73 protein-coding genes and 7 pseudogenes are annotated in these 83,766 nt (G+C 60.1%); 52 read left to right on the top strand and 28 right to left on the bottom strand.

The genetic code is table 11. The features are described 5' to 3' along the window. Nucleotides 1–254: 254 nt before the first annotated feature. The 8 genes and pseudogenes from ACRARE_RS21085 to ACRARE_RS21050 all read left to right on the top strand — a co-directional run bounded on the left by ACRARE_RS21085 (nucleotide 255) and on the right by ACRARE_RS21050 (nucleotide 8,747). On the top strand, nucleotides 255–1,535 hold the full coding sequence (locus ACRARE_RS21085) for a Rieske 2Fe-2S domain-containing protein (RefSeq protein ID WP_008335543.1): 1,281 nt from the start codon (nucleotides 255–257) through the stop codon (nucleotides 1,533–1,535). A 118-nt stretch (nucleotides 1,536–1,653) separates the two neighbouring features. Further along, nucleotides 1,654–2,838, top strand: a pseudogene (locus ACRARE_RS21080) (alpha-hydroxy acid oxidase). A gap of 101 nt (nucleotides 2,839–2,939) precedes the next feature. After that, complete coding sequence (locus ACRARE_RS21075) at nucleotides 2,940–3,878, top strand: PDR/VanB family oxidoreductase (RefSeq protein ID WP_027246169.1); 939 nt, start codon at nucleotides 2,940–2,942, stop codon at nucleotides 3,876–3,878. After that, the gene (locus ACRARE_RS21070) at nucleotides 3,868–5,040 is read left to right on the top strand and encodes a Gfo/Idh/MocA family protein (protein ID WP_027246168.1); all 1,173 of its coding nucleotides are present in this window, start codon (nucleotides 3,868–3,870) and stop codon (nucleotides 5,038–5,040) included. The genes ACRARE_RS21075 and ACRARE_RS21070 overlap by 11 nt, the downstream gene beginning before the upstream one ends. Nucleotides 5,041–5,051: 11 nt before the next feature. Continuing rightward, nucleotides 5,052–6,044, top strand: a complete 993-nt coding sequence (locus ACRARE_RS21065) for an ABC transporter substrate-binding protein (protein WP_027246167.1) — start codon at nucleotides 5,052–5,054, stop codon at nucleotides 6,042–6,044. Between the two features lie 14 nt (nucleotides 6,045–6,058). After that, nucleotides 6,059–6,499 carry a hypothetical protein gene (locus tag ACRARE_RS21060; RefSeq protein WP_008335528.1) on the top strand — a complete coding sequence of 147 codons (441 nt, stop codon included), beginning with the start codon at nucleotides 6,059–6,061 and terminating at the stop codon, nucleotides 6,497–6,499. Between the two features lie 27 nt (nucleotides 6,500–6,526). Then, on the top strand, nucleotides 6,527–7,462 hold the full coding sequence (locus ACRARE_RS21055) for an EamA family transporter (protein WP_027246166.1): 936 nt from the start codon (nucleotides 6,527–6,529) through the stop codon (nucleotides 7,460–7,462). Nucleotides 7,463–7,646: 184 nt separating this feature from the next. Continuing rightward, nucleotides 7,647–8,747 (top strand): annotated as a pseudogene (locus ACRARE_RS21050) (IS3 family transposase). Nucleotides 8,748–8,781: 34 nt separating this feature from the next. Here ACRARE_RS21050 and ACRARE_RS21045 read toward each other — a convergent pair. Next, a pseudogene (locus tag ACRARE_RS21045) lies at nucleotides 8,782–8,886 on the bottom strand (transposase); the annotation flags it as partial. Nucleotides 8,887–9,178: 292 nt separating this feature from the next. On the opposite strand from ACRARE_RS21045, the gene ACRARE_RS21040 reads away from it, so the two are divergent. Then, nucleotides 9,179–10,003 carry a universal stress protein gene (locus ACRARE_RS21040; protein WP_008335508.1) on the top strand — a complete coding sequence of 275 codons (825 nt, stop codon included), beginning with the start codon at nucleotides 9,179–9,181 and terminating at the stop codon, nucleotides 10,001–10,003. Nucleotides 10,004–10,122: 119 nt separating this feature from the next. Here ACRARE_RS21040 and ACRARE_RS21035 read toward each other — a convergent pair whose 3' ends face one another. Further along, nucleotides 10,123–11,484 carry an ISKra4 family transposase gene (locus tag ACRARE_RS21035; protein WP_432658384.1) on the bottom strand — a complete coding sequence of 454 codons (1,362 nt, stop codon included), beginning with the start codon at nucleotides 11,482–11,484 and terminating at the stop codon, nucleotides 10,123–10,125. Between the two features lie 165 nt (nucleotides 11,485–11,649). Here ACRARE_RS21035 and ACRARE_RS21030 point away from each other — a divergent pair. From ACRARE_RS21030 to ACRARE_RS21020, 3 genes and pseudogenes are all read left to right on the top strand, one after another. After that, nucleotides 11,650–11,814 (top strand): annotated as a pseudogene (locus ACRARE_RS21030) (IS110 family transposase); the annotation flags it as partial. Between the two features lie 390 nt (nucleotides 11,815–12,204). Beyond that, nucleotides 12,205–13,058 (top strand): annotated as a pseudogene (locus ACRARE_RS21025) (IS5 family transposase). 149 nt (nucleotides 13,059–13,207) lie between these two features. Continuing rightward, entirely contained in the window at nucleotides 13,208–14,647 is a 1,440-nt protein-coding gene (locus ACRARE_RS21020; protein ID WP_239368551.1) for a hypothetical protein, read from the top strand. A 346-nt stretch (nucleotides 14,648–14,993) separates the two neighbouring features. Here the strand turns inward: ACRARE_RS21020 and ACRARE_RS21015 are convergent. The 4 genes and pseudogenes from ACRARE_RS21015 to ACRARE_RS21000 form a co-directional block, all read right to left on the bottom strand. Beyond that, nucleotides 14,994–15,518 (bottom strand): annotated as a pseudogene (locus ACRARE_RS21015) (IS110 family RNA-guided transposase); the annotation flags it as partial. Nucleotides 15,519–15,577: 59 nt separating this feature from the next. Then, complete coding sequence (locus tag ACRARE_RS21010; protein WP_081731462.1) at nucleotides 15,578–16,429, bottom strand: TniQ family protein; 852 nt, start codon at nucleotides 16,427–16,429, stop codon at nucleotides 15,578–15,580. Beyond that, on the bottom strand, nucleotides 16,366–17,244 hold the full coding sequence (locus tag ACRARE_RS21005; protein WP_007803215.1) for a TniB family NTP-binding protein: 879 nt from the start codon (nucleotides 17,242–17,244) through the stop codon (nucleotides 16,366–16,368). Before ACRARE_RS21005 ends, ACRARE_RS21010 begins: the two co-directional genes overlap by 64 nt. Nucleotides 17,245–17,334: 90 nt before the next feature. After that, nucleotides 17,335–18,267, bottom strand: a complete 933-nt coding sequence (locus ACRARE_RS21000; RefSeq protein ID WP_007803217.1) for an IS5-like element ISRhba5 family transposase — start codon at nucleotides 18,265–18,267, stop codon at nucleotides 17,335–17,337. A gap of 251 nt (nucleotides 18,268–18,518) precedes the next feature. Between ACRARE_RS21000 and ACRARE_RS20995 the strand changes: the two genes are divergently transcribed. Continuing rightward, a complete protein-coding gene (locus tag ACRARE_RS20995; protein WP_007803218.1) occupies nucleotides 18,519–19,361 on the top strand; it encodes a hypothetical protein in 843 nt (280 codons plus the stop codon). A 58-nt stretch (nucleotides 19,362–19,419) separates the two neighbouring features. Here ACRARE_RS20995 and ACRARE_RS20990 read toward each other — a convergent pair whose 3' ends face one another. The 3 genes from ACRARE_RS20990 to ACRARE_RS20980 form a co-directional block, all read right to left on the bottom strand. Beyond that, complete coding sequence (locus tag ACRARE_RS20990; protein WP_432658383.1) at nucleotides 19,420–19,989, bottom strand: VapC50 family PIN domain-containing toxin; 570 nt, start codon at nucleotides 19,987–19,989, stop codon at nucleotides 19,420–19,422. Then, the gene (locus tag ACRARE_RS20985) at nucleotides 19,986–20,450 is read right to left on the bottom strand and encodes an excisionase family DNA-binding protein (RefSeq protein WP_007803221.1); all 465 of its coding nucleotides are present in this window, start codon (nucleotides 20,448–20,450) and stop codon (nucleotides 19,986–19,988) included. The genes ACRARE_RS20990 and ACRARE_RS20985 overlap by 4 nt, the downstream gene beginning before the upstream one ends. Before the next feature lie 149 nt (nucleotides 20,451–20,599). Continuing rightward, nucleotides 20,600–21,667: a helix-turn-helix domain-containing protein gene (locus ACRARE_RS20980; RefSeq protein ID WP_007803223.1), complete on the bottom strand. Its 1,068-nt coding sequence runs from the start codon at nucleotides 21,665–21,667 to the stop codon at nucleotides 20,600–20,602. Nucleotides 21,668–21,966: 299 nt separating this feature from the next. On the opposite strand from ACRARE_RS20980, the gene ACRARE_RS20975 reads away from it, so the two are divergent. From ACRARE_RS20975 to ACRARE_RS20925, 11 genes are all read left to right on the top strand, one after another. Further along, entirely contained in the window at nucleotides 21,967–24,138 is a 2,172-nt protein-coding gene (locus ACRARE_RS20975; protein WP_008335691.1) for a ParB/RepB/Spo0J family partition protein, read from the top strand. Between the two features lie 126 nt (nucleotides 24,139–24,264). After that, nucleotides 24,265–24,645 carry a DUF3768 domain-containing protein gene (locus tag ACRARE_RS20970; protein ID WP_008335689.1) on the top strand — a complete coding sequence of 127 codons (381 nt, stop codon included), beginning with the start codon at nucleotides 24,265–24,267 and terminating at the stop codon, nucleotides 24,643–24,645. A gap of 116 nt (nucleotides 24,646–24,761) precedes the next feature. Continuing rightward, nucleotides 24,762–25,058 (top strand): hypothetical protein, encoded by a 297-nt coding sequence (locus ACRARE_RS20965; RefSeq protein WP_008335680.1) that lies wholly within the window; start codon nucleotides 24,762–24,764, stop codon nucleotides 25,056–25,058. Between the two features lie 77 nt (nucleotides 25,059–25,135). Next, a complete protein-coding gene (locus tag ACRARE_RS20960) occupies nucleotides 25,136–25,519 on the top strand; it encodes a DUF6878 family protein (RefSeq protein WP_008335679.1) in 384 nt (127 codons plus the stop codon). Between the two features lies 1 nt (nucleotide 25,520). Then, complete coding sequence (locus ACRARE_RS20955) at nucleotides 25,521–25,997, top strand: DUF6915 family protein (RefSeq protein ID WP_008335678.1); 477 nt, start codon at nucleotides 25,521–25,523, stop codon at nucleotides 25,995–25,997. 106 nt (nucleotides 25,998–26,103) lie between these two features. Continuing rightward, a complete protein-coding gene (locus ACRARE_RS20950; RefSeq protein ID WP_008335676.1) occupies nucleotides 26,104–26,748 on the top strand; it encodes a hypothetical protein in 645 nt (214 codons plus the stop codon). A 50-nt stretch (nucleotides 26,749–26,798) separates the two neighbouring features. Beyond that, nucleotides 26,799–27,050 (top strand): type II toxin-antitoxin system ParD family antitoxin, encoded by a 252-nt coding sequence (locus ACRARE_RS20945; protein WP_037207773.1) that lies wholly within the window; start codon nucleotides 26,799–26,801, stop codon nucleotides 27,048–27,050. Further along, entirely contained in the window at nucleotides 27,043–27,342 is a 300-nt protein-coding gene (locus tag ACRARE_RS20940; protein ID WP_008335672.1) for a type II toxin-antitoxin system RelE/ParE family toxin, read from the top strand. Before ACRARE_RS20945 ends, ACRARE_RS20940 begins: the two co-directional genes overlap by 8 nt. Nucleotides 27,343–27,468: 126 nt before the next feature. After that, nucleotides 27,469–31,866, top strand: a complete 4,398-nt coding sequence (locus ACRARE_RS20935; protein ID WP_008335670.1) for a strawberry notch-like NTP hydrolase domain-containing protein — start codon at nucleotides 27,469–27,471, stop codon at nucleotides 31,864–31,866. Beyond that, the gene (locus ACRARE_RS20930) at nucleotides 31,863–32,909 is read left to right on the top strand and encodes a DUF7146 domain-containing protein (protein WP_008335668.1); all 1,047 of its coding nucleotides are present in this window, start codon (nucleotides 31,863–31,865) and stop codon (nucleotides 32,907–32,909) included. The genes ACRARE_RS20935 and ACRARE_RS20930 overlap by 4 nt, the downstream gene beginning before the upstream one ends. 298 nt (nucleotides 32,910–33,207) lie before the next feature. Beyond that, nucleotides 33,208–34,119 carry a DUF2493 domain-containing protein gene (locus ACRARE_RS20925; RefSeq protein ID WP_008335666.1) on the top strand — a complete coding sequence of 304 codons (912 nt, stop codon included), beginning with the start codon at nucleotides 33,208–33,210 and terminating at the stop codon, nucleotides 34,117–34,119. A gap of 8 nt (nucleotides 34,120–34,127) precedes the next feature. Here the strand turns inward: ACRARE_RS20925 and ACRARE_RS20920 are convergent, their stop codons facing one another. Then, nucleotides 34,128–34,421, bottom strand: coding sequence for a helix-turn-helix domain-containing protein (locus ACRARE_RS20920; protein ID WP_008335665.1), 294 nt, complete (start codon nucleotides 34,419–34,421; stop codon nucleotides 34,128–34,130). 129 nt (nucleotides 34,422–34,550) lie between these two features. Here ACRARE_RS20920 and ACRARE_RS20915 point away from each other — a divergent pair, with 129 nt between their 5' ends. The 5 genes from ACRARE_RS20915 (at nucleotide 34,551) to repC (ending at nucleotide 40,699) form a co-directional block, all read left to right on the top strand. Then, on the top strand, nucleotides 34,551–35,714 hold the full coding sequence (locus tag ACRARE_RS20915) for an ATP-binding protein (protein WP_008335662.1): 1,164 nt from the start codon (nucleotides 34,551–34,553) through the stop codon (nucleotides 35,712–35,714). A gap of 555 nt (nucleotides 35,715–36,269) precedes the next feature. Beyond that, a complete protein-coding gene (locus ACRARE_RS20910) occupies nucleotides 36,270–36,608 on the top strand; it encodes a DUF736 domain-containing protein (RefSeq protein ID WP_008335659.1) in 339 nt (112 codons plus the stop codon). 209 nt (nucleotides 36,609–36,817) lie between these two features. Then, entirely contained in the window at nucleotides 36,818–38,173 is a 1,356-nt protein-coding gene (locus ACRARE_RS20905) for a ParA family protein (RefSeq protein WP_009804235.1), read from the top strand. Further along, nucleotides 38,170–39,192 carry a ParB N-terminal domain-containing protein gene (locus tag ACRARE_RS20900; RefSeq protein WP_037207731.1) on the top strand — a complete coding sequence of 341 codons (1,023 nt, stop codon included), beginning with the start codon at nucleotides 38,170–38,172 and terminating at the stop codon, nucleotides 39,190–39,192. Before ACRARE_RS20905 ends, ACRARE_RS20900 begins: the two co-directional genes overlap by 4 nt. Before the next feature lie 226 nt (nucleotides 39,193–39,418). Next, entirely contained in the window at nucleotides 39,419–40,699 is a 1,281-nt protein-coding gene (gene repC / locus ACRARE_RS20895) for a plasmid replication protein RepC (protein ID WP_081940158.1), read from the top strand. A 12-nt stretch (nucleotides 40,700–40,711) separates the two neighbouring features. Here repC and ACRARE_RS20890 read toward each other — a convergent pair whose 3' ends face one another. Beyond that, nucleotides 40,712–41,821, bottom strand: coding sequence for a tyrosine-type recombinase/integrase (locus ACRARE_RS20890; RefSeq protein ID WP_008335646.1), 1,110 nt, complete (start codon nucleotides 41,819–41,821; stop codon nucleotides 40,712–40,714). 113 nt (nucleotides 41,822–41,934) lie between these two features. Here ACRARE_RS20890 and ACRARE_RS20885 point away from each other — a divergent pair, with 113 nt between their 5' ends. The 7 genes from ACRARE_RS20885 (at nucleotide 41,935) to ACRARE_RS20855 (ending at nucleotide 49,386) form a co-directional block, all read left to right on the top strand. Continuing rightward, entirely contained in the window at nucleotides 41,935–42,819 is an 885-nt protein-coding gene (locus ACRARE_RS20885; RefSeq protein WP_008335645.1) for a DUF1403 family protein, read from the top strand. A gap of 2 nt (nucleotides 42,820–42,821) precedes the next feature. Further along, complete coding sequence (gene scpB / locus ACRARE_RS20880) at nucleotides 42,822–43,412, top strand: SMC-Scp complex subunit ScpB (RefSeq protein ID WP_027246250.1); 591 nt, start codon at nucleotides 42,822–42,824, stop codon at nucleotides 43,410–43,412. Nucleotides 43,413–43,721: 309 nt separating this feature from the next. Continuing rightward, the gene (locus ACRARE_RS20875) at nucleotides 43,722–45,056 is read left to right on the top strand and encodes a DUF4365 domain-containing protein (protein WP_008335641.1); all 1,335 of its coding nucleotides are present in this window, start codon (nucleotides 43,722–43,724) and stop codon (nucleotides 45,054–45,056) included. Beyond that, complete coding sequence (locus ACRARE_RS20870) at nucleotides 45,053–46,528, top strand: argonaute/piwi family protein (RefSeq protein ID WP_008335638.1); 1,476 nt, start codon at nucleotides 45,053–45,055, stop codon at nucleotides 46,526–46,528. The genes ACRARE_RS20875 and ACRARE_RS20870 overlap by 4 nt, the downstream gene beginning before the upstream one ends. Nucleotides 46,529–46,772: 244 nt before the next feature. Beyond that, the gene (locus ACRARE_RS20865; protein WP_008335637.1) at nucleotides 46,773–47,372 is read left to right on the top strand and encodes a helix-turn-helix domain-containing protein; all 600 of its coding nucleotides are present in this window, start codon (nucleotides 46,773–46,775) and stop codon (nucleotides 47,370–47,372) included. Further along, nucleotides 47,365–48,582, top strand: coding sequence for a type II toxin-antitoxin system HipA family toxin (locus tag ACRARE_RS20860; protein WP_027246249.1), 1,218 nt, complete (start codon nucleotides 47,365–47,367; stop codon nucleotides 48,580–48,582). Before ACRARE_RS20865 ends, ACRARE_RS20860 begins: the two co-directional genes overlap by 8 nt. 12 nt (nucleotides 48,583–48,594) lie before the next feature. Continuing rightward, nucleotides 48,595–49,386, top strand: coding sequence for an AbiJ-NTD4 domain-containing protein (locus ACRARE_RS20855; RefSeq protein WP_008335632.1), 792 nt, complete (start codon nucleotides 48,595–48,597; stop codon nucleotides 49,384–49,386). 209 nt (nucleotides 49,387–49,595) lie between these two features. Here ACRARE_RS20855 and ACRARE_RS20850 read toward each other — a convergent pair whose 3' ends face one another. From ACRARE_RS20850 to ACRARE_RS20840, 3 genes are all read right to left on the bottom strand, one after another. Continuing rightward, a complete protein-coding gene (locus ACRARE_RS20850; RefSeq protein WP_050772053.1) occupies nucleotides 49,596–50,774 on the bottom strand; it encodes a reverse transcriptase family protein in 1,179 nt (392 codons plus the stop codon). Between the two features lie 199 nt (nucleotides 50,775–50,973). Continuing rightward, nucleotides 50,974–52,233 (bottom strand): phosphoribosyltransferase-like protein, encoded by a 1,260-nt coding sequence (locus ACRARE_RS20845; protein ID WP_139199595.1) that lies wholly within the window; start codon nucleotides 52,231–52,233, stop codon nucleotides 50,974–50,976. 78 nt (nucleotides 52,234–52,311) lie between these two features. Next, nucleotides 52,312–52,893, bottom strand: coding sequence for a plasmid pRiA4b ORF-3 family protein (locus ACRARE_RS20840; RefSeq protein WP_200813253.1), 582 nt, complete (start codon nucleotides 52,891–52,893; stop codon nucleotides 52,312–52,314). 922 nt (nucleotides 52,894–53,815) lie between these two features. On the opposite strand from ACRARE_RS20840, the gene ACRARE_RS20835 reads away from it, so the two are divergent. The 8 genes from ACRARE_RS20835 to ACRARE_RS20800 all read left to right on the top strand — a co-directional run bounded on the left by ACRARE_RS20835 (nucleotide 53,816) and on the right by ACRARE_RS20800 (nucleotide 64,954). Next, nucleotides 53,816–54,154, top strand: coding sequence for a DUF736 domain-containing protein (locus tag ACRARE_RS20835; protein ID WP_008335621.1), 339 nt, complete (start codon nucleotides 53,816–53,818; stop codon nucleotides 54,152–54,154). Between the two features lie 635 nt (nucleotides 54,155–54,789). After that, a complete protein-coding gene (locus ACRARE_RS20830) occupies nucleotides 54,790–54,966 on the top strand; it encodes a hypothetical protein (RefSeq protein WP_165198475.1) in 177 nt (58 codons plus the stop codon). 525 nt (nucleotides 54,967–55,491) lie between these two features. Further along, nucleotides 55,492–56,112, top strand: coding sequence for a helix-turn-helix domain-containing protein (locus tag ACRARE_RS20825; RefSeq protein ID WP_432658385.1), 621 nt, complete (start codon nucleotides 55,492–55,494; stop codon nucleotides 56,110–56,112). Further along, nucleotides 56,105–58,033, top strand: coding sequence for a relaxase/mobilization nuclease domain-containing protein (locus ACRARE_RS20820; protein WP_432658382.1), 1,929 nt, complete (start codon nucleotides 56,105–56,107; stop codon nucleotides 58,031–58,033). The genes ACRARE_RS20825 and ACRARE_RS20820 overlap by 8 nt, the downstream gene beginning before the upstream one ends. A gap of 16 nt (nucleotides 58,034–58,049) precedes the next feature. After that, a complete protein-coding gene (locus ACRARE_RS20815; protein WP_027246185.1) occupies nucleotides 58,050–59,963 on the top strand; it encodes a type IV secretory system conjugative DNA transfer family protein in 1,914 nt (637 codons plus the stop codon). Nucleotides 59,964–60,364: 401 nt separating this feature from the next. Continuing rightward, the gene (locus tag ACRARE_RS20810) at nucleotides 60,365–61,060 is read left to right on the top strand and encodes a hypothetical protein (RefSeq protein ID WP_175480281.1); all 696 of its coding nucleotides are present in this window, start codon (nucleotides 60,365–60,367) and stop codon (nucleotides 61,058–61,060) included. Nucleotides 61,061–61,149: 89 nt separating this feature from the next. Further along, nucleotides 61,150–63,054, top strand: a complete 1,905-nt coding sequence (locus tag ACRARE_RS20805) for an ATP-binding protein (RefSeq protein WP_208855472.1) — start codon at nucleotides 61,150–61,152, stop codon at nucleotides 63,052–63,054. A 10-nt stretch (nucleotides 63,055–63,064) separates the two neighbouring features. After that, entirely contained in the window at nucleotides 63,065–64,954 is a 1,890-nt protein-coding gene (locus tag ACRARE_RS20800; RefSeq protein WP_083783485.1) for a hypothetical protein, read from the top strand. A gap of 519 nt (nucleotides 64,955–65,473) precedes the next feature. Here ACRARE_RS20800 and ACRARE_RS20795 read toward each other — a convergent pair. The 13 genes from ACRARE_RS20795 to ACRARE_RS20735 all read right to left on the bottom strand — a co-directional run bounded on the left by ACRARE_RS20795 (nucleotide 65,474) and on the right by ACRARE_RS20735 (nucleotide 76,841). Next, complete coding sequence (locus ACRARE_RS20795) at nucleotides 65,474–66,457, bottom strand: ATPase, T2SS/T4P/T4SS family (RefSeq protein ID WP_027246184.1); 984 nt, start codon at nucleotides 66,455–66,457, stop codon at nucleotides 65,474–65,476. Next, the gene (locus tag ACRARE_RS20790) at nucleotides 66,454–67,878 is read right to left on the bottom strand and encodes a TraB/TrbI/VirB10 family type IV secretion system protein (RefSeq protein WP_027246183.1); all 1,425 of its coding nucleotides are present in this window, start codon (nucleotides 67,876–67,878) and stop codon (nucleotides 66,454–66,456) included. Before ACRARE_RS20790 ends, ACRARE_RS20795 begins: the two co-directional genes overlap by 4 nt. A gap of 2 nt (nucleotides 67,879–67,880) precedes the next feature. Continuing rightward, nucleotides 67,881–68,603, bottom strand: coding sequence for a TrbG/VirB9 family P-type conjugative transfer protein (locus tag ACRARE_RS20785; protein ID WP_027246182.1), 723 nt, complete (start codon nucleotides 68,601–68,603; stop codon nucleotides 67,881–67,883). A gap of 5 nt (nucleotides 68,604–68,608) precedes the next feature. Continuing rightward, nucleotides 68,609–69,289, bottom strand: a complete 681-nt coding sequence (locus ACRARE_RS20780; protein WP_027246181.1) for a VirB8 family type IV secretion system protein — start codon at nucleotides 69,287–69,289, stop codon at nucleotides 68,609–68,611. 17 nt (nucleotides 69,290–69,306) lie between these two features. Beyond that, nucleotides 69,307–70,320 (bottom strand): TrbL/VirB6 family protein, encoded by a 1,014-nt coding sequence (locus ACRARE_RS20775; RefSeq protein ID WP_027246180.1) that lies wholly within the window; start codon nucleotides 70,318–70,320, stop codon nucleotides 69,307–69,309. Continuing rightward, on the bottom strand, nucleotides 70,321–70,746 hold the full coding sequence (locus ACRARE_RS20770) for a hypothetical protein (RefSeq protein ID WP_084204503.1): 426 nt from the start codon (nucleotides 70,744–70,746) through the stop codon (nucleotides 70,321–70,323). It abuts the gene before it with no gap. 8 nt (nucleotides 70,747–70,754) lie between these two features. Next, complete coding sequence (locus ACRARE_RS20765; protein WP_027246178.1) at nucleotides 70,755–71,522, bottom strand: type IV secretion system protein; 768 nt, start codon at nucleotides 71,520–71,522, stop codon at nucleotides 70,755–70,757. After that, complete coding sequence (locus ACRARE_RS20760) at nucleotides 71,519–72,631, bottom strand: lytic transglycosylase domain-containing protein (RefSeq protein ID WP_027246177.1); 1,113 nt, start codon at nucleotides 72,629–72,631, stop codon at nucleotides 71,519–71,521. The genes ACRARE_RS20765 and ACRARE_RS20760 overlap by 4 nt, the downstream gene beginning before the upstream one ends. 202 nt (nucleotides 72,632–72,833) lie before the next feature. Continuing rightward, a complete protein-coding gene (locus ACRARE_RS20755; protein ID WP_027246176.1) occupies nucleotides 72,834–75,227 on the bottom strand; it encodes a VirB4 family type IV secretion/conjugal transfer ATPase in 2,394 nt (797 codons plus the stop codon). After that, nucleotides 75,202–75,480, bottom strand: coding sequence for a VirB3 family type IV secretion system protein (locus ACRARE_RS20750; protein WP_008335580.1), 279 nt, complete (start codon nucleotides 75,478–75,480; stop codon nucleotides 75,202–75,204). Before ACRARE_RS20750 ends, ACRARE_RS20755 begins: the two co-directional genes overlap by 26 nt. A gap of 111 nt (nucleotides 75,481–75,591) precedes the next feature. Continuing rightward, the gene (locus ACRARE_RS20745; RefSeq protein ID WP_036761582.1) at nucleotides 75,592–75,873 is read right to left on the bottom strand and encodes a TrbC/VirB2 family protein; all 282 of its coding nucleotides are present in this window, start codon (nucleotides 75,871–75,873) and stop codon (nucleotides 75,592–75,594) included. A 16-nt stretch (nucleotides 75,874–75,889) separates the two neighbouring features. Beyond that, nucleotides 75,890–76,423 (bottom strand): lytic transglycosylase domain-containing protein, encoded by a 534-nt coding sequence (locus ACRARE_RS20740; RefSeq protein ID WP_008335578.1) that lies wholly within the window; start codon nucleotides 76,421–76,423, stop codon nucleotides 75,890–75,892. Between the two features lie 103 nt (nucleotides 76,424–76,526). Continuing rightward, nucleotides 76,527–76,841, bottom strand: a complete 315-nt coding sequence (locus tag ACRARE_RS20735) for a hypothetical protein (RefSeq protein ID WP_008335576.1) — start codon at nucleotides 76,839–76,841, stop codon at nucleotides 76,527–76,529. A gap of 132 nt (nucleotides 76,842–76,973) precedes the next feature. Here ACRARE_RS20735 and ACRARE_RS20730 point away from each other — a divergent pair, with 132 nt between their 5' ends. Beyond that, nucleotides 76,974–77,552, top strand: coding sequence for a hypothetical protein (locus ACRARE_RS20730; protein WP_432658381.1), 579 nt, complete (start codon nucleotides 76,974–76,976; stop codon nucleotides 77,550–77,552). Here ACRARE_RS20730 and ACRARE_RS20725 read toward each other — a convergent pair. Beyond that, nucleotides 77,546–77,770 (bottom strand): hypothetical protein, encoded by a 225-nt coding sequence (locus ACRARE_RS20725; protein ID WP_432658380.1) that lies wholly within the window; start codon nucleotides 77,768–77,770, stop codon nucleotides 77,546–77,548. The two genes, ACRARE_RS20730 and ACRARE_RS20725, sit on opposite strands and share 7 nt — an antisense overlap. Before the next feature lie 316 nt (nucleotides 77,771–78,086). On the opposite strand from ACRARE_RS20725, the pseudogene ACRARE_RS20720 reads away from it, so the two are divergent. The 7 genes and pseudogenes from ACRARE_RS20720 (at nucleotide 78,087) to ACRARE_RS20690 (ending at nucleotide 83,409) form a co-directional block, all read left to right on the top strand. Then, nucleotides 78,087–79,553 (top strand): annotated as a pseudogene (locus tag ACRARE_RS20720) (aldehyde dehydrogenase family protein). A gap of 126 nt (nucleotides 79,554–79,679) precedes the next feature. Next, complete coding sequence (gene nadC, locus ACRARE_RS20715) at nucleotides 79,680–80,531, top strand: carboxylating nicotinate-nucleotide diphosphorylase (RefSeq protein WP_008335572.1); 852 nt, start codon at nucleotides 79,680–79,682, stop codon at nucleotides 80,529–80,531. A 238-nt stretch (nucleotides 80,532–80,769) separates the two neighbouring features. After that, entirely contained in the window at nucleotides 80,770–81,273 is a 504-nt protein-coding gene (locus ACRARE_RS20710; protein ID WP_170848853.1) for a thiamine pyrophosphate-binding protein, read from the top strand. A gap of 89 nt (nucleotides 81,274–81,362) precedes the next feature. Beyond that, nucleotides 81,363–81,563, top strand: coding sequence for a hypothetical protein (locus ACRARE_RS20705; RefSeq protein ID WP_008335562.1), 201 nt, complete (start codon nucleotides 81,363–81,365; stop codon nucleotides 81,561–81,563). Then, the gene (locus ACRARE_RS20700) at nucleotides 81,533–82,099 is read left to right on the top strand and encodes a hypothetical protein (RefSeq protein ID WP_234994837.1); all 567 of its coding nucleotides are present in this window, start codon (nucleotides 81,533–81,535) and stop codon (nucleotides 82,097–82,099) included. The genes ACRARE_RS20705 and ACRARE_RS20700 overlap by 31 nt, the downstream gene beginning before the upstream one ends. Further along, complete coding sequence (locus ACRARE_RS20695; protein ID WP_232237205.1) at nucleotides 82,071–82,571, top strand: NAD(P)-dependent oxidoreductase; 501 nt, start codon at nucleotides 82,071–82,073, stop codon at nucleotides 82,569–82,571. The genes ACRARE_RS20700 and ACRARE_RS20695 overlap by 29 nt, the downstream gene beginning before the upstream one ends. A 310-nt stretch (nucleotides 82,572–82,881) precedes the next feature. Beyond that, nucleotides 82,882–83,409: a MarR family winged helix-turn-helix transcriptional regulator gene (locus ACRARE_RS20690; protein WP_232237206.1), complete on the top strand. Its 528-nt coding sequence runs from the start codon at nucleotides 82,882–82,884 to the stop codon at nucleotides 83,407–83,409. Nucleotides 83,410–83,766: the final 357 nt, after the last annotated feature.

The raw sequence follows: 83,766 nt of genomic DNA, 5'->3' as shown, positions 1-83,766 counted from the left end.
CTGGCCCGCATCGGCGATCACAAGATCAACCGCCTCGACGAGCTGTTGCCGTGGAACTGGGCGCCGATCGCTCAGGAGGCCAAGGCCGTCGCCTGATCTGCGGTCCTTACCGGCCGGTTACGGTTTTTCTTACTTGTGAGGTGAAGGGAATATCGCTCTGACCATTGACAGACTAAACTTAGAGAGCTAAGAATAATGGCGTTTCCCAATAAAATTTCGCAAATTCTGATGCGGCGACCTGTGGAGGAGATTCAATGCTTACACCTGAAGAAAATGAACTGCTGACGCGCGTGACCGGTGATGCACCGATGGCACGTCTTATGCGTCAGCACTGGACCCCTGTATGCCTGATTGAAGAAGTGGAAGAGCCCGACGGCAAGCCGCTTCGTGTTGAGGTGCTCGGGGAAAGCTATGTAGCGTTCCGCGACACCAAAGGGCGTCTTGGCCTGCTTGATGAACTTTGCCCGCACCGCAAGGCATCGCTGGTCTATGGCCGGAACGAAGAATGCGGGCTGCGGTGTCTGTATCACGGGTGGAAAATGGATGTTGATGGCAATGTCGTTGCCATGTCTTCCGAACCCGAAGGTAGCCCCCTTATGGATAAGGTGAAGCATCGCTCTTATCCTGTGAAAGAATGGGGTGGTTTCGTTTGGGCCTGGCTGGGTGACAAAGAAGATATGCCTGAATTCCAGCCGCCGGCGTTTGCCCCGCGCGAGGATTCGGCGATCGCTATCCTTAAAATCCGCATTCCCGCAAACTGGGCGCAGATCCACGAAGGTCAGATCGACAGTGCCCACTCGTCCTCGCTGCACTCGTCGGACATGGTTCCGGCCCGCGTGGAAGGTGCTGCTGCCGATGAAAAATCCTGGTACCGTCCCTCGACGGACAAGTCTCCGCGTATGCAGACAGAGACAACCAGCTACGGGTTCCACTATGCTGCAATCCGTACGCCGATCAAAAACGCGGCGACCCATAACTATATCCGTGTGACCGAATTTGTTGCGCCCTACTATTCGTTGATCCCACCGAACAACAACTATCGTGTGGCGGCCGTTATCGTGCCGATCAATGATGAAGAGACCGCGTTCCACTTCATCGCTTGGGATGGCCCGAATGTGCCGTCGACCGAAGAATGGCGCAAGTTTACCCATGCTGTTCCAGGAGTGGATGTTGACGACAAGTGGCGCTGCCTGCGGACTGTCGAGAACGACTTCTTGCAAGACCGTGATGCCATGAAAGAAGGTAACTTCACTGGGATCAAAGGTATTCCGAACCAAGATATCGCCATGTGGGTGTCGATGGGCGCGCGCGTTCAGCGCCATACCGATGTGCTTGGTGCTTCGGACCTGGCTATCGTCGAGTTCCGTCGCTTGATGGCGGATGCCGCCAAGAAAGTGGCAGAGGGTGGCAAAGCAATCGGCACCGATTATGAAATCCCGCAAAGCATGATCAACTCTCATGAAGGCGTTTATCCGAAAGATGTGGATTGGCGCACCTTGCTGAATACTTCGGGCAAAACAGCCGCAGCTGAATAACCGGTCCGACGTTTGCAAACAGATCCGCCCGGGGCCGCATAGACCTTGGGCGGATTTTGATTCTGGCCCTGAGCATGGTTGGTGGCCATGTTGAAATTGGCAGGAGGCAGGAGGCCGGATGCGGCAAGAAGTAAACATCGAAGATTTTCGCACCCGAGCCAGGCGGAGTTTGCCCCGTGTGGTATTTGATTTTCTGGATGGTGGTGCCGAGAGCGAAATCACGCTGCACAGGAACCGTAGCGCATTTGATGATATCCGACTCAAGCCACGTATTCTCAAGGGTGGGGATGTCGATCTCTCTGTCACGCTGTTCGGTCAGAAGTATGCGGCGCCTTTCCAAATCGGACCAACCGGCCTGAACGGGCTTTATTGGCCAGAAGGGGACTTGCACCTTGCAGCCGCAGCAAAGCAGGCCGGGGTCGCATTTACGGTTTCGACAGCGTCAAACACGACTATGGAAGAAATCGCGTAGAAAAATAATTGGCCACTTTGGTTTCAGCTGTACCCATGGGGCAAAGAAGCATTTTCCAATGCATTGATCGAACGGGCGTCGGCTGCGGGCTACAGTGTTCTTGTAATCACTGTCGACTCGTTGGTGGGTGGCAAAAGAGAGAGGGATTTGCGGCATGGTTTCGCGCATGAAATCCGCATGAGCCCCTCTGTCGTATTGGACGGATTGTTGCATCCGAGATGGTTCAAATCCGTATGGCTGAGCCAACATAGGCCGCGACTGCAAAATCTGGCGGCCTTTTAGGGGGATGATGTCAGCGACAAGGCGCTTGCCGAATTTACGCGGGCGCAACGAAACCCGAATTTTTCCTGGGACGATGTAAGGCGTCTTCGGAAGCTGTGGCAGGAGCCACTTGTGATTAAGGGGATCATGTGTGCTGAGGATGCAATGGCCGCACAACGCGAAGGCGCTGATGGGGTGGTTGTTTCCAACCACGGTGGCAGGCAGCTTGATGGAGCTCCGGCGACGATTGAAATTCTTTCAGAGATTGTGTCCGTCTTGGACCAACATATGACAGTTTTGCTTGATGGTGGTGTTCGGCGCGGCAGTGATATCGTCAAGGCGCTTGCGTTGGGGGCGGACGCTGTGCTGCTGGGCAGGGCACCTCTTTACGGCCTGGCGGCGCGGGGGCGTGCGGGGGTTTCCAGCGCGCTTTCGATTCTCGAAGACGAGATGCGCAGGACCATGATTTTTACGGGATGTCATGGCGTTTCGGACCTGTCTGAAGCAGGGGTTGTCATGTCGGCCAAGGATATTGGCGGACGAGAAGACCGTTTAGGGCCAAATATGTGATTTCTAGACACAATTAGCGCGTGGCTGGGCGGTGCGTCCAGTTGACATCTTGAACTTAGCTATCTAATTATATTTCGGAAGCGAACGGACGGGAGGACCCCATGGAGCAGATCAAAATGCGCGTCGAAAAACGGCGCGATCTGACACCTACTATTGCAGAATTCACTTTGGCTCCGGTTGGCGGCGAGTCCCTGCCAGAGTTCAACCCAGGTGCACATATCACGATCGAGACACCATCGGGTGCTATGCGCCGATACTCTCTGGTAAATGATGGGAGCGACCCAAAAGAATATGTGGTCGCCATCAAGCGAGAGCCGCAGTCGCGCGGGGGGTCTGCCTCCATGCATGAGCAAGCTGTTGTCGGGACAGAGTTGAATATCGAGCACCCGGAAAACGATTTCCCGCTGACGGATGTGCAGAAATACCTCTTGATTGCCGGCGGTATCGGTATCACGCCAATCTATTCGATGGCGCGTTATCTGGATAAGAAAGGTAAGATGCTTCGGATCATTTACGTAAGCCGGAGCGCGGAAGAATCGGCCTATCTTGATGAGCTGATGAAAGATTTCGAAGGCCGGATCATCGTGCACCACGATGACGGCGATCCGAACGCTGTCTATGATTTCTGGGACGATCTGGTGACGCCGCGCGCGACCCATGTCTTCTGCTGCGGACCCAAACCGCTGATGGAAGAAATCAAAGCTTTCTCGGGTCACTGGCCCGAAGGCCGTGTCCACTTCGAGGATTTCAAGCCTGTTGATGTGGTTCGTCAGGATGACGTTGCTTTCGAAGTCGAGCTGAAGAAAAGCGGCCAAACGGTTACTGTTCCTGAGGATCGTTCTATCCTCGAAGCACTGCGTGATGCTGGCTTCGCAACAAGCAGTTCTTGCGAAAGTGGCACGTGCGGTACTTGTAAAACCCGCCTACTGGAAGGCGAGGCAGATCATCGTGATATGGTGCTGATGGAAGAAGAAAAAGGCAGCCAGATCATGATTTGCGTTTCGCGCGCCAAATCCGGGAGGCTGGTTCTTGACCTCTGATCCCGTTCGTCTTGGCGTGGCGGGGCTTGGGCGTGCTTTCATGCTCATGGTGCCTTCGTTTGATGCCGACACCCGTGTGAAGCTGACGGCTGCCGCCGCCCCAAGGGAGGAAAGCCGCGACGCATTCGAAAAAGAGTACGGTGGCACAGGGTATGCCACCGTCGAGGAATTGTGCGCAGACCCTGACGTTGAGGCCATTTACATTGCGACGCCGCACCAGATGCATGTGGATCATGTGTTAGCTGCGGCGCGCGCGGGCAAACATATCCTTGTCGAAAAGCCGTTGGCCGTTTCGATGGAGGATGCCGAAGTAATGGTGTCCGCAGCCAAGGAGGCTGGGGTGCATTTGATAGTTGGGCCGAGTCACAGTTTCGACCCGCCGGTTGAATTGGCCACGCAACTTATTTCCAGCGGAAAGTTCGGTCAGTTGCGCATGATCCAGGCCTTTAACTATACGGACTTCCTCTATCGTCCGCGTCGCCCGGAAGAGCTGCGAACCGAAGAGGGTGGGGGCGTGCTGTTCAGTCAGGCGATCCACCAGATTGATGTGGTTCGCAGGCTTGCCGGCGGCATGGCCGAAAAAATTTATGCCATGACGGGCGCATGGGATCCCAAGCGCCCGACCGAGGGCGCATTCACTGCACTGATGAATTTTGCCGGGGGGTGTGTCGCGAACATGACGTACTCGGGCTATGCGCATTTCGACAGTGATATCTGGATGAACAATGTCGGAGAGCTTGGACAGCGTAAATCAGAAGGGGCTTACGGTGGAGCAAGGCGTGCTTTGCTGGATCTCAACCCTGATGACGAGGTCCGGCTGAAAACTACACGAACATTCGGCAGCGGCACGACGATTGAGGCTGAACATAACGAACATTTCGGTCCGGTGATCGCGCTTTGTGACCGTGCCGATCTGCGACTGACCCCGGATGGGATAGAAGTGTTCGGTGACACCGAACGCGGCTTTATCGAAGCCAAATTCGGACCGGCACCACGCAGAACCGTTCTGGATGCGCTGGTGGATGCCGTGCGTCATAACAAGGCCCCCGACCAAACAGGGGAATGGGGGCTGGCAAGCCTGGAGGTTTGCCACGCGATCTTGCAATCCGCAGAGACCGGACAAGCGGTCGATCTTCAGCGGCAATGTAAAACAAATCACTAGGAGCCGACAGGATGAGCAATCTCAAACTTTCCCTTGCAATGGGTAACTATGACCGCACACGGGCAATCGTGGATGGGCGTGTTCAGATCGACGGAGTAGACCCGGTTCCGATGCTGTTGTCGCCGGAAGAAATGTTCTTTCGCGCGTTCCGCCACGAGGCTTTCGATATCAGCGAGATCTCGCTGTCGTCCTATTCGATTTCGGTTGCCCGAGGGAATCCGCATTATGTGGCAATCCCGGTCTTCCTGAGCCGTGCGTTCCGTCACACCTCTGTCTATATCCGCACGGACAAAGGGATTAACAAACCAGAAGACCTGAAGGGCAAACGTATCGGTATCGCCGAATATCAGCTTTCAGCTAACGTTTGGGTGCGTGGTATCCTGGAAGAGGAATATGGCGTTAAGCCCTCGGATATCATCTGGGTGCGCGGCGGCATGGACACACCCGGCCGGCCTGAAAAAATCAAGGTTCAGTTGCCCGATGACATTCGTATGGAGGAAGCCCCAGAAGGTAGCACGCTGAACAGCATGCTTGAAGCGGGTGAAATTGATGGCTTTATCGGGCCGCGCTGGCCGCGTTGCTTTGCTGAACGTCATCCGCATGTTGGGCGACTGTTCGCAGACAGCATTACAGCGGCGGAATATTACTTCGAGAAAACCAAAATCTTCCCGATCATGCACGTACTGGGCGTACGCCGGAGCCTGGCAGAAGAATACCCGTTCTTGCCCGCGGCATTGCTCAAGGCATTTACGCAGTCAAAACGGTTGGCCGAAGAGGCCCTTTCGGACACATCTGCCACCAAGGTGACGATGCCCTTCGTGGAGGACAATCTCAACCGTGTCCACGCGCTGATGGGGGATGACCCTTGGAGCTATGGCGTCAGTGGAAATGCGCATGTGCTCAACAAGTTTTTGGACTACCACGTAAGCCAGGGCTTGTCGCCGCGCCGTGTGGAGATCGAAGAGCTGTTCCATCCGTCGACCCTGGAAGCCTATAGCCTGTAAGAGGAATGCCGAGAATGGAAGATTATCAACCTGGCGACATTGTTGAGATCGAAACATCTGCTGGTTTGGCTTATGTGCAGCTTACGCATACGCATCCCAGCTATCCCCCGGTCGTGAAGTTCTTGAAAGGCCCATTCCAGAAACGGCCCGAAGCTGTAACCGTTCTGGCACGCGAGGCCTCGCCCATCGCGATGGTGCCTTTGAGTGGTGTTCTGAAAAAGCTCGGGCTGAAACACGCCCGGGTGGGTACGGTTGAAATTCCCCGTGCTGAAAGGGAGTTCCCAATTTTCAGAATGCCCATTCGGGATAAGAAGGGCGAGATCATTTACTGGTGGTTCTGGGATGGCAAGGGGCTGACATACACGACAGAGCTTATGCAGCAGCAGGAAAAGCTGCCCATGCGTGAAATCATGTCGGCAGAACGCTTCCTGGATCAGCTTGTCGCGGATGAATAGCGCCGCTCTTGTTGCCCGATTAGACCAATGACTGCTGGCTTTGGTGGTCTGATGGCCGCGTTTGGTGCGTTTTGTTATGCGCTTAGCTCGGTCGCAATTGCCAAAAGCTCTCAATCCGCCCAAGGGCGCGGGAATGATGTTCTGCTGTCAGTGTTGATGACAGGTTTCGTTTCCGGTGCCCTTTGGCTGGTTTGGGGGCCAGAGCTGCCTTCTGTTAGCCAGCCCGTACTGATCGGGGTGGCCTATTTTGTGCTGGCGGGTGTTCTGGGGAATGTGGTTGGCCGCCTGACGTTGTTTCGGTCGGTGGAGCTGGCTGGCGCGATCGAGACAGGCTTCATCCGGCGTCTGATTCCTGTTTTTGCAGCGATTTTCGCATTTCTCCTGCTTGGAGAGGTGATTACGACTTCTATTGTGATTGCGTTTATTCTGGTGACAGGTGGCGTGTTGATCATGATGACTCGCAAGTCCGCCAAGGCGGTATCGACCCTGGTCTCTACGGAACCTTCGCCACAGGACAGGACCAAGGGTCGGGTTTTGGCGCTTGGCTCTGCTGCGGGTTATGGTGGCTCCTTCGTAGCGCGCAAACTCGCGATGCAGACCTTGCCTGATCCGCTGGCCGGGGTGTTCATTGGTGCGTTGACGGGATTGGTATGGTTCGTTGGGTGGGGGCTTTTTCGATTGCGTGGCCGGGTAGGGCTTTCATGGAGGTTGCATAAGCCAAGCGGGTGGCAATTGCTGGCTGGTGGTGCGATGACAATCGGACAAGTCGCACTGTTTTTCTCGTTGATGTTCACCAGTGTGACCGTCGTTGCCATCATGTCATCTATCGAGATGTTCTTTGCAGCCTGGCTTGCTGGGCATATCTTCAAAACCGAAAGACGGCCTGGCCCCAGGTTCTACATTGCGGCTGCTCTGGCTGCGACGGGGGTCATCATCCTTGCGATTGCTCCGACGCTTGAGTGAACGCCGAGGGACGGTCAGCTATGTGAAAGGTTGCTGATCAGCTTGTCCATCGCCGCAAAGAAGACGGTAAGTTCGTCTTCGTCAAATCCCTGGGATGCTTGATTTGTTGCAAGGCGGGCCGCCTGCATTGATCCTCGCACACTGAAGTGGTCCGCCGTTATGTTTAGGAAAATGGAGGATCAGAATGGCTACGAAGAGACACAAGCCGGAAGAGAATGTCACGAAGCTGCGGCAGGTTGAAGTGCTTGTCGGGCAAGGCATGTCCCGGGTGGATGCGATCCGCAAGGTTCGCATTACAGAGCAGACTTATTATCGCTGGCGCAAGCAGTACGGGGGTATGGGAACCGACCGGCTCAGGGAACTGAAGCGCCTCCAGAAAGAGAACGAACGGTTGAGAAAACCCGTCTCGGATCTGACGTTGGACAAGCTGATCCTGGCGGAGGCGCCAAAGGAAAACTTCTGAGCCCCGCTCGCTGCCGTGCCTGCATCGATCACGTCCGCACCCGGTTCCATCTGTCAGAGAGACGCGCCTGCCGTGTCCTGGGGCAGCACCGATCCACACAGAGGAAAGTGCCGCATGGCCGTGCCGATGAGGAGCGTCTGGTCGCGGACATGATCGAACTGGCGCGGCAGTATGGCCGCTACGGCTATCGTCGGATCGCCGCTTTTCTGAGACATGCGGGCTGGGAGGCGAACGACAAGCGGGTCGAGCGCGTATGGCGGCGAGAGGGGCTGTAGGTGCCAATGAAGCAACCGAAGAAGGGACGGCTCTGGCTGAATGACGGATCCCGTGTCCGGCTGCGCCCTGAGTATCGCAACCACGTCTGGAGCTATGACTTTGTCCACTGCCGGACGCTCAACATCCTGGACGAGCATAGCCGGGAATGCCTAGCGATCAAGGTGAAGCGCAAGCTGAACTCGGATGACGTGATCGATGCCTTGAGCGACCTGTTCATCATGCGGGGTGTGCCGTCTTACATCCGGTCTGACAACGGCCCGGGGTTCGTGGCTCAGGCCGTTCAGGATTGGATCAGGGCCGCCGACGCCAAGACTGCCTACATCGCGCCCGGGTCACCTTGGGAGAACGGCTACTGCGAAAGCTTCAATGCCAGGTTCCGCGATGAACTGCTCACGGGAGAAGTCTTCTACGGCTTTCGGGAAGCGGAAATCCTGATCGAGCAATGGAGGAAACACTACAATACCAAACGACCACATAGTGCCTTGATATCGCCCACCCGCCCCGGAAACCATCGCTCTGATGGACCCGAGACCGGTCATGCACTAACAATCAAACCGGACCACGCAGGTGGGGCTGATCATGAACTGATCCCATGCTCTCGGCACACAACCGCCTTCGAAATGTCGCTCTCCTGCTTCTTCAGGATCGCGATGATCTGTTCTTCGTTGAACCGTGATCGCTTCATTCTTCCGTCTCCTTCGTTGGGACGGATTCTACCTCAAAACGGAGGAGGAAACGGGTCTCAGGTCAGACATTCCGTTCCTCGACGAGATTGAAGCGAACAAGAAAGGGTGATCAAGCATCCTGCACTCCTCATGAAGCGGAATGTAGGGCTTGTATCACCAGGGGACTGGGCAGCTTGCTTGCCCAGTCTTTTCTTTGTCGGGATGCAGGGCGTGTACTGTTCCTCATAAAATCATAGACTTCTAAGATTGTGATTGCTAGTTTGCCTATGAAGTTCGAATTGTGAGGATAAAATGAGCATCAAGAACATCCTTATTGCACATTCCGGTAGCGCAGGCTTCCCAAGCAGCGTTAAGCACGCGGCAAAAATCGCCGCAAAGCACGATGCATGGCTGACTTGTGTCTATGGGAACGCATCCTCGTATTTCGAGCATGTTCTTGGTTTGACAGAAGATCTTCTCGACAAGCTTGGCAGTGCAAGAAACGAGAAAATTGCAGCAGCACGTGATCTGTTCCAACAGGCGGCTGCCGAGGCAGGCCTTGCAGAGCGGTCCCGCTTTATTATGCCGAATGAGATTGGCAAAATGAACTTGCCAGAGCTGGCGCGAAATTTCGATTTTGTCGTTACCGGCTATCATTCCAACCTACCAACAGATGAGTTTCGGGTCGTCAGCCCGGATATGATCTCATTGCAGAGCGGCCGACCCGTTCTTGTGGTTCCGAATGGATATTCTACGGATCAGCTTGCATCGCATGCACTTGTCGCATGGGACGGAAAGCGTTCTGCGGCCCGGGCGCTCAACGATGCAATGACGATCCTCGAGGAAAAGCCGCGTCGGGTGACAATACTAAGTGTTGGGTCTAGCTTTCCGAAAATGCCGGAGGGGGCGGATATCTTGACGCATCTGAAGCGTCATAATGTCGACGCAGAGCATGTTATCCGTCCAAAAAGCAAGGGCGGTATCGCCGAGGTTATTCAAGAGACGGCCAGAGAACTGGACGCAAAGTTAATCGTGATGGGGGCGTACGAACATAGCAAGTTCTCTCAAGACCTTTTTGGTGGTGTCACGCATGAGGTAACGAGGACCAGTAAAGTTCCGGTTTTTATGTCTCACTAGTACCCTGGCGAGGTATGTTGAGGATTGGTGTCGCTTCCTGCCGGGAATAGTTGTCAAAACTTCGTGGCGGGGCATGGCAATATCAATCACCGCCAAAGGGAGTGGACAGAACATGGGGGTCATGCGGCGCGTTTTCTGTTTGCGACGGTCAGCCGACCATCGAGAACTGCGGCCCTTGTGACGGCTACTCGGTGAGCCCCTTTGGGCGACCACCGCATCCTTCTGCGCTTTCCCATGCGGGCATTGGCAATGTCATCGACTGATCCTTCGGCACGAGATGACGAGATGGGCAGCCCGTTACGGTACCGTCGGCCATAGTCGACAAGGGATTCCATGTTGTTCGCGAGATAGGTGTACAGTGTCCCGCATCGGGCCTGCACACGAGCGGCAGCGGTGCGGACAGCCAAAGGTTCTTCCGCAAGGCGGGTGCAATCGTGCATGAGCCCTTTCAGATAAGTTTCCGCGACCCGTGCTCTGCCATGCCACAGCCACCAGCGAAGGCTTTTCGCGGGGCGCTGGAACAGCACCGGAATTCCAGTGAATCCCGGTATCTGGACCAGACCCTGAACGGCGGCCTCGACATGTCGAATACGCATCGAGATGTGCCACCAGTCGAGGATATGCTTCACCTGGCCGTCGCCACCCATGGCATTCCGTATGAGGTTCGGGAGAGCAAGCTCGCCATCAGAGATTACCGTCAACAGACGGCCCGGCTTCCATCCAAAGTCTGACAGCTCTTCTCGCATCCGGCTGCCTGGCGATGCCGTCGCATTGGCGACCAAGCCAAATCGTCGGCACATATTGCGACTTTCAATCTTACCGACCACAAGATCCAGGTGTCGCTGCTGATGCTCCGGTCGACAGCGGATATGCGCACCGTCCAGAAAAACCGTCAAACCCCCTTTGGGAAGTGCTTCAGCGGGATCGCCTGATGCCCTTCGACTTTTCTCGAGCCCCGCGGCTACTCTTCCCAACCGGTCACGCACCGTGGTGTGATGGGGCGGATGGCAGGGGAGGAAGCTTTTCATCAGCCGCGCGGCTTCGCGAAAGGAATGCCGGGACCCGAGTTCCGCATGGAGCCGCTGCAGCTCCGGGGTAGCCCGGTCAGGAAAGAAATAGGCCAGCGGAGAAATAGGTCCGCCGGGCATCGCCGCTGACCTGGCATCACACGAACAGCGGCGCAAGCGCGCGGCTTTGACCCGAACCCGCCCAAAGAGCGTGTCGAGATCGCGCGTGCGATAGTCATGAATGGCACGAACCGAGGCGCAATCCGGGCATACGCGGCTTTCTCGAATGATCTCATCGACCTGATCGTAAAGGATTACCCTCTGGATCTGTTCGAGGATCCTTTTCCCATCCTCGAGGCGCAGCCCGATCCCGTCTGGGCAGGTCACCCGGTATGGTCGAGAAATGCCGTCAAGCTGATGAGTGCGCTTCTCCCCGTTGTCGAAGGTAGTTTCGATTGTAATCCGTACGTCCATGGCAGCCCCCCATACAAAGAGCTTACCTTAGCACAGGCCAGATCACCGACGACGACCCCCATGTTCTGTCCACTCCCGATTTAAAGGCAAAATATCATATTTAAGGGCAAAGCAAGGCCGTTGATTTCGTTGGATTTCTCATCTCACAATTAAGGGCTACGCGACAGGCATGTTCATGCCGCTGCCCGGCCGGGCACATGGCTTGGCGAGATGCTGACGCGCAAGCCGCCGATGCTGGTGCGGGTCGCGCTGGCGAACAAAATGGCGCGGATCGTCTGGGCGCTGATGGCCCGAGGCGGCGCCTACCAGTCTCCGACCGCTGCGGCGTAAGCCGTCACTGGTCGCGAGGACGTCGGAGCGGAAGAGGGCAAGGAGACGTTTGGCGCACGGTCGTGAGACGGGATCGGGAGAACCAGAGCGCAACAGAGTGCCATCGAGCACGCGGCTTTGATCTGGACCCGACCTGCGAACACCATACGGGCCCGCGGCGTGATGATGGCCGCAACAGAGGCCGGATACATGTCAGCACCCGACACCGCGCGAAACTGATCCAGAAACCCTCTTGCGCAAGGGGCGGTTATACATGTTGCGCAAATGCTGTGAAGGTTTCACCTTGCGAATCCAGTCTGTTAGTCAGGCTGCATGAGCAGACCCATACCCCCGACCTACAAGACCAGGAACTGGCCAGCCTACAATGAAGCAGTCAAGCGCCGGGGCTCGCTGACGATCTGGTTTGACCCCGAGATGAGCTGGGATGCCGCGCCGACAGGCAGGCGTGGCCGCCAGCAGACCTACAGCGATGCCGCTATCCAGACGTGCCTCTCGATGAAAGTGCTGTTCGGCATGGCGCTCCGGCAGACGACCGGGTTCGTCGAGAGCCTGCTACGGCTGGTCGGCCTGAACTGGACGGTGCCCGACTTCAGCACGCTATCTCGCCGCCAGAAGACCTTGGCCGTGAACATCCCCTACCGCGGCTCCAAGGGGCCGTTGCACCTGCTGATCGACAGCACCGGGATCAAGGTCGAAGGTGAAGGCGAGTGGCACGCACGCAAGCATGGCGGCCCGAAACGGCGCGTCTGGCGCAAGCTCCACCTTGGGATCGATGAAGAAACGTTGGAGATCCGGGCCGTCGAAGTCACCGGGAGCCACATCGGTGATGCGCCCATCCTACCCACCTTCTCGACCAAATCCCGCAGGACCAGGAAATCGGTAGCGTTACGGCTGATGGCGCCTACGACACGCGCAAATGCCACGATGCGATTGCAGATCGCGGTGCCCATGCCGTCATCCCGCCCCGCAAGAACGCGAAGCCCTGGAAGACGATCACCGCCGGAGCCGTGGCGCGAAATGAGGCCCTGCGCGCGGCGAAATACCTGGGCCGCGCGCTCTGGCGACGATGGAGTGGATACCACCGCCGAAGCCGCGTCGAGACAAAGATGCATTGTATCAAGTTGCTGGGCCAGCGGCTCATGGCACGGGACTTCGATCGACAGGTCGCCGAACTCCAGGTCCGCATCGCCGTCCTGAACGGCTACACCGCGCTCGGAATACCCGTCACGGAAGCTGTGGGATAAGTCCGTCCGGGGAAAGGGGAACCTCGGCCTTAAGCCGATTTGTGCATCAGAGCCCTTGACACTAATAATTAGCTATCTATGTTTTTCCCGGCGATGGTTCCCCGGAAGAGGAGCCGGATTTCATCGCTGCATCAAACTGGAGGAAATTCATGTCACGGACAGCCAATTTGGTCGGCCCGCGTTCGCGGACCGGAATGGTGGTGCTTTGCCTCGCTCTGACCGCGGGCTTCGCCCCGCTCGCGTCGGCGCAGGAGCAGCCCGCCTTCAACGAACATGCGGGAACCCTGCCGGACGGGACGGCATGGCTGATCCGCGTGCCCGAGAACTGGAATGGTCGACTACTCAGGGATCTGGATTTCGCCAGCAACGTTTCGGTCGCGTCAGCGGTCCAGCGGTATGACGACCTGCTCGGTCGTGGCTATGCCTTCGCCGGGCTCGCCCGGCACCCGCTGCGCCTGTGGCAATACGATCCGCAGCGTGAAATCCTGAATCTACAAGCTGTTCAGGACATTTTCACGGACCTGGAGCGCGCTCCTGACATGGTGCTGCAATACGGCTGTTCTGGCGGAGGGCTCGACAGCCTCGCTTCGGCCGAGGATTACCCGGACAGGATCGACGGTGCCGCCGTGCTTGCCGCCCATACGCCGGTCTGGATCATGAGCAGTTTCCTGGACGGCTGGTTCGCCATGCAGACCCTGCTGGGCGAAAGCTATGAGGCCGCTGGGCACGGTCCGGCCAGCGATCTCGCCATCGTCGGCCTGCCCAATGCCGGAGCGGGTGGCGAGCGCAGCCTTGACGCGATCCGTGCGTCCTGGATGGCCGCCATCGAAACGGCGGGCGAAAGCCCGGAGGGCCGCGCGCGGCTGGCGCTTGCCTTCGCCATCGGACAGTGGTCGCCGTGGATGGTCGAGGGGACCGAACTACCCGACACCGCGGATGCCGGCGCCATGGCCGACATGATCGTGGCCTCGGCGCTGCGCATCGGCGGTAATGTTGGCGGGTCCTCGCGGCTTCTGTTCGAAAACGCCGCATCGGGGCAGCAACTTTCCGGGAACGAGGGGGTCGACTATGCCGCCTTCTACCAGAATGCCGCACCCGCGATGGCGCGGACGGTTGAGGCGCTCTACGAACAGGCCGGTTTGGACCTTCAGGCCGACATTGCCAGGATCGACGCCGCCCCCCGCATCGCGGCCTCGGATTATGCGCGCGATTTCTGGGCCGCAGACGGGCGCACGACGACCGGCGATCTGCAGGTTCCGGCGATCCGCATCCACATGCTGGGCGACTGGGCCATTCCCTACACGCTGATGGAAGGCTACGGCGCGCTGGTGCAGGAGCAGGGTACCGGCGATCTGTATCGGCAGTCGCTGGTCCAGGGCACGGGCCATTGCGAGTTCACGGCTGCCGAAAGCACGGCCATCGTCGAGACCCTGGTCGAACGGATCGAAACGGGCGCCTGGCCCGAGACATCGCCCGAGGCGCTGAACGCCGCAGCCGAGGCGCTGGAAACCGGGAGCGCCCCCCGGTTCATCGAACACGGTGATTGGCGCGTGGCAGCCTATAACCGGCCCTGGGTTCCGGCAGAATGAGCCGATGGGGAACTGGCGCTGCGCCGGTTCCCCCACAGGTCCGGTGGCGCAAGTCATTGGTGGACCGTCGCCAACGCGCAGTGGGCATCTCTGGCGAGGGCAAGTGTTCCCATGTCTGGACGACCCCTGCTGCGCAAGCTGGGAATTGACGCGCCTATGCCGAAAGCAGTCATGTCTACGGCCTTTGTGGTGCGGTCTAGCCGCTGGCCCAGATGAAGTCCGCGGATCGGGTCCCAATCAAAATTGCGCGCTTTCTGCGCCTTGACCCCCTGGGGTGTCCCGATCCCCGGTTCGACCGGTTTGTCATCTCTTCTCAGCTTCACGCATTCCGTCAGCGGTTCCGCGCTCAGGAGACAGGGGCCGCGTAGATCTCGTTGCGGCGCAGGAGCGCCCAAGCGATCCGGGCAGTCTTGTTGGCGAGCGCGACCGCAACGACTTTCGGTCGCTTGCGTGCTTTAAGCCCAAGCATCCAAGCCTTGCCGGCATCGCCCTGCCTTGCAAAGCGAAGCACCGCAGTCGCGCCGGAAACGAGCAGTCGCCGGATATATCCATCACCCTGCTTGCTGATCCCGGTCTGTCGATCCTTGCCACTGCTTGAGTTCGCCCGTGGCGTCAGGCCTAGCCAGGCCGCGAACTGTCGTGCCGAGCGGAACAGGCTCGGATCCGGAACATTTGCAGCAATTGCGCTGGCGGTGATCGGTCCGATACCGGGAATGGTCGCCAGTCGCCGGCTCGTCTCGTGCGTCCGGTGCCACTCGAGGATCCGTTTCTCCAGGGCCTCAGCCTGATCGGCAATCGCCTCCGCTTGGCAGATCAACGCATGGATGGCAGCCGCAGCATGGTCAGGCAACCGTTCCTGGTTCTCTCGGAAGTGGGTGTCGCCTTGCCCTTAAATCCGAGACACGGCGCGTTTTCCGGCCTTTCTTGCCCTTAAATTTGAGATGAGGTGGCTGAACCGCCGACGCGTAGTCGCATCCGCTGAGCAATCTGGTCGACGGTTGCAAGCAGTCGGGGCTCCTTATCGTAGGCGCGAAGCAGGGCAACTCGTGCGTAGACGTCGATGTCCATGCTGCACAACGCAGCCTTTACCAGTGGACGTGATTGGGCGGAGGCAATGGCGGCAAGGCAGAAGAGCCTTATGTTCGGGCGGGGGCTTTGAAGCGCGAAGAAAGGGTCTCCACATAAAGCTTTGAGTCCCATCGCGAAGGTGACCGCCCGCATGGCTCGGCGTAGTTGACGCGCGCTGCCCGACACCGCGACACGCTCCAGGATCCGTGCCCCCCGGCGGGCACGATCAACCAGCTTTTCGGAGACCGCTGCGCCATTTTGCCTGTCGGCCTTTGGAAGAAGCCGGGCACCACAAATCTGGCAGTCGAACGCCCAGGCCCTACGCCAGTGCCTGAGCTCAAGGCCGCCATCAGCGCAGCTTGTGCAAGCCTGGAACGGCACCTGTGCGGTCAACCGCATCTCTGCTTCCGGCATCGCCGCGAAAGTCATCGACGACACGAACGCTGGATCGAAGCGCGCCGCAACGGAAATCCTATCCGCGGCCAGCATGTCGAGATCAAAATCAAGGGCTGCAGCATATTTTGCGTCGATCCCGATATGGGCGAGCAGGTCTGCTACCTCGCAATGATTGGAAGCGGCCAGTCGCGATAACCAACCAGAAAGCAACTCGTCCGGCACTGGCGTCACCGATATCGGCAGCGGGATACACGTCACGCCCCAGATTTCTCGAGCCGTCGCTGAGCGTTTGCATGGCGCGACCAGACCGGTGTCCATTTTGCGATGGCATCATCAGTGACGCACTCGTCACCGCTGATGATCGCGTCGATGGACAGATCCTTGACCAAGGCAAAGATGCGGGACGTCACCCCGCCAGTTAATGCGAGGATCTGCTTGAGCGACCGCACTTGCAGATTGGATTTCTTCTCCAGCGGCATGGCCGCGATCAATGTCTGGATCATATCCGAAAACTCGGCATCATCGCGCCAATTCGGCAGGTGGTGTTCATCAAGCCGACGGGCCAGTTGGACATCGCCGCGAATGGCATCGACGGCTTCGCTGACACCGTAGCAGACCAAAGATGCCTCCAGCTCGTTGCTGAGATACCTCAAGACATTGAGGAACCGGCGCTGTTCCCTATGCGTGCCCGCAAGAAGGTTGTGGACTTCGTCGATCATGATCATCCGCAGCCCGAGGTCGCGCAAAAGGCCCACGACCCGAACTTCCAGCGAGGCAACACTCTGCGCCTTCAGGCTCAGCGTCGACGACGGGGCTCCGACGGCTGCGAGGATGTGCATATAGAACCGCCGCTCATCAGGAGCGGGTGGCGCCTGCAACAGAAGTAACGGGGTGTGGGTGACGCCCGACTCCGGATCATACTCCGGCGCATAGCGTCGCGACAGGTTGCGGGCGATCATTGTTTTGCCGATGCCGGACGCCCCATGCACCAGAAGGCCAGGCATGCGGGTCTGCCGCGACATCTCAATCAGACCATGCAGCCGGTCCAGCACTTGCTCCGCTCGGGGAAAGCCGATCCAGATGTCCGATTGAATGAGGGCGATGCGGCCGTCGTCTTCAGTTTCTGCCCTCAATTCACCAGCGCTCCACCTTGAACATGGGGCGCGATGGGCGTTGTTGCAGAAAGTCGGCCTGAGTTGTGAGTGCCCCTTTCCCATTCAGTTTCATGCCACGCGGACGACGTGGGCGGTGCCGAGCGCGTTGAAGCGATTGACAAGGGCGACCCGGATGTGGATTTCGGCGGTTTGGCGATCTGGATCCCGCGCGGCGATGCGCTCACCGAAGGCCTTCAGGCATCGCATCTTGGCCTCCACTCGGCTACGGGCGTGGTATCCGGTCCACCGCTTCCAGAATGCCCGACCGTAGTGACGCGTGGCGCGCAGGGTTTCGTTGCGCGCCTTGGCAGCCGGGCAGTCCTCTTTCCAAGCTCGACCGTTCCTTCGGGTCGGTATGATTGCCGTGCCACCGCGTGCGATGACGGCGCCGTGGCAGCGGCGGGTATCGTAGGCACCATCCGCGGTCACGGTGCCGATGTCCTCGTCCTCGGGGATCTGGCCCAACAGGTCCGGCAGGACTGGGCTGTCGCCTTCCCGGCTAGGGGTGAACTCGACGGCCCGGATATCCGAGGTGGCGATATCCATCGCCAGATGCACCTTGCGCCATTGGCGGCGGCCCTGAACGCCATGCTTGCGGGCCTGCCATTCGCCGTCGCCAAGAAACTTGATGCCGGTGCTGTCCACCAGAAGATTCAGCGGCCCTTCGGCACGGCGATAGGGGATCTGCACCTTGAGGGTCTTCTGTCTGCGGCACAGCGTCGAGTAGTCCGGAACGGGCCAGTCTAGCCCTGCCAGGCGCAGGAGGCTCGCGACCATTCCGGCTGTCTGCCTGAGCGGTAGCTTGAACAGAACCTTGAGCGACAGGCAAAACTGGATCGCGGCATTCGAAAAGACCGGCGGGCGCCCTGGGCGTCCCTCATGCGGCGCGTGCCAGGTCATCTCCTTGTCCAGCCAGATCAGCAGCGATCCGCGCTTCCTGAGCGCATCGTTGTAGCTGGACCAGTTCGTCGTGCGGTAGCGGGCGGGCTTGGGCTTGCTCATGCAGATCGTCTAACCGCATGGATTCCCGATGTGAATCCTTCACCGACTGAGTTCTGCAACAACGCCCAGTGCATCACCCAAAAAAAGGGAAACGACGCCAGACCGAGAAGCCTGACGCCGCGCTAGAAAAAAACCCCTGAACACGGTTCTTCTAGCGCAGTGTCCGAACCCCTGCAACCAGCAAAGTGTTTTTGCTGGCAAGAATGTTGTTTGCTCTCGACATGGCATCGTCTCTCTCAGGAGATACGACCATGGAACCAACGACTGGCCTGATCCTAAGGCGGATCACGCAGACAGACCTCTCTGTTTCGGCGCACAAACTGGCCACGCTCATCCTCGACGGAATTGCGTGGAAGGACGGGTATAACGGCCTGCCCCGCGGCACGGCTGCCTTCACCCTGTCCTCTCTGGCAGCGAAGATGGGCGTCTCGCGCCAGTACCTGAGCGTTCTGCTGAGTGAGCTTGAAACTTCTGAACTGAAGCTTGAGCGCGAGAAGTCGAACGGCAAGTTCGCCCCCTGGCTCTTCCGCTTCGCGGCCTTTGACGACGGCGAACAGACCCACGATCTCGTGTCAGACGGAGACGACACATCACTATCTAGAGAAGAATCTAACAAAACTATATTCACAGGACAGATCAACATTGACGGTTGCTCGAACGTGTTCCGAACATGCTGGGCCGAGCTGATCAAGGCCGCGAAGAGCGCCCTACCCTGCTGGAACGTCGATACGCAAGTGATCTGGGAACGCTTCCTTGCCTTCAACCGGGCCCGTGGGAACAGCAAGGTTCCGGCCGGTTTCCTGCTCGGCTTCATGCGCCGGTGGCGCACCTCGCTTGGAGAAGCGACGCGCCCACCGGCTCTCCCCGCACCACAGCCGGTTCAAGAGCCACGAGAGCGCGAGCTGCACGAACAGATCAAGGCTGCGCCAAGCTCGAACCGCCAGTTTCACGCGTCAGACCTGTGTCGCGTCATAGGGCAAGCGGCGTACGATGCGCGCATTGTCGCCGTGATCCGGCAGTTCGGTTGCCCGAGGTTCACTGCTACGCTTGCAGTCCACGGGCGTGCAGTCCTGGCGGGCGAAATCTCGCGGTGATGATGGATCGGGTGCCACAACTCTGGCCAGAACGTATTCAGTCAGGGCAGTTCTGGGATCAAAGCAGGTCGGCGAATTGCTCCAGGTCGGCAACCGTGGCGACCAACCCCTGCTGTGTCAGGATCGCGAGATACTCGTCGACGCTTTTGAGCGGATTCTTGAGGCGCGCGCGAACTTTCCGCAGCGCGGAACAGACCAGACCGGGCGCGAGAGACAGTTGGTTCCGGAAAAAGTCGTCAGGGTGTTGGGTCTCGATGCCAAAGGGCGCAAGTGCCGCTGGTGGGAAGTCCTTCAGGTTCTGCGTGACGATCGCGTCACAGCGCCCAACGATTGCCGCCGCCAGAACGTGCCGATCGTCAGGGTCCGGCAGTGTTAGGGCCGGCACCAATGCCTCGTAGCCGGTGACCAGACAGTCGCGTGTGGCCCTGTCCATCAAGTCGCGAGTTCGTTCCAGCGCGGCGCGCTCCCGATGAGGTTCATTGCGCAGAAGCGCATCAATCCACTCCCGATGGATATCGGCCGTCCACTTGGCCTTGAAAAGGTCTGTGACCGCCAACTGCATCAGTGCATCGCGCATCGGCGCGGGATAAAGGACGTTCGCATCGAACAGGACCGTGTTCTGGCTCATTTCGAGCGGTAGCCCATGTCCTGCTCTTGAGCGTCGGCGGCCAGTTGATCGAGCGCAGCTTCACGCTCGGTATCGATCGCGGCCTTGTAGGACATCACGTCTTCCATGCGGACGCGGCGATGCTTGCCGACCTTCCGATGCGGTATGGCACCATCCTCGAGCAGCTTGATCAGGAACGGACGCGAGACGTTCAGAACCTCAGCGGCCTGTACGGTCGAGAGTTCGGCGTTCTCGGGGATGATGGTGACCCCCCGCCCCGCTGCCATCGCCTCGAGGATCTCCATGAGCAGCGATACGGCGCCCGCAGGAAGCTCGATCGGCTCCATCTGCTCGGAGTCCGTCACACGAAGTTTCAACGGCGCGCGCGCCTGGGCGAAGCGTGACAATGCCTGGCCAGAGACGCGCGCAATCGCTGCGTCCTGCGGCGTGGGCGGAAGATGTCGGTGTGCCAGCATGTTCATGGTGGTCTCCTCTCCGGTTTCTGTTCTCTACCACCATATATGAAATAAGTGCAACAAATGCATTAAGTGTTGGTGAGTTTCTGCGCGCCCTGCCGCGTGCTCGCGGTTATCGCTGCTGTCGAGTGAGCGGGTGAGACCCACGCTAACCTTCAGTTTGTCGCCTTCCACATCCTGAACCGCCCCTGTCCTGTCACCTCGCGGATCAGACCCCGCTCTTGCATCCATGCAAGGTTGCGCTGAACAGCGGCGCGACTGGCACTCGTCAGGGCCTGGGCCATTGGCGCAGAGACGAGCGGCCATTCGGTCAGCACTGCGCGCAAGGCCGGCGGCGTCCTGCCCGAGAGCAATGTCATTTCGGCTTCCGCCCGCGCCGACCATGCCTCGATATCGTCAAGGTGCCGCACCGCGGTCAGGCACGCGGCTTCCATCCCGTATAGCCAGCGTTCCAGACGTTCGAACGGTGAACCACCGGCTCGTAGTCCCCCTGCCCCGCCCATGGCCAGAGGCGTGAAGACTGCGCCTCTTCCATCGCTGGCCGCGATCCGCGCAGCTGCGACAGCCGCTTCCATACGGTCGTCGTGCTGCCCGAGCCCCGCGAGGCGCCAGAGGTGAAAGCCCGCGCAAGCGCGAGTGATCGGGTGCAGGTCCGTGGCCTGCCCCATCAGATCCAGCCAACCGCTCGCGCGATCCACGAACGGCTCGGTCTCATCACTGATGTTCTCGGGGTCGCGACGGTCGAGGAAGGCGGAAAGGTCCTGCTCCGGTCCCGGTCCACCCGTCAGTCGCCGAATCGCCCATCCGACTCGCGCCAGCGCCGCCGTGTCGTCCTGGACACCGGACAGGCGCAGCGAGATCCAGAGCGCCAGCCGGTCTTGGCTGATGCGGTCACCGGTGTGCCAGCTCAAATCTGCGGCCTCCATCAGCGCAAGCCGATGCCGCCATCCTTCCGGTCCGCGCTTCAACCGGTCGTCCAGCGCGCCGACGCGACCGGCCACACGGGCAAGACGCGCGGCCTGCCCGCCCTCTGCCTTCCGCCATTCGTCGAGGACCTCGGTTTCACGCGGTTCGGCCCGTGGTCCCGGCGGCAAATAGTCCGGCTCGTCGTCCATCGGACCGGGCAGAAACCACAGGTCGTCCTCAGACGCCTGTTCGACCTCCTCAGCATAAATGCCGAGCGCGTCGGATTCATCATACAATGCGGGGGTTCCAGGCCTCATATGCGCAAAATACAGCTATTTTGAGCTTTACCCAAGGGTTTTATCAGAGTGCGTTTGTACACCTTACATAGCACGCGCGCGCGATGGTCCGCGAGACCTCCCTGATCGCGCTCTGCGTATGGAAACCAAGGGCTTTCTGATGAACAGCGCCACAGAGCGCGCCCTTGCATTCATTTACAAACGGTCGATTGGTGACGTGATCCGCAATTGGAAAAAGCCAGAGAAAGGGAAGCCCGGGTGCCGGGCTTGATAGGATAGAGAGAGTCTCATCCGGGTCCGGCGTAACAAGGACCCTGACCATGGCCAAGACCTCAACCCGCCCGAAACCCGCCACCGTGAAGAAGACAGAAGCCGCCGCATCGGCAACGGCAGACGGAGCGACCGACATTCGTCTGATCCCGCTCGACCAGCTGGAGCCCAGCCCGCTCAACGTTCGCAAGGTGGCGCCGAGCGCCAGCGTCGAAGCCGAGCTTCTCGCAAGCATTCGCGAAACCGGCATCAAGCAGAACCTGGTGGTTCATGCGCTGTCTGAGACACGTTTTGCGGTTGATGCCGGCGGTCGCCGCCTCAAGGCGCTGAAGCAGCTCGCCGATGACGGCGTGATCCCAGTTGATCACCCCGTGCCCTGCCTCGTCGAGGACGAGCGCAACGCCATCCTCACATCTACCACGGAAAACCTCCAGCGCGCGGCGATGCACCCGGCCGACCAGTTCGAAGCTTTTGAGGCGATGATCGCCGAGGGGCGCAGCGAGGACGAGATCGCGCTGAAGTTCGGCGTCTCGGTCGACCTGGTGCGACGTCGTCTCAAACTCGCCCGTGTCGCGCCCGAGATCATCGAACAATTCCGTGCGGGCGATCTGACCCTCGAATGCGTGATGGCTTTCACGCTGACCGACGACCATGACCGCCAACTGGCAGTTTGGAACGCGGTGAAGGGCGGCTATCACATCCACCCACAGAGCATCAAACGCCAGCTGACTGAGACCGCGCATTCGGCGAACTCGGCCCTCGGGCGCTTTGTCGGCATCGAGGCGTATGAGGCGGCAGGCGGCGTTCTGCTGCGCGATCTCTTCGACGATCGTGCCAGCGCCCATATGGAAAACCCCGAGCTCCTGGAGCGCCTCGCCATCGAGAGGCTGCAGGCTGCGGCCAAGACTTTTGAGGGGATGTGGAAATGGGTCGAGGTTCACCTCTCGGTCGACTACGGCGCGTTTCGCAGTTTCGGGCGGGTCTATCCGCAGGATGTCGATCCCGATCCGGACTTGCTCGCCGAGGAGGAACGTCTCATCGCCCGCGAAGAGGAATTGGCGGCGCAGAACGACGGCGAGGATTGGTCTGAGGCGGAGACGGAGGAATACTACGCAATCGAGCCGCGTTTGCGCGAGATCGAAGCCCTGCAGCGCGAACGGCAACCGTACGCGGACGAAGATCGTGCCATCGCGGGCGTGGTTCTGACCATCGGTCATGACGGGGCGCTACGTGTCGAGAAAGGCCTCGTGCGACCAGAAGATATCCCCGCTGCGACCGAGCCGGGCGAGGATAGTGCTGAAGCGGGTGATGCCCCATCCCCTGCCCGCCCGCACGTGACGCCGCCAACCTCCTCGACGCCGGTGCCAACCTCCGATCCGGCGGCGACCTTGCGCAAGGCGGATGGGATTTCGGCGAGCCTCGCCGACGATCTGCGCGCGACGCGTCAGCACATCCTGCGGGCGCATCTGGCGGCGGATTTCGAGGTGGCGTTCGATGCGATGCTCTACGCGCTCTGCGAACAGGCTTTGGGGCGGTCCTACAACAACGAAGCGCTCGACATCTCGATCCGGCCTTTCCAGGCGCAAGACCGCGAGGTGCTGCATGCGGATACTGTCGCCCAGAAAATGCTCGAGGCACTGGAACAGGACCTCGCCACCGACTGGATGAAGCTCGAGAAACCAGAGGACTTCCGGGTGATGTCGGCGCTGCCTCTTGCCGATAAGCAGGCGCTTTTCGCCTGGGCGACGGGTCTGGCGGTAAAGCCGCAGCTCTCCTCCGACAATCGCCCCTCCCCAATCATCGAGGAGATTGGCGCGCGGCTTGATGTCGATGTGGCGGCCTGCTGGCGCCCGACCGCGCAAAACTACTGGGGTCGAGTCAACAAGGGCCATGCAGTCGCGACTGCGCTCAAGCTGATCAGCGAGGACTACGCCGAAGATCGCAATCGCGAGCGCAAGGGCGATATCGCGGCCGCGATGGAGCGGGCTTTCGCGGAAACCGCCGGCGAGACGGAAGGGTTCGGCGCGGCGACGGTTGCGAAGACGACGCGCTGGCTGCCCGACGGGATGGCGTTTGCCGGTGCGATGGACGCTGACGCCGACATGGGTGACGATGTGCCCGAGGCCGAAGAAGGCGACCAGCCCGCCTCAGATACTCAGATCGATGCCGAGAACGACGAACCGTCGTCCTTGCCAGCCTTCCTCAGTGGGGATGCTGCCTGACGAAGCGACCACCGACCTGAACCTGACATGATCTCTGGGCCGTCCTCACATCGAGGGCGGCCCTTTCCGGCTGGCGGGTTGACCACAGCCGATAACGGATCAGCTGGCCCGTCCCGGAGAATTCCTATGACCACCACACTCGACCTCGACCCCGTTCAGGAAGCCGCACTTATCGCTGCGCAGAATGACGCCTTTCGCCGTACCATCCTTGGCAATGCCCCAGTTGCCGATGCCCCGCAGGGCCAGTTCGTAATGACACGCGGCGTCGCGGCGCTTGGGCTCGATGTGCAGCTGGAACTCACCCGCCGCGTCGCCGCTTTCGACACCTTCATTGCCGACAGCGACCCCCATGGCTGGCACGAGATGGGTGTCATTGAGCTTGAGGACACGACGGTCTGGTTCAAACTCGACCTGTACGATGTCGACTACCAATACGGCTCCCCCGAGCCCTCTGACCTTGCGCAAACGCGTCGGGTCCTGACCCTGCTGCTGCCGTCGGAATACTGACGCCCCCCATCCCTAGTCACCGCCCCGGACCGCCCTTGCACAAAGGGCGGTCCTTTCAGGCTGGCGGGTTCCAAAGGGCGCGATACCCGCGTCCGGCCCGCCACAGGAGACCAGAGATGGCCAAGACACTCGACTACCAGATTACCCTCTATCCCGCGCATCGCGATGGCGCCTTCGTTGTCACTCAGTTCCAGATGATGGCGAGCTACCCCGAAAAGCGCATCCAGGCCGCGGGAATGGATGACCTGATCGACAAGGTGACGCAGTTCGCAATGGAGCACGGCGAGAGCTGCAGCGCTTCGGTGCGTTGTCTCGCCCCGCGCAAACCGCCGGGGTTCAAGCGCGCGACCGAGAACCTCTATTTCAACCTGGTAGATCGGACGGCTGAAGACCGCGGCGACGCTGCGGCCTGAAGCCCCGCAGGAAACTTCCTGGGCGACCCCGCGTAATGGTCGCCCTCCCATTTCCTCAATTCCAAAGGATCAAAGACATGACACAAGAGACTGATTTCTACGCGCAGATACTCGAATCCCAGAGGCGTGCTGCCGAACAGCGGGTAGAAACCCGCGCGACGCTTCTTTCCGAACTGCGCACCCTCGGCGTAACGAACATCGAGGTGCAATACGAAGGCTACGGCGATTCCGGCAATGTCGAGGATGTCGTGGTGACCCCTGACACGATCATCCTGACGGAAGACCTGCGGCGCCGGGCCGAAGATTTCGGCTGGGACTTCGCCTATGCCCTGTGCCCCGGGTTCGAGAACAACGAGGGCGGCTATGGTGAACTGACTTGGTCGCTTGAGACTGACAAGATCGATGTCAGTCATTCGAACCGTTACATCGAGACCAACACCACTGAACACGAGGGGCTCTGACATGGCACACCCCCTCCATCACGCTGAAAGCTCAGCCCGAAAGTTTGGCGGTGTGCCAAACGATTACCAGCATGTGCATGACTGGTTTGACTCATCCAAAGAGCACCTAGGTCTCTTTGTTCACAGAGCCCAAAAACATCATACCGTTGGGATCTATGATGCTGAACGCCACTTCGGTCGCAGCCTGACCAACAGCGCGGGCCGGGTTGTTCCCATCCGCTGGATCGGCGAGCAGCATGTGCGCGAAGACTGCCAAGGACGCATCCCGTCGCTGGCGGACTGGCTCGGGCGCATCCAGCCAGAGCCGTGGATGGCCAATGGCCGGATCGACAACGACCCGACACAGATTGTTGGCGATCCGCGCGCAGTTTGGGTCGCGGCGGTGGTCAATCACCAGACCATTCTCGGCTTCGAGGACTGGCTGCTGAAGGTTTCGGTTGAGCACATCCAAGATCGTCAGAACCGCGCTGCTGCCTGATCCACCGGACGGCAAACTCGCCGACCACCTGACCACGTCCAAATCGACCCGCCTGCGGCCTCAACCGGCTCGGCGGGTCGATTGCGTTTCAAGAAAGGATATCGAAATGCAAGACCCTGTCTACGAGGAGGCCTACCAAGGCCATACCATCAAGATCTACCATGACCCGGATACTGAGAGCCCGAGGGAGTGGTCCAACCTCGGGAAACTGATCTGCTGGCACCGGCGCTATCGGCTGGGCGACAGCCATCCCTTCGACAGCCCAGATGCGCTCCTGCGCGATCTCTCGGGCGTCACAGACCAGAGCGACCTCTCGATTGAGCAGCTGCGCGAGCGCGCCGAGCGCAAGGCGATCTTATTGCCCGTGTTTCTCTACGATCATTCCGGTCTCGCGATGAACACGATCGGGTTTCACTGCCCGTGGGATTCCAGCCAAGTCGGCTATGTCTACGTGACGCTCGACGCGGTCCGGGAAGAGTTCGGCGTGAAACGCGTCACCAAGGCGATGCGCGAAAAGGCCAAAAACATTCTGCGCGCTGAGATCGTCACCTTCGATGCCTACCTCGGCGGCCAGGTTTATGGCTATGTCGTCGAGCGTGACGGCGAGGAGGTCGATGCCTGCTGGGGGTTCTTCGGGCACTATGAGTTGGACTGCCTGTCCGAGGCACGAGCATTTGTAGATCACCTGACTTTGCGAGAGCTGCACAGACCTGCCGGCGCCGAACAGGGCGCAAGCCCACCCCCGAGTTGAAATGCCCGAAATACTCATATATCTTATTCATGCGTATTCTGGAGATGAGCATGGCAAGCACAAGCGTCACACTTGGCCCCCATTGGGACGAATTCATCGCCCTGATGCTTAAAGAGGGGCGTTACGGGTCAACCAGCGAGTTGATCCGCGCCTCTCTGCGCCTGATGGAGGAGCAGGAAGGTCAGCGGGCGCGGCTTCGCGTTGCGCTGATGGAGGGCAAACAATCCGGTGACGCCGGTCCGCTTGACATGGATGAGATCAAGCGCGAGGCGCGGAGCCGCTCTGGCGCTTCTGATGCGTGAAATCCATCACTCCCAGGCGGCAAAATCCGATCTCGTCGACATCTGGGTCGAGACAGATCGACAGTGGGGCGCGGCGCAGGCGGACCGCTATCTCGACGACATCGATCGTGCCCTGAAGGGGCTCATCGCCAACCCGCAAATGGGATCGGACTGCTCCGACCTCCAGCAGGGTGCGCGTAAACTGATCACGGGTCGGCACCTCGTGTTCTACGAGGTGGACCCGGACAGGATATTCGTGATCCGGGTCCTGCATCAGTCCATGGACGTGCCGAGGCATCTGCGGTCGTCCTGATAACGGGCAAATTTGCACCGGGGCTTTGCCATGAAAGAGCGAGAGACAGGGCGGGAGGGGTGACCCCTCCCGGGTGAGAGAGTGCGCGCGGGGCTTGGGGCCAACCCTCAACCCCGGAGATTGCCGATGAACGCTCACCCCCATTCCGTCCCGCTTGCGCCCGAGGCCGAGACCCCTGCCCGCTCGGAAGCCTCGCGCTTCGCCCAAAACCTTTTGCTGGCTGCGAAAACCCTCGTCCCCCAGTTCGAGGCGGGCAAGCCCATCGACGCCGCTGCCCTGCGCGCCGCGATGGAAGAAGCTTCCGGTGCCAGCGACACCAGTGGTGCCTGGGTCTGGAAGGACGTCTATGAGGCCGCAGAGGTCGCCCAGATCCTGATGCTCTCGCGCTACGGTGCGCTGATACAGCGGCAGGCGGCTACGCCGCACGCCTTTCTTTCCATGATCGAACGCCTCGCCGGTTTGGCGCCCTCTCACACGCGGCGCTCGGAAGACAGCATCCGTCTGCAACAGTTTTCGACCCCTCTGCCGCTCGCAGCCATCGTCGCGCAGGCGGCGGGGTTTCGGGCCGACGAACTCGTGCTCGAGCCCTCGGCCGGCACCGGCATGCTGGCGATCTTCGCCCGGATCGCAGGCGCTCGCCTGGCGCTGAACGAGCTCGCTGAGACCCGCCGCGCGTTGCTGGAGCAGCTTTTCTCCGACGCTGCAGTCTCGGAACACGATGCCGCCTCGATCGACGACCGTTTGGATCGGTCGATCACGCCCTCGGTCATCGTGATGAACCCACCGTTCTCGGCCGCTAGCCACGTCGAAGGCCGGTTCCGGCAGGCCACCAGCCAACATGTTCTGTCTTCCCTTGCTCGCCTCGCGCCCGGTGGGCGTCTCGTTGTCATCACCGGCGAGAGTTTCCGTCCCTCCACCAAGAGTTTCCAGCCTACGTTTCAGCGGATCAGGCAAAGCGCTGACGTGGTGTTTTCCGCAGCCATCGACGGCAAGGTCTTCGCGCGGCATGGCACCACGATCGACACGAGGCTGACGGTGATCGACAAGCGCGTGGCTGGTGCTGAAGAGACCGCACCGGCTGATATTGACGCCGCCTATCATCCGATCTGCGCGACCACGAGTGATCTTCTCTCCGTAGTACTCACCCATTGTCCCGCGCGCCGCAACCCCCTGCCCTGCCCCACTGGCGCGGCTCTTTCGGTGCCACCTCGCCCGACCCGCACCAACCTCCACGCCCTGCGCAACGCAGCACGCAAAGAAACCCGCGCCCTCGCCGAGGAACGCGCGAAGCACCCGTTCGACGACATCGACACGGCCCCGCTCGACTACCTGCCGAAAGCCTGGAGCGAACCCGAGGGCGCGCTGCAGGATACGGTCTACGAAGCCTATGACCTGCAATCGATCCGGATCGACGGCGCGGCCGCTCATCCGACCGCACTCGTGCAATCCGCGGCCATGGCCTCTGTCCCGCCGCCTGTCCCGACCTACCGCCCAATGCTGCCGAAGACCCTCGTCGCGGACGGTCTCCTCTCCGCGCCGCAGCTTGAAAGCGTCATCTATGCGGGCAATGCCCACGAGACGCATCTCAAGGGCTGGTTCAAGCGCGGCGAGATCGAAGGTCAGCTGATGGCAGCGTCTGAGGATGACGAAGGTGCCTTTCGCCTGCGCAAGGGCTGGTTCCTCGGCGATGGCACGGGCTGCGGCAAGGGCCGGCAGGTCGCGGGCATCATCCTCGACAATTGGCTGCAAGGACGACGCCGCGCGGTCTGGGTCTCGAAGAGCGACAAGCTCATCGAGGATGCGCGCCGCGACTGGATGGCGCTTGGGGGGCGTGAAAGCGATATCGTGCCGCTCTCGAAATTCCGCCAGGGGAGCGATATCCGTCTCCCAGAGGGCATCCTCTTCGTCACCTATGCCACCCTGCGTTCTGCTGAACGCGACGGGAAAGCCTCCCGCCTCGATCAGGTGACGTCCTGGCTTGGCGAGGGGTTCAACGGGGTCATCGCTTTCGACGAAAGCCACGCCATGGCGAATGCCGCCGGCGAAAAGTCCGACCGCGGCGACAAGAAGGCATCCCAACAAGGCCTTGCTGGCCTCGCGCTGCAAAATGCCGTTCCCGATGCCCGGGTGCTCTACGTCTCAGCGACCGGCGCGACGGTGGTCGGCAATCTCGCCTATGCCTCCCGTCTCGGGCTCTGGGGCACGGGTGATTTCCCTTTCGTGACGCGGGCCGAGTTCGTTGCCGCGATGGAGGCCGGGGGCATTGCTGCCATGGAGATGATCTCGCGCGATCTGAAGGCGCTCGGGCTCTATCTTGCGCGGTCCCTCTCCTATGCCGGGGTCGAATACGAAATGCTGGTGCATGAGCTGACGCCCGCACAGATCGCGATCTATGACAGCTATGCCGATGCCTACCAGATCATCCACACCAACTTGGAGGCCGCCCTTCAGGCCTCGGGTATTTCCTCCGAGACCGGTACGCTGAACCCCCAGGCGAAATCCGCTGCGCGCTCGGCCTTCGAGAGCAACAAGCAGCGTTTCTTCAATCATCTCATCACCGCCATGAAATGCCCTTCGCTCATCCATGCGATCGAAGCGGACCTGGCCGCGGGGCATTCGGCCGTGATTCAGGTGGTCTCGACCAGCGAGGCGGTGATGGAACGGCGCCTCGAAGAGATCCCGCCCTCGGAGTGGGACGACCTGCAGGTCGATTTTACGCCGCGCGAGAACATCATGGACTACCTCATGCACAGCTTCCCGACGCAGCTCTTCGAGCCCTACTCCGACGAGAACGGCGACCTACGCTCGCGTCCCGCCCTCGATGGTGATGGCAATCCGATTATCTGCCGTGAGGCGGAGCGGCGGCGGGATGAGCTTGTCGAGCATCTCGGTGCCCTTGCCCCGGTGCAGGGCGCGCTCGATCAGATCCTGTGGCATTTCGGGGGCGATGCGGTGGCCGAGGTCACGGGGCGCAAGCGGCGCATCGCGAGGACGCGTGAAGGGCGGCTCAAGGTCGAGAACCGAGCCGCCTCCTCCAACCTCGGCGAAACCCAGGCCTTCATGGATGACGCCAAGCGCATCCTGATCTTTTCTGACGCCGGTGGCACGGGGCGCAGCTACCACGCCGATCTTGGTGCAAAGAACCAGCGCCTCCGGGTGCATTACTTGCTTGAGCCTGGCTGGAAAGCCGACAATGCGATTCAGGGGCTGGGGCGTACCAACCGCACGAACCAAGCGCAGCCGCCGCTCTTTCGCCCCGTTGCCACAGACGTGAAGGGTGAGAAGCGGTTCCTCTCCACCATCGCCCGCCGCCTCGATACGCTCGGGGCCATCACCAAGGGGCAACGCGAGACGGGTGGGCAGAACATGTTCCGCGCCGAGGACAACCTCGAGAGCCCTTATGCACGAGCGGCGTTGCGGCAGTTCTTCTACAAGCTGCGCGCGGGCAAGATCGACGCCTGCTCCTACTCCAGGTTCCAGGAGATGACCGGGCTGACGCTCGATGAGGCGGATGGCACGATGAAGGAAACCCTGCCGCCGATCCAGCAGTTCCTGAACCGCTGCCTCGCGCTCCGCATCGACATGCAGGACGCGATCTTCGAGGCCTTCGGCGGGTTTCTTTCGGCGATAATTGAGGACGCGCGTCAGGCAGGCACCCTCGATGTCGGGCTAGAGACCCTGCGCGCCGAGAAGTTTGAGATCGTTGATCGCAAGGTCATCTTCGAGCATGAGGCGACGGGCGCGACGGCAACTGCGCTGACCGTGGAGCGTATCGATCGCAACGATCCGCTCACTCTGCCCCGCGTCAAAGCCATCTGCGCCGACACAAGAGGCGCGACGCTGTGCTGGAACAAGACCTCCAAACGCGCGGCCCTGATGGTGAAAGCGCCGGCCTTCATGGACGAGGATGGCGTGCCGATCTTGCGGGTGAAGCTCCTGCGGCCCATGGCGACCGAAATCCTCGCGCTGACCGAGTTCTCGAAGTCGCACTGGGAAGAGATCGATGATGCGATGTTCGAGCAGCTCTGGCAGGCCGAGGTCGACGCGGTGCCGGAGTTCACTACATCGAAGATCACGCTGATCTGCGGCCTCCTCCTGCCGATCTGGGACCGGCTGCCCGCCGACAACATGCGGATCTATCGTCTGCAGACCGAGGACGGGGAGCGCGCCATCGGCCGCTTGGTCAGCCAGGAACAGCTTCTCAATGTCTATGCGCGCCTTGGTCTCGACTGCCAGATTGAGATGACGCCGCAGGAGGTGTTCGGCGCGGTCATGGACGCGAAGACGACCCTCAGCCTGCTTGGGGGCTACCAGTTGCGTCGCTCTCTGGTCATGGGACAGCCGAGGCTCGAGCTGATCGGAGCGTCGGGCGCGGCACTGCCCGCATTGAAGGCCTTGGGCTGTTTCACCGAGGTGATCCAGTGGAAGACGCGGGTGTTCATCCCGGTGGATTGCACCGAGGTGCTGGCGCGGGTCCTTGCCGCGCATCCGGTTGGCGCAAGCGCAGCGGATGCAGCCGCATGAGCGCGCGGCGCAGCATCGCAGACCTCTCGGCTGATCTTGCAGACCGCGCCGAGAGTTTCTGCCGCCAGTATTTCCCCGAGGGGTCCAAGCAGGGCAACTATTGGCAGGTTGGCGACACTTCGGGCGCAAAGGGTCAGAGCCTCGCCATCCGGCTGCAAGCTCAGGGTGGGCGCAAAGCCGGATCTTGGACCGATTTCGCGACCGGTGAGTATGGCGATCTGATTGACCTGATGCATGAACGGCTTGGTTCGGTCACGCTCAAGGAAACGCTGAGGGAGGCCCGGTCCTTTCTCGGCGAGGCCCCCTGCCCTTCCTTACCTTGTGACACCCAAAGGGCTGAGTGCCCCGATGCTGCCTCTAGCAAACGCATTGCGCGGGCGCGGAAGCTCTTTGCCGCTGGCAAGCCGGTTCTCGGCACCTTGGCTGCCACCTATCTGCAGGGGCGCGGGATCACACGGCTGGGTCCGGCGCTGCGTTATCACCCGCGGGTTTTCCTGCGGCAGGGCGAGGACGACGCCGATCCGCCGCAAAGGGCCCCTGCCCTGCTCGCGAAGATCACCGACAATCGGGGCCAGATCACCGGCTGCGCACGCTTCTATCTCGACCCGTCCACCGGCGGTTTGGCCGAGATCGAGAGCCCGAAGCGGATCCTCGGACAGCTGCACGGCCATGCCATCCGCTTCTGGTCCGGCAAGGCGCGCAGCGATCTCATCGTCGGTGAAGGTCTCGAGAACACCCTCTCGGTCGGCACGGCTCTCTCCGAGTTTGACCTCGCCTCCTGTCTCACTGCCACCCATCTCGGCCTCTTCATCCCGCCGCCGGGGATCAAGCGTATCTGGATCGCGCGGGACAATGACGAAGCGGGACGAACCGCATCACTGAGACTGCGTAACCAACTGGAATCGCTTGGTATTGCCTGTGGTGGTCTCGTGCCAAACATGGGCGATTTCAACGACGATCTGCGGGCATTTGGCAAAGATGCGCTGCGCCGGTCGTTGCTTGAGGCCATGAAAGTACAAGGTCTGGAGATCGAGGACGGGTGAGCGCCAGCCCCATAAGTGACGTCCGACAGGGCAAAGGTTCCGCGGGTTCGATCTGAACCCGTTTGGAAAAGAGGAGCGATGGACCGGCGGGTCGGAGCAGAGTGCTCCTCGCCCGGACAGCAATGCGCCCCGCACCAGAAAATTCCCCTGAGCCTTCGGCTCATTCCTCGCGGGAGCAATTTTCCGGCCCTGGGCGCATTCTCCGCTGCGCTCCGATCCTGACGGATGCGGCCCGGTCGCCGCCGGTCCTGTTATCGCCCCATCCAAATCGGGTCAGATCAATCAGAGGAACCAGACAATGCCCCATCAGACAGACATCCCCGAGGAAACCGGCGTAACCTCCGCCATCCTCGACCACCTCGCACTTCATGGCGCAACACCAGGACCCGGCGAGACCGATCATCGCCCCCTGCCCCAGCCTGACGAGGTCGAGCTCGCCATGGCGACACTTTTCGACACCACTATCGGCCTCCTCACCGGCAGCCAGTTGGAAGACAATCTCGAAGAGATGCTCTGGTCCCTCACCTCGATCTTCCATCGCCGGCTTGCCCATATCCAGAAGCTTCTCGACGATAACGAATTCGAGGTCCGGGAAAGTTTGGCCATCCAGGACGGTTCCGAGGTCGCTTCGGTTGAACTGGAACGCCTCCAGTTGATCGGGCTTAAGCTCTGGGACCATCGCGACGCCTTCGAACAGATGCGCGATCTGGCCGTGGACCACTTCTCGGCCGCCACCGGGTCTCCTTGGCTGCCCCGCACCGGTTCCAAGGTCTCGCATCGCGGCCTGACTTCCGCCGTGGTGGACAGCCGGGCCTATCTCTCGGCCAAGCGCCGCAAAGAGACCGAGGTGCACTGCCCCGAAGGCACGCGGATCGCTTTCTCGGGCGGGGATTATCACGCCTACGATCTGATCTGGTCCGTCCTCGATGCCACCCATACGAAATATCCCGACATGGTGCTGCTGCACGGCGGTACGCCCAAAGGTGCCGAGATGATCGCGGCCCGCTGGGCAGATACCCGTGGCGTTACCCAAGTGGTCTTCAAGCCCGACTGGAAGAGCCACGGCAAGGCCGCCCCCTTCAAGCGCAACGACAAGATGCTCGAAACCATGCCACAGGGTCTGATTGCCACGCCCGGTTCGGGCATCACCGAGAACATCGTCGACAAGGCCCGCAAGCTCGGAATCCGCATCAAGAGGATCGGGGCTTAGGCCCCGGTTCACGCCCCGCGCAAGAGGTCCTGTACGACGGAAGGCTTCTTGGCGATCAATGCCAGCAGAACCTGTGCTGGGCCTGTCGGGTGCCGGCGCCCGTGTTCCCAGTTCAGGAGCGTACCTTTCGCGACGCCAATGCTCTTGGCGAACTCGGCCTGGGACAGGCCCGTCCGTTGCCGGACTTCGGCGACATCGACCTCCGCCACGGACACTTCATGCACTTTGGCGTCGGCCAAATCGCCATTCGCGAAGGCCAGAGCCTCTTCGAGGCCCTTGGATACAGATTTGAATGCACTCATTTTGCGTCGATGCTCCTTGGCCACGGCTGTTTTGCTGGGGCAGTAAGATACTTCGGCTTGAGCAACTAGCTATGGCCGTAGGTAAGATTAACCTTGCAAATCTTCCGTATCGTGGAGTAATTGCAAGGTATGTACAAACGCAAGACCCAACAATTCGTTCAGTCTTCCTTGGAGAGCCAAGCGGCTGTGGTCCTTCTCGGCCCCCGACAGGTCGGAAAGACAACACTTGCACTCGACATCGCATCAGAGCGCCCATCTGTCTATCTCGACCTTGAGCGTGAGGCGGACAGGCAAATCCTGACTGAACCAGATCTCTATCTGGACGAACAGGCGGGCAAACTCGTCATCCTCGACGAGGTGCAGCAGATGCCTGACCTCTTCAGAACCTTGCGCGGCCAGATCGATCAGCGTCGGCGGGCCGGGTTTCGGACGGGACAGTTCCTGCTATTGGGATCGGCTTCCAATATCCTCTTGCACCAAACGGCGGAATCCCTCGCCGGTCGTGTTCGATATGTTGAAATGCCCCCCTTGCAGCCTGACGAGGTGGGGGCCGATCAGTTGAACTTGCTCTGGCTGCGCGGCGGCTTTCCCGACAGCTTTCAGGCCGCGAGCGATCGGGCAAGTATGGACTGGCGTCTGGATTTCCTGCGCACCTATCTGGAGCGAGACATCCCTGCCCTCGGACCTCGGATTCCGGCAGCGACCTTGCGGCGGTTCTGGACGATGCTTGCGCATGTCCAGGGCGGCCTTCTGAACGCCGCGGCCCTTGCCGAGGGATTGGGCGTGTCCGGCCAGACCGTTGGGCGCTACCTCGATCTGCTCGTCGATCTCATGCTGGTGAGACGCCTGCAGCCCTGGCACGAGAATGTCGGCAAGCGTCTGGTGAAATCGCCAAAGGTCTATGTGAGAGACAGCGGCATCGTGCATGCGCTGTTGGGCATCGGCACGACAGAAGGCTTGCTCGGGCACCCGGTCGTCGGTGGCAGTTGGGAGGGGTTCTGTATCGAGGCGCTTCTTGCTGCCGCCCCTTTAGGCACCGAACCTTTCTTCTATCGCACTTCGGCCGGTGCTGAACTCGACTTGGTTTTGCGTTTGCCAAGCGGCGACATCTGGGCTGTTGAGATCAAACGGACGACTGCACCAAAGGTTTCGAGAGGATTTCACACAGGGGCCGAGGACATTGGAGCCAACCGAAAGCTCCTGGTCTATGCCGGTGAGCATGAGGTCCCCGTCGCGAAGGACATTCGAGCGTTACCACTGGCACATGCAATCGAGTTGTTGAGCGCGCTATGACCTCGTTTTTATCTCTGGCTCAGGACACTTCCATTGGTCTGAGGATAACAGCGACACGCGAAGAATCTCAGAGCCAGGTCTGGCCATTAGTCGGGCACCAGAGCGGATGAGTGTCTGGCAACTCGATGGTATCTGGACGCCTGCATCTCCGAATGCGAACGCAAACGCCCCTGTGATGCCACGGAAGGATGGGCGAATGCTCTGCCGTTGCCATCGATTTGTGATCTGACGGCTTTGGTCTTCGAAGAGTCTTGAAGTTTGGATGGACGAGAAGACAATCCCTACTCCTTGCGGCATCTCTCTCGTCTGTTCCCCTACTTTCCTTCATGGCCACCGCACTTCTCCCTTTGTCTGAGTTGCATGACATGCTGGTCGCAGCTGTCGTCCCGTCCACAAAGGTTGTCGCCGATCTTTTTCCCCTGACCCTGCGGGTCATTCCGCGCGGACCAAAAAGACCGGCGCCTGCCCCTCTCCGCTGCGCTCCGCCTTCGGTGTGGCCGGGCCTTGGCCAGCTGCAAGGTGACCATCATTGCAACGCAAACAAGGAGAAGAGCAATGACCACGAACTGCATCAAATTCACCAGCGCCGACATCGAAACCGCCAAGGGCGTCGGCTCCATCTCGACCCTGACCTTCGACCTCGACATCACGGTCGAACCCGTCGCGAGCTCGAACCCGATGGCCCCCACGCACCGCGTCCTCGGCCGCTCCCCGCGCGGCAAGTTGGTCGAGTGCGGCGGCATCTGGAAGAAGCAGAACAAGGAGACCGGCGCTGACTACTACACGCTGACCATCCGCGACCACGGCTTCAACGCCAACCTCGGCAAGGCCGCGAACCAGGACGATCTGTCCCTGCAGGCCGTCATCCCCTGGGGTCCCAAAGACGCCGCGTGACGGCTAAGGCCGGTCGGTTCTCCACCGACCGGCCCATCAAGACTCCAATCTTGAACGCGTTCAAGATTGGAGTTTTAGGGGTGGTGGAGCTTCTAAATAAGCGCCTGAAACTCATAGGCGCGTGGTATCTTTATTTTTCCTCCAAAACCGTGCTACCATAGAAGCAGAATCGAGTCGAACTCGGACCCAACCGAAGTCAGGGCTTAGGAATGAGCGGTAGTCTAGAACAGTTTTTGACGGACCTGTCACGTGGGCTTGAGCGCACGATGGTGGCAGTGAACAAGGAACTCACCTTGCGTCAGCGCATCAAGCGCACGTGGTCAATGCGCCAGTGCGCAAGGTTTATGAACGTCAGTATTCAGTATCTAACCAAGTTCGCCAATTCGAGCGACGACTTTCCCGCGGGCGAATATGTTGGAAGAGAGCGTGTTTTCACGCTTTCCGAATTGATGCACATGCGGGCCCTTCTGGCGGCCTCGGCAAAGCGGCCCTACGACTACCTAGCCTGGCGCAAACCCGACGCCCCCTTACCCGTCATCTCGTTTGCCAGCCAGAAAGGGGGCACGGCTAAGAGCCTGAGCGCCGCGCATTTTGCGCAGTATCTCAGCTTGCATTACGGCATGCGCGTTGGTGTCATGGATGCAGACCCGCAAAGCACGATAACGCTCTACTTTGTCGGGGGTGAAGGTCTTCCCCAGATGCCCGACGAAAACACCGCCTCCATGGTGGACTTTGCCGGCCTCTTCCAGTCGGAAGATGCGCCATACACTGATCACGATGCGCAGACGCTCGACAGCTTCTTTCTAAAGACCTCCTGGCCGGGGCTGCGTCTGCTGCCGGCACATGGCGAAACGTCTGAGGGAGAGATCCAGATTGCGCGCCTTGTGCGAGAGGCCCCCGCCGGAAAGAGCTTCTATCGCTACCTGCGCGATGCCCTTGATCGCTGGAAAGCGGGCCACCCGCCAAAAACGCTGCCCAACGAATTGGTAGTCGAGGGCAAGGTCGATCAGCAGCGACTGAACGCTGCGCTGACCGAGACCCTCGATGTCATCATCATCGACTATCAGCCTGCGTTGACACTTTTCCAGCTGAATAACGTGATTGCGTCGACTTCGCTGGTCATCCCGCAAACCATGAAGGGGTTTGACATCGCAACGCTGTCGACCTTTGTGACCGGCCTGCTGGGGATGCTTCAGCATATTCTGGCCCATGAACGGATCGAAATAGGAACTGGTGCCAACATGCTGTTGCCGACGATCGTCCAACGATCCAATGCGCAGGATCTAAACCACATCGGAAACCTGCTGGAACACTGCCCCACGGAAATTCTGCCGGTGTTTTATCTGCGTTCCGACGCAATCTCGAATGCGTCGGACGTCTATCAATCCGTATACGAATATGAGCCGGACACGCCGGGAAAACGCAAGGGGATCAACCGGTTCATCACGAATGCCGATGCGGTTAACGACGCCATAGTATCGCGACTCTGGCCGGGCTTCGAACGCGGTTATGCCAATACATGGATGGACGAGTTCTATGAAGATGACGGCGAGGGTGAAGCATGAAACGCAGTATTCCAAGGTCGCTGGTCAGCAAGGCTACTAGTCCCGACACATCCAAGGAGCGCACGCCCGGTCCCGAAGGCCGGGCAGAAACGGGCGACGCTGTTTCTACTCCTTTCAAGGGGGCCGGCAGTGCTTGGAAATCAGGGGCGCTTGCGCAATCGCAAGCCGCTGTGGAGCGAAGCAGAGCTGAGCTTTGTTCGGATATCTTAAACGGCCGCCACGAAATAAGCCTGTCGCCAGACCAGATATCAGATCCGATGGGGACAGACCGCCGTCAAGACTGGATGTCCCAGGAAGCATTCAGGTCTCTGGTAAACAGCATTGCCTCGAACGGGCAGGACACACCCATTCTGGTGTGGCCCGAGGATCCGGATTGGGAGCCGGATCCGTTGGAGCCGTCGAACGTCACTGGTGTTCCATTTGTCATGCTTACAGGACGCCGCCGACTGGCGGCCGCGTCGGAGTTGGGTTTACCTCTTCGTGCAATCCTCGCTTCGCCGGAAGCGCGAAACGCCGAGAACAGCAAGTTTGAGATGTTGTTTCTGCGGTTCCGCGAGAATGAGGAGCGCGAGAATCTTAGCCCATTTGAGCGTTTGGTTTCGATTGGTGAAATGTATGAAACGTTGGCTTCTGGGGCAGACAAGCTGACAGCTGTGGCCTTCGCAAAGAAAATTGGCGTGCATGAGAGCCTAGTCTCACGAGCGAGGTCTGTTTTCGCTGCGCAGGATCAGATCTTGAACGCGTTCAAGAATGTCTACGACATGAGCTTTCGTGATTTGCAGGGAGCCTTAGCGAGCTTGGAGAGGGTGAACAAACCCAAGCTCAAACCGAAGGCAAAGCCCAGAAAGCTCACGGTCAAACGCAAGGTGGGCAACCGAAATCTTTCGGCGACTTCAGTCGATGGAAACCTATCCATCAAGGTTGCAGGTGTGCCGATAGACCAAGAGCGTCTCGAGAAGCTCGGAGATTTAGTCGCCGACTACTTGAGCGCCGAAGGTTCGGGGAAGGAAACCGACTGACGACAATGTCAGCGACATATCCTCCAGAACGACGAGGCAAGGAGCAAAAAGGAACGACAATCGAAATAAAGGCAAAAGAAAAGCCCCCAAGCGGTGTGGCCTGAGAGCTGATCTTAATGGTTTGGTCACCTTCAAGATAAGTCTCGCAGGATTCACTGTCAACGACGAACGCTCCTGAGCGAACGGCTTTCTTTTGCCTCCACATAAACGGAGGTGAGATACAGGCATGAAACATACAGGTTGGCGCAAGCCGACACCGGGTCTTGGGGTTGCTGAGCAACTTGCCCAAGCCGGTGAACGGGTAGCAGTACCCAAAACACGGGCATTCGTGGCACTTAAGCGCGTGGGGGCACATATCGGCTTGAAGGCCGGAGACATGTTGCTCCTCGACACGCTCGGGGCCTTTACCCAGGCCCAGGACTGGGAGGAGGGGCAGCGTCCGATCGTCTGGGCGTCGAACGCCTATCTGATGGAGCAAACGGGTTTTTCGCTGTCTGCCCTCAAGCGCCACGCGCGGCGCCTTGCTGAGATCGGCGTGATCTCCTTCCAGGATAGCCCCAATGGCAAGCGGTGGGGCCGCAGAGACGTCGATGGCCGCATCGTCGAGGCCTATGGCTTCGATCTGTCGCCGCTCTCAGCCCGTGTCGAGGAGTTCGAGGAGCTTCATGCTGAGTTGCAGGCTGAACGCGAGCTCTGCCTACGCCTGAAGCGCCAGATCACTGTGGCGCGCCGGATGATCCGAGCCCGGATCGAGGCAGCTCTCAGCAGCGCTCTGCGTGGGCCCTGGAGGCAATTCACGGGGCTTTTTGAGGAGCTTCTGGAACGACTTCCGCGCCGTCATGAAGCTTCAGAGCAGTTGGAGCGGCTATTGGCATGGTTCAAGGAACTCCAAGAACGGGTCGAGGCGGCTTATCTTAAGGCGACTGTTGCGACAAAACCTGTGGAAAACACCGATGATAAACACGCCCAAGTCACGAAGAAGACTCAAGAAATGAACCCCAGGGAGGTCATTTCTGAACCTCATATACTAATTACAAACCAACTTAATCCTGTAACTAGTAATTCCTCTGAAAAAGAGGAAGCGGCGGGTGTGGTGCCTAATGCCCAACCCGAAGAGCGGGTTGATAGGGAGCTGGAAGACTGGGTTGCCGAGGTACGCAAGAAGCGGACAGCGCTCGATCTGCCGACAATCATGCAGGCCTGTCCGGAATTCGCATCCTGGGCGCGGAATTTGGGTGGATTCCTGAAAGATTGGGGCGATCTGCACCGGGTTGCCGGTCAACTCAGGCCGATGATCGGGATCTCTGAGCATGCCTGGAACGTGGCGCAGGACCGAATGGGCACCCAGGTGGCCACGGCCGCGTTTGCCCTCGTCTTCGAGAAGCACAGTGCGGGCGAGGTTGCCTCGCCGGGCGGCTATCTGCGGGGCATGGTCGAGAAGGCCGGGGCAGGGGAGCTGCATCTCGAGCGCAGCTTCTATGGTAGGCTCAGTGGGCAGGCGGCGTGATAGGGCAGGGGCTCAGAGACCGGCGGCTTTGGTCAGGTTCACCCGGAACCGGTCCCGGCGGCGCTGATAGCGGCGGGTCATCTCGGCGGAAGCGTGGCCGAGGTGTTTCTGGACGTAGCGCTCGTCGACTTCGGCGGAGCTGGCGAGACCGGCGCGCAACGAATGGCCGGAGAACAGCGCCAGGCGGTCTTTCTCAGGCAGGTCCGACCGGATGCCGGCGTCGAGCACGGTGCGCTTGATCAGGCGCGCGACGTGTTTGTCGTTGAGGCGTGTCTCCAGCGCCTTCTTGCCGTCCCGCGAGGTGCCGACAAAGATTGGGCCAAAGTCGATCTTGGCGAAGTGCAGCCATTGTTCGAGCGCATGGACAGGGCAGGTCTGATCCTTGGAGCCGCGGCCGATCTCGACCTCGCGCCAGCCGGTCTTGGCATTGAGGGTGAGCAGGGTGCCCTTGTCGAACACTTCAACCCAGCCGCCCGAGTCCGGCGTGTCGTCCTTGTGGACATCGAGGCTGACGATTTCCGAGCGACGAAGGCCGCCGGCGTAGCCCAGCAGCAGGATCGCGCGATCCCTGAGGCCGCGCAGGTCAAAAGGCAGGGTGGCCACCATCGCAAGGATGTCATCGGCCAGGATCGCTTCCTTTTGCACCGGCGGACGGGCGTGTTTGCGTTTGATCCCGGCCAGCACGGTGGCGATATGGCGGTTCTTGCGATCGAGGGCAAAGCCGCGCTGCGCATAGTTCCAGGCGAGGCCCGACAGGCGGCGGTCGATGGTGCTGACCGATAGGGCAGGGGAGGGGCCCGCTCCGGACGCCAGGTCCGCAAGGTAGAGCCCGATCATTTCGGGCGACGGGGGCAGAGTCTCCGCGCCCTTCATCCGGCACCAGCGCGCGAAATGCGCCCAGTCTTTCGCATAGGCCTTCAGCGTATTGTCCGAGGCCGCGGCGCGCGCATAGTCGCGCGCGGTATCCACCAGCCGATCGAGCGTGCCTGAACCAGCCACAAAGGAAGGAAGGCTCAAAGCCTCGCTGCTGGGATGATCTCTCTCGTTGTTCTCGCTGACCGAAGGCCCATTTGGCGGCTTTGAGATCGATTTCTCGTTGTTTTCTGACATGTCGCTGAGCATATTCTTTGGTGTCCGATAATGCAAACTTATTGGACATGACTGCGAGCGACAAGGTGGGGCGGTTTATGTGCTATTTTCTGGTAGAAAGCGCCGCGCTGATATAGGCTGCAGGCATGACATTTGCCCGGCCGGATCACATCGTCGACCTCGACACGTTACCCCGGATGCCCGCCTGGGTCACCTCTGCACGCGCTGAAACCCTTGAAGATGTTGCGTTTTTGTCGGGTTCGGCGCTGAACCACCTGCATCTTATGTTGGGACGCGCGGAGGTGCCCCAAGCCTTGTTTCGGGACCGGCTCGCGCTGCGCGCGGCCGAGGCTTGTATCGCGTTCTCTGGGCGGCCGGAGCGGGCAGGGGAGCTGCGCGACGCGGTGCACCTGCTGCGACCCGGCGATCTGCCCGGACCGGCGGGCGAAACTAGCCTCGCCTGGCGACGCGCTGTGGAACGGCCGGTATCGATCAAGGCTCTGGGTCGAGCCTTGCCCAGCTTCGACCTCCGCCAAATTGCCGCGTGGCTTGATGTGGGGAAAGGGGCGCCGGTAACCTGGGCCGCGAAGGTGTTGGAGGCGGTACTGCACGAGGTGCCGCGCGCAGATGTAGTAGGACTGATCCTCGCGGATGCGGCCCTCGCTCAGGCACTCGGCTGGGATCATCTCGTGCCGCTTCTGGCCCCAGCCCTGAAACGCGCCGACCTGCGCAAGCATGGCGAAGACCTGCGTCTCGCCTGTCATCGGGCGCTCGTCTCATCGGCAGTCGAGGCCGTGCGCCTTGCCGCTGACCTCGAGCGCCGAACGACGCATCTGAAATCCGTCGCGCCGAAACTCCGGGCCAAGGGGGCAGGGCAGGCGGTCGAGTTGTTCCTGACCAGCGATGCGGTTGCCCCTTCGGCGCTGCCCTTGCCGGATCGCGCCGCGCGGCGGCTCTGCGATCGGTTGGTCGACCTCGGCGCTGTGCGCGAGCTGACCGGGCGGGACACCTTCCGGCTTTACGGGGTATAGTGATGGCCAAGGATCGCCCCGAACTTGAGCTTGACCGCGAGTTGTCCGATCTGCCGCCCGAGCTGCGCTGGCGGGAATGGATGCGCCGGATCGAGGCCGTGCTCTTCGCCAGTGCCTCGCCAGTGCCGCGCGAAGACCTTGCCCGCGTGGTGGGGCAGGCGGCTTCGGTCGAATTGCTGGTCGAGGACCTTGCCGCCGATCTGGAAGGGCGGGCCTTCGAGATCGCTCGGGTCACTGGCGGCTGGATGTTCCGGACGCGGGCCGCCTACGCGCCCGCGATCCGCGCAGCGGCAGATGTCGGGAACCAGTTTCTGGATCTGAGCGAGTTCGACGTCGCGGTCCTGGCCGCCATCGCCTACCATCAACCGATCACCCGCGACGGGCTCAAGGACATCTTCGGCAAGGAGATCAGCCGCGACCTGATAGGGCGGCTGCATTCGCGCAACCTGATCGGGACCGGGCCAAAGTCGCCCAGGCGAGGGGCCCCCTATACCTTCGTCACCACCGAGCAGTTCCTGGTCGCTTTTGGGTTGGAGAGTCTGCACGATCTTCCCGATCGGGAGCAGTTGGAGGATGCGGGGGTTGTGGGGTAGCTGCTTCAAGTGGGCGTCGGCTGACGAACTGGAATCCTCGGCATAGAATTCATCCCGACTTTGCTCTCGCGGAATCTACCTCTGGGCATCATCGTCGGCAGCAACGAATTCCATCGTGAGGACAACGTCAGTCGTTTTGAAATCTGGTCGGGAAAGCTTGATAGACCTATTGACCGGTCAGTCCAAGGGTCGCCTACCCAGTTCATCTGCGATCATTCAATCCATCATGGCCTACATGTAGTATCCGAGGCCTTACGAAACGCTGATTGAAGTGCTATCTCTTTCATATGGAAGGTACGGGTTATTGGCGTGAACAAGAAGATTACTGCCAGTCAGCGCATTGGCGAAATCGGGGAGAAGGCGGCTAATCTTCAATTCTTGCGAATTGGGTTCCAATTCGATGGGCGTTCACGGCTGGAAGCGGGGATAGACGGCATCGCTGAGGTGATGGACGATGATCAGCCGACAGCGAAGATGATTGCCGTTCAGGTCAAGGCTACTGAGCGTGGCAGCTATGTCGGCGAGACGGACGCCGGTTTCACCTATCGTGTCCGCGCTTCAGATTTCGACTACTGGCGCGGCTCCAACCTACCCGTGATCCTTGTTCTCTACAGGCAATCAGATGACACGTTCTTCTGGAAATCGCTCGAAAACCTCGTTGGCGAGGCCGAACGCACATTGCAGTTCGACAAGGAGCGCGACGTCTTGGACGGACGTGCGAAGAATCACCTCGCTGCCCTGACCGTCGCCAAGCAAGGACACGGTTACTACGTCCCGCCACTTGGGGGAGGGGAGGAAGCGATCATCAACATGGTGCCATTGCAGCTTCCTGAGGAAATCTTCGTCGCACAGACACAGCTCTCTACCCAGAAGGCGCTCGCCCGGATGAATAAGGTCCGGGACGGCCAGCGGTACGATTGGATGGTCGATGAAACCTCGCTTTGGACATTCTGCGACCCACTAACCACACCCGTTCGCGACCTGGTCGAACGGGATCAGGTCGAACGGATCGAAACCGACTTTCTGGCACAACACGACGCAGTGGATCAGCAATACAAATTTGCGGGTCTGTTGCGACATACTCTGGGCCATGACTTTCGGGATTTGCTTGGATGGGACCGAAAGAAAAAGCAGTTCTACTTCTTGCCAACACCTGGAGGCGTCGCGCGCAAGTTTCGCTATCTTGGTGCGAAGCAGAAGACACAGGCAGACGTTGTCAGCGTCTATCAGAAGTCGAAGGGGGAGGGGCCCATCGACTATGTGCGGCACCATTCATTCCATCCCCGGTTCGAGCGCTTGGCGGACCAATGGTACCTGATCATCAACCCATCCTACTATTTCACTTCGGATGGAGAGCGCGCGCTCAACTATCCGGATGCCTTGTTGTCCGGGAAGAAGCGCCTCGACACAAACAACACCGTTCGAGGCCAGGTGATCATGTGGCATCGATTGCTGTCAGGTATGGAATTTGAAGATGCCGGCGAACTGCTGGCACCCGACACCAAGACGGATCGTATCATCAAGTTTGGTGACCCGCCTTCCATCGAACTGCCAAAGAGTGTGCCCGAGGACGTGTGGGGCGCGAAGGCGCAGAAGTCGAAGAAGCCGTCCGGCTCGAATGAACAAGGCAGCTTTGACCTATGAGCGACTTCAAGACAAAGATCTTCCCGGAGCCTGAACTGGAATTTGGTGACCAACACCATCATCCTGATCCACGATTGGGGTTGCTACAGGCGGGCCCGTTGCAAACGAACCTGGGGGACACGATCAAAGTCGGCGTTGTTGGCAGCGCTCTGACCGTCGAAAAATCAGGCGAGTTTCTGAATGCGATCGAAGATGGGTTCGAGGGTAAGACCGAAAAGCACCCGAACCTGCACCCGGACTTCCCTGGGTTGAGAAACCAGAACCCCTATCGGTGCCGGTTTGAAATGGTGGCTGCCGAAGATGGAGTGCTGACGAAAGGTCAGATCGAGAAGATTGCCAAGGAACCGAGCGATGCGCGTGCTGTGGAGATAGCCGTCGACGCAGTTATGGCGCAACTGGAAAAGTTGGAGGCGCATCATGAACGGCCGGACGTGGTCATGGTTTCTCTCCCTGTCAAGTTGATCGAACGGGTCTGGAGAAACGAGCGGGCGCGCGATGACGAAGGTATAGAGGGCGAAGCGGCCGACGCGAAAGCTGGCAGAGAAACCTCTCCGAACTTCCGTGGCTTGCTCAAGGCCAGAGCGATGGACCTCAGATTCTCAATTCAGATTGTCTGGGAGGATGTCATCAACCCCGATGCCAAGATCCCTCGCAAGATCAAGGAGAACTCTGACCGCCAAACCCAAGATCGAGCTGACCTCGCATGGAACCTCATGACGACGCTCTACTACAAGGGCAGCGGCAAGGTGCCCTGGCGCAGATTGCCGGAAGAAGGCGAGTTCACCGCCTGTTACATTGGCATCAGCTTTTTCAAGGATGCCGAAACCGACGAGATATGGACCAGTGCTGCGCAAATGTTCGACGAGCGGGGCAGAGGGTTCATTCTTAGAGGCGGTCCTGCGCAGTCAGAGTCGCGGGGTCGCCACCCGTTCCTCACTATCGATGAGGCTCACAAGCTTACCGAGAGCGCCTTGGCCGCCTACAAGTCGGTCCATAGAACGATGCCGGCACGCGTGATCGTCATGAAGACGTCGCGCTTTCGCGAGGACGAGGCCGAGGGTGTTGGCAAGGCGCTCGACGAGGCAGGTGTGGAACTGCGCGATCTCGTTTGGATTCATGAGAGCTATTCAGTCAAGGTGCTGCGCGACGGCGACTTCCCTGTCCTCCGCGGCACCTTCGTTGAACTGGACGGCAATGGGCTGCTCTATACCAACGGCAGCATTCCCTACTATGGGACCTATCCTGGCCTCTATGTCCCGAACCCCCTGTTGCTCTGTCCGCACCCGCAAAGCGAGAGCACGATCGAACAGATTGCGAAGGAAGTTTTCAGCCTCACGAAGGTGAACTGGAACTCGACCCAGATGAACCAACGCTTGCCGATTCCGATCCGAGCAGCCCGTAAGGTTGGTGACGTGTTGAAATACGTTCCCTCGGGGCAAAAGGTCAGCAGTGACTATCGGAAGTACATTTAGAAGCTGCACACGGAGCACGCCGTCGGCTCCGTGGCTGCTGTTAAGAGCATCTGATCGTCGATCCTCGAAGCTCCCAAGTTTCCAGCGGATCTTTTTTCGGCAAGTGACTTCTCTGGCGTTTGATACATAAAAGAACATCACGCGCATGCCTTGATGTAGAATTCTACATCAATCTTGAAGTCTGCTTCAGTGAGTGATATGTTTATGAATATCATAGATGGCAAACGAAGCAGCAAGATAGATCATGAGTTACGCAATAGAGCACATCGCAGAGTCGCTCAAAGCCGCGCGGGAACGCAAAGGGATCTCTCAGCGCGCGCTCAGTGCGAAGGCTGGGGTTCCACAGAGCCACATCTCCAAGATCGAGAACGGGGCGGTCGATCTGCGTCTGTCCAGCCTGGTCGAGCTTGCACGTGTACTTGATCTGGAATTGACTCTGGTCCCGCGCAAGAAGCTGCCTGCCGTTCGGGCGATCATTCGCGGTGATGATGATGGTCACCGTGACGTTCAGAGCGCGCGTAAGGCGACGAACCTATTGCAGCGCCTTGATGACCAGATAGCAGCGCTTCCCAGTGAAACGCTCTCTGAGATTGTCGTTCAGGAGTTGCAGCGCCGGGCGCGCGAATTGATGCACTTCAAGCTTTCAGCCGATGATGTTGTTCAGTTGCAAGAAGCGTCTGCTGCCATGCAGGAGTTCCTGAGCGATCCGCGCAATCTGGAAGCGGTCGAGCAGGCGCAGAGCCAGTTGCGCATGCTGCGCAACGCACTCGCCCATGGGGCGGGTGTATCTGCACCATCCTTACCGCGTCCGGCCTATCGTCTGGATGGTGACGATCATGGCTGATGTCAGTGTCCTTGAAGTCCTGCTCTACGGAGAGCCGATAGGTACGTTGACGCGGGTCAGCGGTGATACCTCGCTCTTTGCTTTCTCTGAAGGCTATGTCGCCGATGCGGGCAGGCCGGTTCTGAGCCTCGGTTTCAAGAATGAGCTTGGGGAACTGACCACTGATTTCGGTACGCAGAACATGCACCTGCTGCCCTTCTTCTCCAATCTTCTGCCCGAAGGTCACATGCGAGACTATCTCGCCGAGCGCGCGGGCGTGAAGCCCGTCCGTGAATTTTTCCTGCTCTGGGTTCTCGGCGAGGACCTTCCCGGTGCGGTCACTGTTCGGCCCGCCGATGGTGAGGCGTGGCCCCCCGACGCTGATGATGGTGAAGATCATCACGATGATCATCGAGATCAGGCGCTGAGGTTCTCGCTGGCAGGCGTTCAGTTGAAGTTCTCGGCTTTGGGAGACAAACAAGGCGGTCTTGCGATTCCGGCCAAGGGGGTCGGCGGCTCCTGGATCGTCAAGTTGCCAGCGCAAGGCTTCGATGCTGTCCCCGAGAATGAATTCTCGATGATGACGCTCGCGCGTCTCTGCGGCATGGATGTTCCGCCGATAAGGCTGATCGATGTTGCCGACATCGGCAACCTGCCCGAGGGCATGGATAAGGTCAGCGGTCAGGCGCTGGCGGTCGAAAGATTTGACCGTCTAAGTGATGGCAGCGCTGTTCACATTGAAGACTTCGCGCAGGTCTTTCGCGTTTATCCCAAGGACAAGTACGAGAAGGCAAGCCAGCGCAACATCGCACAGGTACTGGCCGCTGAATGCGGAGAGGCCGACATCGCCGAGTTTATCCGGCGGCTGACTTTCAATGTGCTGATCGGCAATGCCGACATGCACCTCAAGAACTGGTCGCTGATCTATCCGGATCGTAGGCAGGCAGCGCTCGCGCCGTGTTACGATTTTGTTTCGACCATTGCCTACATAGACGACGACAAGGCGGCGCTCACCTTTAGCCGCACCAAGAAGTTCTCCGGGTTCTCGAAGGACGAGCTGTCGCACCTGGCTGCAAACGCCGGTTTATCCGAGAAGCTGGTTCTGGGAACCGCACGCGAGACTGTCGCGCGCTTCCATGAGCACTGGCAGGCCGAAAAGGGAAACCTGCCGCTGACCGCGGATGCGATCAAGGCGATCGAAGCCCATTTGCACACAGTGCCGATAGCGTAGGGGATTGGCAGAATGGCAGAGAGTTTTTCGAACCGGCACGGCTACCGCAGCGCAGCCGCGGAGATAACCGTTCACGAGGACGCGCCCGAAAACCTGCGCTATGCGATCCCGCTGATTGGGCAGGACATCGGCATGAGCCCGTCCGCCATGCGCCGGATCATCTGTCAGGTGTTGCTCGTCCCGCCTGACCGGAACAACTGGTCGGAGCACCCCAACATCTGGGAAGAGGTCGTTGGGCTACTTGCCGACTGTCCTTGGTACAAGGTCTATGACATTGCTGAAGCGTTCCATACGGCACTCGCGCAAGGGTTCAACGACAATGCAAGCAGGTTCGATGGCCGGCTGAACCAGTTTTTTGTCGAAAATGGCATCGGCTGGCATATGAACGACGGCCAGATAGTCTATCGCGGCTCCGAAGCATTTACCGGCGCGACACAAGAGGCCGTCGAAATCCTCGAACATACCGGGCGCAGTGCCGCCGCACGCGAGATCCACGAAGCGCTGCGCGATATTTCTCGGCGGCCAGAGCCGGATGTGACCGGGGCAATCCAGCATGCCTGCGCAGCGATGGAAGCGACCGCGCGGGATCTGGCCGGCGATTCCAAAGCAACATTCGGCCAGCTTGTAAAGCGATTGGACCTTCCAAAACCTCTTGATACCGCAGCCGAGAAACTGTGGGGCTATGCGTCCAACAACGCTCGTCACGGGTTGGAAGGACAGCAGGTTGATACGCCAGAGGCCGAGCTGGTTGTCAGTGTAGCCTGCGCGGTCTGCACCTATTTGGCCAAACGCGCGGTGATATAGCGGCCCGAACAGTCTGATGAAGTGACTGGGATTTCAGAGATACTGGAGCAACGCAGAAGGCCGACACTTAATTCACAGGACCGGTTCAAAATCAGTGCGATCTCAGGCTGGAAAGACCTTCTAGGTTCTCCGGTGGTGATTTGAGCTCAGAAGCTTCTCCAAATTGATGAAAATCCGTAGGTAGAAGACGCCCATCGAACAGATTAAATTCACCTCCTTGTCTGCGACCAATCTGACGAGTCTAAAATCGCCCGACATTTCGCCGCATAGACCGGATCGATCTGACCGGCGAACGCGATCAGGCCCAACAGATGTTGGCGGAGGCCTTCAACGGAGGCGAATCCGCGCCGCGCTGCATGTTGAACCGGCCCCTGATCGGGAGCGCTTATGTGATACAGGTGCTTTCGAAGCCGCGAGCGGAAATCGCGGGTCAGCTTCGGCGTGTCTCCGTCCACCAAAAGGCCGAGCACGACTTTCCGTGCTCCCGGAGAAACAATCGTCGTCTTGGATTGGTTCGGCGCCAGTCCTCGAGCAGCCAGGGTCTCATAGACTCGCCCTACCAGATCATGTGCGCGGGATCTTCCAAACGACTTTCGTGTCGTTGAAAAGGTGAGATCGTCTGCATAGCGCGAGTATCGGACGCCGAAGGTCTTCGCGATAGCAGTCAGTCTTTCATCTAGGTCGCGCACTGCGAGATTGGCCAACATTGGACTGGTTGGTGCGCCTTGCGGCAAGACGCCAAGCAGGTCTCGTGGATAAAGCGATGTCAAGGACGAGTGCCGAAACTTGGGCGTTCGTCGCTGAGGCAAGACAGCAGTATCGTTGCGATGTTTGTCGCGGAGACGGGTGCACAAGCGCGCAAGCTCAAACGCGACCAGCGGCTGGTAGCCCCGCTCCAAAAACACCCGATGCACGTCGATTTCAGTCAGCGATTCGAAGAAGTTCCGCAGATCAATCTTGACCATCCAAACTGCGCGGCAGTGGCGCGCCGCGGCCTGGGCCAACCGAGACCCTGGTGCAAACGCCGTGCTCGCCGAATGGCAGGGTGCGTGGCGCAGGACTTCGGACGCGATCCAAGTCTGGACTCTCAGCAAGGGCGGCTCAGGCACGGCAATTGTTCGATAGCGCGGAGGTTGGCCCGGGATCGGGCGCTTGCGGATCGAGAACTCCCGATAAGGGTCCGCATCCTGCCTTGAGGCATATGTTTTCAAAATACCGACATCGACGCCCGCCAAATGCCCCAGATGGCCAAGGGTGAGGATCGGCGGGCCGGGACTTGGCTGCCGCAATGTGTGTTCAGCTGTCGCGATTGCATTATTGAGGATGGATTCATCCACTCCTGCCGCAAGGCCTTCGGCGAAGTAGCGTTGAGAGTTCCACGTTCGCATCTACTATCCACCCTTCAGGGTGAGCTTGATCGGATCGCAAGTCAGCCTACCGCTGCGGCGACCGCAAGGTCGTGCGGTTCGATCAAGTTGAGCATCAAGCGAAAGCTTGACCGTGAGCCCATCGCAATCGACGGCCCAGGCATCACCTCCTGCGGGCAGGACGTGACACCAACGGTGCCGGTCGTTACCCCGGCAACCACTAGACATCGCGTGGCGCTCTCAACGCATTCGGAAAGTACATCGTGTCGTCGCCTTGGGGAAGGGGGCTCTTGCGGTCTTGGCGAATCAGTCGTGACGCAACCATCCGCCCTCGTTCGGTCAGTTGATGCGACGCGTTTATCCAACCCCAACCTTTCAAGCGGTCAAGGATTTCGCACACATCATCGATGTTCATGCCGAGACGACCCGATATCGCTTCGGAATGACGGGGAGATCGGCGCAGTGCAGACAGGATGATCGTTTCCAAGCTCGTCGGGCGCAGAATTGCCCCGGTATCCGACGCCTTGGCAGACGCTTCAATACGCGCTCTTTCTTTCTCTGGCGTGTGCGGTTCTTGGTAGGGGGAACCAGCTGTACTGGATGCACGCTCCGGTACCAGCGCCGACCATCTTCTTGCATCCTTCCAGAACATCGAAGGTGCATTGTTCGGCATGCCGTGATCAAACGCCAAAAGCGCCCCCACTTCGCCATAGCCCAGGGGTTTGGACCCTGGTGGCGCATAGCGACGACACAGCTCTTCCATCCGCCTGACTTTTCCTCGGGGAAAGACCGTTTGAATTGTTGGGCATCGTGTCACCAAGCTGACGGTGGGCGATGAGGCGTGATCCTTTACGCGTTCGACCCCAGCTTCTGTCCCTGCGTAGGCCACCACTTCGAAACAAAGGCCGGAATGACTGCGCCTCGACCACCAGCTGCGCACTGTCCGCAGCCTCCATGCGGCATTGAGATAGTTGATGACGCGATCTCCACTTCCGATGAAGTCCGTTACCAGAACGAACCGGCGCGCGCGCTTCTCGCGAATTATGTCGGCCCCAGGGTTGAGAAGGATCGACCTTCGATGGCGCTTGTGCAACTGGGTCAGGACGTTGGCGACAACCCCTTCACTGCCTATTTCTTCGGCGACCTGTCGCTGACGAGGCACCAGCGGCGGTCCGACGCGGCCATATGCGCGCACAGTCTTCTTCCCTTTTTGAATTTTACTCGCGCGGGACGTCTCGGGAAACAAACGGTTGGGTTGCCCTTTCCATTTCTTACGCTCTGTTTCGTTGTAAAGCGCCACGGGGTTGGGACCGATCCTCAGGCGGTCTTCAAGGACCCGCGTCAAATCGCGGCGAAAAGCATCACCAGGGACAAGCCGGATGAGGGACGCGAGGATCGCGGCATCCGCCCGGTCCGCTTCTTCGAATTGATCCACCCATGCTTTCACCAACGGCTGCATGATGGTCGAGCTTGTGGTCACGTCGGTACCTCGATCTCAGTTCTTCAAAATGGTTGCGAGGTTCGCCATATGGATCGCGCGCCAAGCCAGCGTCAGGAGTCACTTTAGACCGCGACACTCTTTCGCCCAAACGAACATCGCACCGACGGCAGCATTGGCTTGCTGCACGCTGAACACTTCCGGTTCGAACGCGCCGGCCCATTGCTTTGTATCACGATATTCCGGGTGGCGTTTGTCGGTCAGCGCGTCGAGAAACTCTTCGTAAGAGTAGGGCCCTCCACAGTCCTCTGGCGGGCACGCTCGCGCTCCGGCAACACAGGCGGGAAAGTCCAGATCTGGTCTTCCGGTTGGTTTGCTAACCTTCTCGACAGTGACGAGGTGCCGCCAGCCATCGCCGAAATCATAAGTGTATATGAACTGATTGCCTTTCTTGACCAGCTCGCCAAGAGTAAAGCTCTTTTCGTCCTTCCGGCCATCGTTTGGGTCCCAGCTGTCGTCACTTTCGTCGCGGGCCTCGAACCTGTCTTCGCCAATCTCGAATTCATGCAAATGATAGTCTTGCCAAGGCATAGCGCCCTGGAGAACGGAATGCAGGATGTCCAAGCTGATGTCATTCGGCACGAGGATCCGGCGCCAGATGGGTGGTTTGATGCCAACAAGTTCGATTTTCAGCTCAATCAAAATGTGTTCCGCCTGTCTCAATGGCCCTGCCGTTGAAGTAACTTTTGATTCTTAAGTTGAAGCATTCAAGGGGAACATTGGCCCCTCCTGCCCTTTGGTCAGGACCGCGCCCTACTCGGTCGGCTGCACGCAGCCGCCCGCCCCGAGCTGAAACGCCGCCTCTCGCTGCGACGTGCTGCTGGCGGTGCAGTCTCCTCCGGAGCCAGCCCGGCCAGCCGTCGCATGGTCGTGGCAACGCTTCATCTCGGCCGTTCCGGTTACGGTCGCTTGGGCGGGCGCGTGACAACATCGATCTCGTATCTCGCGTCTCGGCCGGTGTTGCTCCTTGCTTTGCCGGACGTGCCGTGCCGCCCCGTCATCATAGGTCGCAAACGGCGTTCTACGACCGCCGGATTGCCTTGACCGCAGCTGGCATCAGGCCGGTGATGGTCGTGCTGCGCGGATCGCACGTTACGGGGTGCCGTGGAGGGACCGTTCGAAATCCGGGGGGGGCGGAACGGTGTCGAGGCTTCGACGATCTCCCTGCAGCTCTTCCAGACAACACAGATCGGGTTGCCACGGAAACCAGCCGTCGCGGCACGTGAGGCAGGGTCAGCAAAGCTCTGACTGGCCGGGATGCGGCTCGGTGCGAGAGGACAGAAATATCGCCACCACAGGCATTTCTCTCATTCGGTTGTTCACCCTCCTTTCTTCGCGGCCACCGCACTTCTCCTGGTGTCTGAGTTGCATGACATGCTGGTCGCAGCTGTCGACCCGTCCACAAAGGTTGTCGCCGATCTTTTTCCCCTGTCCCTGCGGGCCATTCCGCGCGGAGCAAATAGACCGGCGCCTGCCCCTCTCCGCTACGCTTCGCCTTCGGTGTGACCGGGCCTTGGCCAGCTGCAAGGTGACCATCATTGCAACGCAAACAAGGAGAAGAGCAATGACCACGAACTGCATCAAATTCACCAGCGCCGACATCGAAACCGCCAAGGGCGTCGGCTCCATCTCGACCCTGACCTTCGACCTCGACATCACGGTCGAACCCGTCGCAAGCGCGAACCCGATGGCCCCCACGCACCGTGTCCTCGGACGCTCCCCGCGCGGCAAGCTTGTCGAGTGCGGCGGCATCTGGAAGAAGCAGAACAAGGAGACCGGCGCCGACTACTACACGCTGACCATCCGCGACCACGGCTTCAACGCCAACCTCGGCAAGGCCGCGAACCAGGACGATCTGTCCCTGCAGGCCGTGATCCCCTGGGGCCCAAAAGACGCCGCCTAAGCCAAAGGCCAGACCGCTCCGGCGGTCTGGCTTTTTCTCGTTCCGGGGGAATTTGCCCTCGACCGGTGCACTATCGGTGTCCGAAGAACGCGGCATATTTCGGAAGCGGACGCAGAGGCGGGTCGTCAGACCGGATAGGTCGCGGGCGCGGCTTCGATCTTTCAGTTCAGTGACAGCGTGGATCACGCGCGATGGAGGCGGAACCGAATGACCGCAGGGAGAACTGGGAGCCAACTGAGCGAGCCAAGCGCACCTCTTCCGTCGGTCGAACAACCCGCGCCTAGGTCGTCTTGGCGAAGCTACCAGGGGCGCCGAACTCACCCTGTGCCGCGAGGGTGGAAGTCGCAAATCAACGTCATGCATCCCGGGGCAACGTCTCACGCCAGAGTCACCGCCGCGCGCCTTTCCGTCGACCTGTTGGCCTTAGAGATCGCTAGCCCGGGGTCGAGCGGCCGGCAACGCCGGGGGCAGGTTTCTGGACGGCTGGCGCCTTGAGCGCTGCGGGGCATCGCTCACAACAAACCTGCCCCCAGCGTGCTCCATTTCATTCCGCCCCGTGCAGGGTGCAGCCCGCTCTCATGCCCCCGGTCTTTTCCACGATCCGTCCAACGACGATCAACGGAAAGGATCACACCATGACACTCGAACAATCCATCGACCTCGCCGAACTGCAAGCCGACATGGCTTTCGATGCCTACCTCGCCGCCTTTGATGAAGACGCCCATCCGGAGACACTCGACAGCCTCGAGACCGAGGCTCTGATCGCCCGCAGCCGCTACGACGATCTGCGCAGTCAGGGACTGGGTCACTGACCCAGACACCCCTGCGGGTCTTCGGATCCGCAGGGGTCTGACACTGATCCTTACCAACATTGTGACGCCCCAAACGGGCGTGACACGCGCCATCCCGCGCGGGCCGTTTTCGTGTTTCTGGCGCCCGATCCGTGACCGGCTCGGGCGCTCGGTTTGCCTGACATCGCGTGCTGCTCCAGCGCAAGTTTCAGCAGATTTATTCGACCAGATTGTCGCGCATCGATGAGGACGGCACCGCTCCATGTCGCGCTGCCCAGCGGTCTTGAGTGCACCTCATCGCAAGCAAAAAAACACATCATGCAAAACGTAATATTGCGCAATGTGATGTATTGAAGTATAAGCAAAAGAGAGAAGGAAGACGTTGGCAGGATATGGCCAATGTTTGCACATTTTGTCCGAGGGGTCTGTGATGGGCGTTTCCCGCAAAGCTGAATGCTCCGCCGCACGCGAACGCGATTGCGAGCAATCGCTGCCTCGCGCGCGTTTGCGCATGCATCTTTTCCCTGGAAGCGGGAGAACGTCCTAGTGCCGAGGCCAGCGAAAAACCTGAAGCTTGAGCAGCGCATCGAAGTGGCAAAGCGCTTCGCGGCGGGCGAGAGCGCCAAGGACCTGGCGGCGGCGTTCGGCATCTCCCCGCGCCACGTGAACCGGCTCGCGAAAGAGGAGGCGGGCGAGGGCATCGCGGTGCGCGATCCAAGCGAGACGGTGGCGTTCCGAGCCAGCCGATCCGAGTTGGACGCCTTCGATGCGGAGTGGCGCGAACGGGGCTTTGCCAACCGGTCGCAGGCGCTCAATGCGGTGCTGCGCGGACGGTGTGGTTTCCTCGATGTACCTCGCGATCTGGTCGCGGAATTCTGCGCCGCGTGGCGTCAGGCGAGGGACGTGAACGACGCCGGACTGGTGCTCGCCAAGGCGGTCCATCGTGGTCGGCTGGAGGTCTCGGAGGCGGACCGCGCGGTGCTGATCGAACTACTCGATCTGGCGCAGTCGATGAGCCGTGAGATGGGCCGGATGAAGGATGCGGCGCAGGCGCTGCGTCATCAGGAGTGGCCGCAAAAAGAAGAAGGGCGGGGGGCGGAGAACGAGATCCTGGAGGATGACCCGCGCGCGATCGAGCGCGGATTGAGGCTCGTCAGGAATGGCTGATCCGCTCGCCCTCTACACCTCGGTCATGGGGCGGCTCTGGGAGGATGAGCGCATCCGGGGCCAGGCCGCGGCGCGGATCGACGCGCGGCTGGCGGGGCGTCGGCAGGGGCGGAGTTTTGCGCGCGTCGGCTCGATGTCGGCACGCAACGCGCTGAAGGCGGCGTCGGGTCAGAGCCGCGCGGCGGTGTTCAAACGGATCCGGGCCGGGGGCTGCAAGACGCGTGCCTCGCTCGGTGCGCAGATCTCCTACATCAACGACAAGGCGGTCTACACCTACTCGACGATGACCAATGCGCTGACCGATGCGGCGGTGCTTTCTGAGGAGCAGAAAGAAGACATCATCGAGGACTGGGCCGGGACCTGGCGGGGCTCGACCAAGCTCGGCTTCACCTCGCACATGCTGCTCTCCTTCCCTACCGATGTGACCGTCGACCAGGTCCGTGACATCGCGATGGACTGGACGGAGCATTTCTTCGAGAGCGGTGAATACGGCGACCAATGGGACTATGTCCTCGCGGTTCATGACGACCGGGCGCACAAGCACGCGCATATCATCCTGAACAATCGCGGCGTCGAGAAGGGCACCTGGTTTTCGTGTTGGGCCGAGGGCGTGATGTCGCCGCAGCTCATGCGCGAGAAGCAGGCTGAAATTGCGGAACGCTATGGCGTGATGCTTGATGCCACCACGCGGCTCGAGCGCGGCATTTTCGAGAAGCCCGCCGGGATCGAGGAGATCTACCGCGCCAAGGAAGAGGCTCGCCTGCCGCGCGAGATCGTCATGACGGCCCAGGAAACTGCCATCGCGCAGGCGCAGGTGGTGGGCTTCGCCAAGGACTACAAGAACCTCGCGGATCTGCTGGACCGGATGGACCAGCGCCACATGGCGCGCGCCGTGCGCGGCATGGCGGACGGACTGGGCTCGGGCACGCCGTGGAACTTCACCGAAGGAGAGATAGACATGAAGGACATCAAGACCGTCGGTGATGCGATCGACTATTCCGAGCGCACGATCGAGGCGCTGAGGCTCAAGGCCGAGGAACTGGACCCGGCCGAGCGCGCCGCGTTCGAGGCCAAGGCCGCGCCGATCATCGCGGACCTCTCGCAGATGGTGCCGGACCCGGAGTTGCGCGTGCGCTTCGGCAAGCAGCTCGAAGAACCCTATCCGCCGGGGGCGGGCAGTGAGGTTCTGATCGCCGCGCTGCAGTCGGGCAATGACGAAGGGCTGCGTGACGTGCTCGAGCGGGCCGAGGAGGTCGGGATGGATAGCGAGGAACTGGTGGCGCGGATCAGTGCCGGCGGCACGCGGAACTACGGCATGGCACAGGACTGGGTCGAGCGGGACATGAACGCGGTGCTGGCCAAGGACGGTCTGAGCGTGGAGACCGCGAGTGACGACCAACTCGACGCCGCGCTCGAGAAGGTCGACGGCGTGATGGACGCGCTGATGGAACGCGCCAAGGAACTGGGTGTCGAGATTGGTCGGACCCTCGCGGACGAGGAAGAGGCGACGCTGCCGCTCATCGACGAGGACGACCGGACGCCCAATCCCTACCTGCAGGACCTCGCCCACATGTTGCGCGACGGCAAGCTCAGCGAGGAACAGGAAGAGACGGTCGAGCGGACCCTGCAATCCGAGCTCTTCAAGGAGTTGGGCGAAGAAGGCTTGGCCGAGCTTCGCCGCGGCAACTACGAGGTGCTGGACGCGGCGCTGCCGAGCAAGCTCGATCAGATCACCGTCACGCAGGAGTTCCTTGAGATGACGTTTGAGGAAACCGGCGATCAGGTCTTCACCGACCGCGCTGCCGGGTTGCAGCAGGATAAGGCGACCGAGGTGGCGCGATTGCGCGGCCAGCAGGAGGTGCAGGAGTTGGGGCGTGATCTCGGTCGGGACCGCGGTCTCGATGACGAGATGGAATTCTAAAGGGGAGATGACCACCATGACCAAGACACTTCCCCTCTGGGCAGCGCTCCTCTTCGGTGTGATCTGCGGCGCCGTCATCGGCACCATCGTTGCCGCCTTCTACCTGACCCTGGCCCTGAAAACGGGGTTTCAGAGTTTCGACATGTTGGCGCTCTGGAAGGCGAGCGCCAGCACCCGCGCGGTACATCCCGAAGCCTTCAAGGTGGGCTTCGGGGCCGTTGGCTTTGGCGCGATCGGTCTCGGCACCCTGGCGCTGGCTTGGACCTGGAAGAAAGAGCGGGACGATTACGGCTCGGCACACTGGCAGACCAAGGCGGAGCTGAAGAAGAACGACATGTTGCAGGCGCCGGGCAAGGGCTTTGTCTGCGGCAAACTCGGCGCGCCGACCTCGAAGGCTGAGTTCATCTCTTCGACCACGATCCCGCATGTGATGATGGTCGCCCCAACCCGCGCCGGTAAGGGCGTCGGCTTCGTGATCCCGAACCTCCTAAGCTTCGCGGGTTCGGTCGTGGTGCTCGACGTGAAGGGTGAGAACTTCGAGAAGACAGCGCGGTTGCGGGCGCTGAATGGCGACGAGGTCTATCGCTTCAGCCCGTTTGATTGGGCCAATGCCACGCATCGCTACAATCCTCTGGCCCGGATCGCCAAGGCCCCGAGCTTCGCGCAGCGCTTCACCGAGGTCTCGATCCTGGCCGACCTCTTCCTCGACAAGGACAACAAGCAACTCGACACCTTCTCCGAGGCCGGCAAGTCGATCTTCGTCGCGGCCTGTCTGCTGGCGATCCAGCGCGGAACGCCGAACCTTGGCGAGGTGAACAAGATCGTCGCCGGGGGCGAGTACAAGAACGCCCAGTACAAGACCTATGCCGATGAAGCCGAAGAAGACATCCTGCGCGAGCTCTGGACCAACGCGGCCTCTGCCTCGTCGCGGCTGCTGACCTCAAACATCCAGGCGCTGATGACCGCGGGCCTCAAGCAGTGGGACAACCCGGCAGTGCGCTCGGCCACGCAAGCCAGCGACTTCGATTTCTCGACTTTTCGGAATCAACCGCAGTCGCTCTATATCGCCGTCTCCGAAGATCACATCGCAACCCTCGCCCCACTCCTGCGCCTGATGTTCGCCGATCTCATCGCCTCGATCCGCCTGAATGAACCGGGCCCCGACGAACCCTGGCCGGTCATGATGATGATCGACGAATTCCAGCAGATGGGTGCAATGCCCTATCTCGAACGCGCTATCCATTCCTTGGCAAGCTATGGCGGCCGCGTCGCGATGATCGCGCAGTCTCTGGCTTCGCTCGACCGGATCTACGGGCCCGAGGGCCGCGAAAGCCTCGAGAACGGGGCAGGGCTCAAGCTCTACATCACCCCGCGCGACCAGCGCACGGTGAAGGAAGTCTCGGCCGCCGTCGGCAGCACCACCCGCGAGGCGGTGACCAAGATGTATGGCCGCAACAAAGGTATCCTCGGCGCGACCTCGACTTCGGCGCGGCTGGAAGAACGGCCGCTGCTTTCCGAGACCGAAGCGCGCCTGATGGACCCCGACGAGGTGATCATCCTCGCCTCGCCCCAGCACCCGATCAAGGCGAGCCGGATCAAGTATTACGACGATCCCTTCTTCAAGCAGATGCTGGCCCGCCAAGAAGGTAAGCCCTTTCCCTATCCGCCGAGCGTGCAGGGTGTTGGGCCTTGGGGCAGCGAAGGTGGCGATGAGGCCGGCGCAGACGAGCAGGCGAAACCGGCCGAACGCGCGCCAGTCCGGGATCGCTCGCAGCGCCGCGAAGCGCGCGCGATGAGCGTGAGGACGATGGAAGCCGGGCGCGGGCAACCAGAGCCGGAGATGCTCGAGCGGGAAGCGGACTTGCCGAAGGAATGGGAGGCGGCGCTCGACCGGCAGGAGGACTTCATTGAAGAGCTATTGGGAGGGTGAGCGCGGTCTTCGCGCGACTGTCCCTTGTTAATCTTCTGTGTTGTGCGCGGAGGATGACTGTTTGTAGCCTCTGCCAGTCAGACTGCCATCGTAAAGCATGCGTACTCTTGACGTCTCCACTGCTGCTGTTCGCCAGCGTTTTTCAGCAACCAGAAGGTCTCCCGTGCGGCCTTTGGCGTAAGGGTACAGAGCCGAAACCCAAATCAATCAGCGTTCAATCAAGCCGGTTGTGTTTTCAGATTGCTCCGCCAGCTTGCCGAGCAACACCTTGCTAGACTTGTGTTCATATGTGTTTGACAGGCAGTTCGTCCAGATTCTCAATGGGTTGCTTTGCAAGCGACGATACGCGATCTTATTCGAAATAATACAATCATAGATTTATGGGGGAGTTGTCGGCAGGCATGGGCTTACTTGACGATATAGCGGGCGAAACTGGGAGCGCGACTTCAACTGACCCAGTTTCTGCCGTTGGGGTTAGATATCGTGACGCCTTGCGGCTTCTCTTCATTCTAGCGGCCGGTTCCGATCCTGCTGACGATCCTGCTGAAGAATGCGTGAAAGTCTTCAGGGCCGAAAAACGGCTAATGGCTATGGATTTCTTGGTGCGCTATCCAGACTATCTGGCTGACGCGTTACTGGACGTGGTCGAAGCCGAGGGTGATCTCGACCTGCTTAAGAAGGTCGAAGGCATTTTTGATGCTGATGAACCTTCTGTCAGGCTAGTGCGCATGGTCAGGTGGAAGCGAGGAGCTTACGAGAACATCGCGGATGCACTTGCCTTGCTAAGCTACTACGGACTCGTCCGATCGATGCAGCTTAAAGGCGAAGATGGCAAGGTGCGTCGCTATGAATACCAGATATCATCGAAGGCAATGGCTTTCTTGGACCAGTGTGTAGCCGATCATCCGGACTTGGTGTGGTACCGGGACCGGATGACGCTAGTGATGCGGGTAGCTTCCGGTAAAAGCGGTTCGAAGCTTAAGGACTGGCAATACGAGCATCCCACCTATGGCAAGACACTTCATGGCGATCTCATCCCGAGCATTCGTGTGGAAGTCGAGAAGCGCCTACGCGCGATTTCGGAGAATCTGAAATGAGAAAGTCTGCGCCAATTCAATCCACCGAGAGTGGCTGGCTCCGCGCCATTGCGGAACGTTCAGGCACTGAGGAAAGCACAGCCAAGTCTGTGCTACAGAAATACAACATCCAGCCGCAGCCTACACCTCCTCGAGCGAAGTCATTGCGGTTCAAAAGCATAAGAGTTGCAGGTGCCCGTGCAGAGTCCGACTGTGACGGGCCGTTTGATAAGACTTGGGCCAACCTCGGCGCTGGATTGTTTGCGGTAATGTCGGACCGCAACCTCCGCGGCAAGTCTTCTATCCTAAATCTGCTATACGCTGTCATCAGGGGCGAGTTCCGGGGAAGGGTTAAGGCGGACGTCTGGAAATGGCTGGAAATCGTCGATGTGACTTATGAGATCGACGGCATTCTCCACCGTACTGAATTGCGGAAAGATGTCGGAGAGGAGGATCCGGCGAAAGCGAAAGCCCGCGTCAGCCGTTCGGGCAGCGACGGGAGCTGGGTGCCATTATACGACGGTGATGGCGGCGAAGGGCTGAAGTCGCAAACGGAACAGCTAATGATGGCTGAACTAACCTTCTCGCCGATATATGCACACAATTCCAAAACCGGTGGTCATGCTCATGGCTGGCCACTGATTTCATCGGCACTCTTCTTGTCGAGTTCGACGAACGCCAAGGCACTTTTCGGCGACGTCACGATCGATGGTATCCCGTTACGCCTACTGCAACTATTCATCGGTTTGCCGTGGGTCTCGACGTATAGCGCGGCCCTCACAGCGCAGAAGGAGGTCGAGGAATCCCGCGCCGCTCGTCCAGACCAGTCTGCGCTGTACAAGGGCCTTGCGAAAAGGTTGGAGACGGTCAACGCCAAGCTGGAGACAGCAAGGGAAAGCGTGAAGAAGGTTGACGATCGCTCAAGGAAACGGGTCGAGTTGAACGATTTGGACCAACAGATGGTCACTCTGCGCGAAGTTGCGGATTCCACGCGGGCTGCTTTCGAAGTGGCTGATGTCTCGCTGCAGAAGATTGCGGAGAGCTTCGAGAAAGCCCGTCAAAGGGTACAGCAACTGGAGGACGAGAAGTCAGCCGGCTATTCGTTCCGCAAGCTTAGCCCATCCTGCTGCCCAGCCTGCGAAGCCAAATACAAAGAGGTCGTGGCGGCGCCTGGGTCAACTGGCGATGGAAGCACCTGTCTGCTTTGCAAGAACGATATTCCCCAGGGCACAGAGGATTTTGAAGAAGATCACATTCAGCTTGCGAAAGATGAAGTCGACGCCCTCGACGCGTCATTGAAATTAGCTAGGGAGAAGCAAAAAGCCGCGGAAAAATCTGCAAACAACGCTGCAATCGAACTTCGAAAAGCAAAGGATCGGGTTTCCGCGTTGCAGGTCGACCTTGCTGCCAAGGTCCCTGATACAGAGCTGGAGATCGTCCAGCTGGAAGCCCAGGCAGCTCAACTTCGCGACCTCATGGGTGATGGAGCGACATCTACAAGCTCGGACGCCAATACCGATGCTGCGGATAAGGTTCTCAGGGCAGCCACTGACGTCACCAAAGAACTTATGGTTGATATGCAATCTGAGATTCTGAAGCAGATATCGCAATCGGTGATGCTCCTTTCCCGGAAGTTTGGCATGCCCAACGCCACTGAGATGCAACTGGACAACGGAGGTCGGCTCAAAGTCAAACAAGGTGGAGCTATCGAATGGTTTAGCAACTTGACCATGGGTGAACGGCTGCGCATCAAGATTGCCGTGGCGCTCGCTGCGGTCGAAGTCGCAAGGGAACGGGGTCACGGCCGCCACCCCGGTTTGATGGTGATCGACTCGCCGGCGTCCGAAGAGGTCGTGGACAAGGATTTCGAGGCGATGCTCGATAGCGTTGCAACCGCGGCCTCGGAGATAGGCGGTGTGCAGATAATCATCGGCACGACAGCGCGTCCTTCCGTTGAAGCCGTTGTGCCAATCGAGCATCGTCTCCATGCCAAAGGCGACGACTACGTTTTCTAAGCGGTGAGTCATGGAATATCTTATCGAGTTGTTACGCGCCGATGCTGACGGATCCAGTGATCCGGGCTCCGTTTCAGCGGAGCGATTGCTTTCTGCAGTACAAAAACTCGCGCCCGGTTCAGACCGAGCCGATGGCTTTTGCTGGCTGACCCGATGGATATCCGAGACCTCTGTCCAATCCGTATTGTTGGAAATGCTGGCGTGGACTGACGACGCTCCAGCACTGGCCGAGATGGTCGATTGTCTGGAGCGGATCGAGATACCAGCCGGGTTCGCCAAGCCAGCGTGGACAAGTCTTTGTTCCCATTTCGAAGATGAAAGCAATCATTCATGGGGGCGTTCCCATGCACTGAGAGGTGCGATGCTGCTCTCGCAAGAGAACGCGGTTCTCGTGCGTAGGCTACAGGCCAGCATCCTCGACGTTTCGACAGAGGACGATCCACAATTCCTGCGTCACGTCGCCAAGGTGGTTGGCGCTATTCTACGTCGATATCCGGATACAGACTTTATGTTGCTTCTCGAACAATTGGCGACGCTGGATACTGTCGCAGACGAAGCGTGCATGGAAATTGGGTTAGCTAAGCTTCGCGAAGGACTGGCCGCACCCACCGAGGAAGCCCTTTGGTCGGCGCTTGCGTCCGCAAAAAAATGGTTCGAGCGATCCCTCGAGAACAGCGAGCGTCGTCCGGATGCAAAACTCTATTTGCTTTGCACGACCTTCCTGCTGTCAGTACGGGAAGACGGGCTCCGAGCAGATTTGAAAGATCGTTTACCTGAATTGGAAATTGCTGCCATCGAGTATACTGCGTTTTCACAGGCGCGCCACGCGTCTCACTCATGGCTGGCTGTTTCCTCGAGGGAACGCTTTCATTGGTTGTCAATGGCAACAAAATTAGCTGCTCTGGCCCACTCCCTAGGCAAAGAAATTTGGTTGAACGTTGCAATTGTGATTGAGGATGAGCTTCTGTCAATTTTCTACCCTGGAAGCGAAGTTTTTGGTCTGCCATCTACGCCCGGCCTCGATGCGTCAATGCAGGATGCTACCATCCGTGGAATGCGCGAACGCAGGTACTACCTTCAAGCGCTGGAGGAGTGGCTACAGGTCAACATTGACCATGGAAAAGCCGGGGCTGTAGCGGAGCTGCGCGAAACGCTCAAGCGGTCGATGGAGGACTCGCTTAATCGCCGCCCTTTCGACGCCACGACCACTAGCCGGCTGGTTGAGGTACTAGAAGATGCCGGCTTCAGCGAAGCCGCGGCCAAAATGGGTGTTTCGGAACTCCGCATGCATGGGGACGCCAATGTTATGGTTGCTCAGCTTTGGCAACAGGTAATCGAACAGTTTGCAACTCAGCCAGACTATTCACGTTTCCCCGACGCGCGGATGCTCGTGGAGTCTCTTGTCGGCCTATTACTGAAGTTTTTGGCTGCCCGGTCAAACGTCGGTGTTAGCACCGATCCTGTCGCCTCCTATTTGTTCCGGCGAAGTGGAAAGCTACCGGTAGAACATGATCTGCAGCTGGATTTTCTGAAATTCTTGCAGACCGGGGGAGCGCCAACCTTCCAAGCAGAGGCGCGTGATCGTGGTGGTGGGAGAGCCGACATCGACGTCCAGTTTCGCGGTGTAAGTTCGATTATCGAGGTTAAGAAGGATGACAACGTACCGGACAACGCTACCTTGGCCAAGCGCTACGCCGGACAAGCGACAGGATATCTCACTACAGGCGTCCGCTTTGGATTTCTGTTGGTCCTCGATCTGACAGATAGGAACGGACACCAGCAACACATTTCGGAGCGGATAACCATAGAGCGTAAAACGCCCGTTGGATCTGATACCGAATACCTTATCGTCGTAGCCCGAGTTCAAGCCCTCCGGAAGACGCCGCACGACCTCAAGTAATACGGCATCATGAAAGTTGCTCCAGGTTACTCCATCAAACCGATTTTTGGGTCTGTGGCGTCGCAGATTTCGATCTTCCTTTCAACCGCCTACCAATATCTGAATTGAAAATGAGGACAATGGCGCAATGTCTGAGCAAACCTTTAGTCCGTGGTTGGCACCGGCGTTGGTTGATCCAGTCAAAAAGACGCTGAAGTCACTTCCGGGATGCGGTAATCTGCGGATCTACCGTTCCACCCTTATCGACAACAAACAGTGGCAGAAGCTCGCCGGACGCGTGGCACCGCCGCCGACTGTGCCCTAGTAGCGTAAGTTCTTTCCCTTAAATGCCTTATTATCACGCGTCCGATTGTCGAGAAAGTAATTCTACGTTGCTTTTTCGGCCGACACCAAAAGACAGCTTGCCTCGGCCCAATAGCGGCTATTGACGAATACAAAGCGAACAGCAGCGCTCGCGCGCTGCTGCCATTCGTAGCCTAAGCACGTTATTTTGCTCGACGCCTGCTGTGTCGGAACGTCTCACGACCCCGGCAGATAGAACTCCGTAATCCCCCGCTTCCCCTCGGCTCGCCCGAGCTGAACGATCACATCGATGGACTTGCGGATGTATTGCCGGACCTCGGCGAATGTCAGCGGCGTCCCTGCCTGCAGCACCATGATCGCCAGTCGATCGATGGCGAGTTCGGCGGTTTCGGCGTGGATGGTGGAGACCGATCCGCCATGGCCTGTGTTAATGGCCTCGAGATAGGTCAGGGCCTCGGCCCCGCGCAGCTCGCCGACGATGATCCGGTCGGGTCGCATACGGAGGGAGGCCTGAAGGAGGGCATTGGCGCTGCGTTGCAAGCCGGAACCACGGTCGGCCAGGAGGGCGACGGTGTTCGGCTGGCCGGGGAAGAGCTCGAAGGCATCCTCGATGGTGATCAGCCGCTCGTGTTCACTGACATGGGTCAGGAGATGGCGGGCGAAAGTGGTCTTGCCGGTCGAGGTGCCGCCACTGATCAGGACGTTGAGCCGCGCCTCGACCAGGGTTTGCAGCGCGGCCTCGAGGTTCACTTCGGCGAGTGTGGCGATGTTCTTCATCTTCTCGGCGCGGAGCGCATCGAGCGAGACGGCCTTGCCGAAGAGATAGGTGGGTGCGTAATCCCTGACGCTGCCGGAGGCGAAGAGACGGATCGTGATCGAGGCACCGCGATCGATGGCGGGCGGTACGGCAACCTGAACTCGGAGCGGGCGGCCTGCATATTCCACCTTGCCAGAGACAAGGGGGTTCTTTTCAGAGACGCGGGCCTTGGCGTCGCCGACGATGGTGTGGGCCATGTTGAGGGCGGTGGTGCGATCCACGGTTTGGCCTTCGTGGCGCATGGTAGCGTCGCCCGCGACCTCGATCCACACCTTGCCGTCCGGATTGATCGCGATCTCGACCACGTCATCGCGTCTCAGCAGGTCGCGGAACGGGTCGAGATAACGCTCGAGATAAGAGGTTGGTGATGCTGCCTCAGTCAATAAATCACCACATCCCGGTCGACGAGCACGGTGACCGAGGCCCCCTGATCGACATAGATCGTGGGTGCGATCGAGACTTGGTCGGCAATGACCGATCCGACGGCATCCTGAAGATCGCTGCCGACATCGCCCAGAACGATGCTGGTCGTTTCGTTGTTGGCACTCTCCGCCGCCACGGCAGGCGCCGCCCCGATCACGGAAATCAGCGCCGCCCCGCCGAAACGTTCGGCGAACTTGGTGTCGACGAGACCGGTCAGGCCTGAGCGACCGAGCTGGTCCCCGCCCACGGCGGCGATTTCCATCGAGGTGCCGTCCGGGGTCAGGACGCGGGTCCAGAGGATCAGGATGCGCTTCTGATGCATCTCGATCCCGGAGCGGTATTGGCCAAAAAGGCGGGAGCCGCGGGGGATCAGGATCCGATCCCCGGAAAACGCCGGAACCGGCTCGGAGACGACCGCGACCACGGAGCCCGGCAGATCGCTGTTGATGGCGGTCTGGAGCGCGGCCTGGATGACCGAGCCTTGGGTCAGCGTGCGCTCAGGATGGGTGAGGCGGGCGGCCTCCTGCACCTCGAGCGGTCGCGCGCTTTGCAGGAACTGCTCATTTCCTGACAGGACCGGACCCCCGGTGCCAGGGGCCGCCGGATCAGCGACTGCCGCGCCACTTTGGCCACCCCGCGGACCATCGGCATAGACAACGGCGGGGGATTTGATCTGCGCGGTCAGAAGCTCCTCGGCGACCCGCTCGGCCTCGCGCTGGCGCTGTTCCTCTTCCTGCCGGCGGCGTTCTTCGAGCAGGCGCTGATCGGCGATCAGCCCTTCGCGGTCGAGCTCGGCCTCGAGCCCCTCGCGCTGCGCACGTTCGGCGTCGAGCATGGCCTGCAGCCCCTCGATACGGGTTTCGGTCTGGCGCTGCAGGTTGGCCAGCTCGGTTTCCTTTGCGGCGAGTGTGGCTTCAAGCGCGGCCTTTTGTTCGTCGAAGGCTTCGCGCAGGTCGGCGACGGCGGATTGGATTTCCGAGTTGCGGGCGGCCTGGCTGACGGCGAGGGCCTCGCGAAGCTTGGCGATCTCGGCCAGCACCTCGGCGCTTGGTTCCGGGGAAGGGGCTGCGGGCACGTCCAGCGCCTCCTCGACAGCGATCAGCGCGTCATTCACCCGCTGCTCTGTCTCGTCAGGAGGAAACTCCAGCCGCCCGCCGGTGCCGGGCCGGCGGTCCTGGAAGGTCTCGACATCGGAGGTCTCAAGAGCGCTGTCCCCCTCTTGCAGACTGGTCGCCAGGAAATACGCGACCCCGGCCCCGCCGAGGGCAAGGGCAGCGGCGAGCGCGCCGACCCCGAGGCTGTTGCCGCGGCGTTTGGATTTGCCGCGCTGGCTGAACTGATCGAGGCGGTCCTGCAGGTCGGGAGGGGTTTGATCGGCCATGGTCAGTTGCTCACGTAAATCGCGCTCTCGTCGCGCCAGGCACAGATCGCCTCGTCGCCGATGCGCAGCGTCCAGTAGGTGTTCACCCCGAGCACCCGGACCGTGTTGCCCTGCTGGGTCCAGTTCACGGTGCGCTCACGGCCCTGGTCATCGGCCTTGAAGAGGGCGGGCTGACGGGCGTTTTCCGGGAAGACGAAGTAGGTATAACGACCGTCGTCGTAGATATGGCTGGGTCGAAAATCCCCTTCACCCGAGACCCGGTAGTTGTAGTTGCGCGGGGCCTCATAGCCCTTGGGCTGGGTGGCACCCGCCGCGCGGCGTTCTTCGTCGGGGTAGCGGAAGCGGACCTCGAAGAACATGCCGGTGCGGTTCGGGATCGAGCCCTCGCGCAGATGGAAGGAATAGGTGCGCCGGTTGGTGATCACCGTCATGTTGGTCGAGGCATTGGCCACGTGCGGTTTGATTGTGAGCACATTGCCAAGCTCGGGGATCGGATCGACCTGGAAGCTTTCGGTGTCGCCGACAATCACCGCCTCGAACCGCTCCCCGGCCCCGAAATGGATCGTCGTCGAATGCCGCAAGTCGGTTTCGATCCGGTAGACCTGGTTTTCATCATAGACGGCGGTGCGGATGCGGATGTCGAGCGGGCCACCTTGCGGGGTGGCTTCGGCGGATGCGGCAACAGGAAGGGCAAGCGCCAGAAGGAGCGCGGGCAGGGATTTCATCTTGGTCAGTTCTCCAGGGTCTCGGCGTCGACGCGGTAGGAGGTCACCACGAAGCCCAAGGGGTTGGCCCAGACGTCCTGAAGGCGCTGGCGGGTTTCAGGTTGGAAGTCATAACCAACGGTAGCGACATAGGATCGGGTGACGGTGCGGGTGTCGCGGGGACGGCGCAGCGTGCGGGTGAAGCGGACCTGGGCCACGCCGCGCTCGATCTGATTGACCGATTTGATCACCACCTCGATCTTGGCTTCGCGGCCATAGACGGTGATCGGGTAATCCTCGTTGGTCGAAGACCAGAGATCGCGCAGCGTGCGGGCGGCATCGCCATCCGAACGATCGAGCACCGAGTTGATGCGTTGCTCTCCATCGGTCAGGTCATAGGTCTCTCGATCATCGACATAGGCCACGAGATTGGCCTGGATGATGGCATCGCTCTCGGAAAGGGTCAGCGCCTGTACGGCGGCAACCCGGTCCATCTCGCCGGTTTCCTTGTCGACCACGACCACGAAGGTCTCGGTCGATTTGAGCGGAAAGAGGCTCGCGCCCGCGACCATGCCGGCGACGCCAACCAGGACGCCTGCAGCTGCGACGAACCAGGCGAAACGCTCGCGCCGCCGAGGCCCGTAGATGAAATCCGCCTCAAACGCGTCGCGGTCAGGCGCGGAGGAACTGGCTACAGTCTTCTTCAAAGTCGTCGTCTTTCAAATCAGGGTTTGCGGAAAGCCTTGGCGGCGGAGAGGAGCGCGCCGGGGCTTTGCCGGATCAACTCGCCGGTTTTCACCACGCCCGCATTGGCCATCTGGTTCAGCTCGTGCGGAGACTTGCCGGTGACGAGGCGCGAGGCGGCACCCGTGCCGTATTCCCGCGTGTTCACGAAGCCCTGACGCGCGAGGCCGGTCAGGCCCACGGCATTGGAGGCAATGCCAACGACGCCGGTCAGGTTGGAGGCGATGTAGGGGACCGAGGCCATGATCCCGGCGCTGAGGATCAGGATCACGAGGAAGGGCAGGATGAGGCTGACGGTCTCGACATCGCCCGGATCGGCGGAGGCGTCCCCTATGGCCTCGGCGATGGCGACGATGATGCCCGCCGCGCCTGCGGCGGCGACCGGCATGAGCGCATAGCCGATGGTGGCGCGGGTCCAGGCCTCGAAAAGGGATTGGGTCGGCTTGAAGAGCGAGGTCACGATCATGAAGGGGGCGATGACGATCATCAGCGCGAAGACGATGCGGGCGAAGGCGATGATCCCGGCGGTGACGGCGGCGAAGACCGCCGAGAGGACAAAGAAGATCGCGCCCAGGACCGCGCCAAAGACCCAGCCTGCGCGGTCGCCGATCGTGTCGCCATAGGCGGTGATGCGGGCGACCATGTTGTCGAGGCTTTCATAGACCCCGGCCTCGTCGCCCGAGCCGGTGAGCGCGAGGATCGAGGCGCCGACGGAGTCGGGCACCTGCGTGACGATGTCATAGATGACGCTGAAATTATCCCAACTCTGCGCGAAGATCCCCACAAGTGCGACCTTCATGCCGAAGGCAAACCCGGTGCCAAAGGGCAGGGGGCGGAGTTGCATGACCGCGTTGATCCCGAGGAGCACGACGAGGAGCGCGGCCCCGGCGGAGATCACGTCGCCGACAACGCCTGCCGAAGAGACAAAGCCGTCCTGTGCCACGGTATCCACCGCGGCGTCGACCTGGCTCAGGATGTCGCGAATAACGCCCATCTACTCTACGCAGGCCTCCACAACTTGCGCCTCGAGCGCGTCCGCCTTGGCGTAGAGCTCGAGCACCTTGAAGGGCAGACGCGGGTTGTCCGAGGTCTGGAACCGGGGCAGCGCGCCCAAGGCCTGATCCCAGGTGAACTGATCCAGCAGACAGGTGCAGGTTTCCGAGGCGAGCGCCTCTTCGGCGATCAGGATGCGCAGGATCGCGCGGTAGCCGTTGCGCAGATAGGCGGTCTCGGCCAGATCGGCGGGGGGTTTCGGAGCACGACATTCGTCGGCTTCGTCCCGCGCGATGGCCATCGAATTGAAGGGCGTGTCGCCGGAAGGGTTCGTGCTCGGGGTTTGGGCCAACGCAACACTGGGCAGGGCACTCACGACAAGTGCGGCGAGACCAAGCGTCCGAATTGGTGCCAAGCTGTGGGTCATGGTTTGCCTCATGGATCCACCGCCATCGACCGGAACTTGCGCTCATCCGCGAGGGTCGCTGCATCGACGACGCCAAGCTGGCCGGCGCTGACGCCTTGCGCCGCTTCAAGCCGCCAGATCTGGGTCAGGATGATGCCAAGTTCAGCGGTGACGCGGGTGTTGAGATCGACCGCAGCTTTCAGCCCGTCCTGATCGTCGATGAGCCCGACCATGGTCTCGAGCCGCTCGAGGCTCTGTCCAGCTTCTTCATGGCTTTCTTGCGCGGCGACCGACAACATGGCGCTGGCCCCGGCCGAGGTGGCGATGCGGTTGTCGGCGGGCTGATCCGATCCCGAAAGCGTACTGAGGCGCTCCGAGGTGAAGCCACTGTCCGAAAGAACCCGCTCGACCGAGGCGGAGAGTTCTGCGCCGGGATTGAAGCCGCTGAGAAAATCGCCGCTGGCCAGAGATTGTGCGGTATTGAGGGGCGCGATCAGCTTGCCGCGCAGCGCGCGGAATTCTTCGACCGTCGCGAAAAGTTCACCGAGCCCGCTGCCCTCAATAAGAGAAGTCAGTTGCGCCTCGAGGTTTGTGAGCTGCGACAGTTGGGTTTCCAGTTCCAGCCGCATGGTCGCGAGCTGCTGCATCTGGACATTCAGGTCCTCGGCCATGTGCTCGAGCTGGGCCACGAGTTGACCAAGCTGCGAGCCATCAAAGGTTGGTACGCCCTGGGAAGCAGCGGGCGAGGCGAGCGCAAGTGTAGTGACCGCTGCGGCGGTCAGGAGAAGGTGTCTCATTCGGGAACTCCCATCTGCATGAAGTCGCGCTCGGCCAGCCGGTCGGCCACGAGGTGCTGCGCATAGGCCGCCTCGCGCTGCTGGTTTGCCGCCATCAGCCGGACGCGAAGGTTGAGGATGCGGCCGATCTCGGCCTTGGCGTAGGTGTTGAGCTCCCAGGCCGCCTTGGCATTGGGTTGCTCATCGATCTGCAGGATGATGGCGCGCAGGCGATTGATCACCTGTTCGGTCGTCGCCGAACTATCAGCCGCGTAATAGATGCCCGCCTCGGAGATGCTGGCATATTCGGCGAGCGCAAAGTCTGAAGGTGAGAGCGTGCCAAGCGCATCGGCACCGCCCACCACGGCGAGGTATTCGTTGTAGAACTTCGAGATATTGCGCACGTAACCTTGGGTCTCGGCAAAGGGCGGCACGCCACCATATTCAATGACCCGACCGGGGCCTGCGTTATAAGCCGCAAGTGCATGGGGGATGTTGCCGAAGCGGTTGAGCTGCGTGGTGATGTAACGCGCGCCGCCGCGGAGGTTGTCTTTCACGTCATAGCGGTCGACGCCGAGATCGGAGGCGGTGCCAGGCATGAGTTGGGTCAGGCCATAGGCTCCGACCGGGCTTTCAGCGGCAACGTTGAAGCGGCTCTCCTGCTTGATCAGGGCCTGGAAGAGGCAGCGCCACTGGGTGGCCGAGAGACCGGCGCGGGCCACACCGGGGGCGCCTGCAAACTCGCCCGCGACCTCGACGATCATCATTTCGACCGTCTCTCGTCCCTCGCCGAAAAGGCGGCTCACCATCGGGCTTGGATCGGTATTGGGATAGACCGCCGCCACCCCGAAATCCGCATTGCCTTCGAGCGCGCGGATATCGAAGCCGGGACCAGTGATCGCCGCAGTCATCTCCTCGAGGACGCGCAACTGGTCGGCCTGGACATCGGCGAGCGTCGTCTCCGTGCGATCCTTGTCCTGCTGGACACCCAGATCCTCGGCCAGTGCCGTCACCCGTGCGATGGCGCGCCCGATCGCGGAATTGTCCTGCGTCGGCACGCCCTGGGCGAGCGCGGGCAGGGCACCGAGGACGAGGCAGAGTCCGGTGGATATGATCGCGGCGCGGCTCATTCCGGACGGGGCAGGGGTTCGAAGGTACAGTCGGGCTTGGCTGTCTCCTGAACCGGTGCGCCCATGGTCGAGAAGGAAAGTGCGGACCGGGTCACCTGCGGCTCGCCCTTGCGTCCGAAGCATGGCGAGGTTTTCTCAGTGTATTTTTCGCAAGCCGACAGAAGGCTTGCGGCGGCGCAAAGCGCGAGAAGGGGTTGCGAACTCATATCACATGTCTCCAGAAATCGGGATTGGCGCGCCAATCGGCAGGCACGCGGGCTTCGCCGGTGGCGCCGCCGCCAAGGATGGGCAGCAACTCTCCGAGCGCAGAGAGATCGGCATCGACGAAGACGCTGTCGCCCGCCGAGCGAACGAGCGCGATGCGCTGGCCGATGGTGGGCTGCACGAGAAGGGCCGCCTCCTTGGCGTTGACGCGGAGGAAGTCGTAGTCGGAGACAGTGGCACGATCGTTCGGGAAGAGGATCTGGGTCGGGACTGTTTCGACGATGGTCTTGCCAACGCGGCTGTCGCGCAGCTGGCTTGGATATTGCGTCATCATGATCACGACGCAGTTCATCTTCCGAAGCGTGACCAGCCAGTTTTCCAGCCGCGCCCCGAAATACGGGTCGTCCAAGAGCTTCCAGGCTTCGTCGAGCACGATGATGGTGGGACGGCGATCCTCGACCACACGTTCGATCTGGCGGAAGATGTAGGAGAGCACCGCCATTCGCTCGGTGGTCATGTCGAGGATCTCGGTCATATCAAACCCGACGATGTCGCCCGTGAGCTTGAGGCCCGCACCGCGCTCGGGTTCGTCAAACACCCAGCCATAGCGCCCACCCGGCGCCCATTCGGCGACGCGAGATTGCAGCTCGCCATCGTCATCGAGCGACTGGAACAGGGTCTCGAAACTGGCGAAGCGCTGCAGGCCTGCCCCCGCATCGGCGTTCTGGCCGACCGCGCTTTGGATGTGGCGGGATTGCTCGCCCGAGAGCGTGCCATTCCGTGTGAGCAGGGTCGCGAGCCAGTCCGAGAGCCAGGCGCGGCCGCGCTCGTCGGTCTCGGTGGCAAGCGGGTTGAGGCCCGTGGGTACGCCAGCCCGGATTTCGTTATAGCGCCCGCCAAGGGCGCGGACCGCCATTTCGAGGCCGCGGTCCTTGTCGAAGAAGAAAAGCCGCGCGCCGACCCGTTGCGCTTGGGCTGCGAGGAAAGCGGTGGTCAGTGTCTTGCCGGTGCCGGTGCGCCCCAGAACGAGCGTATGGCCGACCGTGGGTTCCTTGCTTGGGGCTCCCGCCTCGTGGAAGTTGAAGCGATAGCCAGAAGTGCCGACCGTGGGCAGGACCGTGATGGTTTGACCCCATGGCGACTGGTCCGGGCTGCGCCCCTCGACGCTGCCATGCAGGGCCGCGAAGTCAGCGAAATTAATCGAGGAGATTGGTGTCTTGCGGGCGCGGTAGCCGAAGTTGCCGGGCGACTGCGCGAAATACGTCGCCTTCAGCGCCATGTTTTCGCGGACGATCACCGACATGATTTCCTGGCCCACGCGTTTGATCTGGGCGGCGGCCCGTTCGAGCGTGTCGCGGTCGGGCGCATAGACCGCGATGGAGAGGTGGTGGTCGCCAAAGGCGATGCGTCCTGCCTCCTGATCATCGGCGGCTTGTCCCAGCTGTTCGCGCAGGGACACGGCGGCATCGTCTGAGGCGTGCATCTGACGAATGATCCGCTGGATGCGTTCGGCCATGATGTTGTTCGGGATCGGGCTGAAGGAGTTCGTGAGCACGATGTCGAGGGGCAGGTCGAGCGCGTCGAGCAGCGTGACGTCGGTCAGTGCGGGATAGGTCTTCATTGAGAAGAGCGCGCCGTATTTGACCCGCCCAGTCACTGCATCGGTCAGGGTGGCCACGTCGCCATCAAAGGTCGCGCGGCAATTGCTCAGGGTGTGCGAGAGGGGCAAGGCACTTTGCCCGAAGGCGATGGGGGAGAAGCTGCCGGCGTTCAGCGTATTGAGATAGCCCAGCCATTCGCCGCCAGCTTTCGTGAGTCTGACCGGATTGGCCGACGCAAGCGCCACCTCGAAGAAGCCCATGACCTCGTTCAACTCCTGCATCCGTGTCGCGCGGTCCTTGACCCAGGCCTTGCGGGCCAGTGCCCGAAGGAGCGGAATGCGCGCCGAGATGTCGGGCCGCCGGATGACGCTGAGATAAAGCTGGCGCTTGGCGGGGCGCAGGTTTTTCACATGGGACTGCCACCGCGCATCGATCGCGGCGGCGAAGCTGTCGCCCTCGATGGGGCGCATCCCGAGATTTTGCGGCACGGAGATCCGGTGTATGTAGAAACCGAAGGCATTGCCGGTCTGGGCGACGATGGCGGCAACCGCGCGCTTGAGCGCGTCGAGCCGGGCGTCCTCAGTGGTCATCGGATTGAGACCATCGAGGCGCATGGTTGCGAGGAGATCGCCTTCTCGCAGCACCATGACATCGTCATCCGTGAGCGCGAAATACGGCAGGTGCTCGGCCAGATAGCTCTCCCGCGCGAACTCGCCGCCGCCGGCGTGATGCAAGGCGGTCCCGAAGGAAGAAAGGGTGCCCGCATCACGCGCCAAAGCTGTCGCCTCCATGCAGGGCCCGGTTCTTCGTCGCGCGCACAGAGCCGTAGGAGACGCGCAGGACCTCGAAGAAATGCGGCTCGCGGTCGGCGACGAACCAGAGGATCGGATAGGCGACAATCCCGATCAGGAAGAACACCATCGACTTCGTCCAGATGAACGGCAGAACGACCCCGGTCGCCAGAACCACGAGGTATCCGACAGGGAGACCCAGATACTTGGGCGGACGGGCGAGGCCCAGAAAGAGGGGAGATCGTTCTGCCATTGGGTGATATTCCGGCTTAGAAGGAAATGTGTGTCCGGAGAGGGGCCCGAGGCAGCGTTTGCGTAGCACAACGCGTTCGGGTCGCTCGTAGGACGCTATTTTGCCGGAATGTCACGAGAAGCCGTCGACGATGGTGCCGGCCGAGAAGATCAGCACGATCCCGATGATGACCGAGGCGAACCAGCCCCAGTTCAGCCGTCCCATCATGCACATGAAACCGGTGCCGATGACCGCGAGCGTGGCGACCGCGATCCCGATGGGACCGGTCAGCGCGGCCTCGACGGTTTCCAGCATGGTCTGGATCGGTGACAAGTCTTGCGCGAGGACGGGCGTTGCGAAAGCCGCCAGGGTTGTGGCGGCAGGCAAGAGGCGGCTGAGGCGATGTCGAAGCATGCGAAGTTCCCTTGTTTTACTGAAGTTCGATAAGGACCGGCGCGCGGGCAGGCACGCGGGTCGCGACACGGATATCCGGCGCGGAAAAAGGCGCACCCGCCAGCCGGGACCGGATCCGATGGATGCGCGCGATGTAGTCGCGAGTCTCGGTGAAAGGCGGGGTGCCGGAATACTCGACCACGCGGTGCGGCCCGGCATTATAGGCTGCGAGCGCCAGGTTGATGTCCTTGAATGTGGCCAGCTGCGCGAGCAGATAGCGTGCGGCGCCGTCGAGGTTCTGTGAGGGATCGCGCGGATCGACGCCGAGCGCACGGGCAGTATCCGGCATCAGCTGGCCAAGACCATAGGCACCCTTGGGGCTCACGGCAGTCGGATTGTAGCTGCTTTCGGCCTCGACCAGGGCTTGGAAAAGGACCAGCCAGTCGTCCTCATCGAGGCCGACTTGCCGCAGGGCGCGGTTCCCCTGGTACCGGTCAGCAGTCGTGCGGATCAGGGAGAGGATGTCGTCGCGTCCGGACGGCGGTGTGGCATCCAGCGAGGCAAGAACCACCCCGGCCTCAGCGCTATCACCCAGCCCCGCCCAGGCAGGTCGTTCGCCATGAAAGGTCCAGCCCGAGGTCCGGGCTGTCCCGTCGCGGCCGAAGGCGATGACGTCAGCCGCGCTCCTCGAGGGTAATGCTGTAGTCAGGACCAAAGCGCAGATCGCGCCCGTCACCGAACTCGAGATGATGTTTGAAGAGTCCCGGCCATATGTTGAAATACCGCGGCTCTGGCCCGTGCGGGGTGATCCGGGTCGAGACCAGAATGGCTTCCGGCTCGCCCTCGCGCAGGTAGATGCACTGGTAGCGCGGCTTGCCATCGTCCGTGAACCCCACGAGTTCATACCGGCAGCGGAACGCTATGCCCTTCTCGGACAGGTCTTTGACACCATCGATGGTGATCAGGATCTGGTTGCGCGCTATCGGCATGTTCGGACTCTCCCCACGAGAGCCCTTCTACTTCACGACACTAAGGCCATAAAGTCATATGGAGTCAATACGACATATTGCAGATAAACACATATTGCGCGATAGTCTGCGCAACTTTTGCGGGAGAGCGACATGAAGCGACAGATGATGGCAGCTGCAATGGGAGTGATGGCGGTGTTCGGAGCCCCGGAGAAAGCGCGGGCCTATGACGTCGACTGCGCCATCATGCTCTGCATGGCGGGAGGCTTCCCCCCGAGCGCGGTCTGCGCGCGCGCCTATCGCACCATGATCCGCCGCATCACACCCTGGCCGAGCCTGCCGCCCTTCGGGGTCTGCACCTTTGCCCATGTGCCGGCCGAACTGGGCGGACCCGGCGGCGAGGGCGAGCTCGACACCAACTTGCCTGAGTATGAATGGCTGAACCGCACTCATGTGATCTGGTTCACCGGGCGCTCCTACGAGCCGCGCGACGAGCCGCGTCAATGGGATTGGTCGATACGCTCCTGCGATCGCGAGAACCGGACCTGCCGCTACATCCAACGGGTCTACGGATCCCACATGCCCTGGCCCGCGACATTCGTCTCGGAAAGCGGCCAAGAGATCGCCTATCCGACCAGCGGGGGCCTGTGGCACTTCTATTCCCGCAGCATCATGGTCGAATACGGGGACTACGAGGGCAACATGGGCCACTCGGAGTGGTTTTCCTACTGATCGTGGCTGTCCGGCAGCTTGAGTGAAACTGTCCGTACTACGACAAGCGTATGGTCGTAACTGCATGGATCCACAAACTGGCGGCGGCTCACGCTTCCATCATCCCAGCGGTAGTCGGTAAACACATGGGTTTCCGCCGTTCCGTTGATGATAAACCCTTCCTGAAAGGGCCAGGCTGTCTTTTTCTTAATCAATTGAATGCCCAGAAAATAATTCAATCCAAGAGAGTATTTACGCGAATAATTAGTGATCTAAAATAGCAGATAGTGAGCGTATGGCGGTAATTTGCTTGCTAGTGGAGGGTCCAATATTTCACTTGAATGTTGGTAGCTTGGAAGGCATTAGTCACCCCAGCCGATGCGCTAGCGATCAGCGGCACCCGGTGGGGGGTGCCTGACAGGGCAGCTAACCTGCGTGCCGCCCGGCGAAAACCTTTCATACGCGCAACGATTTCACTTGGCAGGCGATGGGGTTCATTGGTTGAATATATTAGTAATCTAAGTAATCAAGGGCAATCGCGGGAGGAAACGTCATATGCGCATGGTGAATATGGATGCAAACCATGCTCTCTCTGGTAAGGAGCAGCTGTATTGTGGGGGCGCATGGGTTCCGCCAAGCGCAGGAAATTACGAGGAGACTTTTAACCCGGGCACAGGTCAGCTGATCGGATTAGTGGCTGCGGCGACCCGGGCCGAGGTGGACGTAGCGCCTGCGTGTTTGAAGGAATGGCGTGATGTTGCTCCTCTTGAGCGTGCCAGTATTCTGCAGGAAATCGCGGCTCTCTTGCACAAGCGCGGAGATGAGCTTGCGATGATGGACGCGGCCAATTGCGGCAACCCATATACCGAGGTGCGCGGCGACGCGGCCATCGCGGCGGCCCAGATGGAGTTTTTCGCCGGTCTTGTGACTGAAATGAAGGGCGACACGATCCCTTTGGGGCCGGATCGGGTGAATATGACCCTGCGCCAGCCGCTTAGTGTTGTGGCACGTATCCTGGCGTTCAATCATCCGTTCATGTTTTGTGGCGGTAAAGTGGCGGCGCCTTTGGCGGCAGGGAACGCTGTCATCATCAAGCCGCAGGTACAGGCGCCTTTGTCTGCATAGCGCCTGGCAGAGATTGTTTATGGCCTGATGCCCAAAGGCACATTCAACGTGTTGCCGGGTGATCTAGAGGCAGGTGCTGGCCTGGCCGAGCACCTTGGCGCTGCAAAGGTCACGCTTATTGGCTCTGTGTCGGCTGGCCGGGCTGTGATGCGAAGCGCCAGCGCTACGGGCAAACCTGTACTGCTGGAACTGGGTGGCAAGAACGCGCTGATTGCCTATCCCGACAGTGATCCGAAAAAGATTGCGGACGCGATTGTCGCTAGAATGAACTTTGGCTGGTGCGGCCAGTCCTGTGGCTCGATAAGTCGCGCATTCCTGTACGAGGATATCCACGACGAAGTCATTTCCTATCTGGCCGAGTCTGTTGAAAGATATAAGCCGGGCGTTCCGACGGATCCTGAAACCACGATAGGCACGATTGTCAGCCGTGCGCAGTTCGACCGGGTCATGGGTTTCATTGACTCTGCCAAAAGTGAGGGTGCGCGCGCCGTTACTGGCGGTTATGCGGTCACGGATAGTCCGCTGGCGAAAGGCAGCTTTATCGCGCCGACGATTTTTGCGGATGTAACGCCGCAGATGCGTATCGCCCGTGAAGAGATTTTCGGGCCAGTTCTTGCGGTTCGCAAATGGTCGGACGAAGATTCCATGCTGAACGAGGTCAATGCACTTGAGCTTGGGCTGCCCTGTGCAATTTGGACTCGGGATCTGGTGATGGCTCATCGTACGGCTGCACGCGTCGAGGCCGGGTTTGTTTGGGTTAACGAAGTCGGTCGGCATTTCCTTGGTGCCCCGTTCGGTGGGGTCAAGCAATCGGGTATCGGGCGCGAAGTAGGTATTGGCGAACTGATTTCCTTCACCCATGAAAAGAATGTGCATATCAATCTGTCGGGTCAGTGACCCGGTGCGTAGGTAATGTGCGAACGGGGTCTGGGATCCAAAAGCTTTTTCTGTATTGATTGCTTTGGCCGGGATGAGGCCATCCCTTCCTGCCCCTTTTGCAAACCGATAAGGATCTAAAAAATAATGAGCAATGTTGCGAACGTCCCCGATATCATCCTCGAACCCATGGTTCGGAACGCTATTATGGAGGACCTGGGTGCCGCAGGCGACGTGACAACCCGTTCCGTTCTGCCTGAAGGCACGCGCTACAAGGCGCAAATGCGTGCACGGCAGGACGCGGTTGTTTCTGGGATGCAGGTGGCCTCTCTCGCGTTTCGGCTGATTGATCCCAATCTTGTGGTCGAGACTGTCGTGGCGGATGGTACGGCCTGCAAAGCGGGCGATACGTTGATGCGTATAGAGGGATCGGCGGCGTCGATCCTTGCCGCAGAGCGTGTTGCCCTGAACTTTGCCGGACGGTTGTCTGGGACGGCAACCTTGACAGCGTCCTATGTTCAGGAGCTTGCGGGTACCAAGACACGTATCACCTGTACACGCAAAACCACACCGGGGCTGAAACTTGTCGAAAAGCTCGCCATTTTGCATGGCGGCGGCCACAATCATCGGTTTTCCCTGTCCGATGCGATCCTGATCAAGGACAACCATATCGCAGCGGCTGGTGGCATCAAACAGGTGCTGGAAGCCGTTCAACGAAATGTGGGTCACATGGTCGTGGTAGAGATCGAGATCGACGGTTTGCATCAGTTGGACGAGGTGCTTCAGACCGGGGGCGCAGATGTCATCATGTTCGACAATATGTCGACCGAAGACATGGCCGAAGCTGTAAAGCGCATTGACGGGCGGGCGAAGACCGAAGCCAGCGGGAATGTGACCCTTGGCCGTTTGCGCGAAATCGCATCGGCAAATGTGGATTATATTTCCTCCGGTGCTTTGACCCATTCGGCGGGAACCGTCGATTTCGGTTTGGATTTCTGATCCTCTGAGCCGCTCCAGACCGTCTGAAATGCAAAATGCCCGCCCTTTCGGCGGGCAATGGATACCTATTGCGTACGCCTTTCAAAATGGGGCGCTGTTGCATCAACACTTCATAAGGAAAGGTCAAGACACATGACAGACCACAGGCTGTATCAGGTTGAGCGCCCAGTATCGTCGGATAGTTTGGGGGTGTGGGGTAGCGATGTATTTGCGGATATATTGCGAGGTTTGGGGGTGAGTGAAGTATGTTGCACTGAACCCGGGGTCGAGCTTTCGGGGTTTGCACGACAGCCTTGTGAACCACCTTGGCAATGAAGATCCGCAGATGCTGTTGTGTCTGCACGAAGAGCATGCGGTTGCGATTGCGCATGGCTATGCGAAGGTGGCGGGGGAGCCATTGGCGGTGATCCTGCACAGCAACGTGGGTCTGATGCATGGTACGATGGCGATCTTCAACGTGTGCTGCGACCGTGTGCCGGTTCTGATTTATGGGGCGACGGGGCCGGTTGATGCGGCGCTGGAATCGATGTTGCGTGCGGATGTAATCGCGTGGAGCGAACCGAAAGGCCCGACCTATGTGAACTTCGACGTGTCGATCCAGGAAAAGCAGCACGAGAAGGCACCGGAGTTGCCAGATTTTGCGCGTTACCAGCCGTCGCCTCCGGCGGCACCCTCGGCCGAAGGAGTGGCGCGGGCGGCAGATCTGCCGAAGAACGCCAAGGCGCTGGGGCGAAGGTTCTGACGGATATCCGGAACGGGGCGTCCTTCCCGACGGATCACCCGCAGCATCGCGGCAAACCGGCCTTCTTCATTGACGATGCGGCGGGCGCGGTGCTGCGCGAGGCGGATGTGATCCTGAGCCTGGACTGGCTGGATGTCGCGGGCACGCTGAAACTGGCGGGCGATGTGAAGGCGCAGGTGATCCAGGCGTCGCTGGATTATCAGCTGCACAATGGCTGGGGGATGGAGCATCAAGCGCTGCCTGCGGTCCGGATGTTGCGATGCATGCGATTGCCGATGCTCTGGGTGTAGGGGCGGGCGAGATGCCCGGTGATTTACCGATCAAACCTGCGCTGAACGCCCCCGATGCAGAGGTTGAGCTTGATATCATGACGCAGGCCGGGGCGCTTGGCGAAGGTCTGGAAGGTGTCTGTGCCAGCTTTGTGTGTTTGCCGTTGGGCTGGGCGGGCGAGGCGTGGCACTTCCGTCACCCACTGGACTTCGAGGGTTCGGATCGTCTGCGGACCGAAGGCTGGGAGGTCGTTCGCGGCCCCCAGATCACCCTAGGTGTTCCGCTGCGGCTGACGGAGGAACAGCGGCAGGCGCTGCTGTCGGACGTTGCTATCATCGTGGTCAGTTCGCGGTCGGGGCTGAGCGACGCGGATCTGGACGCCTCGCCACGGCTGCGGGCGCTAGTACTTCCAACGATCGGGGTGGGTGCGGGAGATCTGGGAGGCCTGTGCCGCGCGCGGTCTGATCGTGACGAATGGTGTAACGCCCGAGAACTTTTTGGGGATGCCCGAAGCGATAGGGATGCTGATGCTGGTGCTGCTGTACCGGCTGCATGAATCCGAGCGCCTGCTGCGCGAGAATGCGGGCCGACCGCAACAGATATTTGCGCGGATGGTGCGAGGCCGGGCGATCGGATTGATCGATTCGGGGCGGATAGGACCGGGTGATCGAGCGACAGTTGGCGTTCGAGCCGGCACAGATCCGGCACAGATACTGGTGCACGATCCGTTCCTGATACCGGACACCGCACCTACGGGCGTGGGGCTGGTGAAACGCGCTGAGCTTCTGGCCATGTGTGATGTTGGTGAGCCTCCATGTGCCGTTGAACGCGCTGACACGAGGAATGATCTGCGAGGCCGAACTGCGCATGATGAAGCCGGATGCGGTGTTAATCAACACCTCGCGCGGGGTTTCATTGATGAGGATGCGCGGGTGCGGGTGATGACAGCAGGACACCTAGCCGGTGCTAGGCTAGGCGTGACGGAAACCGAACCGCTGCCCGCCCGCTGCGCGGCTTCGACCGGGTGATCCTCCCCCCGCATATCCCGGGACACACCATTGAGCTCTACACCGTCTTGCCCGACATCTTCGTCGAAAACGCAACACGCATCAAGCGCGCAGAAACCCCCAAATCGAAAAATATGGAGAGAAAAAATCGAAAAGTTGTAAGCAGGGTTTGCTGCAAGATTTACGTCGGTTTGCGCGCACCGCATGTCACTAGCTGTAAAAGTAGTGACATTGTTGAGGCTTGCATCTTCGTAAGATGACAGGGATAGTCTCGGACCTGTAGAAGCCCAGAACTGATTTTGGGCAATAGATGTTTGTGGTCTGAGCATACATGAACGAAAAATCTGATTCCGCGTTGAAAGACGACGGTTTGACCCAATATAACGAGCGCATTGCTCGCTTGGTACGTCTTGCGGCAAGAGGGTTTAACCGTGCGTTGCAGCTGCGGTTACAGACGCAAAATGTGACTTTCGGGCAGTGGATATTCCTTCGAATCCTTTGGCAGGAAGATGGTTTGTCGCAACGAGAGTTAAGCGAAAGAGCACATCTGACAGAGCCTACTGCGCATACTGCACTCAGCCGAATGGAAGAGCTTGGATATATTGAACGCCGCAATGTGGCTGGGAACCGTCGTCGTCAGCATGCTTTCCTCACGGAAAAAGGTTGGGAGTTGCGGGAGCTCCTGGAGCCTTTGGCACACGAAGTGAATAACGCCGCCATCAGAGGCCTGAGTGGTGCCGAAGAGAAAACATTGCGCAAGGCCCTTGCTGTAATGATTCGAAACCTCGAAGATGATGAGGAAAAAGCTGCTTTGAGCGGTGTCCGCGTCCCACCGACCAGAAGTAACCTTGGATCCTGAAGGTCTCTTTAGCTTCATCTGCGATAGCCGGGCCTTTTAGGCTCGGGTGATTCCGTTGGGCTACTTCCGCTGAGATGTATGGTTTTGGGGAAGCTCTGAGAGAGTTCGGAATAGTCTTGTGCTAGGCCTTGGGCGTGCTGCAACCTTATGTGAGTAGGGGTTTGGATGCTCTGCGAGAGCGTTCAAGCCATTCGCAGTTCTTAACCTAAATTTTTGGACGGTGTCTCGGTTTCGATGTAACCGGCCGGTAAGGACCGCAGATCAGGCGACGGCCTTGGCCTCCTGAGCGATCGGCGCCCAGTTCCACGGCAACAGCTCGTCGAGGCGGTTGATCTTGTGATCGCCGATGCGGGCCAG

This window comes from Pseudooceanicola aquaeponti (assembly GCF_050897975.1).
GTDB lineage: Bacteria > Pseudomonadota > Alphaproteobacteria > Rhodobacterales > Rhodobacteraceae > Pseudooceanicola.
The sequence above is the reverse complement of the archived record's forward strand: the minus strand, read 5'-3'. Positions and strand labels throughout refer to the sequence as shown.

What these genes read in the sequence shown, in the direction of transcription:
- ACRARE_RS20955 (WP_008335678.1), top strand. Translation starts at nt 25,521, where the DNA reads ATGGCACACCCCCTCCATCACGCTGAAAGCTCAGCCCGAAAGTTTGGC.
- ACRARE_RS20885 (WP_008335645.1), top strand. Translation starts at nt 41,935, where the DNA reads ATGACATTTGCCCGGCCGGATCACATCGTCGACCTCGACACGTTACCC.
- ACRARE_RS20915 (WP_008335662.1), top strand. Translation starts at nt 34,551, where the DNA reads ATGTACAAACGCAAGACCCAACAATTCGTTCAGTCTTCCTTGGAGAGC.
- ACRARE_RS20925 (WP_008335666.1), top strand. Translation starts at nt 33,208, where the DNA reads ATGCCCCATCAGACAGACATCCCCGAGGAAACCGGCGTAACCTCCGCC.
- ACRARE_RS20835 (WP_008335621.1), top strand. Translation starts at nt 53,816, where the DNA reads ATGACCACGAACTGCATCAAATTCACCAGCGCCGACATCGAAACCGCC.
- ACRARE_RS21085 (WP_008335543.1), top strand. Translation starts at nt 255, where the DNA reads ATGCTTACACCTGAAGAAAATGAACTGCTGACGCGCGTGACCGGTGAT.
- nadC (WP_008335572.1), top strand. Translation starts at nt 79,680, where the DNA reads ATGAGCAATGTTGCGAACGTCCCCGATATCATCCTCGAACCCATGGTT.
- ACRARE_RS20865 (WP_008335637.1), top strand. Translation starts at nt 46,773, where the DNA reads ATGAGTTACGCAATAGAGCACATCGCAGAGTCGCTCAAAGCCGCGCGG.
- ACRARE_RS20890 (WP_008335646.1), bottom strand. Translation starts at nt 41,821, where the DNA reads ATGCTCAGCGACATGTCAGAAAACAACGAGAAATCGATCTCAAAGCCG.
- ACRARE_RS20965 (WP_008335680.1), top strand. Translation starts at nt 24,762, where the DNA reads ATGGCCAAGACACTCGACTACCAGATTACCCTCTATCCCGCGCATCGC.
- ACRARE_RS20765 (WP_027246178.1), bottom strand. Translation starts at nt 71,522, where the DNA reads ATGAGACACCTTCTCCTGACCGCCGCAGCGGTCACTACACTTGCGCTC.
- ACRARE_RS20695 (WP_232237205.1), top strand. Translation starts at nt 82,071, where the DNA reads ATGCTGGTGCTGCTGTACCGGCTGCATGAATCCGAGCGCCTGCTGCGC.
- ACRARE_RS21055 (WP_027246166.1), top strand. Translation starts at nt 6,527, where the DNA reads ATGACTGCTGGCTTTGGTGGTCTGATGGCCGCGTTTGGTGCGTTTTGT.
- ACRARE_RS20930 (WP_008335668.1), top strand. Translation starts at nt 31,863, where the DNA reads ATGAGCGCGCGGCGCAGCATCGCAGACCTCTCGGCTGATCTTGCAGAC.
- ACRARE_RS20950 (WP_008335676.1), top strand. Translation starts at nt 26,104, where the DNA reads ATGCAAGACCCTGTCTACGAGGAGGCCTACCAAGGCCATACCATCAAG.
- ACRARE_RS20775 (WP_027246180.1), bottom strand. Translation starts at nt 70,320, where the DNA reads ATGGGCGTTATTCGCGACATCCTGAGCCAGGTCGACGCCGCGGTGGAT.
- ACRARE_RS20960 (WP_008335679.1), top strand. Translation starts at nt 25,136, where the DNA reads ATGACACAAGAGACTGATTTCTACGCGCAGATACTCGAATCCCAGAGG.
- ACRARE_RS20750 (WP_008335580.1), bottom strand. Translation starts at nt 75,480, where the DNA reads ATGGCAGAACGATCTCCCCTCTTTCTGGGCCTCGCCCGTCCGCCCAAG.
- ACRARE_RS20820 (WP_432658382.1), top strand. Translation starts at nt 56,105, where the DNA reads ATGGCTGATCCGCTCGCCCTCTACACCTCGGTCATGGGGCGGCTCTGG.
- ACRARE_RS20770 (WP_084204503.1), bottom strand. Translation starts at nt 70,746, where the DNA reads ATGACCCACAGCTTGGCACCAATTCGGACGCTTGGTCTCGCCGCACTT.
- ACRARE_RS20800 (WP_083783485.1), top strand. Translation starts at nt 63,065, where the DNA reads ATGGAATATCTTATCGAGTTGTTACGCGCCGATGCTGACGGATCCAGT.
- ACRARE_RS21040 (WP_008335508.1), top strand. Translation starts at nt 9,179, where the DNA reads ATGAGCATCAAGAACATCCTTATTGCACATTCCGGTAGCGCAGGCTTC.
- ACRARE_RS20730 (WP_432658381.1), top strand. Translation starts at nt 76,974, where the DNA reads ATGAAGCGACAGATGATGGCAGCTGCAATGGGAGTGATGGCGGTGTTC.
- ACRARE_RS21020 (WP_239368551.1), top strand. Translation starts at nt 13,208, where the DNA reads ATGTCACGGACAGCCAATTTGGTCGGCCCGCGTTCGCGGACCGGAATG.
- ACRARE_RS20745 (WP_036761582.1), bottom strand. Translation starts at nt 75,873, where the DNA reads ATGCTTCGACATCGCCTCAGCCGCCTCTTGCCTGCCGCCACAACCCTG.
- scpB (WP_027246250.1), top strand. Translation starts at nt 42,822, where the DNA reads ATGGCCAAGGATCGCCCCGAACTTGAGCTTGACCGCGAGTTGTCCGAT.
- ACRARE_RS20785 (WP_027246182.1), bottom strand. Translation starts at nt 68,603, where the DNA reads ATGAAATCCCTGCCCGCGCTCCTTCTGGCGCTTGCCCTTCCTGTTGCC.
- ACRARE_RS20850 (WP_050772053.1), bottom strand. Translation starts at nt 50,774, where the DNA reads ATGCGAACGTGGAACTCTCAACGCTACTTCGCCGAAGGCCTTGCGGCA.
- ACRARE_RS20970 (WP_008335689.1), top strand. Translation starts at nt 24,265, where the DNA reads ATGACCACCACACTCGACCTCGACCCCGTTCAGGAAGCCGCACTTATC.
- ACRARE_RS20920 (WP_008335665.1), bottom strand. Translation starts at nt 34,421, where the DNA reads ATGAGTGCATTCAAATCTGTATCCAAGGGCCTCGAAGAGGCTCTGGCC.
- ACRARE_RS21010 (WP_081731462.1), bottom strand. Translation starts at nt 16,429, where the DNA reads ATGGACACCGGTCTGGTCGCGCCATGCAAACGCTCAGCGACGGCTCGA.
- ACRARE_RS20855 (WP_008335632.1), top strand. Translation starts at nt 48,595, where the DNA reads ATGGCAGAGAGTTTTTCGAACCGGCACGGCTACCGCAGCGCAGCCGCG.
- ACRARE_RS20700 (WP_234994837.1), top strand. Translation starts at nt 81,533, where the DNA reads ATGCATGCGATTGCCGATGCTCTGGGTGTAGGGGCGGGCGAGATGCCC.
- ACRARE_RS20815 (WP_027246185.1), top strand. Translation starts at nt 58,050, where the DNA reads ATGACCAAGACACTTCCCCTCTGGGCAGCGCTCCTCTTCGGTGTGATC.
- ACRARE_RS20755 (WP_027246176.1), bottom strand. Translation starts at nt 75,227, where the DNA reads ATGGAGGCGACAGCTTTGGCGCGTGATGCGGGCACCCTTTCTTCCTTC.
- ACRARE_RS20990 (WP_432658383.1), bottom strand. Translation starts at nt 19,989, where the DNA reads ATGAGCCAGAACACGGTCCTGTTCGATGCGAACGTCCTTTATCCCGCG.
- ACRARE_RS20985 (WP_007803221.1), bottom strand. Translation starts at nt 20,450, where the DNA reads ATGAACATGCTGGCACACCGACATCTTCCGCCCACGCCGCAGGACGCA.
- ACRARE_RS21000 (WP_007803217.1), bottom strand. Translation starts at nt 18,267, where the DNA reads ATGAGCAAGCCCAAGCCCGCCCGCTACCGCACGACGAACTGGTCCAGC.
- ACRARE_RS20975 (WP_008335691.1), top strand. Translation starts at nt 21,967, where the DNA reads ATGGCCAAGACCTCAACCCGCCCGAAACCCGCCACCGTGAAGAAGACA.
- ACRARE_RS20910 (WP_008335659.1), top strand. Translation starts at nt 36,270, where the DNA reads ATGACCACGAACTGCATCAAATTCACCAGCGCCGACATCGAAACCGCC.
- ACRARE_RS20760 (WP_027246177.1), bottom strand. Translation starts at nt 72,631, where the DNA reads ATGAGCCGCGCCGCGATCATATCCACCGGACTCTGCCTCGTCCTCGGT.
- ACRARE_RS20935 (WP_008335670.1), top strand. Translation starts at nt 27,469, where the DNA reads ATGAACGCTCACCCCCATTCCGTCCCGCTTGCGCCCGAGGCCGAGACC.
- ACRARE_RS20945 (WP_037207773.1), top strand. Translation starts at nt 26,799, where the DNA reads ATGGCAAGCACAAGCGTCACACTTGGCCCCCATTGGGACGAATTCATC.
- ACRARE_RS20870 (WP_008335638.1), top strand. Translation starts at nt 45,053, where the DNA reads ATGAGCGACTTCAAGACAAAGATCTTCCCGGAGCCTGAACTGGAATTT.
- ACRARE_RS20790 (WP_027246183.1), bottom strand. Translation starts at nt 67,878, where the DNA reads ATGGCCGATCAAACCCCTCCCGACCTGCAGGACCGCCTCGATCAGTTC.
- ACRARE_RS20735 (WP_008335576.1), bottom strand. Translation starts at nt 76,841, where the DNA reads ATGCCGATAGCGCGCAACCAGATCCTGATCACCATCGATGGTGTCAAA.
- ACRARE_RS20900 (WP_037207731.1), top strand. Translation starts at nt 38,170, where the DNA reads ATGAAACGCAGTATTCCAAGGTCGCTGGTCAGCAAGGCTACTAGTCCC.
- repC (WP_081940158.1), top strand. Translation starts at nt 39,419, where the DNA reads ATGAAACATACAGGTTGGCGCAAGCCGACACCGGGTCTTGGGGTTGCT.
- ACRARE_RS20860 (WP_027246249.1), top strand. Translation starts at nt 47,365, where the DNA reads ATGGCTGATGTCAGTGTCCTTGAAGTCCTGCTCTACGGAGAGCCGATA.
- ACRARE_RS20980 (WP_007803223.1), bottom strand. Translation starts at nt 21,667, where the DNA reads ATGAGGCCTGGAACCCCCGCATTGTATGATGAATCCGACGCGCTCGGC.
- ACRARE_RS20810 (WP_175480281.1), top strand. Translation starts at nt 60,365, where the DNA reads ATGGGCTTACTTGACGATATAGCGGGCGAAACTGGGAGCGCGACTTCA.
- ACRARE_RS20940 (WP_008335672.1), top strand. Translation starts at nt 27,043, where the DNA reads ATGCGTGAAATCCATCACTCCCAGGCGGCAAAATCCGATCTCGTCGAC.
- ACRARE_RS21075 (WP_027246169.1), top strand. Translation starts at nt 2,940, where the DNA reads ATGGAGCAGATCAAAATGCGCGTCGAAAAACGGCGCGATCTGACACCT.
- ACRARE_RS20995 (WP_007803218.1), top strand. Translation starts at nt 18,519, where the DNA reads ATGGAACCAACGACTGGCCTGATCCTAAGGCGGATCACGCAGACAGAC.
- ACRARE_RS20905 (WP_009804235.1), top strand. Translation starts at nt 36,818, where the DNA reads ATGAGCGGTAGTCTAGAACAGTTTTTGACGGACCTGTCACGTGGGCTT.
- ACRARE_RS20690 (WP_232237206.1), top strand. Translation starts at nt 82,882, where the DNA reads ATGAACGAAAAATCTGATTCCGCGTTGAAAGACGACGGTTTGACCCAA.
- ACRARE_RS20830 (WP_165198475.1), top strand. Translation starts at nt 54,790, where the DNA reads ATGACACTCGAACAATCCATCGACCTCGCCGAACTGCAAGCCGACATG.
- ACRARE_RS21065 (WP_027246167.1), top strand. Translation starts at nt 5,052, where the DNA reads ATGAGCAATCTCAAACTTTCCCTTGCAATGGGTAACTATGACCGCACA.
- ACRARE_RS21035 (WP_432658384.1), bottom strand. Translation starts at nt 11,484, where the DNA reads ATGGACGTACGGATTACAATCGAAACTACCTTCGACAACGGGGAGAAG.
- ACRARE_RS21060 (WP_008335528.1), top strand. Translation starts at nt 6,059, where the DNA reads ATGGAAGATTATCAACCTGGCGACATTGTTGAGATCGAAACATCTGCT.